Raw genomic sequence first — 112,354 nt, forward strand, 5'->3', positions numbered from 1 at the left:
CGGGGTGACTTCGGCGGTGACCTGGATGCCGCGGGACTTGGCCCAGCGGACGATGTCGACGGAACCGGCGGTCGACAGGTGGCAGATGTGGACGCGGGAGCCGACGTGGTCGGCGAGCAGGACATCCCGGGCGATGATCGATTCCTCGGCCACCGCCGGCCATCCCCCGAGGCCCAGCTCGGCGGAGACGACGCCCTCGTTCATCTGGGCGCCCTCGGTCAGCCGCGGCTCCTGCGCGTGCTGGGCGACGACGCCGTCGAAGGCCTTCACGTACTCCAGGGCCCGGCGCATGATCTGCGCGTCGTGCACGCACTTGCCGTCGTCGGAGAAGACGGTCACGCCCGCCGCCGACTCGTGCATGGCGCCCAGCTCGGCGAGCTTGCTGCCCTCCAGCCCGACCGTGACGGCACCGATCGGCCGCACGTCGCAGTAGCCGTGTTCCTGGCCGAGCCGCCAGACCTGCTCGACGACGCCGGCGGTGTCGGCGACCGGGAAGGTGTTGGCCATGGCGAACACGGCGGTGTAGCCACCGGAGGCGGCCGCGCGCGTGCCGGTCAGGACCGTCTCGGAGTCCTCGCGCCCCGGCTCGCGCAGGTGGGTGTGCAGGTCGACCAGGCCCGGCAGCAGCACCTTGCCGTCGGCATCGACGACCTCGGCGCCCTCGGCCGGCAGGCCGGTGCCCACCTCGGCGATGGTCTGGCCGTCGATCAGCACGTCCCGCGGCTCGCCGCCGAGCACCTTCGCACCACGGATCAGGGTCTTGCTCATGTACTTCACTTCTCCTCGGTACGGGGGGCGGTGACGGCGGGTTCGTTGCCGCCGAGCAGCAGGTACAGCACGGCCATCCGGGTGGACACCCCGTTGGCGACCTGCTCGACGACGGTGCAGCGGCCGGAGTCGGCGACCTCGGCGGTGATCTCCATGCCGCGGACCATCGGGCCGGGGTGCATCACGATGGCGTGCTCGGGCATCCGCGCCATGCGGTCGCCGTCGAGGCCGTAGCGCCGCGAGTACTCGCGCTCGGTCGGGAAGAAGGCGGCGTTCATGCGCTCGCGCTGCACGCGCAGCATCATCACCGCGTCGGACTTGGGCAGCGTGCTGTCCAGGTCGTACGAGACCTCGCAGGGCCAGGTCTCGATGCCGATCGGCAGCAGGGTCGGCGGGGCGACGAGGGTGACCTCGGCGCCGAGGGTGTGCAGCAGGTCGACGTTGGAGCGGGCGACCCGGCTGTGCAGGACGTCGCCGACGATCGTGATGCGCTTGCCGGCGAGGTCCTGGCCGATCCCGGCGTCCCGGCCGACCAGCCGACGGCGCATCGTGAAGGCGTCCAGGAGGGCCTGGGTGGGGTGCTGGTGGGTGCCGTCGCCGGCGTTGATGACGGCGGCGTCGATCCAGCCGGAGTTGGCGAGGCGGTACGGGGCACCGGAGGCGCCGTGCCGGATGACGACGGCGTCGACACCCATCGCCTCCAGGGTCTGGGCGGTGTCCTTCAGCGACTCCCCCTTCGACACCGACGACCCCTTGGCCGAGAAGTTGATGACGTCCGCGGACAGCCGCTTCTCGGCGGCCTCGAAGGAGATCCGGGTACGGGTGGAGTCCTCGAAGAAGAGGTTGACGATCGTGCGGCCGCGCAGGGTCGGCAGCTTCTTGATCGGCCGGTCGGCGACCCGGGCCATCTCCTCGGCGGTGTCGAGGATCAGGACGGCGTCGTCGCGGGTGAGGTCGGCGGCCGAGATGAGATGACGCTGCATCTGTCAGGCTCCGTAAGGCAGTTCATTCGGAAGATATCGGGCAGACGGGCGCGCGCCGGGGCGCACGGAGCCGGGCGCACGACAGCGGCCGTACGCCGTGCAGGGCTACTGGGCGGCCTGCTTGACACCGAGCAGCACGGTGTCGCGACCGTCCTCCTCGGCGAGCTGGACCTTGACCGTCTCCCGCAGCGACGTGGGGAGGTTCTTGCCGACGTAGTCGGCGCGGATGGGCAGTTCGCGGTGGCCGCGGTCGACGAGGACCGCGAGCTGCACCGCACGCGGACGCCCGATGTCGTTCAGGGCGTCGAGGGCGGCGCGGATGGTGCGGCCGGAGAAGAGCACGTCGTCGACGAGGACGACCAGACGGCCGTCGATGCCGTCACCGGGGATCTCGGTGCGGGCGAGCGCCCGCGGCGGCTGCATGCGCAGGTCGTCGCGGTACATGGTGATGTCGAGGGAGCCCACCGGGACCTTGCGCTCGGTGATCTGCTCCAGCTTGGCGGCGAGCCGCTGGGCGAGGAAGACGCCCCGGGTGGGAATGCCGAGGAGCACCACGTCGTCGGCGCCCTTGGCGCGCTCGACGATCTCGTGGGCGATGCGGGTCAGCACCCGCGCGATGTCAGGGCCTTCGAGAACAGGCCTCGCATCGGACGCTTGCGTGTCCATACGAAACGGACCTCCTTCTCCGCCTCACGGGACGGACCTTAAAGGACGTCGGGATTGCGCCATCCACGGTAGCAGGCCGGGACGACACCCCGGATCACCCCCCTGCCGCTCCCCTGTCACCCACGTGGCGCAATGGGCTGCCACTAGCACGGAAGAGTCGGTGTGGACCATTCGGCTTGACGCGCCAGAGTAACGCTGCGTAACCTCACAGTGAGTTACCAGCCGCGCGGTCTGGAAACCAAGCCAGTCGCGTCGACACAGTGCCGGGGAGCTATATGTCCAGCGAATACGCCAAACAGCTCGGGGCCAAGCTCCGGGCGATCCGCACCCAGCAGGGCCTTTCCCTCCACGGTGTCGAGGAGAAGTCCCAGGGACGCTGGAAGGCGGTCGTGGTCGGTTCGTACGAGCGCGGCGACCGCGCCGTGACCGTGCAGCGCCTCGCCGAGCTGGCGGATTTCTACGGCGTTCCCGTGCAGGAGCTGCTGCCGGGCACCACCCCGGGTGGCGCGGCCGAGCCGCCGCCGAAGCTGGTCCTGGACCTGGAGCGGCTGGCCACCGTGCCGGCCGAGAAGGCGGGCCCGCTGCAGCGCTACGCGGCCACGATCCAGTCGCAGCGCGGTGACTACAACGGCAAGGTGCTCTCGATCCGCCAGGACGACCTGCGCACTCTCGCCGTCATCTACGACCAGTCGCCCTCGGTCCTCACCGAGCAGCTGATCAGCTGGGGCGTCCTGGACGCGGACGCGCGCCGCGCGGTGGCGACCCACGAGGAGAGCTGACCGCACCACAGGCCCGGTGAGGGCTGAGCAGAAACGTACCGTCGGGGTGGCCGGAACCACATGGTTCCGGCCACCCCGACGGCGTTCTGCGGGCCTCAGAGGCCACAGCGGTACGGGAACGCCGGAGGGCCCGCAGCAGACCTGCTGCGGGCCCTCCGGCATGTGGTGTCTCTCAGGCCTCGTCCCGGCGCAGCGAGGGCTTGAGTTCCTTCAGACGGCCGAGCAGGCCGTTGACGAACGAGGGCGACTCGTCCGTGGAGAACTCCTTCGCCAGCTGCACCATCTCGTCGAGGACGACGGCGTCCGGGGTCTCGTCGACCCAGATCAGCTCGTAGGCACCGAGACGCAGGATGTTGCGGTCCACGACCGGCATCCGGTCGAGCGTCCAGCCGACCGAGTACTGCGCGATCAGCTCGTCGATGCGCTGCGCGTACTTCGCGTAGCCCTCGACCAGCTGCATCGTGTACTCGCTCACCGGCGGCTGCCGGGTGTCGGTCCGGGAGTGCCGGATCCAGTCCGCGAGGACCGTCAGGACGTCGGCGTCGCGCTGGTCGCCCTCGAAGAGGATCTGGAAGGCGCGCTTGCGAGCCGTGTTGCGGGCAGCCACGGTTAGCTGTTCACCCGGCCGAGGTAGTCGCTGCTGCGGGTGTCGACCTTGATCTTCTCGCCGGTGGTGATGAAGAGCGGGACCTGGATCTGGTGGCCGGTCTCCAGCGTGGCGGGCTTGGTGCCGCCGGTGGAGCGGTCGCCCTGGACGCCCGGCTCGGTCTCGGCGACGGTCAGCTCGACGGCGGCCGGAAGCTCGACGAAGAGCACCTCGCCCTCGTGCTGGGCGACGGTGGCCTCGAAGCCCTCGACGAGGAAGTTGGCGGCGTCGCCGACGACCTTGCGGTCGATGTGCAGCTGGTCGTAGGTCTCCAGGTCCATGAAGACGAAGTAGTCGCCGTCCATGTAGGAGAACTGCATGTCGCGCTTGTCGACAGTGGCGGTCTCGACCTTGACGCCGGCGTTGAAGGTCTTGTCGACGACCTTGCCGGAGAGCACGTTCTTGAGCTTGGTGCGCACGAAGGCCGGGCCCTTGCCGGGCTTGACGTGCTGGAACTCGACGACGGACCAGAGCTGGCCGCCTTCGAGCTTGAGCACCATGCCGTTCTTGAGGTCGTTCGTGGAAGCCACGGTTGCGGAATCTCCTGGACTGACGTGGACGACCCCGGGGCACGCGCCTACAACGCGAGCAGCTCCTTGGTCGTGATGGTGAGTAGCTCGGGACCGCCGTCCGCCTCGGGGCGTACGACGAGCGTGTCATCGATCCGGACACCGCCCCGGCCCGGGAGGTGGACCCCCGGTTCGACGGTGACCGGCACGCAAGCGTCCAGTTTACCCATGGCCGCGGGACTCAACTGAGGGTCCTCGTCGATTTCGAGCCCGACGCCGTGACCAGTGAGGCGAGGGAGGCCTTCGGTGTACCCGGCGGAGTCCAGCACCTGGCGTGCGGCGCGGTCCACGTCGCGGCAGGCGGCGCCGGGGGCCAGGGCCTCCCGGCCGGCGCGCTGGGCTGCGAAGACCACGTCGTACAGCTCGATCTGCCAGTCGGCGGGAGCCGTGCCGATGACGAACGTACGGCCGATCTCGCAGCGGTAGCCGCGGTACGTCGCGCCGAGGCAGACGGAGAGGAAGTCGCCTTCCTCGACGCGGCGGTCCGTGGGCCGGTGGGCACGTCTGCCGGCGTTCGGGCCGGTGGCGACGGAGGTCGGGAAGGCGGGGCCGTCGGCGCCGTGGTCGACGAGGCGGCGCTCGAGCTCCAGGGCGAGGTGGCGCTCGGTGCGGCCCACGAGGATGGATTCCAGCAGCTCACCGAGGGCCTGGTCGGCGATCTCGGCGCCGATGCGCAGGCAGGAGATCTCCTCCTCGTCCTTGACCACCCTGAGCTGTTCGACCGCGCAGCCGAGGTTGGCCAGGCGCAGCCACGGGACGACCGAGGCGATGGCGCGGTGCCGGGCCACGGTGAGGTGGTGCTCCTCCACGGCGAGGGAGTCGGCGCCCTGGGCCGCGGCGAGGTCGGCGGCGGCGACGGCCGGGTCACCGTCGTTTCCGGGCACGGCGTGCACGCGGAGGGCCTCGTCGGGCCGTGGCTGCGTGGGGCGGTCGTCCGGCGGGTCACCGCAGACCAGGAGATCCTGGTCCTCGGCCCTGCCCAGCAGCAGGACGGCGCCGTGCGGGGCGGCGCCCGCGAGATAGCGCACATTGGCGGGGCGGGAGACGAGCGCCGCCGCGCTGCCGCCCGCGTTGCAGCATTCCCGTAGCCGCGTCCGGCGGGCCGCGTACACCTCTGACATGAGCCGAGCCTACGAGCTCCGCCGGTTTGGTGCCGGTTGAGGGCGTCTGAGTGGGCGGTGTCCTGATGGTGAGAGTGGGGAGAGGTCCAGCTCGGGAGACGGGTTGCCACGTGGGGTCGTGTGCCGTCTGCGGGTCGTGGAGGCTTGTCGCGCAGTTCCCCGCGCCCCCTCAGGTCGGCTCAGTCCCCGGCACTCACCACTTGGGTGGGCTGGCGATCGCGCGTGCCAGGACATCGTCCAGCACCCGCGCCGTCTCGGGCACGTCGAGCTGGGAGTTGTCGATGATCGGCAGGCCGGAGCCGTACCAGCCGGCCATGCGGCCGTGGATGCGGGCGACCTCCTCGTCGCTGAGGCGGCGGTTGCCCGTGCGTTCGGCGTTGCGCTCCAGGACTATGTCCAGGCCGGGGAGGAGGACGACCGGCAGCAGGCCGGGGCCGACGTGCCGCTTCCAGCCGCCGAGGCCGACGACGGGACGGTCGGGGAAGACGGCGTCGTCGAGGATGCAGGAGATGCCGTTGGCGAGGAAGTTGCGCGCGGCGAAGCCGCAGGTGCGGCGGGCGAGGCGGTACTGGGCCTCGGAGTTGTCGTTCCACCCGGACTGCGGGTCGGCGAAGCCCGAGCGCACCCATTCGCGTACGTCGTCGAGGCTGATGTGGGCGGTGGGGACCCGGCGGTGGTCCGCCCAGTACTTGGCGACGCTCGTCTTGCCCGCGCCCGCGGGGCCGATGAGCAGCACCGCGAGGGTAATGGTGGTCAGGTCGGGGGCCGCGGCCGTGGCAGGGGGCGCGCTGGGCGCGGCGACGGGGCCGCCGGGCGGCAGGGGGACGTGGCCGGTGGTGTCCGGTGCCGGAGGGACCTGGGCGTGCTGCGGGACGGTGGGGTGCGGCGTCTGCCCGGGCGGAGGCGCGGGGTAGCCCGGTGCCGGGGGCGGCGGGGGCACGGGGGCGGGACCCTGGTGCGTACCCGGGTGGTGCGAACCCGGGTGATGTGCGGCCGGCGACCAGCCGGCGGCCGGTCCGTGCCCCGGCTGGTGGGGCGGCGGCAGCGGAGAACCCACTGCGTGCTGCATCCGGTGCCACTCCGTCTCGTACAGGCGAATGGGCGCTGACAGCGGGGCCACCCCGCTCGCTACCGAACGGTACCGTCCCCGGCGTTCGTTGTGTGAAACGGCCGGGGGCGGCCCGAAGTGCCCGGTGCCGCAAGGCGAAATCGGGCGGAAGGCGTGTCGCAGGGCTTACCGACCCGATTCCGCCGCAGGGCTTACCGACGCACCTCGCCCTGCTTACTGAGCCGTGCTCACTGACCCACCTCGCCGTACGCGGCGAGGAGCACGGCCGGGTCGGGGCCCTCCAGGACGGTGGGCTTGGCGAGACCGTCCAGGACGATGAACCGCAGCAGGTCACCGCGGGACTTCTTGTCGACCCTCATGGCCTCCAGCAGCTTGGGCCACTGGTCGTAGCGGTAGTGCAGCGGCAGCCCGACCGATTCGAGGATGGTGCGATGGCGGTCGGCGGTCGCGTCGTCCAGGCGGCCCGCGAGGCGGCCGAGTTCGGCGGCGAAGTGCATGCCGACGGAGACCGCCGCGCCGTGGCGCCACTGGTAGCGCTCGTTCTTCTCGATGGCATGCCCCAGGGTGTGGCCGTAGTTGAGGATCTCCCTGAGGCCCGACTCCTTCAGGTCGGACGACACGACGTCGGCCTTGACGCGGATGGAGCGCTCGATGAGCTCGGCGGTGTGCGGCCCGGACGGAGTGCGCGCCGCCTGCGGGTCCTCCTCGATGAGGTCAAGGATCACCGGGTCGGCGATGAAGCCGGCCTTGATGACCTCCGCGAGCCCGGAGACGTAGTCGTTGACCGGGAGGGAGTCGAGTGCGGCCAGGTCGCACAGGACACCGGCGGGCGGGTGGAAGGCGCCGACGAGATTCTTGCCCTCGGCGGTGTTGATGCCGGTCTTGCCGCCGACCGCCGCGTCCACCATCGCCAGGACGGTGGTCGGGATGGCGATCCAGCGCACGCCGCGCAGCCAGGTCGCGGCGACGAAGCCGGCCAGGTCGGTGGTCGCGCCGCCGCCGACGCCGACGATGACGTCGGTACGGGTGAAGCCGGACTGGCCGAGCGCCTTCCAGCAGTAAGCGGCGACCTCGGCGGTCTTGGCCTCCTCGGCATTGGGCACCTGGATGGCGACCGCCTCGTAGCCCTGCTCGGCCAGGTCGTCGCGCAGCGCGTCACCGGTCTCGCCCAGCGCCTCGGGGTGGACGACCGCGACCCGCTTGGCCTTGGTGCCGATCAACCCGGCCAGTTCGCCGAGCAGTTGACGGCCCACCAGGACCTCGTACGGGTCGGTGCCCGCCGTGCCGCCGACCTGGATCCGGGTGACTGCCTCGCTCATGCTTCCTTCAACTCCAGTGCGTCCAGGGCGGCTTGGGTGACCTCTTCGGGGGTGCGGCCGTCGGTGGCCACGACGGCGGTGGCGACCTCCTCGTACAGATGCCGGCGGGCTTCCATCAGCTCGCGCCACTGCTTGCGCGGGTTGACCGCCAGCAGCGGCCGGGCCGCGTTCAGGCCGGTGCGCTTGACCGCCTCGTCGACGTCCATCGACAGGTACACGACCCGCTGCCCGGCCAGCAGGGCGCGCGTGTCGTCGTCGAGGACGGACCCGCCGCCCAGCGCCAGCACGCCGACGTGTTCGGCGAGCGCCTTGTGCACGGCCCGCTTCTCGATCGCGCGGAAGGCCGGCTCGCCCTCCTCGACGAAGATGTCCGCGATCGAACGCCCCTGCTCGGCGACGATGTCGTCGTCGGTGTCCCGGTAGCCCGTGCCGAGCCGCTCGGCCAGCAGCCGCCCGACCGTGGACTTGCCCACGCCCATCGGCCCGACCAGGACGATCAGCGGTGCGCTCATCGGATGGCCAGGTTGTCGAGGTAGGAACGGACGTTGCGCCGGGTCTCGGTCACCGAGTCGCCGCCGAACTTCTCCGCCACCGCGTCCGCCAGCACCAGCGCCACCATCGCCTCGGCGACGATGCCGGCCGCCGGGACCGCGCACACGTCGGAGCGCTGGTGGTGCGCCTGGGCGGGCTCGCCCGTGGTGACGTCCACCGTCTGCAGCGCCCGCGGCACGGTCGCGATCGGCTTCATCGCGGCCCGCACCCGCAGCAGCTCACCCGTGGACAGACCGCCCTCGGTACCGCCGGAGCGGCCCGTGGCCCGCTTGATGCCCTCGGGCGTGGTGACGATCTCGTCGTGCGCCTGGGAGCCGGGCACGCGCGCCAGGTCGAAGCCGTCGCCGACCTCGACGCCCTTGATCGCCTGGATGCCCATGAGCGCCGCCGCGAGGCGGGCGTCGAGCCGCCGGTCCCAGTGCACGTGCGAGCCGAGGCCCACCGGCACGTCGTACGCCAGCACCTCGACCACGCCGCCGAGGGTGTCGCCGTCCTTGTGGGCCTGGTCGATCTCGGCGACCATCGCCTTCGACGCGTCCGCGTCCAGGCAGCGCACCGGGTCCGCGTCCAGCTTCTCGACGTCGGCGGGGGTCGGGTACACGCCGTACGGCGCCTTCGCCCCCGCCAGCTCCACGACGTGAGAGACGATCTCGATGCCGGTCGTCTCCTTCAGGTACGACCGGGCCACCGCGCCCAGCGCCACACGGGCCGCGGTCTCCCGGGCGGAGGCGCGCTCCAGGACCGGCCGGGCCTCGTCGAAGCCGTACTTCTGCATGCCGGCGAGGTCGGCGTGACCGGGACGGGGCCGGGTCAGCGGGGCGTTGCGAGCCAGGCCGGCGAGGATCTCCGGGTCCACCGGGTCGGCCGCCATGACCTGCTCCCACTTCGGCCACTCGGTGTTGCCCACCATGACCGCGACCGGGGAACCGAGGGTCAGGCCGTGCCGGACACCGCCGAGGAAGGTGACCTCGTCGCGTTCGAACTTCATCCGGGCACCGCGCCCATAGCCCAGCCGCCGCCTCGCGAGATGGTCCGCCACCATGTCCGTGGTGATCGGCACGCCGGCGGGAAGACCCTCCAGCGTCGCGACGAGTGCGGGACCGTGGGACTCCCCCGCGGTCAGCCAGCGCAACCTGCTCAACGGTGCTCCTCAGTGCTCGCGCCCTGGTACTGCCCTTCGTGCGCGCGTCCTCGCGCACGGCGACGGCTCGACCGGGTGCGCGGCCCCGGCCCGCCACCTCCGATCCTCCCACGTCCGGGCCCCGGACCCGGCCGCCGGTCCATCAGGCGGACGGACTCTGTCAGGTGCGGGAGGCGGGTGTCAGACCTGGCCGCCCTGCCCCTGGCCCCGCTGCGGAGCGTACGCGTCGAGGAAGTCGGCACCGCTCGGCTGCGGCTGCGGCTGCGGCTGCGGCTGCGGCTGCTGAGCCTGCGGGGCGTACACACCGAGATGGCCGGCGCCGCTGCCCTGCTGTGGCGCGTAGGCGCCCAGGTGGTCGGCGCCTCTCCCCTGCCCGTACTGGGCCGCCGCGTGGACGGGCTGTCCGTTGCGCACCGCGCGCCGGTAGGCGATCTTGCGCTTCACCTTGATGACCCAGGACGCCACAACGGCGAGAACGATCAGCGCGAGCACCGTCATCTGCGCCCAGTCGGGCAGGAACCACAGCAGGGCCTCGAATATCTCACCCTTGCCGGACGCCAGAGGCACGCCTGCGGACATGAATCGCTCCCCCTCCCGTTCCGCCCCCTGCGGAACCGAACAGGGATCCTAGCGGTCCGCGAGAGCGCGCTCGCCCGCTTTTCGCATGGCGTCCAGCGGGGCCGGGGCACGCCCCGTCATCTGCTCGACCTGCAGCACGGCCTGGTGCACCAGCAGGTCGAGGCCGCTGACGACAGCGCCGCCGTACGCCGACCAGCGGGCCGCGAGGACGGTCGGCCAGGGGTCGTACAGCACGTCGAAGAGGGCCGCCGGGCGCTCCGGGACGGCCTGGGCGAGGGCGTCGGTGACGCCGGTCGGGGTGGTGGCGATGACCAGCGGGGCCCGCAGCGCCTGCTCGGCGTCCGCCCAGTCGGCGATGCGCACGGCGACGTCCAGCCGCTCGGCCCACTGCCGCATCTCCGCGGCCCGGGCCGCGCTGCGCACGTACACGACCACCTCGCCCGAACAGATCCGGGACAACGCGGCCAGCGCGGACGAGGCGGTCGCGCCCGCGCCGAGGATCGCCGCGGCGTCCACCTTGTCGATGCCGTGCTCGCGCAGGGCCGCGACCATGCCGGGGATGTCGGTGTTGTCGCCGGTCCTGCGGCCGTCCTGAGTGAAGACGACGGTGTTGACCGCGTCGACCGAGGCCGCGGTCTCGCTGATCTCGTCGAGCAGCGGGATCACGGCCCGCTTCAACGGCATGGTCAGCGAGAGCCCCGCCCACTCGGGCCCGAGCGTCTCGACGAAGCCCGGCAGCGCGTCCTCGTCGACCTCGAAACGGTCGTACGTCCAGCCCTGAAGGCCCAGCTCGGCGTACGCCGCGCGGTGCAGCACCGGGGAGAGGGAGTGGGCGATCGGGGAGCCGAGAACGGCGGCTCGTCGGCGTGCGGCCATCAGGGGTTCCTCAGTTGTTCCTCGAGGCGTTGAACTGGTCGACCAGCTTCTGGTGCTCGGCGTTCGTCTTGGTGAACTTGCTGGTCTTCCCGTCGAGCGAGATGAAGTAGTACCAGCCCTCATCCGTCGGGTTGAGGGCGCCCTTGATGGCGTCCTCACCGGGGTTGTCGATCGGTCCGGGCGGCAGGCCCTTGTGGAAGTACGTGTTGTACGGGTTGTCGTAGGACCGCAGCTCGCTCAGACTCAGATCGATCTTGCTCTGGTTCTTGATGTAGTTGTACGTGGAGTCGAACTCCAGCATGCCGTTGGTCTGCGGGTTTCCGGGCTTCATCCGGTTGTAGACGACCTCGGCCATCTTGCGGAAGTCGGCGTGGCTGGTGCCCTCGGCCTGGACCAGGCTCGCGACGGTGATCAGCTGCCAGGGGTCCTCTAGCCCGAGACTCTCGGCCTTCGTCTCGACGCCCAGCTTGCGGTACGTCTCGGTGGCCCGCGCCACCATCTGCTTCAGGACGGCCTCGGGCTTCTGGCCCTTGGTGACGCCGTAGCTGGAGGGGTAGAGGAACCCTTCCAGCGGATCCTTGACGTTCTCGCGGTTCATCGCCCAGTCGGGCAGGCCGAGGTTCTTCCAGTCCTTCTTGGCGACCTCGGCGGTGGTGCCGTCCTTGAGCTCCAGCCGCTTGTCGATGAGCCGGTAGATGTCGACGTTGCGCCTGCCCTCGGCGATGATCAGGTTGTTCCGGCTCTCCGGACTGAGCATCAGTTCGACCGCGCTCGCGGCCGACATCTGCTTCTGCAGCGTGTAGACGCCGTCCTGGATGGTCTTGCCCTGCGGGTTGCTGCTCTGGGCCGCGACGAAGGCGTCGACGCTCTTGACGACGCCCGCCGCCTTCAGCAGCCGGCCGATCTCGTAGCCGTTCGCGCCCCCAGGGATCTCGACGGTCACCTGCTGGCCGTTGCCGTCCCCCGCGAAGTCCGGGGCGGCGGCGAAACGATCCTGGTAGAACTGGTACCCGAAGTAGCCCACACCGGCGATACCGCCGCCGAAGACCAGGACGACCACCAGGCAGGCGACGCCGTTGCGCCCCTTCTTGCCCTTTCCGCCGCGGCCCCGCCGGTCACCGCGCCCGCGGCGGTCCCCCGGCTCGTCGCCTTCTTCCGCACCGTCGTCCCCCGCGAAGAAGGCGTGTTCGCCCTGGTCGGGGCCCGGGTCCCAGTCCGTTTCCGGTTCCGGCTCGGCACGACGCCGGCTGGGCGGCTCCGGTGGCGGATAGGCGTCCGGCGTGCCGTAGTAGTCGGGCTGGTTCCCGCCGTACGGGTCGGCGTGCTGCCCGTACGGGTCTCCCGCATCGGCGGGGTACTGGACGTGCTGGTGCGTGCCGTCGGACCAGCCGCCGCCGTTGTCGTACGGCTGCTGGTGTCCGTGGCCCTGCTCGTGCCCGTGGCCCTGCTGATGTCCCTGGGCCGTGTACTGCTGCTGGTCGTACGGGTACTGCTGCTGCGCCTGACCGTATCCGGCCTGCTCGCCGGAGCCCCAGTCGCCGTACTGCGGCTGCTGCGACTGCTCTGGATAGTGCTGCGGCTGGCCGCCGTAGGGGGACTGCTGACCCACCTGGGCCTGCTGCCCTCCCCATCCGCCGTCCCCGTACAACGGGTCCTCCGGATGCCACGGTTCGGAGCCTTGGCCCCGGCCATACTCAGTCATCGATCCCCTAGAGCCGCGAGGCGGCGGTCGCGCGGCTTCCGGCTCGGCTCCCGTCCCGCCTCTTGTGGTGCGGCGGCTGTTCGAATGCCGCCGCATCGCGCGGAACGTTACCGTATCGCGATCAGATGACCACTTCGACGCCCTCGCCGGGTGCTTTACCTGACACCCGTTCGGATTCGAGCGCCTGCTGCAGGATGACCACCGCTGCCGCCTGATCGATCACGGAGCGGCCCTTCTTGGACCTCACGCCCGAGGCGCGCAGTCCCTGACTGGCCGTCACCGTTGTCATGCGTTCGTCGACAAGTCTCACCGGAACGGGCCCGATCATGCGTGCGAGTTCCTGGGCGAAGCCGCGGACCTTGACGGCGGCCGGGCCCTCGCCCCCCTTGAGGGAGCGCGGGAGACCGACGACGACCTCGATCGGCTCGTACTCCTCGACGAGTTGCTTCAACCGGCGCTGGGCTGCCGGGATGTCACGTCCGGGTACGGTCTCGACCGGGGTGGCGAGGATCCCGTCGGGGTCGCACGAGGCGACCCCGATACGGGCGTCCCCGACGTCGAGCGCGAGTCGACGTCCTCTGCGCATCTTCTTGACCGATTCCTACTTGGCGGTCTCGGCCACGAGGCGCTCGACGGCGTCGACGGCCTCGCCGACGGCGGCCGGGTTCTGGCCGCCGCCCTGGGCGACGTCCGGCTTGCCGCCACCGCCGCCGCCGAGGGTCTTGGCGGCCGTGCGGACCAGCTCGCCGGCCTTGAGGCCGCGCTCGCGGGCGGCCTCGTTGGTGGCGATGACCGTCAGCGGCTTGCCGTTGTTGACCGTGAACAGGGCGACCACGGCGGCCCGGCCGCCCTGGATGCGGCCGCGCACGTCGAGGACCAGCTTGCGCAGGTCGTCGGCGGTGGTGCCGTCGGGGACCTGGCCGGTGACGACGGCGACGCCACGGACGTCCTTGGCGGACTCGGCGAGTCCGGCGGCGGCCTGCAGCACCTTCTCGGCGCGGAACTTCTCGATCTCCTTCTCGGCGTCCTTCAGCTTGCCGAGCATGGCGGAGACCTTCTCCGGCAGTTCCTCCGGGCGGCCCTTGAGCAGTTCGGTGAGCTGGTTGACGACCGTGTGCTCGCGGGCGAGGAAGCTGTAGGCGTCCACTCCGACCAGGGCCTCGATACGGCGGACACCCGAGCCGATGGACGACTCGCCGAGCAGCTTCACCAGGCCCAGCTGGGCGGTGTTGTGCACGTGCGTACCACCGCACAGCTCCTTGGAGAAGTCGCCGATGGTGACGACCCGGACCCGCTCGCCGTACTTCTCGCCGAACTCGGCGATGGCGCCCTGCTTCTTGGCATCGTCGATGCTCATGATGTCGGCACGCACGTCGAGGTCGCGGGCGAGCACCTCGTTGATCTTCTGCTCGACGTCGAGCATGACCGTCTGCGGTACGGCGGACGGCGAGCCGAAGTCGAAGCGGAAGCGGCCGGGCTGGTTCTCGGAACCGGCCTGGGCGGCCGTCGGGCCGAGGGCGTCGCGCAGGGCCTGGTGGGTGAGGTGCGTGGCCGAGTGGGCGCGGGCGATGGCCTTGCGGCGGCGGGCGTCGATCGAGGCGTGGGCCTTGGCGCCGACGGTGATCTCGCCGACCTGGACGACGCCCTTGTGGACGTACACGCCCGGGACCGGCTTCTGGCAGTCGCGGACCTCGATGACGGCACCGGCGTCGGTCTTGATGCGGCCGGTGTCGCCGATCTGGCCGCCGCCCTCGGCGTAGAACGGGGTGCGGTCCAGGACGATCTCGACCTCGTCGCCCTCGGTGGCGGCCGGGGAGGAGATGCCGTCGACGAGGATGCCGACGATCGTGGACTCGCCCTCGGTGTCGGTGTAGCCGATGAAGTCGGTGGCGCCGGCCCGGTCGGCGATCTCACGGTAGGCGCCGAGGTCGGCGTGGCCGGTCTTCTTGGCCTGGGCGTCGGCCTTGGCGCGCTCCCGCTGCTCCTTCATCAGGCGGCGGAAGCCCTCCTCGTCCACGGACAGCCCCTGCTCGGCGGCCATCTCCAGGGTGAGGTCGATCGGGAAGCCCCAGGTGTCGTGGAGCAGGAAGGCCTTGTCGCCGGGCAGGACGGTGCCGCCGGCGGCCTTGGTCTCGGACACGGCGGTGTCGAGGATGTTGGTGCCGGCCTTCAGCGTCTTGAGGAAGGCGTTCTCCTCGGCGAGGGCGACCTTCTCGATGCGCTCGCGGTCGGTGATGAGCTCGGGGTACTGCTGGCCCATCATGCCGATGACGACGTCGATGAGGTCCTTGACCACCGGGCCGGTGGCGCCGAGCAGGCGCATGTTGCGGATGGCGCGGCGCATGATGCGGCGCAGCACGTAGCCGCGGCCCTCGTTGCCGGGGGTCACGCCGTCGCCGATGAGCATGGTGGCGGTGCGCATGTGGTCGGTGACCACGCGCAGGGAGACGTCCGAGTCGTGGGCGTCGCCGTAGCGGACGCCGGTCAGCTCGGTGGCCTTGTTGATGACGGCCATCGAGGTGTCGATCTCGTACATGTTCTGCACGCCCTGCAGAATCATGGCGAGCCGTTCGAGGCCGAGACCGGTGTCGATGTTCTTGCTCGGCAGGTCGCCGAGGATCTCGAAGTCGTCCTTGCCGGTGCCCTCGCCGCGCTCGTACTGCATGAAGACGAGGTTCCAGATCTCCACGTACCGCTCGTCGTTGACGGCGGGGCCGCCCTCGACGCCGAACTCGGGGCCGCGGTCGTAGTTGATCTCGGAGCAGGGGCCGCACGGTCCGGGCACGCCCATGGACCAGTAGTTGTCCTTCATGCCCAGGCGCTGGATGCGCTCCTTGGGCACACCGACGACCTCGTGCCAGATGCGCTCGGCCTCGTCGTCGTCCTTGTAGACGGTGATCCACAGGCGCTCGGGGTCGAGGCCGTAACCGCCCTTGTCCTGGGGCGTGGTGAGCAGCTCCCAGGCGAGCTTGATGGCGCCTTCCTTGAAGTAGTCGCCGAAGGAGAAGTTGCCGCACATCTGGAAGAACGTGCCGTGCCGCGTGGTCTTGCCGACCTCTTCGATGTCGGGCGTACGGACGCACTTCTGCACGCTGGTGGCGCGCGGGAACGGCGGCTTGACCTCACCCAGGAAGTAGGGCTTGAAGGGCACCATGCCGGCGGGGACGAGGAGCAGAGTCGGGTCGTCCGCGATGAGCGACGCCGAAGGGACGACGGTGTGCCCGCGCTCCTCGAAGAAGCTCAGCCAGCGACGGCGGATCTCAGCCGACTCCATCAGTGGTCCTCATTCCGGTTGTACGAGTTGTGCGAGTACGTCTGGTACGTCGAACCCTCGACGTACTTCGGGCTGTTGTGGTTCTCGATGGCGGCGTACCGCCGGGGTGCCGGGAGCTCGTGGTCGGCGACGGGGGCGTTGATCCCGAGCGCGTCTCCCAGCTCGGCCTCCCGCTGGGCCATGTTGTCGCGGACGTCGAGCGCGAAGCCGACCGCGCGGTCCTTCAGCCGGTGACCGGCCTCGATCGCCTTGTTCGCCGCGGCGTGGGCGAGGTGCTCGGGGGTCAGCTGCTTCAGCTTCCGGTTGACCTTGGTGGTGGCCCACACTCCGGCGGCGACGCCGGTGGTGAACCAGAACGTACGGCGGAACATGCTGGGTCAGTCCCTCTTTCCCCTGGGGTTCCGCTTCGTCCGCCGCGCGGCCGGGACGGTGCGGCCCACGATGACGGTGCGCCTCGATGCCTTGGCGGGCGCGTCCTCCTCCTTGCGGCCGGCGATGGCCCGGCGCACGCCGTAGCCGAAGGCCGCGACCTTGACCAGGGGGCCGCCGAAGGTGGAGGCGACGGTGGTCGACAGCGCGGAGGCGTTCGACGTGACCTCCTGGACGTCGGAGGCGATCGCGTCCACGCGGTCGATCTGGGTCTGCGCGGAGCGCACCGCCGCGGAGGCGTCGGCCAGCAGCGGGACGGCCTGGTCGGTCACGTCCGCCACGAGCTTGGTGGTCGCCCTGAGCGTCTGGGCCAGCCTCGCCAGCGCGACGGCGAGGAAGGAGACCAGGATCGCCCAGAACACGGCCACCAGGATTCCGGCCACCTCTCCACCGGACACTGTGTGCACCCGCTCCCTGAAACGTGCCTGAACATCTGCCTGAACATCGAGAAAGTCGTGCCACGAGCCTATCGCGCCGGGGGTGGGGCTCCGTACCGGATTACCGTCCGCGGGCGGAAAGCTTCGGACATGCGCAAACCCGCCGCCTCGCCCGCCCGGAAGAGCGGGGAGACGGCGGGCTGGGGTACCGCTCGCCTGCTGGGGTCAGCGGGCGTAGTACTCGACGACGAGCTGCTCGTCGCAGACCACCGGGATCTCCTTGCGGTTCGGCTCGCGGTCCAGGCGGAACGCCAGGGCCTTGAGGTTCACCTGCAGGTAGCGGGGGGTCTCGCCGTCGGGGGCGAAGCCGCCCTCACGGGCGATCTGGAAGAGCGTCTTGTCCTTGCTGCGGTCGCGGACCTGCACGACGTCGTCCGGGCGGACACGGAAGGAGGGCTTGTCGACCTTCTTGCCGTTGACCTGGATGTGGCCGTGGGTGACCATCTGGCGGGCCTGGTAGATCGTGCGGGCGATGCCGGAGCGCAGGACCAGCGCGTCGAGGCGCTTCTCCAGCTCCACGATCAGGGCCTCACCGGTCTTGCCCTGCACCTTGGACGCACGCTCGTAGGCGCGGACCAGCTGGCGCTCGGAGATGTCGTACTGAGCGCGCAGGCGCTGCTTCTCCAGCAGACGGACCTTGTAGTCCGAGTTCTGCTTGCGGCCGCGGCCGTGCTCACCCGGCGGGTAGGGGCGGGCCTCGAAGTACTTGACGGCCTTCGGGGTCAGCGCGATACCGAGGGCACGCGACTTCTTGACCTTGGGGCGGGACTGGTTCGCCATGAACCAAACACCTCGATTTTTCTGTGCGAATACGGCTTCACCAGGGTTAGGGGAGGTCGCATCCGCAGCCGGGGAAACCCTGCGGGTCCGGAGAGGGACCTGCGGGGCAGCCGCTCCCCTGGTCTGGGCACATACGTGCAGCACGCGAGTGCCCACCGACCTCTCCCGGAGCTCCGGGTGGTGGTGGGCTGCCCGCGACACCGTTCGACGGTGCGCGACGCTCCTGGAGATCCGGAGGTCCGGATCTCCGGCTGGATGTCCCGCTCTGGTGATGCCGACCCCTTTTTGAGGTGCCGGACACGGGACGCAGCACTTCGGGCAAGTCTACAGGGTGCTCAGGATTGCTTTCGACCGAGGTGTTTCCTGGTCCACTCCACGGCGTCCGCGTACCGCGCCTCGGCACCGTGCCGGGTCGGTGTGTAGTACTCGCGGTTCTTCAGGGCGTCCGGCGCGTACTGCTGCTCGGCGATGCCCTCGGGCAGGTCGTGCGGGTACACGTATCCCTGCCCGTGCCCGAGTTTGCCCGCGCCCTTGTAGTGGCTGTCGCGCAGGTGCGGCGGCACCGGGCCCGCCAGTCCCTTGCGTACGTCGTCCAGGGCGGCGCCGATCGCGGTGGTCGCGGAGTTGGACTTGGGGGCCAGGGCCAGGGCGATGGTGGCGTGGCTGAGGGTGAGAGCGGCCTCGGGGAAGCCGATCATGGCGACGGCCTGGGCGGCGGCGACCGCGATGGGCAGGGCGCCCGGGTCGGCGAGGCCGATGTCCTCGCTGGCGGAGATCATCAGGCGGCGGGCGATGAAGCGGGGGTCCTCGCCGGCCTCGATCATGCGGGCCAGGTAGTGCAGGGCGGCGTCGACGTCGGAGCCGCGGATGGACTTGATCAGGGCGCTGGCCACGTCGTAGTGCTGGTCGCCGTCGCGGTCGTACTTCACCGCCGCCCGGTCGACCGTCTCCTCCAGGGTCGTGAGGGAGACCTCCGTCTCGCCCTTGTCGAGGGCGGCCCCGGCGGCGGCCTCCAGGGCCGTGAGGGCGCGGCGGGCGTCGCCGCCGGCGATGCGCAAAAGGTGGTTCTCGGTGTCCTCGGGGAGGGTGACCGCGTTGTTCAGTCCCCGCTCCTCGGCCAGGGCCCGCTTGATGAGGCTGCGGACATCCTCGTCCGTGAGGGGTTCCAGGGTCAGCAGCAGGGAGCGGGACAGCAGCGGGGAGATGACCGAGAAGTACGGGTTCTCCGTGGTCGCGGCGATCAGGGTGACCCAGCGGTTCTCGACGGCCGGGAGCAGGGAGTCCTGCTGGGCCTTGCTGAAGCGGTGGATCTCGTCGAGGAAGAGGACGGTGTCCTTGCCGTAGCCGCCGGAGGCGCGGCGGGCGCCGTCGATGACCGCGCGGACCTCCTTGACGCCCGCGGTGATCGCCGACAGCTCGACGAAGCGCTTGTTCGTGGCCTTGGAGACGACGTACGCCAGGGTCGTCTTGCCGGTGCCGGGCGGGCCCCACAGGATCACCGAGGAGGGACCGGCCGGGCTGCCGGAGGTGCCCTCGCCGACGAGCCTGCGCAGGGGCGAGCCCGGTTTCAGCAGGTGTTGCTGGCCCACGACCTCGTCGAGGGTGCGCGGGCGCATCCGGACGGCCAGGGGGCTGCTGGTCGGCTCCTTCTCCTGGCGTTCTTCTGCGGCGGCGGTGAACAGGTCGGGCTCCACGCTGGAAACCCTAAATCACGGCACTGACAACGCGGCGGGCCGCGTCAACCGGGCCGGGAGCCGGAGGTCAGCTGGTCCAGAAGTCCCACCAGCGGGTCAGGATCAGCATGCCGATGATGCCGGTGTGCAGCACCGGCATGACCCAGGTGAACTCGCCGAAGAAGTTCTTCAGCCAGTTCGGGGCGGGCAGGAAGCCCTTGCGGATGTTGAACGACGTCACGTACCAGAACATGACGATCGTGGCGACCCAGGCCAGGCAGCACCACAGGCACAGCGCGTTGATCCGGTACAGCGACTGGAACGTCAGCCAGGCGCAGAAGCCGACGCCGAAGAGGGTGCCCGCGTTGAAGGTGAGCCAGTACCAGCGCGGGAAGCGGGCCCCGGCGAGCAGGCTCATGCCGACGCAGACGACGATGCCGTAGGCGACGAGGCCGAGCATCGGGTTGGGGAACCCGAAGGCGGCGGCCTGCTCGCTCTCCATGACGCTGCCGCAGGAGACGACGGGGTTGAGGCTGCATCCCGGGGTGAAGGTCTTGCCCTCCACCTTTGCCTCGAGCAGCTTGAACTTGTCGATCGTGATGACCCACGCGGCGAGCAGCCCGGCCGCCCCGGTGATCACCAGGAGCAGGGCGAGGGCCCGGCTGCCACCCTCGGTGCGCGGCGCGGTGCCGGCGCGCACTGGCTCGGGCTCCGTGGAGACGTCGTTGACTGTCGTCTTGCTCATCACGCCGATTCCGTCACTTGAGAGCTGGAACATCTTCGGGCAGGGCCATTGTGCCGCACACGCGCGCGTGTCCACCGTTCAGTGGACATAAGGAAGTACGCACGGTCGTCCCTGAGGGTTCGGTTCCGGCCGACGCGTGTTGCAGGACAGCACACGTGAACGAACGACGGGGGCGAGCTCCCCTCCGGCCCTGCCCCTGCCCCCGCTGCTGCCCGGCGTCGGCTCAGCCCAGCCGTGCCTCCAGTTCGGCCACGATTTCGTTCACGCCGACCGCCTGCTGTTCGCCGGACTCCATGTCCTTGAGCTGGACGACGCCTTCGGCGAGGTCCCTCTCCCCCGCCACGATCGCGTAACGGGCACCACTGCGGTTGGCGTTCTTCATGGCGCCCTTGAGGCCCTTGCCGCCGTAGGAGAAGTCCGCCGCGATGCCGTTCTTGCGCAGCTCGATGACCTTCGCGAACAGCACCCGGCGGGCCTCCTCGCCGAGCGGGACGGCGAACACGCTGGTGGTGGCGGGGAGTTCGAGTTCGACGCCCTCGGCCTCCAGGGCCAGGACCGTCCGGTCGACGCCGAGGGCCCAGCCCACCGACGGCAGCGCGGGGCCGCCGATCATCTCGGACAGGCCGTCGTACCGGCCGCCGCCGCCCACCGCGGACTGCGAGCCGAGGCCGTCGTGGACGAACTCGAAGGTCGTCCGCGTGTAGTAGTCCAGACCGCGCACCAGCTTCGGGTCGTCCTCGAAGGAGACGCCCGCGGCGGTGATCAGCTCGCGGACCTCCTCGTGGTACGCCTTGCAGGCGTCGCAGAGGTAGTCGCGCAGGAGCGGGGCGTCCCCCAGCTGCTTCTGGACCGACTCGCGCTTGTCGTCCAGCACGCGCAGCGGGTTGATCTCCGCGCGGCGCAGGGTGTCCTCGTCGAGGTCCAGGCCCCGCAGGAAGTCCTGCAGGGCGGCCCGGTACACCGGGCGGCACTCCTTGTCGCCCAGGCTGTTGAGGAGGATCCGGAAGTTCTGCAGGCCGAGCGAGCGGTACGCCTGGTCGGCCAGGATGATCAGCTCGGCGTCCAGCGCCGGGTCCTCCGCGCCGATCGCCTCGGCGCCGACCTGCGAGAAGTGGCGGTAGCGGCCCTTCTGGGGGCGCTCGTAGCGGTAGTACGAGCCGGAGTACCAGAGCTTGACCGGGAGGTTGCCCGCCTTGTGCAGGTTCGCCTCCAGCGCGGCGCGGAGCACGGACGCCGTGCCCTCGGGGCGCAGGGCCAGCTTGTCGCCGCCCTTGGTCTCGAAGGCGTACATCTCCTTCGTGACGATGTCGGTGGACTCGCCGACCCCGCGCGCGAACAGCTCGATGTTCTCGAAGCCGGGCGTCTCGATGTAGCCGTAGCCGGAGTTGCGCAGCGGCGCGGCGATCGCCTCGCGCACGGCGAGGTACTTGGCGCTGTCCGGCGGGATCAGGTCGTACGTGCCCTTGGGGGCCTTGAAGGTGCTCACGGAAGGTCTCGTCACATTCCTCGTCGGGGAGCCTCACCGGCTCGCAGGCCGGCGGCCACCTGCCGCAGATACGGGTTGGTGGCGCGCTCCTGGCCGATGGTCGTCTGGGGGCCGTGGCCGGACAGCACCACGGTCGAGTCGTCGAGCGGCAGGCACACGCGGGCCAGCGAGTCGAGTATCTCGGTCATGTCACCGCCGGGCAGGTCGGTGCGTCCGATGGAGCCGGCGAACAGCAGGTCGCCCGAGAACAGGATCGGTGGGATGTCCGCCGCCTCGGGCATGCCGAAGGTCACCGACCCCTTGGTATGGCCCGGCGCGTGCGAGACGGTGAGCTCCAGGCCCGCCAGCGGAAGCTTCGCGCCATCGGTCAGCTCCCTGACGTCGTCCGGCTCCCCCACGGTCAGCTCGCCCAGCAGCGGCATCCCGATGGAACGGCCGAGCGCCTTCTCGGGGTCGCTCATCATGTACCGGTCCTCGGGGTGGATCCAGGCCGGTACGTCGTGTGCGCCGCACACCGGGACGACCGAGGCCACGTGGTCGAGGTGGCCGTGGGTCAGGACGACGGCGACGGGCTTGAGCCGATGCTTCTTGAGTGCGTCCTCGACTCCTGGGGCCGCCTCGTGGCCCGGGTCGATGATCACGCACTCCTCACCGGCGGCGGGGGCGACGAGATAGCAGTTCGTCCCCCAGGCCCCGGCGGGGAACCCGGCAATGAGCACGATCGTCCTTCGTTGTGTCGATACGGGAGGCTTGCGGCGGGGCTGCGCCCGTGGTCAGAGCCTACCGGCGCTGCCGATTCCGCAGCGAACCCATATACGGTACGGGGCACACGCAGGCGGTCGGTTGACGTCGGTCGACAAGGACGCACGCGTACCGGTCGACACACGAGACGCATGAGGAGAGAACCCGGTGGTCAGCCAGGAGCAGCGGCGGCGTCAGCTCGCCCGGGAGAAGTTCTTGCGGCAGCAGCAGCGGCGCACCGAGGCGCGGCGCAAGGCGCGGATCCGCAACTCGGTCATCGCGTCGGTCCTCGGCGTGGTCCTGGTGGGCAGCCTCGCGCTGTACACGACCGGGGTACTCGACAAGGACGACGACAAGACCAACGCGAGCGCGGAGGTCACCCCGAGCGCGACCAGCAAGGCGCCGGACCCGTGCCAGAAGCCCGGCCCGGGCAAGGTCAAGTCGGAGACCTGGAAGAAGGAGCCGGCGATGACCATCGACAAGTCGGCGAAGTACACGATGAAGCTGGACACGACGTGCGGTGAGATGGACATCGCGCTGAAGGCGTCGGCGGCGCCGCACACCGTCAACTCGTTCAACTTCCTCGCGGGCAAGGGCTACTTCGACCACACCAAGTGCCACCGGCTCACCGACCAGGGCATCTACGTCCTGCAGTGCGGCGACCCGCAGGGCACCGGGATGGGCGGTCCCGGCTACACGATCCCGGACGAGAACCTCAAGGACAAGAGCCTCAAGAACGGCGTGTACCCGGCGGGCACGGTGGCGATGGCCAACCAGTACAACGCGCAGACGAAGCAGGGGCGTGACACCGGAGGCAGCCAGTTCTTCCTGGTCTACCAGGACAGTCAGCTGCCGCCCGACTACACGCCGTTCGGTACGGTGTCCGAGGCGGGCATGAAGGTCCTCAAGAAGATCGCCTCCGCCGGAGCGCAGGCGCCCGACCCTCAGACGGGCAACACCGCACCCAACGCGACCGTCGTGATCAACAAGGCGACGGTCACGAAATCCTGACCCCGAACTGCGAAATTTCGGTCGCGCGGGATGCGGACAGGCCGCCCGCCGGTCGCCTATGTTGGCCGTGACGAAACTGTGGACGATGCCCGGGGGTCCTGAAGCCCTCCGCAGGCATCATGTGGAGGAGGCGCTGTGAGCAGCGACCCGTGGGGCCGCGTCGACGAGACGGGGACCGTGTACGTGCGGACGGCCGACGGCGAGAAGGTCGTCGGTTCCTGGCAGGCCGGCTCCCCTGAGGAGGCGCTGGCCTACTTCGAGCGCAAGTACGAGGGCCTGGTTGTCGAGATCGGCCTCCTCGAGAAGCGAGTGAAGACCACCGACCTGTCGGCCAAGGACGCCATGGCCGCGATCGACCACCTGCGGGAGCAGGTCGACGCGCACCACGCGGTGGGTGACCTGGACGCCCTCAGGGTCCGGCTGGACAAGCTCGTGGAGCTGGTGGAGAAGCGCCGTGAGGAGCGCAGGGCGCAGCGGGCGAGGCAGTCCGACGAGGCGCGCAAGGCCAAGGAGGCGCTGGTCGCCGAGGCCGAGGAGCTGGCGCAGTCCGACCAGTGGCGGGCGGCCGGTGAGCGGCTGCGGTCCCTGGTGGACACGTGGAAGGGTCTGCCGCGGCTGGACCGCAAGTCCGACGACGAGCTGTGGCACCGCTTCTCGCACGCCCGGTCGGCGTTCTCCAAGCGGCGCAAGCAGCACTTCGCGCAGCTGGACGCGCAGCGCGAGGAGGCCCGCAAGACCAAGGAGCGGCTGGTCGCCGAGGCCGAGGCGCTGTCGAACTCGACGGACTGGGGTCCGACGGCCGCGCGGTACCGCGAGCTGATGGCCGAGTGGAAGGCCGCCGGCCGCGCTCAGCGCGAGCACGAAGACGACCTGTGGAACCGCTTCCGTGGCGCGCAGGACGTGTTCTTCGCCGCGCGCAGCTCGGTCTTCGCGGAGCGTGACGCCGAGCAGGCGGAGAACCTGAAGCTGAAGGAGGAGCTGGCCGAGGAGGCCGAGAAGCTCCTGCCGATCCAGGACCTCAAGGCGGCGCGGGCCGCGTTCCGCTCGATCAACGAGCGCTGGGAGGCCATCGGCCACGTGCCGCGCGACGCCCGGCCGAAGGTCGAGGGCCGGATGCACGCGGTCGAGCGGGCGCTGCAGGAGGCCGAGGAGGCCGAGTGGCGCCGGACGAACCCGGAGGCACGCGCGCGTGCCGAGGGTCTGACCGGCCAGCTCCAGGCCGCCGTGGACAAGCTGAAGGGCCAGATCGAGCAGGCGCGGGCGCAGGGCAACAACGCCAAGGCCGACAAGCTCGAGAGGGAGCTTCAGGGCCGCCAGGCGCTGCTGGACCAGGCCCTGAAGGGGCTGCAGGAGTTCGGCGGCTGAGGTCGCCCAGGCAGAGGGGGCTCCCGTACGTGTACGGGAGCCCCTTTTCGTGTGCGTGTTTTTCGTGCGCGTACGGCCTTACGACCTGCTGCGCTCAGGACCTGCTGCGCGCCGACGTCACCCGGTACACGTCGTACACGCCTTCCACACCCCGCACGGCCTTCAGGACGTGTCCGAGGTGCTTGGGGTCGCCCATCTCGAAGGTGAAGCGGGAGGTGGCGACGCGGTCGCGGGAGGTCTGGACGGCCGCGGAGAGGATGTTGACGTGCTGGTCGGACAGCACGCGTGTGACGTCCGACAGGAGCCGGGAGCGGTCCAGGGCCTCGACCTGGATGGCGACGAGGAACACCGAGGACTGGGTGGGTGCCCACTCGACCTCGAGGATGCGCTCGGGCTCGCGGGACAATGACTCCACGTTCACACAGTCGCTGCGGTGAACCGATACGCCGCTACCACGCGTGACGAAGCCGATGATGGGGTCGCCGGGGACGGGCGTACAGCAGCGGGCCAGCTTGACCCACACGTCGTCGACGCCCTTGACGACGACGCCCGGGTCGGCACTGGAGCGGCGCTTGCGGCTGCGGCCGCGGGCCGGCGGGACCGTCTCGTCGATCTCCTCGCTGGCGGCCTCCTCGCCGCCGAGGGCCTGGACGAGCTTCTGCACGATGTTCTGCGCGGAGACATGGCCCTCGCCGATCGCCGCGTACAGCGCGGAGATGTCCGCGTAGCGCATCTCGTGCGCGAGCGTGACCAGGGAGTCGCCGGTCAGGATGCGCTGGATCGGCAGGTTCTGCTTGCGCATCGCGCGGACGATGGCGTCCTTGCCCTGCTCGATCGCCTCGTCGCGGCGCTCCTTGGAGAACCACGCCCGGATCTTGTTGCGGGCACGCGGCGACTTGACGAAGCCGAGCCAGTCGCGGGAGGGGCCCGCGCCGGGCGCCTTGGAGGTGAAGACCTCGACCAGGTCGCCGTTGTCCAGCGTCGATTCGAGCGGGACGAGACGGCCGTTGACCCGCGCTCCTATGGTGCGGTGGCCGACCTCGGTGTGGACCGCGTACGCGAAGTCGACCGGGGTGGCACCGGCCGGGAGCGCTATGACGTCGCCCTTGGGGGTGAAGACGAAGACCTCGTTGCGGGACAGGTCGAAGCGCAGGGACTCCAGGAACTCGCTGGGGTCCTCGGTCTCCTTCTGCCAGTCCAGCAGCTGCCGCAGCCACGCCATGTCGTTGATGGCGTCCTTGTCCTTGGCGGACGTCTTGGGCGCGTCGGTGCGGACCTTGGAGGCGCCGGCGACGGCCTCCTGCTTGTACTTCCAGTGCGCGGCGATGCCGTACTCGGCGCGGCGGTGCATGTCGAACGTGCGGATCTGGAGCTCGACCGGCTTGCCGCCCGGTCCTATGACCGTCGTGTGCAGCGACTGGTACATGTTGAACTTGGGCATCGCGATGTAGTCCTTGAACCGGCCGGGGACCGGGTTCCATCGCGCGTGCACGGTGCCGAGGGCCGCGTAGCAGTCGCGGACGGTGTCCACGAGGACGCGGATGCCCACCAGGTCGTAGATCTCCGCGAAGTCACGGCCGCGGACGATCATCTTCTGGTAGACGCTGTAGTAGTGCTTCGGGCGGCCGGTGACGGTCGCCTTGATACGGGCCGCCCGCAGGTCCTGCTGCACCTCGTCGGTGACGATGGCCAGGTACTCGTCGCGCTTCGGGGCGCGCTCGGCGACCAGGCGGACGATCTCGTCGTACATCTTGGGGTAGAGGATCGCGAAGGCGAGGTCCTCCAGCTCCCACTTGATGGTGTTCATGCCCAGGCGGTGGGCGAGCGGCGCGTAGATCTCCAGGGTCTCGCGCGCCTTCTTCTCCTGCTTCTCGCGCTTGAGGTAGCGCATGGTGCGCATGTTGTGCAGGCGGTCGGCGAGCTTAATGACCAGGACGCGGGGGTCCTTGGCCATGGCGACGACCATCTTGCGCACGGTCTCGGCCTGCGCGGCCTCGCCGAACTTGACCTTGTCCAGCTTGGTGACGCCGTCGACGAGCAGGGCGACCACATCACCGAAGTCGCGACGCAGGTCCTCCAGGCCGTACTCGGTGTCCTCGACCGTGTCGTGCAGCAGGCCCGCCATCAGCGTGGCCGGATCCATGCCCAGCTCGGCGAGGATGGTGGTGACGGCGAGCGGGTGCGTGATGTACGGGTCGCCGCTCTTGCGTTTCTGGCCGCGGTGCCAGCGTTCGGCGACCTGGTAGGCGCGCTCGATCTGACGGAGCGTCGCGTTCTCGATCTTGGGGTCGTTGCTGCGCACTATCCGCAGCAGCGGCTCCAGCACCGGGTTGTACGGGTTGGCACGCTGGACGCCGAGGCGGGCGAGGCGGGCGCGGACGCGGTTGGAGGAGCCGGTGCGGGCGGGCTGCCCGGCGGGCGGGCGGACCACGGGCGGGTTCGAGGCGGCACGCTCGGGTGGGGCGGGCTTGGGGCGAGGCTGTTCGGCCGGCTTGTCGACGGGCGCGGACTGGGCGTGCTCGACCGGCCCGCGCGTGTCGTTCTTCGCGTGGGGCGCGTTCGGCGCGGGCTTCGCCGTCGCTGCCGAGGCGGACTCGGGCTTGGCGGCGGTCAGGTGCTGGGCCTCGTCTGGCAAGAGGACTCCTCGTGCGCGATCCGGGTCCCCCGGTCAGGCTCCGGAAACCCCATGGTAGCGATCCGGCGCCCCAGGATCCCCTTCCGGCCGATGTGAGAGCCGTCTACCCGAGAAACGCCAGAGGCGGGCACCGGATTCCTCCGGGCCCGCCTCCGCGGTGTCGTGCCGCTGTTCCCCGTCTTGCTCAGGGGTTTCTAGACCGTGAGCAGCGCCTGAAGCGGGGCGCCGTCCAGGGCCGGCTCCAGGCGGGTGCGGCCGCCGAGGAAGCCGAGCTCCATCAGGACCGCGAGGCCCGCGACCTCGGCGCCCGCCCGGCGGATCAGCTGGATCGAGGCCTCGGCCGTGCCGCCGGTGGCGAGGACGTCGTCGACGATGAGGATGCGGTCCTCACCGGTCAGGTCCTCCGCGTGCACCTCGATCTCCGCCGAGCCGTACTCCAGGTCGTACGCCTGACTGAGGGTGGCTCCGGGGAGCTTGCCCGCCTTGCGTACGGGGATGAAGCCGAGGCCCGCGCGGACGGCGACCGGGGCGCCGAGGATGAAGCCGCGGGCCTCCAGGCCGACGATCTTGGTGGCGCCGGTGCGCTCGGCGATCTCGGCGAGGGCGTCGGTGAGCGCGGTGAACGCCGACGGGTCGGCCAGGAGCGGCGTGATGTCCTTGAACATCACGCCCGGCTCCGGGTAGTCGGCCACATCACGGATGCGGCTGAGCAGCAGCTCCTTGATGTCCGTCATCGGCGCTTCCCCGAGGGTCGGCCGCGGCCCCGGCTGCGGGACGCCGGCTGGTTGCGCGGGCCGACGACGGCGGGAGCGGCGTCAGCGTCCTCGGGCTCGTCGTCGTACGGCTCGTCGGCGACCTGGCTCTCCAGGGGCTCGCCCTTGGCCGTGGCCTGGGCCCGCTTGGCGAGGACGCGCTTCTTGAGGGCCTTCATCTGCGGCTCGCGCTCCTTGAGGTCGGCGACGAGCGGCGTGGCGATGAAGATCGACGAGTACGCACCGGCCGCGAGGCCGACGAACAGCGACAGCGAGATGTCGTTGAGCATGCCGGCGCCGAGGACACCGCCGCCGATGAACAGCAGGCCCGCCACCGGCAGCAGCGCGACCACCGTGGTGTTGATCGAACGCACCAGGGTGCTGTTGATCGAGCGGTTGGCGACGTCGCTGTAGGTCCAGCGGGTCTGCTTGGTGATGTCCTTCGTCTGCTCCTTGAGGCTGTCGAAGACGACGACCGTGTCGTAGAGCGAGTAACCGAGGATGGTCAGCAGACCGATCACCGTGCCGGGCGTGACCTCGAAGCCGACGAGGGAGTAGATGCCGACGGTGATGGTGATGTCGTGGATCAGGGCGACGAACGCGGCGATCGCCATGCGCCACTCGAAGGCGATCGCCAGATAGATCACGACGAGGACCAGGAAGATGCCGAGGCCCTGCCAGGCCTTGTTGGCGATCTGGTCACCCCAGCTGGGGCCGACCAGCTCCGCGTTGATCCGCTCCGCGTCGAGCTTCAGGTCCTTGGCAAGGACCTCCTTGATCTGGTCGGCTTGGTCGGTGTCGATACCGGCGACCTGGATGCGCAGGGTGCCGTTGCCGAGCTTCTGGACGATCGCGTCGTGGCCGGCGGCCTCTTCCGCGTACTCCTCGGCCTGGGAGACCGACACGCTGGTCTTCGGGGTGTTGAAGACCGCCCCGCCCTGGAACTCGATGCCCATGTTCAGGCCGCGCACCGTCAGGCCGAGGATGGCGGTGATGGTGATCAGGATCGAGACGCCGTACCAGATCTTGCGGTTCTTGACGAAGTCGTAGCCGATCTCGCCACGGTGCAGTCGGGCGCCGAGGTTGCCGAGCTTCGACATCTCTCACGCCTCCTTCGGTTCGACGGGGGCGGGGGCGGAGGGACGGCGGGTGCGGCGCAGCGGCGGCTTGGCACCCAGGCTCTTCGGGTCGAGGCCGGACCAGCGGTGGCCGTTCGCGAAGAACTTCCTGCGGGCGAGGAGGGTCATCAGGGGCTTGGTGAAGAGGAACACGACGACCACGTCGAGCAGGGTGGTCAGGCCGAGCGTGAAGGCGAAGCCCTGGACCTTGCCGACGCTGACGATGAACAGCACCGCCGCGGCGAGGAACGACACGAAGTCGGAGACCAGGATGGTGCGCCGGGCGCGCGGCCAGGCCCGCTCGACGGCGGGGCGCAGCGAACGGCCTTCGCGAATCTCGTCCCGGATGCGTTCGAAGTACACGATGAACGAGTCCGCCGTGATGCCGATCGCGACGATGGCGCCACACACCGCCGGCAGGTTCAGCGCGAATCCGATGGCCGGGCCCAGCAGCGACATGATCGTGTAGGTGAGGGCGGCGGAGACCAGCAGCGAGAGGATCGCGACGAACGACAGGCCGCGGTAGTAGACCAGCAGGTAGAGGACGACCAGGGCGAGTCCGATCGCGCCGGCGATCAGACCGGCCTCGAGCTGCTCACCGCCGAGGGCGGGGCTCACCGTGGTGACGCTCGCCTCCCGGAAGGAGAGCGGGAGCGCGCCGTAGGACAGCATGTTGGCGAGGCTCTGGGCGGACTCCTGGGTGAAGTTACCGGAGATCTCCGCGTTGCCGCCGGTCAGGGCCTGGCTGACGTAGGGGTCGGAGACGACCTCGCCGTCCAGGACGATGGCGAACTGGTTCTGCGGGGACGGGTTCTGCGCCAGCTTGCCGGTGATGTCCGCGAACTTCTTGGAGCCCTTGTCCGTGAAGTCCATCTGGACGGTCCAGCCCGCGCCGGTCTGCGTGTCGATGATGGCCTGGGCCTTCTTCACGTCCGTGCCGTCGACCGCGGCGGGACCGAGGATGTACTTCTGCCACTGTCCCTGGGAGTTCTGGCCGCAGGCCACGGTGGAGTCGGTCGGCCTGGCGCCGTCACCGGCCTTGGCGCGGACGGCTTCCTTGGTGCAGTCGAGCGCGGCGTACTCCGCCTGGAGCTTGCTGTCCGCGTCACCGGTGGTGCCACCGGTCGCGGACGGGGACGGGCTCGCCTTCGCGCCGGGCGAGGCGCTCGCGGACGGGGTGGCGTCCGCCTTCAGGGCGTCGGTGACCGCGCGGCCCTGTGTGGTGGCGCTCGCCGAGGGGCTGGCGGAGCCGGCTGCGGACGGGGAGGCCGTGTCCGTGGCCTTGTCCTTGTCGGTGGCGCCCTTCGTGGGGCTGCCGGAGGCGCTCGGCGTGGGAGTGGGCGTGCCGGCGGCGCCGGAGATCTCGGTGGCGATGACCGGACGGAAGTAGAGCTTGGCGGTGGTGCCGACCTGGTCCCGGGCCTGCTGGGAGTTGGTGCCCTTGGGGATGTTGACGATGATGTTGCGATCGCCCTGGGTCTGGACCTCGGCCTCCTGCACGCCAAGACCGTTGACGCGGCGCTCCATGATCGAGACCGCGGTGTCCATGTTGGTCTTGTTGATCGCGTTGGGCTGACCGGGCTCGTTCCTCGCCTCCAGCGTGATGCTCGTCCCGCCGGCGAGGTCGATGCCGAGACGCGGAGTGGTGTGCCCGGAGGCGAACATCCCTCCGGTGAGCGCCGCGATGGCGATCAGAATCAGGGCCAGCGAGCGCCCTGGCTTGCTCTGGGCGCTCGCGCTCCGGCCCTTTTTAGGTGCTGCCACCTTCTCGTACTCCCTCTCGGGCCGCCTCGCGCCGGGTCTTCGGGCGGGCGGCCATGACATGGTGTCGGGATCCCCGGCGAGCAGGGCATGCCCCGGGGCGCGCAGGTCTGGCCCGCGCGCCCCGGGACTCCACTACTTCGCCTCGGAGTCGCCGTCGGTCTTCTTCGGCTGTGCGTCCGTCTTCGCCTCGTCGGCCACGGCCTCGTCGGCCGGCTCGTCGGCCACGTCCTTCTTGCCGAGGTCGACGGACTTGTCGTCGGAGGCGGCGGCAGCGTCGGCGGCGTGCTCGTCGGTCTCGGTGAGGGAGGAGGCGTCGTCCGGAACGACGTCGGCGTCCGCCTTCAGGTCGTGCTCGATGCCGTGGACGATGCGGTTGTACTCGTCGTCGGACAGGACGGCGCCGATCGAGTTCTTGGCGAAGAGGAGCTCGACGCCCGGACCGGCGTCGAGGAGGACCGTGTCCTCGTTGACCTCCTTGACCGTGGCGTACATGCCCCCGATGGTGCGGACGCCGGAACCGGGCTGCATCTGGTTCCGCATCTCGATGGCCTGCTGCTGCTTCTTCTTGGCCGACCGGGTCATCAGGAACATGGCCCCGATGAGCACGATGAACGGGAGGAGGGTCACGAGACTCACGGGTCGGTACTTCCTTCACACGACCGCGATGCTGAGCGGCCTGATGGTTGGGGGTTTGTGTGCCGCCGACAAAGGCGGCATCGGCGGAGTCTAAGCGAGTCCGCGCGCATGGAACAACGCTCAGCATGGCACCGGGGTTCCTGCTCCGGCCACTGAGCTCGCCGTCACGGCGCCGACACGAGGCCCTCACGCCCCGAACAGGTCCTGTTGTCCGTTTCCGGTGGCCTGCGAGCGGGGCGGGGTGAGGCCGAGATGCGCCCATGCGGCGGGTGTGGCGACCCGGCCGCGCGGGGTGCGGGCGAGCAGGCCCTCCCGTACGAGGAAGGGTTCGGCGACCTCCTCCACGGTCTCACGCTCCTCCCCCACCGCGACGGCGAGCGTGGACAGGCCGACGGGTCCGCCGCCGAACAGCTTGAGCAGGGCCTGAAGCACGGCCCGGTCGAGGCGGTCGAGGCCGCGGGCGTCGACCTCGTAGACCGCCAGGGCCGCTTCGGCGATCTCCTTCGTGATCACTCCGTCGGCCTTGACCTGGGCGTAGTCGCGTACCCGGCGCAGCAGACGGTTGGCGATGCGGGGGGTGCCGCGGGAGCGGCCGGCGATCTCGGCGGCGCCGTCCGGCTCGATCTCGACGTCGAGGAGGCTCGCCGAGCGGTGGATGACGCGCTCCAGTTCGGCCGGTTCGTAGAACTCCATGTGGGCGGTGAAGCCGAAGCGGTCGCGCAGCGGGGGCGGCAGCAGGCCCGCGCGGGTGGTCGCGCCGACGAGGGTGAAGGGCGGCAGCTCCAGCGGGATCGCCGTGGCGCCCGGTCCCTTGCCGACGATGACGTCGACGCGGAAGTCCTCCATCGCCATGTACAGCATCTCCTCGGCGGGCCGGGACATGCGGTGGATCTCGTCGAGGAAGAGGACCTCGCCCTCCTGGAGGGAGGACAGGATCGCCGCGAGGTCGCCGGCGTGCTGGATGGCGGGGCCGGAGGTGATGCGGATGGGGGCGCCCATCTCGGCCGCGATGATCATCGACAGGGTGGTCTTGCCGAGGCCGGGGGCGCCGGAGAGCAGCACGTGGTCGGCGGTGGCGCCACGCGCGCGTGCGGCGCGCAGCACGAGGTCGAGCTGCTCGCGGACCTTCTCCTGGCCGATGAACTCGTCCAGGTCCTTGGGGCGCAGGGCGGCCTCGACGGCCTGGTCCTCGCGGTCGGCGACAGAGCCCACCAGCCGCTCGGAGGCGGCGGTGTCGGTCGTGTCGTCCCAGTTCATGTGGTGTGCCTCGGTTTTCCGTATGGCTATCGGGCGCGGTTCAGCGTCTGGAGGGCCGCCTTCAGCAGCTGGCCGACCTGCGGGGTGCCCCCGGCGGCCTCGGCCTGCGGGGCGACGGCGGCGACGGCCTCGTCGGCCTCGCGGGTCGCGTACCCGAGGCCGATCAGGGCTGCGTGCAGCTGGTCGCGCCAGCCGGTGCTGACGGGAGCACCGACGGCGGGGGCACCGAGAGGTTCGCCCAGGCGGTCCTTCAGTTCCAGGAGGAGTTTCTGGGCGCCCTTCTTGCCGATGCCGGGGACGGCGGTGAGGGCCTTCTCGTCGCCGGTCGACACGGCGCGCCGCAGGGCGTCGGGGCTGTGCACCGCGAGCATGGCCTGTGCCAGGCGGGGGCCGACACCGCTGGCCGTCTGGAGCAGCTCGAAGGTCTGCCGTTCGTCGTCGTCCGCGAAGCCGTACAGGGTGAGGGAGTCCTCGCGGACGACGAGGGACGTGTGGAGCTTGGCGGGCTGGCCGATCCGGAGCGTGGACAGCGTGTTCGGGGTGCACTGGACGGCCATGCCGACACCGCCGACCTCGACCACCGCGGCGTCGGGAGCGAGTGCGGCGACCGTGCCGCTGACGAAGGCGATCATGCCGTACGGCCTTTCGATGCGTGCGGGGCTTGCGCCGTGCGCGGGGTTTTCGATGTGTGCAGGGCGACGGCCTGCTGGAGCCGGTTCTGCGCGGGGGCGCGCCAGATGTGGCAGATGGCGAGCGCGAGGGCGTCGGCGGCGTCGGCGGGCTTCGGCGGCGCGCCGAGCCGCAGCAGACGCGTGACCATGGCGCCGACCTGTGCCTTCTCCGCGCGGCCGGAGCCGGTGACGGCGGCCTTGACCTCGCTGGGGGTGTGCAGGGCGACGGGGATGCCGCGGCGGGCGGCGCACAGCATGGCGACGGCGCTGGCCTGGGCCGTGCCCATGACGGTCCGTACGTTGTGCTGGCTGAACACCCGCTCCACGGCGACGTGTTCGGGCCGGTGCTCGTCCAGCCACTCTTCGATGCCCTGCTCGATGGCGACGAGACGGTGGCCCAGCTCGGCGTCCACCGGCGTGCGGACGACGCCGACGCCCAGCAACGTCAGCGGCCGCCCCGCGACTCCCTCGACGACGCCGATACCGCATCGCGTCAGTCCCGGGTCCACCCCCAGTACGCGCACGGCCCCTCCCTTCGATCGCCTGTTTGTGCAGGCTATCGGGTGCCACCGACAACGCGACGGGCCGACGGGGTGTGTCCCGTCGGCCCGTTGAGCCTGTGGAGCCCGCGGCGGCGTTACGCGCCGACCTTCTCCATGATCTCGTCGCTGACGTCGAAGTTGGCGAAGACGTTCTGCACGTCGTCGCTGTCCTCGAGCGCGTCGATCAGCTTGAAGATCTTCTTGGCGCCCTCCTCGTCCAGCTCGACCTGCATGGTCGGGACGAAGTTGGCGTCGGCGGAGTCGTAGTCGATGCCGGCCTCCTGCAGGGCGGTGCGGACCGCGACCAGGTCGGTGGCCTCGCTGATGACCTCGAAGGTCTCCCCGAGGTCGTTGACCTCCTCGGCGCCCGCGTCCAGCACGGCGGCCAGCACGTCGTCCTCGGTCAGCTCGCCCTTGGGGACGATCACGACGCCCTTGCGGTTGAACAGGTACGACACCGAACCCGGGTCGGCCATGGAGCCGCCGTTGCGGGTCATGGCGACGCGGACCTCGGAGGCGGCGCGGTTGCGGTTGTCGGTGAGGCACTCGATGAGCACGGCCACGCCGTTCGGGCCGTAGCCCTCGTACATGATCGTCTCGTAGTCGGCGCCGCCGGCCTCCAGGCCCGCGCCGCGCTTGACCGCGGAGTCGATGTTCTTGTTGGGGACCGACGACTTCTTGGCCTTCTGGATGGCGTCGTACAGCGTCGGGTTGCCGTCGGGGTCGGGACCGCCCATGCGGGCCGCGACCTCGATGTTCTTGATCAGCTTCGCGAAGAGCTTGCCGCGCTTGGCATCGATGACGGCCTTCTTGTGCTTCGTCGTGGCCCATTTAGAGTGGCCGGACATCTGCCTGTCTCCTTCGCGTTACCCAACTCTCTACGAACGCCTGAGATCCTACAAGGACTCCGCTGTCCGGTCGGCGCGCACCATGTCGACGAACAGGGAGTGCACGCGGTGGTCGCCGGTCAGCTCCGGGTGGAACGACGTGGCCAGCGCGTTGCCCTGGCGGACCGCGACGATGTGGCCGTCGTGCTCGGCGAGCACCTCGGTCTCGGCACCGACGGACTCCACCCAGGGGGCGCGGATGAAGACGCCCTCCACAGGATCGCCTTCGACGCCCTTGACGTCGACCGCCGCTTCGAAGGACTCGTTCTGCCGTCCGAAGGCGTTGCGGCGCACGATCATGTCGATGCCGCCGATGGTCTCCTGGCCCGAGCGCGGGTCGAGGATCTTGTCGGCGAGCATGATCATGCCGGCGCAGGTGCCGTAGACGGGCATGCCGGCACGCACGCGCGTGCGGAGCGGTTCCATCAGGCCGAACAGGACGGCCAGCTTGGAGATGGTGGTGGACTCGCCGCCGGGGAGGACCAGACCGTCGACCTCGGCGAGCTCTTCGGGGCGCCGCACCGGCCTGGCCACGGCGTCGGCCGCGGCCAGGGCGATGAGGTGCTCCCGTACGTCGCCCTGGAGGGCCAGGACGCCTATGACAGGAGTGTTCATGGGGTCAGCACCAGGTGTGATCACCAGCCGCGGGTGGCGTAGCGCTCGGACTCGGGGAGGGTGTCGCAGTTGATGCCGACCATGGCCTCGCCGAGGTTGCGGGACGCGTCCGCGATGATCTTCGGGTCGTCGTAGAACGTGGTGGCCTTCACGATGGCGGCGGCGCGCTTGGCCGGGTCGCCGGACTTGAAGATGCCGGAGCCGACGAAGACGCCCTCGGCGCCGAGCTGGCGCATCAGGGCCGCGTCGGCCGGGGTGGCGACGCCGCCGGCGGAGAAGAGGACCACTGGGAGCTTGCCGAGCTCGGCGACCTCCTTGACGAGCTCGTACGGGGCGCGCAGCTCCTTGGCGGCGGCGTACAGCTCGTGGTTGTCCAGGCCGCGCAGGCGGGCGATGTCGTTCTTGATCTGGCGCAGGTGGCGCACGGCCTCGACGACGTTGCCGGTGCCGGCCTCGCCCTTGGAGCGGATCATCGCGGCGCCCTCGGCGATGCGGCGCAGGGCCTCGCCCAGGTTGGTGGCGCCGCAGACGAACGGCGTGGTGAAGGCCCACTTGTCGGAGTGGTTGACCTCGTCGGCCGGGGTGAGGACCTCGGACTCGTCGATGTAGTCGACGCCGAGGGACTGCAGCACCTGGGCCTCGACGAAGTGGCCGATGCGGGACTTGGCCATGACCGGGATGGAGACGGCGTCGATGATGCCCTCGATCATGTCCGGGTCGGACATGCGGGCCACGCCGCCGTCCTTGCGGATGTCGGCCGGGACCCGCTCGAGGGCCATGACGGCGACGGCGCCCGCGTCCTCGGCGATCTTCGCCTGCTCCGGGGTGACGACGTCCATGATCACGCCGCCCTTGAGCTGCTCCGCCATGCCGCGCTTCACGCGGGCGGTGCCGGTCTCGGGAGCCTGGTTCTCGGTGATGGACACGGGTTGACCTCACTGAAGTGAAAGAGGGTTTTCTGCAGCACCGAGGAAACGTGAGTGGACCAGGCCACAGCAAGGGCCAATGGGAAGCCGGTGGATCCTTTTTTTCCGGATCCTCTGTGGATCACGGGAAAGCCGCAGCTAGGCGGACCGGTCCACCAGGGCTGCCGGGGGCTCGTCGTCCATCTCGAAGGCCAGCGGGAACGGCGCGTGGCCGGCCAGCCGGAACCAGCGCACCTTGCGGTGCCGGCGCAGCGCCCGGGCCGCGCGTACGGCGTCGTTGTGGAAGCGCCGGGCCATGGGCACCCTGCGAACTGCCTCGGTCAGTTCCCGGGCCGCCTCCTCGCCCCCGGGCGCCTGCCGTACGGCCTCCACCTGCGGCGCCTCCGCGAACACGGCCCGCAGGGCCTGGCTCAGCTCGCTCTCGGCGACCTCCCGCTGCTCCTCCTCGGCCTGCCGGGCGGCGTGCGCGGCCTCGTAGAGCACGATCGAGGCGGCCGGGTCGAGCACCCCTGAGGTGGCCAGTTCCTGGGCGACCGAGGCCCGGCGCAGCAGTTGGGCGTCGAGCGCGGCGCGCGCGGCGTCGATGCGGGCGTGCAGCCGGTCCAGCCGTCCCGCCGTCCAGCTCAGGTACAGGCCGATCGCCACGAGGGCGACGAGGATCCAGATGAGGGTTGCGGTCACGGGCGGCAAGACTAACGGGACCGCACCGGGCCCCTCAGATCAGTGGTCGGATCGGCCCCTGAGATCAGTGGTCGGATCCGCCTTGCGGCCAGTGGTCGGATCGGATCCGCCTTGCGGCCAGTGGGGCCGGCTCCGCCCTGCGATCTATGGCCGACTCGGCCCCGCGCTCCATGGTCAGTCCCGCGCCAGCCCGAACCGCGCCCACAGTCCCGTCGTCCGCTCGTCCGCGGCCACCGCCGCCGCTCCGGCCGTCACCGTCTCGTAGACGGACAGGATGTCGGCGCCGACGGTCGACCAGTCGAACCGCCGTACGTGGGCGCTGCCCCGTTTGCGCAGCTCCGCCCGCCGCGCCGGGTCCTCCAGCAACCGCACGGCCGCCTCGGCGAGCGCGTCCGCGTCCTCGTTGGGGAACAGCTGCCCGGCCGCCCCCCGGTCGAGGACCTGGGCGAAGGCGTCCAGGTCGGAGGCGAGGACGGGGGCGCCGGCGGACATGGCCTCCACCAGGATGATCCCGAAGCTCTCACCGCCGGTGTTGGGGGCGACGTACAGGTCGACGCTGCGCAAGAGACCGGCCTTGTCCTGGTCGCTGATCATGCCGAGGAACTCGACGCGGGAACGCAGTTCCTTCGGCAGACTCTCCACGGCCTCCTCCTCGTCGCCGCGCCCGGCGACCAGCAGCCGGGTCTGCGGGCGCGCGGCGAGGATCTTCGGCAGGGCCTTCATCAGGACGGGCAGGCCCTTGCGGGGCTCGTCGATGCGTCCGATGAAGCCGATGGTGTCGCCCTGCCACTCGGGCCTGGGTTCGGCGTTGGCGAAGAAGTCGACGTCGACGCCGTTCGGGATGACCACCGCGTCGCCGCCCAGGTGCTCGACGAGGGTGCGGCGGGCGTACTCGCTCACCGCGATCCGCGCGCTGATCTTCTCCAGGGCGGCCTGGAGGATCGCGTACGCGGCGATCATGGCCCGCGAGCGCGGGTTGGACGTGTGGAAGGTGGCGACGATCGGGCCCTGGGCCGCCCAGCAGGTCAGCAGGCCCAGCGAGGGCGAGGTCGGCTCGTGGATGTGGATCACGTCGAACGCGCCGTCGTGCAGCCAGCGGCGCACGCGGGCGGCGCTGAGGAAGCCGAAGTTGAGGCGGGCCACCGAGCCGTTGTACGGCACCGGCACGGCGCGGCCGGCCGAGACGACGTACGGCGGCAGCGGGGTGTCGTCGTCGGCGGGGGCCAGGACGGACACCTCGTGGCCGAGCCGGATGAAGTACTCGGCGAGGTCGCGGATGTGGAACTGGACGCCGCCCGGTACGTCCCAGGAGTACGGGCAGACGATGCCGATTCTCACGCGGTCCCCTTCTCGGCAGACGTCGCGGGATCGAGGTCCTTGAGCCACAAGCGCTGCAGCATGTGCCAGTCCTCCGGATGGTCGGCGATCCCCGTGGCGAAGGCGTCGGCCAGCGCCTGTGTCATGACAGACGTCTTCTCGGCGCGGGTACCTGACCCGGGTACCTCGATCGGCGGGTGGACGCGGCCCCGCATGACGGGCGTCTCGTCGTACCAGAGGGTGACGGGCAGCAGCAGGGCGCCCGTCTGCTGGGCGAGGAGGGCGGGTCCGGCGGGCATCCGGGCGGTCTCGCCGAAGAACTCGACCTCGATGCCGGAGGCGGACAGGTCGCGGTCGGCGACCAGGCAGACCAGGCCGCCGTTGCGCAGCCGCCTGGCCAGGATGCCGAAGGCGGCGCCGCCGCTGTGCGGCAGGACCTCCATGCCGAGGCCCTCGCGGTAGGCGACGAACCGGTCGTACAGCGTCTCGGGCTTCAGGCGCTCGGCGACCGTCGTGAACGGGATGCCGAGGTGGGTGGTGGCCCAGGCGCCGGCGAGGTCCCAGTTGGCCAGGTGCGGCAGGGCGAGGACGACGCCCTTGCCGGCGGCGAGGCCCTCGGTCAGGTAGTGCAGGCCCTGCACGTCGACGCCCGCCCTGATGCGCTCGGCGCTCCAGGCGGGCAGCCGGAAGGACTCCATCCAGTAGCGCAGGTACGACCGCATGCCCGCGCGCGAGAGCTCGGCGAGCCGCTCGGGGCTCGCATCGGGCACCACGCGCGCGTAGTTGCTCTCCAGCCGCCGCACGCCTTTGCCGCGCTGTTTCCAGGCGAGGTCGGCGATGGTCCGCCCGAGCCGTACGGCGACCGGCTCGGGGAGTTTCTTGACGGTGCTCCAGCCGAGGCCGTACAGCGCGTCGGTCAGACGGTCCTGGGCGCTCACTTGGCCGCCTCGCTCCCCCGGCTCTCCTGCTGCGCGGCGGCCGCGTCCTCCGCCTCGGCGGACTCGCGGCGGACGGTGACGACCCGCTGGATCAGCGTGACGAGGCTGCCGACGGCGACGATCCACAGGGCGATGGGCAGCAGCACGTGGATGCCGGGCACGCCGAATGTCTCGAAGCCCGCCAGACCAGCCGCGACCAGCGAGATCACCAGCCGCTCGGCCCGCTCGACGAGCCCGTTGACCGCGACCGGCAGGCCGATCGACTCGCCACGAGCCTTGGTGTACGACACCACCTGGCCGCTGGCCAGGCAGAAGATCGACACGGCGCACAGGATGTTGTCGTTCCCGCCGCCCGCGTACCACAGGGCGAAGCCGCCGAAGATCGCGCCGTCGGCGACCCGGTCGAGCGTGGAGTCCAGGAAGGCGCCCCAGCGGCTGGAGCGGCCGAGCTGGCGGGCCATGTTGCCGTCGACGAGGTCGGAGAAGACGAACAGCGTGATCACGACCGTGCCCCAGAAGAACTCGCCCCGGGGGTAGAAGACCAGTGCGCCCGCGACCACACCGGCGGTGCCGATGAGCGTGACCGTGTCGGGGCTGACGCCCCGCCGGATGAGAAACGCGGCGAACGGTGTGAGGACACGCGTGAAGAATGCACGCGCGTACTTGTTCAGCATGGCCTTCCCGAGGGTCGGTGTCGCCGGCTGGCCCCTGCTGACCACCGGCTGGCCCATCGTAGCCACGCGCGCGCGTGGGCGACGGCCGGGCGCCCGCACAGGCGGACGGGGGCGGCCGTCCTGGACCGGTGGGCGGCCGAGCGGGACCGCCGTACGCGATCTGCGGGCAGCGGAACCGGATGGCCGCCCGGTGGGAACCCGGGCGCCCGGTGCGGCCGATGTCGCGCGGCTACAGGCAGTCCCGCCGGGGCTGGTCGGCCGGATCCACGCGGCCGGCCACAGTCGCCATCAGGGGGCCGCGAGCAGGCCACCAGAGCCGACGGACGCCCTGAACGCGCGAGCGGCCCCTCATGGCCCCTCCCAACCCGCGACCGGCCCTACCAGGGCACACAGAGCGCCATCCGGATCCCCGCGAGCGCCCCACCAAAACACAACCGCCGTCCGGATCCCGCGACCGCCGCACCAAAACACAACCGCCATCCGGATCCCGCGACCGCCGCACCGGCCTCACCGTCAGGTGCCAGTCGGCGTCCGGCGGGGCCGTCGACAGCGCCCGTCGGGCGTGATGACGTCGTTCGTATGGACGCACCGTGACGGGAGTGGAAAGCTCGAATCAACCGCGGGCGTCGCCGGAGCCGCCCAGCACGCGGCCCCCGCGTGTCCGCGCCCACAGTGACCTCACCGTGCACGGGAGGCAGGATCATGGGCGACAAGGCACAGAACCACCCCGGAGCCGCCGGCAGGGCGCAGGCGGCCGACCATCCCCAGTCCGTACGGAATGTGGTGCTGGTCGGCCACTCCGGATCGGGCAAGACGACTCTGGTGGAGGCTCTCGCCCTCACGGCGGGAGCGATCAACCGGGCGGGCCGTGTGGAGGACGGCGGCACCGTCTCCGACTACGACGAGATCGAGCACCGGCAGCAACGCTCGGTACAGCTCTCCCTGGTGCCCGTCGAATGGGACGGCATCAAGATCAATCTTCTGGACACCCCCGGATACGCCGACTTCGTCGGTGAACTCAGGGCCGGTCTGCGAGCGGCGGACGCGGCCCTTTTCGTCGTCTCGGCCTCCGACGGCGTGGACGGCTCGACCCGCATGGTGTGGGAGGAGTGCGCGGCCGTCGGCATGCCCCGGGCGATCGTGATCACGCACCTGGAGGCCGCCCGGGCGGACTTCGAGGAGATGACGCGGATCTGCGCCGAGGCGTTCGGCGCGGACGACCCCGACGCCGTACTGCCGCTCTACCTGCCGCTGCACGGCCCGCAGGCACCCGACGGGCACGCGCCCGTGACCGGGCTGATCGGGCTGCTGTCGCAGAAGCTGTACGACTACTCGACCGGCGAGCGCAAGGAGTCCGAGCCCGGCGAGGACCAGCTGCCGCTGATCGAGGAGGCCCGCAACCGGCTGATCGAGGGGATCATCTCGGAGAGCGAGGACGAGACCCTCATGGACCGCTATCTCGGCGGCGAGCAGGTCGACGTCAAGACGCTCATCGAGGACCTGGAGCGAGCCGTCGCGCGTGGGGTGTTCTTCCCTGTCCTGGCCGCCGCCCCCGCGGCTGAGGGCGCCCGCCAGGGGCTCGGTACGGTGGAGCTGCTGGAGCTGATCACCCGGGGCTTCCCGACGCCGCTGGAGCGCGAGCCGATCCGGGTGACCACGCCCGACGGCAGGCCCCGCGAGCTGAAGACGGTCTGCGACCCCGACGCGCCGCTGGTCGCCGAGGTCGTGAAGACCTCATCCGACCCGTACGTCGGCCGGCTCTCGCTGATCCGCGTGTTCTCCGGCACCCTGCGCGCCGACCAGACGGTGCACGTCTCCGGGCACGGCCTGGCCGACCGCGGGCACGAGGACCATGACGTCGACGAGCGGATCGGCACCCTGTCCACACCCTTCGGCAAGCAGCAGCGGCCGGTGTCGCACGTCATCGCGGGCGACCTGGCGTGCGTGGCGAAGCTCAGCCGCGCGGAGACCGGGGACACCCTGTCCGCCAAGGACGATCCGCTGCTCATGGAGCCGTGGGAGATGCCGGACCCGCTGCTGCCGCTCGCCATCCAGGCGCACAGCAAGCCGGACGAGGACAAGCTCTCCCAGGGCCTGGCCCGGCTGGTCGCCGAGGACCCGACGATGCGGCTGGAGCAGAACCAGGACACTCACCAGGTGGTCCTGTGGTGCCTGGGCGAGGCCCACGCGGACGTCGCCCTGGAGCGGCTGCGCAGCCGGTACGGCGTCCAGGTCGACGTCGTCCCGCACAAGGTGTCCCTGCGGGAGACGTTCGCGACCCAGGCCGCCGGGCGCGGCCGGCACGTCAAACAGTCCGGCGGGCACGGGCAGTTCGCCATCTGCGAGATCGAGGTGGAGCCGCTGCCGAACGGCTCGGGCATCGAGTTCGTGGACAAGGTGGTCGGCGGCGCCGTGCCGCGCCAGTTCATCCCGTCGGTCGAGAAGGGCGTAAGGGCCCAGGCCGCCAAGGGAGTTGCCGCCGGTTACCCGCTCGTCGACGTACGGGTCACGCTGCTGGACGGCAAGGCGCACTCGGTGGACTCCTCCGACGCCGCCTTCCAGACGGCCGGTGCGCTGGCGCTGCGGGAGGCCGCGGCCGACGCGAAGATCCACCTGCTGGAGCCGGTGGCCGAGGTGAGCGTGCTCACCGGTGACGACTACGTGGGCGCCGTGATGAGCGACCTGTCCGGGCGGCGCGGCCGGGTGCTCGGCACCGAGCAGGCACCCGGCGGCCGTACGCTGGTCCGCGCCGAGGTGCCCGAGATCGAGATCGGCCGCTACGCCGTGGACCTGCGGTCGTTGTCGCACGGCACCGCGCGCTTCAGCCGCAGGTACGTGCGGCACGAGCCGATGCCGCCACAGATCGCCGAAAGGGTCCGTGAAGAGGCCAAGGGCGCCGCGTAGTTGCCCTGAGGCACCATCCAACTCACCTGTGCGGAACGCATTCCTCCGCGTCGGCGGGCGGCCTGGGCCGTCCGCCGACGAATGTCGGCGTCTGCGGATACGCTGAAGACCTGATCAACGGTGTGAGACCTGATCAACAGGTGTGCAGAGCAGTGAAGTCGGGAAGGCCGCAGGTGCAGGTGCGGCGGCGATGGGGGCGGCAGTGACGGACGGATTCGATTTCAGTCCAGGGGCCCAGGTGCCCCTGTCGGGTTCGGCGGGTCAGACGGCGGCGACCTTCGCGCTGGCCGCGGCGGCGTACCGCGACGACGAAGTGACCAAGATCCTGAACGCCGACAACGAGTGGCACCAGTCGAAGGTCACCCCGCCGCGCTCCTGGGCGAAGATCTTCCGCCCCAGGTTCGGTGAGGCCTTCTCCCGTGCGGTGATCGACCGCATGCTGGGCGCCGGGCGCAAGCCGGTCATCCAGTCCTTCGGCATCGAACCCCAGGTCGTCGTGGAGCACTGCCTGGCGGCCCACCGCATCCGCCGCGACCGCGACAACTGGCTCACGGCCGTGACCGTGCTGTGCGGGGTGCTCTTCCTGCCGGGCTTCCTCGTGTGGCTGATGGTGTTCACGCTGCGCAGCACGATGAGCAAGCGCGAGGACAAACGCGCCGGCGCCCTGGCCACGACCCTGCTGGTCGCCGTGGGCGCGCTCGCGGTGCTCTTCCTGATCCGCATGCCGTTCACGGGCTTCTGGGGGTGGTACGCACGCGCGGCGATCCTCATGCCGGTCGTCGGCTGGTTCTGGGCCAAGCAGATCTGCGAACGCACGGCGCGGGACCTGCGGGAGCGCTGGTCGAGCCTGCTGTCGGGCAACGCGGTGGGCGCCAAGATCCCCGAGGCGGTGCCGGGCAGCCCCGGCGACGCGGCCGAGCAGGTACGCAAGGAGCTGGCCCGGCTCAGCGCCGAGCAGCGGTCCAACGCGGTCTTCTACGCCGGCCCCAAGGGCATACTCGGCATGGGCACGCGGTGGGGCAGCTGGCAGCTGGCCGAGGAACTGGTCTCCGCAGAACCCGGCAAGGACTTCCATCCCTTCCGCAGCTGGGACGTCATCGTCGCGATCCAGGGCGGGCTGGCCATGCTCGAACGCACGCCCATCAACACCGGCGGCTTCCCCAAGCCGTCCATCACGCACTGGGTCGTCACCCCGATCGGGGAGAAGGCCACGGAGGTGTCCCGGCCGAGCGGCACGGACGTGAACGCGTACACGGTCAAGACGCACGCCATACAGGAGATCTGCAACAAGCAGCAGTTCGGCAGCGGGGACCGGCACTACCTCGGCGTGCAGTGGACGCTCTGGGACGGCCACCTGGTGATCACCATGCTGATCACGGTCACGGTGCTGCACGACACCCTGCGCATCGAGGTCACCGGCCACGCCCTGGGCCCGATCAACCCCCTGTTCAACGAGAAGCCCGCGGCCAAGGAGAAGGAGGTGCAAAAGGCTCTCCGGTTCTGGGAGACCCGCAAGGTGAAGCTGCCGCTGATCGACACCGACGAGGTGGTACGGCTGGCCGCGCGCGCTCCGCTGACCTGGTATCCGCCGCTGCTGAACTGGCTCGGCGGCAGCCTGACCCTCCCGGAGCCGTTCGGCCTGCGGCACGCGTGGGCCGACCAGCCCTGGCGGCATCGGTTCATGGCGGACGACGCGTTGCGTGCCGCCGCGCCGGTGCTGCGGGTGGTGCATGCGTCGGCGCTGAAGGTGCTCCGCGAGAACGGGGTGGATGTGGAGAAGTTCGGTTCCAGGTCCTCTGTGCTCAGTGGGGCGGTGCAGGACGTTTCGCCCAAGAAGGCCGACGTGTACGACGCGTAGGCCTCCGGCGGTCGGACCGGATGTGTGCGGGTGCGTCGGGGCGACGGTCCCTGGGGGCCGCGCCTCCAGACCTCCATCGGTCTGAACGGCCCCGGCCTCGCACGCCGGACGGGCTGAGAGATGCCGGCCCTCGCCGACCTCAGCCGGTCGGCCAGGCCTCCGCCAGCATCTTCCTCGTGTCGGCCAGCAGCTGCGGCAGCACCTTCGTGTGGCCGACCACCGGCATGAAGTTCGTGTCGCCGCCCCAGCGGGGCACGATGTGCTGGTGGAGGTGGGCCGCGATGCCCGCGCCGGCCACCGAGCCCTGGTTCATGCCGATGTTGAAGCCGTGGGCGCCGGAGGCGGTGCGCAGGGCCGTCATCGCCTGCTTGGTGAGCTCGGCCAACTCGGCGGTCTCCCCCGCCGTGAGGTCCGTGTAGTCGGCGACGTGGCGGTAGGGCACGGTCATCAGGTGCCCGCCGTTGTACGGGTACAGGTTGAGCACCGCGTACACCTGCTCGCCGCGCCGGACGATCAGCCCGTCCTCGTCGGACTTGGCCGGGATGGAGCAGAAGGGGCAGCCGTCGTCGGCTCCGGGGCCGCTCGGCTTGCCCTCGCCCTGGATGTAGGCCATCCGGTGGGGCGTCCACAGGCGCTGGAACGCGTCCTGCGTCCCCACTCCCAGCTGCTGCTCCGGCTCACTCGTCATGCAGTGCAGCATATGGCGTCGAGCTGGGGGTACGGCAAAGGCCCCCGGGTCTCCCGGGGGCCCGTGCGCGGTCCGGACGGGTCCGGTTCCGCCGCGTGATCAGACCTGCGTCCGCTCCTCGACGACCTTCATGATCTTCGCGATGGCCTCGTCGAACGGGATGCCGTTCTCCTGGGAGCCGTCGCGGTAGCGGAAGGACACCGACCCGTGGGACATGTCCTCGTCGCCCGCGATGACCATGAAGGGCACCTTCTGCTTCTGGGCGTTGCGGATCTTCTTCTGCATGCGGTCCGAGGAGGAGTCGACCTCGACCCGCAGGCCCTTCTTCCTGGCCGCGGCCGCGAACTTCTCCAGGTACTCGACGTGCGCGTCACCGATCGGGATGCCGATCGCCTGGACCGGCGCGAGCCATGCCGGGAAGGCACCCGCGTAGTGCTCCAGCAGCACGGCGAAGAAACGCTCGATGGAACCGAACAGCGCGCGGTGGATCATGACCGGGCGCTGCTTGGAGCCGTCCGCGGCCGTGTATTCCAGGTCGAAGCGCTCCGGCAGGTTGAAGTCGAGCTGGATCGTCGACATCTGCCAGGTGCGGCCGATGGCGTCCTTGGTCTGGACGGAGATCTTCGGGCCGTAGAAGGCGGCGCCGCCCGGGTCCGGGACCAGCGGCAGGCCCTGCTTCTCGGCGACCTGGCGCAGCGTCTCGGTGGCCTCCTCCCAGGCCTCGTCGGTGCCGACGAACTTCTCCGGGTCCTTCGTGGACAGCTCCAGGTAGAAGTCGGTCAGGCCGTAGTCGCGCAGCAGGTCGAGGACGAAGGTGAGCAGCTTGTCGAGCTCCTCGGACATCTGCTCGCGCGTGCAGTAGATGTGCGCGTCGTCCTGGGTGAAGCCGCGGGCCCGGGTCAGGCCGTGCACGACGCCCGACTTCTCGTACCGGTACACGGTCCCGAACTCGAAGAGACGCAGCGGCAGTTCGCGGTACGAACGGCCGCGCGCGTCGAAGATCAGGTTGTGCATCGGGCAGTTCATGGGCTTGAGGTAGTAGTCCACGCCCTCGTCGAGCTGCATGGGCGGGTACATGCCGTCGGCGTACCAGTCCAGGTGGCCCGAGACCTCGAAGAGCTTCCCCTTCGTGGCGTGCGGGGTGTAGACGAACTCGTAGCCCGCCTCCTCGTGCCGCTTGCGCGAGTAGTCCTCCATGACCCGGCGGATGATGCCGCCCTTGGGGTGGAAGACGGCGAGGCCGGAGCCGATCTGCTCGGGGATGGAGAACAGGTCGAGCTCGGCGCCCAGCTTGCGGTGGTCGCGCTTCTCGGCCTCGGCGAGGAAGTCCAGGTACTGCCTCAGCTCGTCCTTGGACGGCCAGGCGGTGCCGTAGATGCGCTGCAGCATGGGGTTCTTCTCGCTGCCGCGCCAGTAGGCGCCCGCGTTGCGCATCAGCTTGAACGCCGGGATGTTCCGGGTGGAGGGCAGGTGGGGACCGCGGCAGAGGTCCTTCCAGCACAGCTCGCCGGTCTTGGCGTCGATGTTGTCGTAGATCGTCAGCTCGCCGGCGCCGACCTCGACGTCCGCGCCGTCCTCGCTGGAGGCGGAGCCCTTGAGGCCGATCAGCTCCAGCTTGTACGGCTCGTCCTTCAGCTCCTCGCGGGCGGCCTCGTCGGTCACCACGCGGCGGGCGAAGCGCTGGCCGCGCTTCTGGATCTCCTGCATCTTCTTCTCGATGGCCTTGAGATCCTCGGGCGTGAACGGCTTCTCGACGTCGAAGTCGTAGTAGAAGCCGTCCTTGACCGGCGGGCCGATGCCCAGCTTGGCCTCGGGGAAGAGCTCCTGCACGGCCTGCGCCATGACGTGCGCGGTGGAGTGGCGCAGGATGTTCAGGCCGTCCTCGGAGGAGATCTCGACGCCCTCGACCTCGTCCCCGTCGGCCAGCTCGTACGACAGGTCCTTGAGCTCGCCGCTCACGCGCGCGGCGATGATCGAGCGCTCGCCGGCGAAGAGCTCGGCGGCCGTAGTGCCCGTCGTCACCACGCGTTCTTCCCGCTCGGAATCGCGTTGGATGATCACACGGACGTCTGACACCGGTCTCTCCTGACTGAAGGTGGGGTCGCGGCGCCATACCGGAGCGCGCGCATGAGTATGGATCGTACCGACCCGGGACCACCCACCGCGAAATCAGTCCTCGCAGTCCGCCCCGCAGGCCTCCTCGAAGAAGGCCGCCATCTCGGAGTTCTCCTGGAGCGACTTCATCAGCCGGTCCCGCTCCGCGTCGTCGACCTGCACGGGTACGACCCCGTGGGCGCCGGTCAGCCGCCGGAAGCCGCCCCGGCTCTCCAGACGCCCGTGCACCCGCACCGGCAGCCCGACGAGGTGCGCGTGCCCGGCGATCCGGTACGCCTCCTCGTCCAGCGTGATCTTCACGTGCGGCACGTCGGCCCCGGCGAGCACCCGCAGCCGTACGGTGCCGTCGCCGCGCGGCCCCGACCTGCGCATCCGTACGACCGCGCCGGTGAGGTGCACCGGTACGGAGGGCTCCTCGCGCCGGTAGCGGGCGCCTGCCTCCCGCAGCACGGGCAGGTCGCCCGGCGAGAACTCGACGGGCTCGGCCGAGGCCGCGCAGCCCTCGGGGACACCGGCCGCCGGGGCCCACTCGACGGCGATCCCGGCGCCCTCGGTGCCCCGGACGAGGGCGAGGACCGCCTCGGTGAGATCGTGGCTGACGCCCGCCTCGACGGCACCGTCGAAGGCGTCCATGCCGCCGGTGGCCCGCTGGTAGTCGATGGCCTCGCGGGCGGCGTGCAGGGCCTGGTGGAGGCGCACGGCCAGGGGGCGATCGCTGGCGACGGGCACGAAGGCGGTGAGGCGACCGTCCTCGGCGGGACCCACGAGGACGTTCTCCAGGGCCGCGGCGGCGGCGCGGCGGTGCCGGGCTCCGTGGCAGCCGGCACGCGCGCGTGTGGCGAGCGCGCCGGCGAGCAGCATCCGGCGGGCCGCGGTGCGCAGCTGTTCCTCCACGGTCCAGGGCGCGGCGCCGCCCGGACCGGTCGGCACGTCCCGCCACCAGCGGATCTCGTCGCTGGGCACGGCCAGGGAGACCAGGACCTCGCGCGCGGAGGGGGTGCCGCTGCGGGACAGCGCGAGCAGGGCCTCGCCGAGCAGGTCGTCGCTGTCGGGGAAGGCCCGGCTCTCGGGCACCAGCAGGCTCATGCCGCCTCCGCCCGGCCCGGGCGGGGTCCAGCGGCCGTAGCGTCCGGGGGCGCCGCCGCGCCGCTGCCAGCCGTGCCGCCGCAGCAGGGCGCTGAGCACGGCCGGGTCGACCTCGGCGGGCTCGGGCGCCCGGCCGCTCCAGGCGGCGTCTACGGGGTGCGGCCGCACGGGCGGTACGGGCCGCACGGGCTCTTCGGTCGGGCGGTGCGTCACGGTTTCCCTCCCGTCCCGACCCGCGTCATGATCTCGCACAGCGCCCGGTCGTCGAAGATGCGTGAGGTGGGGATCCGCACGGTGGTGCGGCGCCGGCCCGTGATCGGGTGTCCGGCGAGGTTGGTCCAGTAGCAACAGTGCCTGAGGTCGAGCCGGTCGTGGCCGGCCCGCAGCCACTGGTCCTGTGACCGCGGGACGATCATCACCACCAGGATCTTGTGCACCGAGACGGGACTGCGGGCGAGCTTCGCCAGATGCTCGTTGTCGAGCGTGAAGGAGAAGCTGCGGCCCGGCGGGGCGGGCGGGACCTGGTAGGTCGCCTTGAGCTGCACCTTGACGGTGACCTCGTCGTCGACCGTGTGCCCGGGTGCGCTGTGGCTGACGTGCCAGTCGATGCCGTTGTCCGGGAAGGGCTGGGACAGCGAGCAGCCCGCTGCCGCCGCCACGGCGTGCAGATAGCCCACCTGAAGTGTCTCCATGCAGGCGGTGGTGGCGAGGGTGCCGCGTGTGGGGGCCGTGCGCTCGGGCAGCAGCCCGCCCCGTTCGGGCTGCGCTATGGCCATGGCGAACAGCCTTCCAGAACAAGTGAATCCCCGCTGTGGGCCGCTGAACTGCACGGACCCGTACTCCTGTTGTCTCCTTCCGGCGTACGGCGCAAACAGCCCGGGTATCACCGGATCGGGCAGCGGACGGTGCGTCAACTGCCGAAGGTGGACGAGGGGTTGTTGGGTATGACGTGCTGGTATGAGGGGCCGCTGGCCGCTTTCGACACGGAGACCACGGGCGTGGACGTCGAGACCGACCGGATCGTGTCGGCCGCCGTCGTCGTCCAGGACGCCCCGGGCATCCGGCCGCGGGTCAGCCGCTGGCTGGTGAACCCGGGGGTACCGGTGCCCGCCGCGGCGACGGAGGTGCACGGGCTGACGGAGGAACACCTGCAGCGCAACGGCCGCTGGCCGGCGCCGGTGATGTACGAGATAGCGGAGGCGCTGGCCGAGCAGGCCCACGTCGGCCGCCCGCTCGTGGTGATGAACGCGCCGTTCGATCTCACGCTGCTGGACCGGGAGTTGCGGCGGCACCGCGCCTCGTCGCTGAGCCGCTGGTTCGAGGCGACACCGCTGTGCGTGCTCGACCCGCGGGTCCTGGACAAGCACCTGGACCGCTACCGCAAGGGGCGCCGCACGCTCACCGATCTGTGCGCGCACTACGGCATCCCCCTGGAGGGCGCGCACGACGCGGCCGCCGACGCCGTGGCCGCGCTGGAGGTCACCCGGGCGGTGGGCCGCCGGTTCGCGTCCCGGCTGGAGCGCCTCTCCCCCGGCGAGCTGCACACCCTGCAGGCGGTGTGGCACGCGGCACAGGCCCGGGGCCTGCAGGCGTGGTTCGCCCGCAGCGGCTCGGAGGAGGAGGTCGATCCCGCCTGGCCGCTGCGCCCGGGCCTGCCGGCGGCGGCCGCGTGAGCACACGGGAGCTCAGGGAGACCGCAAAAAGCCGGTCCGTCTGGGACGGACCGGCATTTCCGGTGGGCGATACTGGGATCGAACCAGTGACCTCTTCGGTGTGAACGAAGCGCTCTCCCGCTGAGCTAATCGCCCGGGAACGCACTGAACAATACAGGTCCCGGCACGCTTCCTTCAAACCGCTTGCAGGTGGCCGGCCAGGCCGCGCTGCCCCGCCCGCATCATCAGCGTGTGATTGAGGCGGAGGAGCGGCCGCGCGGGCACGGCCAGCCGCCGCAGCAGCGGTGTGCGGACGTCGACCTCCTGGTCGTAGCGGGCGAGGGTGCCGGAGCCCTGCGCGCTGATCGTCCAGCGCGCCCAGCCGTCGAGGTCCCCGGACAGCGTGACCTCGAGGACCCCCGCTGCCGGGTCCCGGCGTCCCTCTCGCACGGTCGCGACCAGGTCGTACGGGAGGAGGGACCGGAACTGGACGACCCCGCTGGTGTCGTCGAGCCGGGTGACCTCGCGTACCTGCGGCCACCAGCGGGGGTAGTCCTCGGCCCGTACCAGCGCCTCGTACACGGCCGGGACAGGGGCGGGCAGCACCCACAGACTGCGGAATCGGTAGTGGTTCCAGTCCATGGGCGCAGTGTGCCCGCCCCCGCGCCCGCGTCACGTGCGGCTACGGCATCCGGTCACCCAGCAGCGCCAGGTTCTCGATGGCGGCGAGGCCGTAGAGCGAGGTGTCGTTGGTGGACACCCAGGGCGCTTCGCTGCCCGGCACCAGCGTGAGCGGGCCGCTCAGTTTCTCGGTCTTCCAGGGAGCCGACTCCTTGTAGCCGTCGGAGTTGTAGAACTTGTCCCACGCCCGCTTGGCGAGCTTCTCGTCGCCGGTCTGGACGGCGGCGTACGCGTCCAGGCGCGAGTGGCCCTGGAAGAGGATCAGGGAGCCGAAGTTGCTGCCGTAGCGGGCCGCCTGTTCGGCCTTGGTGGCGTTGAAGTAGCGGCAGTAGTCGAGGTACGCCTCCTTGAACTTCGGCATGTCGACGAGGTCGATGAGCTCGGCGCACAGCTCGTTGAGACCGAAGACGGCCGACAGGTGCGAGACGTTGACCGCGGGCTTGTCGGCGATGGCGAACCGGCCGGTGTCGAGGTCGTACAACCCGTTCCCCTGCACGAAGCCGTTGGGCTGGGCGGCGATGGTCTCCATCGTGGACAGCACGCGCGCGCGTGCCTTCTCCCACTTGGGTCCCTTGCGCTCCCACTCCGTCAGCCACGCCGACACCAGGCCGCTCCAGTCCGTGCCGAAGCCGATCGACAGGGCGTGCCGGTCGGGTGTGTAGGGCTCGGTGCGGATCTTGCGGATCGGGTCGAGGACGAGGAACGTCTCGTCGGAGTCGACGTTGGCGTGCATGAGGTCGCCGACGCGTTCGTCGGCGGTGAGGAAGTAGTAGTACCGCCGGTACGTGGTGTTGGCGATGCGCTGCTGCTTGGCGCTGTCGGCCCAGTGCTGCACACCGTGCCGGGTGCCGAGGCCCGCCCACTCGCCGAGGTGGTAGACGTCGACCTCGCCGGTGTGCCGGGTCATCGCCTCGGCGAAGCGGAAGATGTCGGCGCGGCCGGAGCGCAGATACGCGTACCAGAGCCACAGGTCCGGCGAGAGTTCGGAGTTGTCCCAGGCGTAGCCGCCGACGTCGTAGCGCCACTGGTGCCGGACCGTGTCGTACGTGTGCATGATGTCGCCGTAGTCCCAGAAGCCGTACCACCGGCGCATCTCCACCTGGTCCTTGTAGTAGGTGAAGAGGAAGTCGAGGTGGTCCTCGATCCTGGCCTTGGCCGGGGTGGAGCGGTCGGGCTCGGAGAAGAGGCCCGGGCCGAACACCTTGGCCTTGATGAGCTGCTTGGGCGGGGTGGCGAGCTGCGGCAGTACGCGGACGGCCTCGACCTGTTCGGCGAGCCTGTCGGCGCTCGGGGTCGACTCGTTGGCCCAGAACATCAGCTCCGACGTGCGGGCGATGCCGTACGGGGTGCCGAACTTGGGCTCGTAGTCCTCGTAGGTGATGTTGAGGCCCTCGAGCTGCTCGGGGAAGGTGTCCTGGCCCATGCCGTCGTGGTAGAAGCGCAGGTCCATGGGCTGTGCCTCGGGAGACCAGAGCCAGAGGGTGACCTCGGCCTCGGCGGTGTGGGCGTTGCGGATGTCGAGCTGGGCCGGGAACTTCTCCCAGAAGTCCCGCAGCCCGAAGGAGAACCCGCCGCTGACGCCACCGACGTAGCCGAAGCCGGAGGCGCGCCGGCCGCCGCCCGCGGTGATCCAGCCGTACCCCTTCTTGGTGCGCTTGCGCAGCGTGAAGCCGTCGGCGGACAGCTGGGAGAGGGTGTAGTCGCCCCACTCGGGGATGTACTGGAGCCGGGTGGTGACCCGCTGGTCCCAGGTGGCCGGGTCGGGCAGCTTCTTGCCCTCGTACTGCGCCGCCTGCACGGCCGCGCCCGGGTCGCGGCGCAGCCCGGTGATGCCCTTGACGGCCTCGCGCAGCAGTCCGGTGCCCTCGCCGCCGATGCGGATGTGGCGGTCGTACGACTCGTCCCGCATCGGCACGGTGAAGCGGACGCCGATGCCGCGGATGAAGTCGCCGCTGGCCTTGCCCGGCTCCTGGGTGCCGTCATAGGTGATGGTGTGCACCATGCGGAAGGAGTCGGCGCCCGCGAAGAAGTACAGGCGGATGGAGAACGGCAGCCAGCTCCGATTCCCCTTGCGGTGCTTGCCGTCGATGCGGACGACCGCCCGGACCGGGCCCTCCTGCTCGACCTCGACCTTGGAGATGGCGCCGTCGAAGCGCTCGGTCTTCACCGTGGTCTGATCACCGTCCTCGAACTCCGGCTGGCGCAGCAGCACGAGCCGGCCGTTCTTGGCGATCTCCGTCGAGCCCCGGGTGACCGACTTGATGATCGTGGCGCCGGACTTGCCTATCTTCGCGGTGATGACACCGGTCGAGACGTCGATGGTGCCGCCGCTGGAGTCGACGGTGACCTTCTTCTCGGGCGCGGCGGGGGTCCCGGTGGTCAGGGTCAGCTTGCCGTTACCCGAACTGACCGCGTGCGCGGTCCACTTGAGGGAGCCGTCCGGCCAGTAGGCGAGCGGCCACGACTGCACCGGTACGGCCTTGCCGTCCGCGTCCGTCAGCGCGAACGTCTGGCCCTCTTGGTGGACGCCCCTCGGCCAGGGGACGCCGACGGTGGAGCCGGGCGCGGCGCCGAGGCCGCCGTCCTCCAGCCAGTCGAGGGTCACCGGATCGGCGTCGGCGGGCTCGGCTCTGGGCGCCGCCTCGGCGTCCTGCGCCCCTAGCGCCCAGCTGAACTGGGCGGCGGCTCCGGCGACGGCGGCCGCCTTGAGGAGGGACCTGCGGGGGATGGGAGACATGAGAGATCCACCTTTCCTTTCCGTGCGGGGTGCAAGGGGGTGGTCAAGGGCATGACAGAGAGTGCGGCGCCGAGGGCGCCGACCTTGTTACGCAGGGCGCCGTCCGTCAGCGGTGCCGGTACCGCTCCTCCACGGCGACGGCCGCCGCCACTACCGCCCCGAGGACGGGGACCGCGAGCGGCGCGATGAACCAGCCGGACAGGGCCACGACGGCCAGTCCGGCGACGAGCAGGAAGGACCCGGCCGGGTCGAGGACCGTACGGCGAGCGGCCTCGGCGAGCAGCACGCGCCAGCGGGCGTCCGGCGTCCAGGCCGCCGCCGCGCGCAGCCCGGCCACGGCGAGGCCGATCAGCGCGAACAGGCCGACGGCCCCGACGAGCGGCCCGCCGGGGATCCCGGCCCGCGCGGCCTGGACGTCCACCCAGATCGCGGCCAGCGCGGCCCACCCGGCGAGGCCGGCGACCCACCCGCCCCGCACGGCCGTACGGAAGTCCGCGACGAACTCCCGCCAGCCGCCGCCCTCGTGGCCGATGCGGCGGCGCAGGTGCCGGGCTCCGGCGGCGAAGGCGGCCGGGTAGGTGACCACGCCCAGTGAGGCCACCGCGATCCACACACCGGTGAGCAGGCACTCGGCGAAGAGGCCGAACCTCTCGCCGAGGACGGACTCCCGGCGCGGGGCGCGGGCCTTGACGCGTGCTTCGGCCATCTCGTGTCAGCCCTTCAGACCGGACGTCGCCATGCCGTCGATCAGGTACCGCTGGAAGGCGAGGAAGAACAGCAGCACCGGCAGCAACGCGATCAGCGACATGGCGATCAGCCCGCCGTAGTTGGCGGCGACGCCGTCGGAGTCGCGGAACATCATCATGCCGAGGGAGACGGTGTACTTGCCGGGCTCGTTGAGGTAGATCAGCGGGCCCATGAAGTCGTTCCAGGCGTTGATGAAGGTGAAGATCGCGCTGGTGATCAGCGCGGGCCGGCACAGCGGCAGCACGATCGACCAGTAGATCCTGAAGTGCCCGCAGCCGTCGATCCGCGCGGCCTCGTCCAGCTCCTTCGGCAGGTTCCGCATGAACTGCACCATGAGGAAGACGAAGAACGCCTCCGTGGCCAGATATTTGCCGAGCAGCAGCGGAACGTAGGTGTTGATGAGCTCCATCTTCTGGAACATCACGTACTGCGGGATGAGCAGCACGTGGTACGGCAGCAGCAGGGTGCCGATCATCAGGGAGAACATCAGGTTCCGACCGGCGAACTTCACCTTCGCGAAGGCGTACGCCGTCAGCGAGCAGGAGATCAGGATGCCGGCGACCGAACCGAGCGAGTAGATCAGGGAGTTCTGGAAGAACGTCCAGATCGAGATGTCGGCGATGCCGTCGGCGAGCCCCTTGAAGTTGTCGAGGATGGGGTCCGCCGGGAACAGCTGGAGGCTGTTGATGATGTCCTTGCTCGGCTTGAACGAGGCGCCGATGACCCAGATGACGGGATAGAGGATGACCGCCAGGATCAGCAGGGCCCCGAGGTGCCAGACGAGCGAGCCGGTGCGCTTGCGGCCCATGCCGTGCGGCTTGTTGGCGGTGGGGGTGGACGGAGGCACCCCCCGATCGAGCGAAGCCGAGAGATTGGTGGAACTCATCGGGCGTCCTCCTCGTAGTGCACCCACTTCTTCTGCGACCAGAAGAGGACGGCCGTGACCAGGGCGACGGCGAGCAGCAGCATCCAGGCCATCGCGGAGGCGAAGCCCATCTGCGCGTTCTTGAAGCCCTGCTGGTACAGGTAGCAGGTGTAGACGAGCGTGGCGTCGGCCGGGCCGCAGTACGTGTTGGAGACGACGTACGCCGAGCCGAAGATCTGGAACGAGTGGATGGTCTCCAGCAGGACGTTGAAGAACAGCACCGGGGAGATCATCGGGAGCGTGATGCTCCAGAACCTGCGGAAGGGGCCGGCGCCGTCCATCTCGGCCGCCTCGTACAGCTCCCTCGGCACCTGCTTCAGGCCGGCCAGGAAGATGACCATGGGCGCGCCGAACTGCCAGACGGTCAGCGCGACCAGGCAGTACAGGATCCAGTCGGGGTCGCCGACCCAGCCGCCGGTGTGGACACCGAAGAGCGACATCGTGCGGTCCACGATGGCGTTGTCGGAGAAGATCGAGCGCCAGACGAAGGCGACGGAGACGCTCGCGCCGATGAGCGAGGGGGCGTAGAACGCGGCCCGGTAGAAAGCCTGTCCGCGCCGGCTCTGCGCGAGCAGCAGGGCGACCCCGAGGGCGAGCAGCAGCTTCAGCGGGGTGCCGATGACGACGTACTTCGCCGTCACCTCCACCGACTTCTGCCACCGCGGATCGTCGAACATCCTGGTGAAGTTGTCGAAGCCGATCCAGTTCGGTGTGCTGAAGAGGTTGTAGTCGGTGAAGGCGAAGTACAGGGAGGCCGCCATCGGGCCCGCGGTCAGGAGCAGGAAGCCCGCGATCCACGGGGACATGAAGAGGTAGCCGATCAGGTTCTCCCGGCGCCCCCGCCGCTTGACGGCGGCGGGGGCGGGCGAGCCTGCCTTGCGGGTGTCGAGCGGAGACTCCTTGACGAGCGTCACAGTGGTTCCCATCAGGCTTGGAAAGCGGCCTCGGACTCGTCGAAGAACTGCTTCACCGCGTCGGCGACCTTCATCTTGCCCAGGCTCATGTCACCGGCGATGCGCAGGAAGGCGGCCTCGACGGTGTCGGCGCCGGACGGGTGCGGAGTGATCGTGCCGAGCACGCCCGCCTTGGCGGTGTCCTCTTCGTACTTGGCGATCTCCTTCTCGACCTCGCTGGTCGGCTTGAAGGCCTCGTACTGCTCGGTGCTGGCGAGGATGCCGCGGTCGTAGCCCATGATCTTGCCGACCTCGGGGTCGTGGACCATGAAGTTGATGAACTGGGCGACCTCCTTGGGGTGCTGGGTGCGCGCGGAGGCGCTCAGCATCAGGGAGGCGAGGTACTGGCCGGTGTTCTTGCCGTCCGTGGTGGGGATCGGCGCGAGGCCGTACTCGCTGTCGCCCTCCGCCGTGTAGCGGACGGTGAAGTTGTCCCAGGTGAATTCCGACGCGCCGTGCTTCGCCGTGACCGAGGACTTGGGCCGGTCCTGCGCGACGACCTTCGGATCGGTGACGATGCCGGCCTTGACGCGGTTGTAGCCGTCCTGCCACCACTCCGTCAGGTCGGCCTTGTCGAAGCCGAGTCCGTCCTCGGTGAAGAACGCCTTGCCGTTCTGACGGAGGTACAGGTCGTACAGGTACATGATGCTGAAGTAGCCCGTGTCACCGGGGATCTTGGTCTTGTCGTAGATGGTCTTCAGGGCCTTGAAGTAGTCGTCCCAGGTCCAGCCCGCCTGCGGCTGGATACCCGCCTGCTCGAAGACCTTCTTGTCGATGACCAGCGCCATGGTGTTGGAACCCACGGGAATGCCGAGCTGCTTGCCGTCGACCTCACCGACCGAGGTGACACCCTCCCGGAAGTTGTCCAGGCTCAGATTCCCCGCGTCTATCTGCGACTTGAGGTCGAGAAGGATGCCTCTCTTGTCGTACTTCCGAAGAAATCCGACGGCGTTCTGGAAAACGTCCGGCGGATTCCCGCCCGCGGCCTGCGTCTGGAACTTCTCCCAGAATGCGACGTAGTCCTGGAAGTCCGTCTTCACCTTGATCTTCGGGAACTTCTTCTCGAAGAGCTTGATGGATTCGTTGATCCTCTTCGCCCGCTCGTCGGCACCCCACCACGAGTAACGGATCGTCACCGTCCCGTCGGCGGAGGTGCCTCCGTCGCCCCCACAGCCGGTCGTCGCGGCGAGCCCGAGCGTGGCCGCCGAGGCCCCCGCCACCTTCAGGATCGTGCGCCTCTCCACATTGCCGGTTCCCACAGTCGGGCCCCTCCCCGCAGCATCGTCGCCGCTCATGAATCGTTTCAAGTAAGCGCTTGCTGGCACAAGTTACGGAGGGCCTGAGAGTGCGTCAATGATTCGGACAGGAATTTCTTGCGGGAGGTCCCGGGGTGGTGATCGACCGGAGCGAGCGGTGCGGTCGGGCGGGTGGGGCGATGTCGCAGGTGAGGGGGCTGTGCTCGGCTGGTCGAACGGAGGATGGCCTACTGGGTGCGGTTGTCGGCCGGCCGAAAGTCGTCGAGGGCGGGCCGACGGACAGGCGGCTGGCGGCTGGCGGCTGGCGGCTGGCGGCTGGCGGCTGGCGGCTGGCGGCTGGCGGGGGCCTCGTATCACGTACGGCGCACGACGAGGCGGGAACGGTACGGCGCACGCCGTAGGCGGGAACAGCACGTCCGCAGGTGCGCACGGTACGGCGTTCCGCCCGCGGCCGGTCGAGGTGGAGTCGCACCTGCCCCGACCGGGGACGGCGAGGCCGCCATGCGGGGATACGGTCAGGCGACATGGGGCACACATGACGGCGGCCCACCTGCTCTCTCGCAGGTGGGCCGCCGGATCCGGGTGGGCGATACTGGGTTCGAACCAGTGACCTCTTCGGTGTGAACGAAGCGCTCTCCCACTGAGCTAATCGCCCGGACGCAGGAAGAACATTACCCCATGTCAGGGGGTGCCTGTGACCGAGACCGGCAGCACCGCCCGGACACCCGCACCCCCGTGATGATCACTGGTCCTCGATCTTCCAAGGCATGACGATGCCGAACTTCCACAGGTAGATCCCGACGAGAACACCCACGATCACCAGGCCGACCGACGTCAGGATGATGTTGCGGCGCCGCACCTTCGGGTCGAGGGCGCGTTGCGCCGCCTCGGTGACCTTGCGCTTGGTCCAGCGCAGTACCAGCTGCGCCCAGACGAACTCGGTCGCCCAGATGGCCATGCCACCGAAGATCACGACCCAGCCCGGTCCGGGCAGCGGCAGCATGATGACGCCGATCACCACGACCGCGAGGCCGATGACGAAGATGCCGACCTGCCAGCTCAGATGCAGCACCCGGCGCGCCTTGACGAATTCCGGCGCCCGCGAGCCGAGCCCTCGCTCGCTGTGCACCCCGTCAGTCTCCGTCTCATCCGCCGCCACGACCACCTCGCCCGGCCTGTTACTCCCCGTATTCATACGGCCAAACACTACCGGAGCGAAACCTGTCACCGGAATGGCGGCACGCCGCGAACGATCTCTCGGCCGGAAGAGTTACGTAAAGGCACGCAAAACACTCAGAGGGGTTTACAACGGCACCGTAGGTGGCATGTCGATTTCGCCGACGTGCGAATCCCCGAGCGCACACTGAGCGAAAGGCCCTGGCGCTTATGAACACCACGGTCAGCTGCGAGCTGCACCTGCGCCTCGTTGTGTCGAGCGAGTCCTCCCTGCCTGTTCCCGCAGGCCTGCGGTACGACACGGCCGACCCCTACGCCGTGCACGCCACCTTCCACACCGGAGCCGAGGAGACCGTCGAGTGGGTGTTCGCCCGCGACCTCCTCGCCGAGGGACTTCACCGCCCCACGGGCACCGGCGACGTCCGCGTCTGGCCGTCGCGCAGCCATGGTCAGGGCGTCGTCTGCATCGCCCTGAGCTCCCCGGAGGGCGAGGCCTTGCTCGAGGCCCCCGCGCGGGCCCTGGAGTCCTTCCTGAAGCGGACCGACGTCGCCGTGCCGCCCGGCACGGAACACCGGCATTTCGATCTCGATCAGGAGCTCTCGCACATCCTGGCGGAAAGCTAGGTCGCAGCTCCTCACGAAGCCGCCCGGCGCCGTCGACTCGGGGTGACGGCTCGGGCCCAGTACAACCGCATACGGTACGAACCGGCGCTGTCCCGCTCCGCGGGGTGGCGCCGGTTCGCTGCGGGGGGCCTCCCCCAAGCCCTCGGCTTCGCTCGAGCAGGGGGACCCTCATCGCACAAGGGCTACGACCTACCTGGACCACGGCCACCGCCCCGGCCACGCCGGGAACCCAGGCATGCCCCGACGCGTTGAATTCGAAGCCGTGTGCGGGCGAAGGCGGTGGGATGCTTGTCGGAGCCATTACCATCGGCCAGCATCGGCGGGCGTCCGCCCGACCCCCAGGCCAGGGAGCGAAACGTGCTGATCACCCACGACACCCGGTGCGCCCTCGACACCGTGGTGGATCTGGTGAACACCGCACCGGAGGACGACACGACACCGGACGGACTGCCGGACGTCGCGGCTCTCGAGGATTTCGTACGAAAGCACGAGATCAGCGATGTCGGGGTGCTCTCCGAGTTCGACCTCTCGGCGGTGCGCAAGGTCCGCGGCCGGTTCGCCGCGGTCTTCGCGGCCCCGGACGCCCGGACCGCCGCCGCACTGATCAACGAGCTGGTCGCCGCCGCGGGCACGACTCCCCGGCTCACGGACCACGACGGCTACGACTGGCACGTGCACTACTTCGCCCCCGGCGCCTCCGTCGCCGATCACCTGGCCGCCGACTGCGGGATGGCGCTGGCCTTCTTCGTGGTCGCCGGAGAGCAGGAGCGGCTGCGGCGCTGTGAGGCCCCCGACTGCCGGCACGCCTTCGTCGATCTCTCCCGCAACCGCTCGCGGCGCTACTGCGACAGCCGCACCTGCGGAAACCGCCTGCACGTCGCCGCTTACCGGGCGCGCCGCAAGGAGGCGGCGGGCTGACCTCCCTCCTCCGCGGGAGCTGACCGGCCGGGCGGGACACCGATGCCGACGCGGCCCCGGCGGGTGACGCCGGGGACCGCGGGTACGGCTCACAGCAACAGCAGATCGTGCAACGCAGCCATGAGCAGCAGACACCCGATCACCGCAAGGAAGATCATCAGCGGTGGCTGGGAAAGGGCGAAGAGGCAGCCGCGCGGCTCGTCCTGCGGCGGCGCGGCGTCGCTCTGTCTCGTGTCCAGCATCTCGCGGGCGATGATGGCCCATGCGGGAGATGTGACGCGATCTCCACCCCCGGAAAGAACGGGAGTGCGCCGGATTCCGTGAGGTCCAGGTCAGGTTGTGATCACTTCCGGACGCCCGTGGACCCACTGTGTCGTTTCAACCCGGCATGCGCCCGTCATATGCCGTGCTTCTTGAGGATGGCCTCGATGTCGCTGAAGTCCTCGTCGCCGCGAGGTGCGGACGTGGGCTTGGCCGCCGGGCGGGAGCCCGGCCCCAGGGAGGGTGCCGAGGCCGCCGGAGCCACCGCCTCACCCTGGGCCGCCGCCCGGGCCGCCTTGCGCTCCTTGCGGGTGCCGCCGCGGCGGCGCTCCACGACCCGTGTGGTCGCGAACAGCGCCCAGGACAGGCCGAGCACGCCGAAGCCCGCCCAGGCCGTCGGGCTGAACGCGGTGTCGGCCAGCCATTCGACGACGCCGGTCATCACCAGGCCGAGCGGCACGAGGGAGTAGGCGGCGATGCGGGCCGCCGTGAGGAAGCGCCTGCGGTACGCCGTCACCGCCGCGATGCCCAGGCCGGCCGCGGACACGGCGGAGCAGACGGTCTCGGCAATCATCCGGTCCTCCAGCAGGGCTGAATCGGGCGGCGGGCAGTTCGTCCCTTCCATCCTGCACCTTGCGAGCCCCGCAGGACCATGCCCGGCCCGGACATCAGGGACATCTCCGGGTCGGCTCCTCCGTAGGTGCCGGTGGGGTCTACGACCGTCGCCGCCATGACCTGCGAGGTCCGATTGGGTCGCCGGGGGCGGGACTGGGAAACTGGGGGCATGAGCGACTCCTCCCCCGCCCGACCCGCCGCCCCCGTCCTCGACGTCTGGTGCGAGCTCCAGTGCCCCGACTGCCGCAGCGCCCTGGACGACCTGCGTACCCTGCGGGCCCGTTACGGCGACCGCCTGGAGGTGCGGCTGCGGCACTTCCCGCTGGACAAGCACCAGCACGCCTTCGCCGCCGCCCAGGCCGCCGAGGAGGCGTGGGCGCAGGGACGGGGTTGGCCGTACGTCGAGGCGGTGCTGGAGCGGGTCGAGGAGCTGGGCCGTGAGGGAGAACCCTTCCTGGTCGAGGTCGCGCGGGAACTCGGCCTGGACGCCGAGGAGTTCGACACCGCGCTGATCGACGGCCGGCACATCCTGATCGTGGACGCCGACCAGGCCGAGGGCAAGGCCATCGGCGTGACCGGCACCCCGACGTACGTCATCGGCGGCGAGCGCCTGGACGGCGGCAAGAGCCAGGAGGGGCTGCGCGAGCGCATCGAGGAGATCGCCGACCGGCTGCTGGCCGAACAGCAGGCCTGACCCGCGCCCGGCAGCCTGCGCCGGGCGGAGCGCGTCCCCACCCAACGTCCAGCCCGTAGCTAGAGCAGCGGCTTGTACAGGGCGTACTGCGTCGTCTCGTAGCCGAGTGACGCGTAGAGCCGCTCGGCCGGGGTGTTGCCCGCGAAGACGTTGAGGCCGATGATCCGCTTGGCCGCGGCGATCGCCTGTGCCTCGGCCAGCAGCATGAGCGAGCGCCCGTGCCCCTTGCCGCGGTGGGCGGCGTCCGTCTCGACGTCGAAGACGAAGGCGCGGTTCCGGCGCAGCGCCAGCCAGAGCGCGCCCACCGGTGTCCCCTCGTGTTCGAGGACGCTGAAGATCATGCCGTGCGTGGTACGGCCGTCGGGCAGCAGCGTGGCGTGGTCCTTGTCCGACTTGGCCCGGGCCTCGGCCTCCGGGACGCCGCGCTCGATCCAGTCCCGGGCGTAGTCCTCCTTGCCCTTCACCAGCCAGGGCCCGAACTCGGCCTCCGTCATGGGCCGTGCCCGGCTGCGGCCCGGCAGGACGGGCGGGGTGCCGCCGAGCGCCTTCTCCATGTTGCGGTTGCGGACGACGTATCCGAGCGCCGTGGCGAGACGGAAGGCCGCCTCGGCATCGGCGGGGACCGTCGCCTCGACGCGCCGGCAGCCCCAGCCGCGCGCCACCTCCTCGGCGGCGAGCGCGGCCACGGTGCCCCGGCCGCGCCGACGGTCCGGTTCCTCGATACGGAGGTCCAGGATGCGGGCGACGGCGTCACCGAAGACGGGATGGGTGCCGAGGTGTATCGCACCGACGGGACGGCTGTTCACGCACACCTGGTAGCGGCGCGAACGCGTCCCGTCGGCGTTCTCCTGAAGCGGCTCGGCCGGCCGCAGGGTCGTGGTCATCACGGGTGTTCTACCCGCTGCCGCGCGCCCGGTCAGCCGAATATCCCGGGCCTTTACGGATCGAGGTCGTCCCCGGACCGCTCGGCGAAGACCCGCATGGCCTTGGCGGTCACCGGCCCCGGCGCGCCCGGCAGCTCGCGCCCGTCGACGCGGTGCACGGCCTGCACGTCCCGCAGGGTGGACGTCAGGAAGACCTCCTCCGCCCGCTCCAGGACGTCCAGCGGCAGCTCGGTCTCCTTGGCGCCGGTCCACTCGATGGTCAACGCGCGCGTGATGCCCGCGAGGCAGCCGGAGGTGAGCGGCGGGGTGTGGATCTCGCCGTCCAGGACGACGAAGACGTTCGACCCGGTCCCCTCGCAGAGTTGGCCGACGGTGTTGCCGAACAGCGCCTCGGACGCGCCCTGTTGGTGGGCGCGGGCGAGGGCGACGACGTTCTCGGCGTACGAGGTCGTCTTCAGGCCGGTGAGCGCGCCGCGCTCGTTGCGGGTCCAGGGGACCGTGATGACGGCCGTGGAGTCGGGGCGGCGGGTGGTCTCGCCGAGGGCGACCACCAGGGTCGGGCCGTGCTCGCCGCGGTCGGAGCCGAGCGGGCCGTGTCCTCCGGTGTAGGTGATGCGCAGCCGGCCGAGCGGCATCGGGTTGGCCTCGAGGACGGCGGCGCAGGCCCGGCGCACCTCGTCGAGGTCGGGGTCGGGCAGGCCGAGGCCGCGCGCCGAGCGGGTCAGCCGGTCGAGGTGCCGGGTGAGTGCGAACGGACGGCCGTCCACCGCCTTCACCGTCTCGAAGATGCCGTCGCCCACGGTCAGTCCGTGGTCGAAGACGGAGACGCGGGCGGACTCGATGTCCTGCAGCCCGCCGTCGAGCCAGATCTTCACCTCAGGGTCCCTTCACTCACCTCGTACGCTCCCGACGCTACCGCGAGCAGCCGGGACGCCTTCAGTTCGGTCTCGTGCCACTCACCCTCGGGGTCGGAGCCCCAGGTGATGCCCGCGCCGGTACCGAACCGCAGCACGCCCGCCTCCCGGTCGATCCAGAAGGTACGGATGCCGACGGCCAGCTCCCCGACTCCCCGGTCGGCGTCGACCCAGCCGATGCCGCCGCAGTACGGGCCGCGAGGCGCCGTCTCCAGCGCGTCGATGATCCGCAGGGCGCTCGACTTGGGCGCGCCGGTGACCGAGCCGGGCGGGAAGGCGGCGGCCAGCAGCTCGGGCCAGCCGGCGTCCGGGCGCAGCTCGCCGCGGACGGTGGAGACGAGGTGGACCAGCCCGGGATGCTTCTCGACCACGCACAGCTCGGGCACCGTCACGCTGCCGGTGACGCACACCCGCCCGATGTCGTTGCGGACCAGGTCCACGATCATCACGTTCTCGGCGTAATCCTTCTCCAGCAGATCCGCCTCGGTGCGTCCGGTGCCCTTGATGGGCCCGGACTCCACCATCCGCCCGTCCCGGCGCAGGAACAGCTCGGGCGAGGCGGTGGCGATCTCCACTCCGTGCCCGGGCAGGCGGATCGTTCCTGCATACGGCGCCGGGTTGCCGCGCGCCAGCAGCGCGGTGAGGGCGTCCACGTCGACGTCGGGCGCGACGGGCGCCGACAGCACACGGCAGAGGTTCGCCTGGTAGACCTCACCGGCCGCGATGTGCTCGCGTATCCGCCGCACGGCGGCCGTGTACGCGGCGCGGTCGAGCGAGGACGTCCAGTCACCGGCGGTCGGTCCCCGCCAGGCGCCCGGCACGGGAGCGGGTACGCCCTCCTCCCGTACGTCCCGGAAGCGGGCGCAGGTCAGACGGCCCTCGAAGTCCGCGCAGACGGCCCAGAAACCGCTGGAGTCCAAGGCCGCGGGATCGTCGGTGACGTCGAGGAGCCCGCTGGCGACGCGGTCGCCGAAGCGGGCGAGAGGTGGGAGGTCGAGCACACCGTCGAGTCTATGGCGGGCGTCCTGCGGGTGACCTGGCCATGTCCCTTCGGGGTCCTCGGCACGCCCCTGAGCAGGCACAGCGCAGCACGCTGCACAAACGCGTTTTTGTGCTGGCCCCGGAATCCGCTAGAGTTCAACACGTCGCCGGGCCGCGCGAGCGGAACGAAACGACAAGCGGACGTAGCTCAGTTGGTAGAGCGCAACCTTGCCAAGGTTGAGGTCGCGAGTTCGAGCCTCGTCGTCCGCTCGAAGGAACAGGGGATCTTCCCGGTCCCCTACACTCCTGGTGGAGTGGCCGAGAGGCGAGGCAACGGCCTGCAAAGCCGTCTACACGGGTTCAAATCCCGTCTCCACCTCCAAGGACGATTAGCTCAGCGGGAGAGCGCTTCCCTGACACGGAAGAGGTCACTGGTTCAATCCCAGTATCGTCCACTGGATCTTCGGATCCCTCGCGCGATTAGCTCAGCGGGAGAGCGCTTCCCTGACACGGAAGAGGTCACTGGTTCAATCCCAGTATCGCGCACGCAGTACCCGCGATCTTCGGATCGTGGTCCCGAGGACGATTAGCTCAGCGGGAGAGCGCTTCCCTGACACGGAAGAGGTCACTGGTTCAATCCCAGTATCGTCCACACCACACCGCCAGCCCCCCGGCCGTCTCGTACAGCCGGGGGGCTCGGTCGTGTCAGGGGTCTTGTCGAGAGTCGTGTCAGGACGAGAACAGCATGTGGCCGAAGCTCTTCTGGCGGCGATGGCCGTGGTGGTGACCATGGCCGCCGTGCGGGGCGCCCCAGGCGGGGGCCGGCGGGGCCGGGTACGCCTGCGGGGCGGGCGGGGGCGGCGCGGCGGGCTGGGACCACTGGGCCTCCAGGCGGGTCAGCGCCTCCAGCTCGCCGTAGTCGAGAAAGATGCCGCGGCAGTTGCCGCACTGCTCGATCTGGACGCCGTTGCGGTTGTAGGTGTGCATCGGTGCGTGGCACTTCGGGCACTGCATGGGGCTCAACTCCTCGCCGGTCGGTCCTGCTTCGCGTATCGCCAGGACAGACTCTGTCCGGCTGCGGTCGGTTGCACCCTACTTCGGCCCCCTGTGCGCCAACTGCGGTGGTACGGAGGTCATGCGCGCACAGGCGTCGACGACGGACTGCTCCACCTCGTCCAGGGGGCGGCCCGCCGCGACCGCCTTGGCGATCGCCTGGGCGGCCGTCTGCACGGTGAGGGCCCGGGCGGGGACGTCCAGAGCGGGCCAGGGATCACCGTCCTCGGGGAGGGCCGGGCCGCCCGCCGCCCGGTAGGCGGCGAGAAAGCGGGTCCACTCGTCGGGCAGGAGCAGTCCGCAGGCGTACCAGGCCGCCGGGCGGGCCAGGTCCCAGGCCGCGACGCCCGCGCCGAGGTCGTCGACGTCGATGAGCAGCCACGGGCCGGCGGGGCCGGGGTGGCGTACGAGCTGACCGAGGTGGAGGTCGCCGTGGCACAGGGTGGTGGGGCCCGGCATGGGGGCCTCGGCCCGTGCCCAGGCGGGCAGGGCGGCCCAGGCGCGCAGGACGGGTGCGGCGGCGGGATGCGGGCCGGCGGCCCGGAGGCGGGCGACGGCCCGTGCCGCCTTGGCGGGGCCGCGCATGGTGGGCAGGGCCTCGCGGACGGGGGTGCGGTGCAGCCGGGCGAGCAGGGTGGCGGCGGCCTCCCAGGGGGCCGCGTCGGGATCGTCCGGGTCGACGGGGGTGCCGTACGGCCAGAAGGTCACGAGCCGGGCGTGCAGGGCGACTGGCGTCGGGCTGAGTGGCGGCAGCAGTACGTCCGGGATTGCGGCGGCGATGGTGAGACGGGGAACCAGATCGGCCCTGGTCATGTCCGGGGCGTGGGCCTTGGCGACGGTGTCGGCGTGCCGGACGACTGTGGCGTCGGGGCGGTCGGCGAGCGTTGCGGTGGTGCCGCAGGGGCAGGCCGAGGTGCGTGCGTGCGCCGCGGCTCTGACCCGGGCGGTCAGCTCGGGGAGGAGAGGGGGTGCGGGCACGGGGCTCCCTGGGGTGCGGGGGTGTGGTGAGAGTACGCGGGGGATCCCCATCGCCCCAGCGGCACGACTGCCCGCAGTTAGGAGGCCCGCAGGTGGACGCCAACGCCGCCCGTCCCCCACAAACCCGCATGAACCGCAACCAACAATTGAGGAACCCCCACAGACAGCAACCACATCCGCGAGAGCGGCGCCGGTTTAGGCGCAGAACACAGCAATGCCGGCGCAGCTCCCCAGCTGCGCCGGCATTTGTGCCGTCCGCCGCACCCCCGTCCCCACGGGGTTTCATGGGTGGATGTCCCCGCCCGGACCGCTCTTCCGGGCCTGGGGTCGCCGCTCAGCGCCCCAGCATCACACCCACGGACGACGCTTGTGTGGCCACTGTCTCCCAACCGTCGAAGACGACGAGGAGCAGGACCGCCAGGGGAAGGGCCATGAGTGTCGCCACCAAGGGGTGGCGACGGCCCTGACGACGGCGGAGCGCCGTACGCTCCTGGGTGCGGATCAGTGTCCGCGGTGCCGTGTAGGCCATGGTCCCTCTCCTGACCGTTGTGGTGTCGTTGGCAGCGGCGGGTGTCTGACCTCGGGGGACGAGTGCTGCACCCGCCGCTTGACCTCAAATCTAGGCGCCCGGCACTCCCCGGACGTCATGCCCTCGTACCGATTGCCGGGCCTCCCGGAGGATGAGCCATGACCTGCGGAGTACTCCCCTGGGTGGAGACGGGGTCCTAGGTCTCAGGGTCTTCCCGGAAGGGGCGCCCGCTCTGCCCCGTTTTCTCCGAGCTGTCCTCTCGCGGAACCGGCTGCTCGACCAGCGCCAGGACGCGGTTCGCCATGAAGCGGGCCGTTCGTACGACAGAGCCGTTGCGGGTGACTTCGCTCACTTCCACCACGCCTCGGCGCACCGCCGTCTCCACACGGCGGCCCGCCCTGCTCGCCACCACCTCGTACGTGCGCGTCGTGTCCCCGGCATCCACGACTATCTCCACGCGATCACCCTTCACGGGTCCAATCCCCCTTCTGCAACGGGTGGTTGGGGTCACAATCGGCGCGAACCCGCCCCGTTCGCACTCCCCCTGACCACCCTTCAAGTCTCCCACCCACCACTGACAATCCATCGGCCCGAGAGGGCGCGGCCTCTGCGCGCGGGCGGCCGTGGAAACGTAAGCTGTGCCACGTCAGACGGACCGGGCAGCGGGGATGAACATGGCGATGATGCGCCTGAGGCGCGAGGACCCGCGCGTCGTCGGCTCGTTCAAGCTTCACAGACGGCTCGGCGCGGGCGGGATGGGCGTTGTCTACCTGGGCTCCGACAAGAAGGGGCAGCGGGTCGCCCTGAAGGTCATCCGGCCTGACCTGGCGGAGGATCAGGAGTTCCGCTCACGGTTCGCGCGCGAGGTCTCGGCGGCCCGGCGGATTCGCGGCGGGTGCACGGCCCGGCTGGTGGCCGCCGACCTGGAGGCGGACCGGCCGTGGTTCGCCACGCAGTACGTGCCCGGGCCCTCGCTGCACGACAAGGTCGCCGACGAGGGGCCGCTCGGCGCCGCCGAGGTCGCCGCCATCGGGGCCGCCCTGTCGGAGGGGCTGGTCGCCGTGCACGAGGCCGGGGTCGTGCACCGTGACCTGAAACCGTCCAACATCCTGCTGTCCCCGAAGGGGCCACGGATCATCGACTTCGGCATCGCCTGGGCGACCGGTGCCTCGACGCTCACGCACGTCGGCACGGCGGTGGGCTCGCCCGGCTTCCTCGCCCCGGAGCAGGTGCGCGGGGCGGCCGTCACGCCGGCCACGGACGTGTTCTCGCTCGGCGCCACGCTCGCGTACGCGTCGATGGGCGACTCGCCCTTCGGGCACGGCAGTTCCGAGGTGATGCTGTACCGCGTGGTGCACGAGGAGCCGCAGCTGCACGGTGTCCCGGACGCGTTGGCTCCGCTCATCCGGGCGTGCCTGGCGAAGGACCCCGAGGAGCGGCCCAGCACGCTTCAACTGTCGCTGCGTCTCAAGGAGATCGCCGCGCGGGAGGCGCAGGGGCTGGCCGACGTACGTCCGCCCGCGCCGCGGGCCGGGGAGGCGGACCGCCCCACCGGGCGGCTCGCCGACAGCTACCCCGATCGCGCCCAGCGGCGTCCGCAGGGGCACCAGGGGGCGAGCACGCAGGGCACCCAGGGGACTCCCCCGCCGCGTGGTGCCGCCCCGTCGCGCGGTTCCGGTTCGATGCGGGGCGCGGCTCCCTCCCGGGGCGGCACACGCGGCGCGACCCCGCCGCGCGGCGGCAGCGTCTCGCGGGGCGGTGGCGCTTCGCGCGACAGCAGCTCCTCCCGTGGTGGCGGCAATCCCCGCACCGGTGGTACGCCGTCGCGGTCCGGGGCACGGCCCACGCCCGCCTCGCGCACCACGCGCTCCGGCAGCGGAAACCGGCCCGCCCCGCGCGGCGGCGCCGGGCGTCAGGCGCCCAGGACCACGGGGGCCGGGCGGCGGCCCGCGAACCCGCGGCTGCTGCGGCAGCGGCTGTTCGTGTTCGTCGTGGTGACGCTGGTGGTGGCGCTCGGCATCGCCCTCGTGCAGGGCTGCCAGGGGCCGGCGCAGGGATTCGGCGGCGGCGGGAACGGCGTACGGGAGCGGCAGGAGTACGTGCGGAAGGACTACAAGCCGCTGGGGGACGACGATCTCATGTCCCAGCGGTACGAGTCGACGCTGGACGTGGACGGCTAGCAGCCGTCGACGCCGGACCTGGACGGCTGGCGGCCGTCGACGCCGGACCTGACGACTGGCGGCCGGCCGGGCCGTCACAGCCGCGGCAGGATCCGTTCGAAGAACTCGCGGTCGCCGTCGAAGACGGGGTCCAGGGCCAGGAATTCCTGTGGTGTGACCCAGCGGGTCTCGCCGACCTCGCGGGGGTCGGGGACCACGTCCCCCGTGTCGGCGCGGGCGGTCCACCAGTGGAGGCGGAAGCGGCCGTCGTCGGTCTCCGACTCCCAGACCTTCGCGAGGGGGGAGACGGTGAGGCCGACCTCCTCGTGCACCTCCCGGACCAGCGCCTGCTCCTGGGTCTCCCCCGGTTCGAGCTTGCCGCTGAGGGGCTGCCAGTAGCCGGGGCGGGCGACGGCGGGGCCGCGCCGGACGGCGAGGACGCGGTCGCCGCGCAGGAGGACGGCGACGATCGCGTGGCGCTGCTCCACTCCTGCTCCTAAGCCCGGGGGCGGCCGGTGGCCACCGCGTAGAAGGCGACCGCGGCCGCCGCGCCGACGTTGAGGGAGTCGACGCCGTGGGACATGGGGATGCGGACCCACTCGTCGGCGGCGACCAGGGCCCGGGTGGACAGGCCGTCGCCCTCGGCGCCGAGCATGAGGGCCACGCGGTCCATCGTGTGCGGGGCGGCCTCGTCGAGGGTCCTGGCCTTCTCGTCGGGGGTGAGGGCGAGGAGTGTGAAGCCCGCCTCGCGGACCGACTCCAGCCCCTTGGGCCAGGTGTCCAGACGGGCGTACGGGACGGAGAAGACCGCGCCCATGGAGACCTTGACGCTGCGCCGGTACAGGGGGTCGGCGCAGTCCGGGGAGAGCAGGACCGCGTCCATGCCGAGGGCGGCGGCGGAGCGGAAGATCGCGCCGATGTTGGTGTGGTCGTTGACCGACTCCATGATCACGACCCGGCGGGCGGACCGGAGGAGCTCGGCGGCCGTGGGCAGCGGTTTGCGCTGCATGGAGGCGAGGGCTCCGCGGTGCACGTGGTACCCGGTGACCTCCTCGGCGAGCTCCGGGCTGACCGCGTACACCGGAGCCGGGAGCTCGTCGATGACGTCGCGCATGACGTCGACCCACTTGGCCGAAAGCAGCATCGAGCGCATCTCGTAGCCCGCTTCCTTGGCCCGTCTGATGACCTTCTCGCCCTCGGCGATGAACAGGCCCTCGGCCGGCTCGCGCTTGCGGCGCAGTTCGACGTCGGTCAGGCCCGTGTAGTCGTGCAGGCGCGGGTCGGTGGGGTCGTCAACGGTGATGAGATCGGCCACAGGGTGATAGTGCCTCGTCCTGGGTGCGGTGCCAACGGCTGGGATCGGTCGTGTTACCCCGGGTTACTCCTGCGCCCGGGGGCCGACCTTCACGACCTCGCCGATGACGATGACCGCCGGGGGTTTGACGTCCTGCGCACGGACCGTCTCGGCGACGGTGGCGAGCGTGGCGTCGACGCGGCGCTGGGCGGCCGTCGTGCCCTCCTGGACGAGGGCGACCGGGGTGTCCGGGTTCTTGCCGTGGGCGATCAGGGTCTCGGCGATCCTGCCGATCTTGTCGACGCCCATGAGGATCACGAGGGTGCCGGTCAGCTTGGCGAGCGACGGCCAGTCGACGAGGGAACGCTCGTCGTCGGGGGCCACATGGCCGCTGACCACCGTGAACTCGTGGGCGACGCCCCGGTGGGTGACCGGGATGCCGGCCGCGCCCGGCACCGAGATGGAGCTGGAGATGCCGGGGACGACCGTGCAGGGGATGCCCGCTTCGGCGAGCGCCTGGAGCTCCTCCATGCCGCGGCCGAAGACGTAGGGGTCGCCGCCCTTGAGCCGTACGACCGACTTGCCCTGCTTGGCGTGCTCGATGAGGGCGTTGTTGATGGCCTCCTGGGCCATGAAACGGCCGTACGGGATCTTCGCCGCGTCGATCACCTCGACGTGCGGGGGGAGTTCGGCGAGCAGGTCGCGTGGGCCGAGGCGGTCCGCGATGACGACGTCGGCCTCGGCGAGGAGGCGGCGGCCGCGCACCGTGATCAGGTCCGGGTCGCCGGGGCCGCCGCCGACCAGGGCGACGCCAGGGGTGCGGGTGCGGTGATGGGGCGCCACGAGGGTGCCGTCGCGCAGGCCCTCGACGACCGCGTCGCGGATGGCGGCGGTGTGGCGGGGGTCGCGGCCGCGCGCGTCCGTGGTCAGCACGGCCACCGTCACTCCCTCGCTGGTTCCGGTGGCCGGGGTCCAGGCCGTGGCCTGGTCGGCGTCGTCGGAGCGGACGCACCAGACCCGGTGGCGTTCGGCCTCGGCGGAGGCCGCGCGGTTGGCCTCGGGGTCGCTGGTGGCGATCAGGGCGTACCAGGCGTCCGCGAGGTCGCCCTCCTGATACCGGCGCCGCTCCCAGGTGATCTCGCCCGCGTCCGCCATCGCCTCGACGGAGGGGGTGGCCTCCGGGGACACCAGGAGGACGTCCGCGCCCGCCGCGATGAGGGCCGGGAGGCGGCGCTGGGCGACCTGGCCGCCGCCGAGCACGACCACTCGACGGCCGGTGAGGCGGAGGCCTACGGGGTAGGCGGGGTGTTCGGCCATGAGGGTGCGGCTCCTCGTACAGGCGGCGTGCGGTGGGCGCTACGGCTCTGGAGCGGCCCTGACGTGCGGATTTTAGACGCGGGTTCAGCGTACGGCGGGGCTGGGGTGGGTGCGACGGTGCGCCGCCCACCCCCTCCCCGCGTGGGTTCTACTTCTCGGTGACGCCCGCCGAGTCGAACGTCGCCACCTCGTGCATCGCCCGTGCCGTGCTCTGCACCAGCGGCAGGGCGAGCAGCGCGCCCGTGCCCTCCCCCAGACGGAGGTCGAGGTCGACGAGCGGGCGCAGGCCCAGCTTGTTCAGCGCGGCCACGTGGCCGGGCTCGGCGCTGCGGTGTCCCGCGATGCAGGCCGCCAGGACCTCGGGGGCGATCGCGCGGGCGACCAGCGCGGCCGCGCCGGCGCTGACGCCGTCCAGGATCACCGGCGTCCGCAGGGAGGCGCCGCCGAGGAGGAGACCGACGATGGCGGCGTGCTCGAAGCCGCCGATCGCGGCGAGGACGCCGATCGGGTCGGCCGGATCCGGCTGGTGGAGTTCGAGCGCGCGGCGGACGACCTCGGTCTTGCGGGCGAGGGTCTCGTCGTTGATGCCGGTGCCCCGGCCCGTGACCTCGGCCGGGTCGGCGCCCGTGTAGACGGAGATGAGCGCGGCGGACGCCGTGGTGTTGGCGATGCCCATCTCACCCGTCAGCAGCGCCTTGTTGCCGGCCGCCACCAGGTCGCGGGCCGTCTCGATCCCCACCTCGATGGCCTGCTTGGCCTCCTCGCGCGTCATCGCGGGGCCGGTGGTCATGTCGGACGTGCCCGCACGGACCTTGCGGGGCAGGAGGCCGGGCGTGGCCGGGAGGTCGGCGGCGACTCCTACGTCCACGACGCACACCTCGGCCCCGACCTGGGTGGCGAACGCGTTGCAGACCGCTCCCCCGCCCAGGAAGTTTGCCACCATCTGGGCGGTGACCTCCTGCGGCCAGGGGGTGACGCCCTGGGCGTGCACACCGTGGTCGCCGGCGAAGATCGCGACGGCGGCGGGCTCCGGGATGGGCGGCGGGCACTGCCGGGACAGGCCGGACAGCTGGGCCGAGATGATCTCCAGCATGCCGAGCGCGCCGGCCGGCTTGGTCATGCGCTTCTGGCGCTCCCAGGCCTCGCCGAGCGCCTTGGCGTCCAGCGGGCGGATCTGTGCGACGGTCTCGGCGAGCAGGTCGTGGGGCTCCTCCCCGGGCAGGGCGCGGCGGCCGTACGTCTCCTCGTGCACGACCCAGGACAGCGGGCGGCGCTTGGACCAGCCGGCCTGCATCAGCTCGGGCTCGTCCGGGAACTCGTCGACGTACCCGACGCACAGGTAGGCGATGACCTCCAGGTGTTCGGGCAGGCCGAGGGCGCGGACCATCTCGCGCTCGTCGAAGAAGCTGACCCAGCCGACCCCGAGGCCCTCGGCGCGGGCCGCGAGCCAGAGGTTCTCGACGGCCAGTGCGGCGGAGTACGGCGCCATCTGCGGCTGCGTGTGGCGGCCGAGGGTGTGGCGGCCGCCGCGGGTCGGGTCGGCGGTGACGACGATGTTCACCGGGGTGTCGAGGATGGCCTCGATCTTCAGTTCCTTGAACTGCTTCGCCCGGCCCTTGGGAAGGGACTTGGCGTACGCCTCACGCTGACGCATCGCCAGTTCGTGCATGCTGCGCCGGGTGTCGGCGGAGCGGATGACGACGAAGTCCCAGGGCTGCGAGTGGCCGACGGAGGGCGCGGTGTGGGCCGCCTCCAGGACTCTGAGCAGCACCTCGTGCGGGATCGGGTCACTGCGGAAGCCGTTGCGGATGTCCCGGCGCTCGCGCATGACCTTCAGGACGGCCTCGCGCTCGGCGTCGTCGTAGGGGGGCGCGGCCGGGCCGGTGGACTGTCGTGCTTCTGCCACTGTGGCCGTGCTCTCTTCTGTCTGGGCTTGCTGGTCTGCCAGGTCTTGCCGGTCTTGCCGGTCTTCCAGGTCTTCCTGGTCGGCGGCCCGGGTGTCCAGGTCGTCCGCGCTCTGTACGAGGTCCGGGTCGGGCTGGGCCGCTGCCGCTGTCTCCGCCTCTGCCTCGACGGGTGCGGGAACCTCGGCGGTGGGCTCCGCCACGGGCTGCTCCGCGGTGACCGGCTGAGGGGTGGTCGGTGCCAGGTGCGGGGCGGTCGGCACCGAGCCCTCGCCGGGGACGAACTGGCCGATGGGCTGCTCCGGCTGAGGCTCCGCGGGGACGCTGCCGGGCAGGGTGGCGGCATCGGCGTGTCCGGGCTCGGTGGGCGCCTCGGGGGCGGGCGCGGGGGCCGTGTCGGCAGGGGCCGGTTCCGGCGCCGTGGCCGGGGAGGTGACGTCGGTGGGCTGGGCGGGGGCGTCCGGGGTGGGGATCGCTGCTCCGTGGGGCGCGGAGGCGGTGGGGGCCGCGGCCGTGTCCTGCGGAGCGGCGTCCACGGGGCCCGGCTGTGCCGGGAGGGATGCCTGGGCGTCCGGGGCGGGCGGGAAGGCATGGGCCTGCTGGGGGCCCTGGACGGGCTGCGGGGTCTGCGGGGTCTGGAGGGGTTGTGCCTCCGGGAGAGCCTGCGCCTCCGGCATGGGCTGTGCCTCCGCGATCGGCTGCGCCTCCGGGAGGGGCTGCTCGGGGTGCCCCTGCACGGCGGGTTCGGTGTCCGCCTGCGGGAGGGGCGATTCGGTGGGTACGACGGAGACGTCCTCGGCGGGGGCCGGGGAGCCGTCTGCCGGGTGCGGGGACTGGGCCGCGTCCGCGGCCGCAGGGAAGGGCGTGGCCTCGGCGGCCTCGGCGGCCGGGGCGGACCCGACCGGTTCCGGACCGGGAGCGGGCTCGGTTCCCTCGGCGGCGGGGAGCGGGGCAGCGACCGTCTCGGAAGTCTGGGCGGCCTCGGGACCGACGGTCTCCTGAGCCGGGGCGGCGGCCTCGGGGGTGGTCGCCTCGGGAGCTTGGGCGGCAGCCTCAGTGCCTGTCACCGCGGGGTCGTGCGCAACAGCCTCCGGGCCCATCGGCTCGGCAGCCTGTCCAACCGCCCCGGTGGCTGGCGCTTCGGCAGGGGCTGCCACAGTCTCGGGGCCGGTCGGCTCCGGGGCCTGGGCGGCGGGCTCGGGGTCAGTCACCGCCGGGGCCTGGGCAACACCCTCAGCGGCAGTCACCTCAGGGCCCTGGGCAACGGACTGAGGCTCCTCAGCAGCGTCAACCGCCGGCACGGCCTCGGGTACCTGGGCGTGCTCGGGAACAGCGGCACCCTCCGGCGACAGGGCCGTCTCAGCGCCCTGCTCGGCATCCGAGACAGGGGTGACGGACGACTGACCCTGTTCAGCGCCCTGGTCGGGAGCCACTGCCTCCTGCTGCTGGGCATCCGCGACCACGGCGTCGGCAAGGATCTGCCCATCGCTCGCGACAGCGGCGTCCGCGAGGCCCTGCCCGTCGCTCTCCGCGGAATCAGCGGCCGATCCGGGCCCGGCCTCCTCGGCGGAACCATCCGCCGCGCCATGCGCGGCAGCACCGGCGGATCCATCAACCGCGCCATGGCCAGGCTCACCGGCGGAACCCTCCGCCGCAGCCTCCTGCTCAGCACTCGGCGCGTAGGCCACTCCGCCGTGCTCACCCGCGGCCATCGCACCCTGCGGAGCCTGCGCGGCGTGCCCGCCGTCCTGTACCTGGGCCACCGGGGCGGCCTGCGCCGTCGAGCCGGCCTCCGCCGGCTGTCCGGCCGCAGCGGCGCCCGGCTCCACCGGTGCCACGGCCTGGGCCGGGCCCGCCTCGGTCGCGACCTGCTCGGCCACGGCCTGTGCCGCAGCCACCGGCCGCGCTGCCGGAACAACCGTTTCCGCAGGCGCCGCCCCGGCGCTCACCGGGGCCTGTGCCGCCGCCTGCGCGCCCCAGGGCGCCGCCGCCTGCGGGGGCACCTGAGGTGCGGGCATCTCCCGCGCGCGCGGGACGTCGAGGTACTCGGGGCCGACCGTCGGCGGCCCGGGCTGCCGTGCCGGCGCGTCGGCGGGGCCGCGGTCGGCGAGGGAGCGGACCGGGCTGGCGGAGGTGTTGGGGATGGGCGGGCCGAGGTGCAGCGGCCGACGGGGGGTGATGGGCGGGATCGGCGGAGGGTCGGGCAGGCGTACGCCGCCGAGGTCGACCGAGCCGCTGTCGCGGCCGGAGAGCTCGTGCGGGCCCGGCTCGTGCACGGCCTCGGCGGCCGGATCGTGCACGGCCTCGACGACCGGCTCGGGCGCGGGCGGGGCGACCTCGTTGCCCCAGGCGCCCTGGGAGCCGGGCAGCAGGAGGTCTTCGTCCTCGGCGGTGGTCTCGGAGAGGTAGGCGTACGCACCGTGCGCGGAAACGCCCGGCTGCTCCACCATGCCTGCGTTCTCCGGCAGCCCCTCGCCCGGGACCTGGCCGGTGTCGGTCATGCGTACCCCTCGCCCATCGGTTAGTGCTTCTCTACGACCAGCTCACCCGGAACGGCGCACCGACCGCCCCGCAGTGAAGAACGAGCGTGCGTCCTCAGCGGCACGAACGGCCCGCCCGCAAAAGGCGACAAAGCCATTCACTGGCATTGTCGCGGCCGTACGGCCGTCGCGACAGCATGATCCGCGACGGTTCCGCTGTGGACTGCGCCACGTTGCGCGTCCTCAAGGTTCTGCCGTACCACACCCACCCCAAAACGGGCGGGTTTTCCGGACATTGACCGACGAACCGTCGGGCGTCCGAGTGCGGTGCAGCGATCGGCCAGCCTACCGCGCGCGGTACGACAACCGGATCACGGGGACGGCGTCAGGAGCGGGAGCCGCGCTCGGGCAGCACGCCGCTGAGCAGGAACGCGACACTCCGTTCCTTCTCCGTCCAGGCCCTGGTGTCCAGTTCGACGGACTGCAGGAGGGCGCACTCGACCAGGTAGCCGTGTTCCGTCAGGTCGCGGCCGACGAGTTCGGCGGCGTCCCGGGTGGCGGCGTGCGTGACGATACGCTGCGGGCGGCGGTCGGCGACCGCGGAGACCACGGCCGCTCCCCCGCCGCCGACGCGCACGACGTCCGGTTCGGGCAGGTTCTCCAGGACGTGCGGGGCGGTGCCGTGCACGATCTGCAGCTGGACGCCGAAGCGGCGGGCGGTGGAGTCGGTGCGGGCGCAGGCGTTCAGCTCGTCGTCGACGGCGATGACGGCGGCGCCGGCGCGCGCGGCCTCGACGGCGAAGGCGCCGCTGCCGCAGCCGATGTCCCACACCAGGTCGCCCAGGCGCGGCCCGAGCCGGGCGAGTTGGGCGGTGCGCAGCAGGTCGGTCTCGGCCTCGCCGAGGTCACCGCCGTACGCCTCGGCGGGCAGGGACCAGCCGCGCGGTCCGGTGGACGGGTCACGGCCGGCGATCCAGCCGCCGGACTCCCCGGCGCCGGCCGGGCCGCCGATGACGATGACGACGTTGGGGTCGCGCCAGGTGTGGTCGGCGGCCTTGTCGGAGGTGACGACGGTGACCTGTTCGCGTGCGGTGCCGAGTTCCTCGCAGATGACGAAGGTGCGGTGGACGCCCTCCAGCAGGAGGCCGAGTTCGGCGGGGCCGGCGCCGGGTGAGGTGAGGACAGCCACTTTGGTGTGGGCGCGGCACACGTTCACCGCGCGGCGCAGGGTGCGGCGGTGTGCGACGACCACGTGGGCGTCGTCCCAGGGCATGCCGGCGCGGGCGAAGGCGGCGGCCACGGAGGAGACGGCGGGGACGACCTCGACCTCCAGGCCGAACTCGGGTGCGCGCAGGGTGCGTACGACGCCGAAGAAGCCGGGATCGCCGTCGGCGAGCACCACCGCGGTGCCGCGGTGGGCGGCGATGCGGCGGGCGGCGAGGGCGACGCTGCCGAGGCGGATGCGCTCGGCTGCCGGGGGCACCTCGGGGAGCGCCAGGTGGTGTGCGGCGCCGGCCACCAGCGTGGCCGCGCCCAGAGCGGCGCGTGCCGCGGCGGTCAGCGGCGAACCGTCCCAGCCGATCACCGTGACGCGGTCGGCCATCGTCGTCAGTCTCCAGAGGGTTTGCGCAGGTCGTTCCGAGCAGGTCGCTCCGACTGGTTCGCTTTCGAGCAGGTCGCTCCGAGCGGGTCGTCGCGGGTCGCCGGGCAGGTGGTTCGTGAGAACAGCCTGCGGGCGGGCTCCGTGAGAGTACCCGGTGAAAACGGAGACGGTGGTGCCGGTGCCCGAGGCGCGGGGTCAGTTCCAGTCGCCGAACGAGGTGAAGCCGCCGGTCAGCTGGTCGCCGACGCCCTCCAGGTCCTCGGGCAGCAGGCTCCAGACGATGAGGTCGGTACGGACGTCGGTCCACTCGCCGCCGTCCGTTCTGGCCCGCGCTATCCAGGCGCCGCGCAGCACGCCCTCGCTGATGCAGCCGATCTTCTGGGCCACCTGCTGGGAGGCGGTGTTGTCGGCGGCGGTGCGCAGTTCCAGCCGCTCGAACTTCTGGTCGTTGAAGAGCCACTGCGCGGAGGCGAGGGCCGCTTCGGAGGCGTAGCCCTCGCCGCGGGCCCAGGGCGCGATGACGTAGGCGATCTCGCTGGAGCGCACCCGCCAGTTGGTGTTCTTCAGGTGCACGACGCCGACCAGGCGCTGGGTGAGGAACTCGGTGACCGCGAAGACGATGCCGCGGCCCTCGGCGCGCTCGGCTGGGGCGCGTTCGGTGATCCAGACGCGGGCGTCGGCCTCGGTGTAGGGGTGTGGCACGGAGGTCCAGGCGGTGACGAGTTCGTCGTTCATCATCTCGGCGAACGCCTCGATGTCCGACTCCTCGAAGGGGCGCAGGACCAACCGCTCCGTGCTGATGGAGACGTTGGGGAAGGTGCCAGTCATGCGCCACTCCGTAAACCTTGGAATACCTTCGTAAACCTTCAGGGCCTGCTGAACTGCCCAGCATGCAGCATGAAAGCACTGAACCGCACCAGGGGGTCCACTCCAAGTGAGGGAGCGGACCCCGTGGGTTTCGTACGGCTCGGCGGATGCCTCAGAAGGAGGCGAGCACGGAGCCGGCGTACTTGTCCTCGATGAACTTCTTGACCTCGGGCGAGGTGAGGAGCTCGGCGAGCTTCTTCACGCGCGGGTCGTCCTCGTTGCCCCCCTTGACGGCGAGGAAGTTGCCGTAGGGGTTGTTCTTCGGGGACTCCAGGACGAGGGCGTCCTTCGAGGGCTTCAAGTCGGACTCGATGGCGTAGTTGCCGTTGACGACGGCGGCGTCCACGTCGTCGAGGGAGCGCGGGGTCTGGGCCGCCTCCAGCTCCTTGAACTTGAGGTTCTTGGGGTTTTTGGTGATGTCGGAGGGGGTCGCCTCGTTGCCGACGCCATCCTTGAGGGTGATCAGGCCGTTGGCTGCGAGCAGCTTCAGGGCGCGGGCCTCGTTGACGGTGTCGTTCGGAACGGCGATGGTCGCACCGCTCTTCAGGTCGTCGGCCTTCTTGACCTTGTGGGAGTACAGGCCGAGCGGCTCCAGGTGGACCGTGACGACGGGCACGATGTGGGTGCCGTTCTTCTTGTTGAAGTCGTCGAGGTACGGCTGGTTCTGGAAGTAGTTGGCGCCCACGGAGCCGTCCTCCGTCGCCGTGTTCGGCGTGACGTAGTCGGTGAACTCCTTGACCTCCAGGTCGAGGCCCGCCTTCTTCGCCAGGTTGTCCTTGACGTAGGTCAGGATCTCGGCGTGCGGGACGGGGCTCGCGGCGACGACGAGCGGGCCGGAGGTGTCGGAGGAGGCGGAGCCGTTGCCCGCGCCGCAGGCGGTGAGCCCGAGGGTGAGGGCTCCGGCGGCGAGGACGGCGGTGGTGATCTTGGCGGTGTTACGCACGAAAAGTGCCTTTCCTTATGACCTTGCGGGTGGTGCGACCCCGTGTTGGGTGTACGGGGAGTCTTTTGAGGGGTTACGCGATCTTGCTGATGTCGGCCGCCGCGGGCTCCTTCGCCTTCAGCAGGCGGAGTTTCGGCCCGGGACCGGAGCGGCCGCCCCGCCGGTGCAGGGTGCGGGCCGCGTAGTCGCCGGCGAACTGGATGAGCGAGATGACGACGGCGAGGATCGCGACGGTGATCCACATCAGGCCGGTCTCGAAACGCTGGTAGCCGTAGCGGACGGCGAGGTCGCCGAGTCCGCCGCCGCCGACGGTGCCGGCCATGGCCGAGTAGCCGATGAGGGCGATGATCGTGGTGGTGGTGCTGGCGATGAGCGACGGGAGCGCCTCGGGGACGAGGACCTTGCGGACGATCGTCCAGGTGTTGCCGCCCATGGCCTGCACGGCCTCGACGAGCCCGTGGTCCACTTCGCGGACGGCCGTCTCGACCAGGCGCGCGAAGAAGGGGATGCCGCCGATGGCGAGCGGCACGATCGCGGCCTCGCTGCCGATGGTCGTGCCGGTCACCCAGCGGGTGAAGTTCATCAGCGCGACCATGAGGATGATGAACGGCATCGAGCGGCCGACGTTCACGACCTGCCCGATGACCTTGTTCACGACGGTGTTCTGCAGCAGGCCGCCCCTGTCGGTGAGGACGAGCAGAATGCCGAGCGGGAGGCCGCCGAGGACGGCGAGCAGGGTGGACCAGCCGACCATGACCAGCGTCTCCCGACACGCCTGCTCCAGCAGCGGCTGCATCTCGGACCAGGTCACTTGGCACCTTCCTTCACCAGTACCGGCTCGCGCCCCAGGACATCGATCTGCAGGCCCTGTTCGCGCAGGAAGCCGATCGGCACGACGTTGTCCTCGTAGCGGCCGGGCAGTTCGATGCGCATACGGCCGACCTGGAGGCCGCCGACGGTGTCGATGGCGGCGCCGAGGATCGATATGTCGATGTTGTAGGTGCGCGAGAGCTGGGAGATGACGGGCTGGGTGGCGGCCTCGCCCTGGAAGGTGACGTCGACGACGGTGCGATCGTCGCCGGAGGCCTCGCCGCCGACCGGGAACAGGGCGGAGGCCAGCTCCGAGCCGGGGGTCGCGAGGAGTTCGCTGACCGTGCCGGACTCGACGATGCGGCCCTTCTCCATGAGCGCGGCCGAGTCGCAGATCGACTTCACGACGTCCATCTCGTGCGTGATGAGCAGGACGGTCAGGCCGAGTTGCCGGTTCAGGTCGCGCAGCAGTCGCAGGATCGAGCGCGTGGTCTCCGGGTCGAGGGCGCTGGTGGCCTCGTCGGACAGCAGCACCTTGGGGTCACCGGCGAGGGCGCGGGCGATGCCGACGCGCTGCTTCTGGCCGCCGGAGAGCTGGGCGGGGTAGGCCTTGGCCTTGTCGGCCAGACCCACCAGGTCGAGCAGCTCCAGGGCCTTGCGGGAACGTTCCTTCCCCGACTTGCCGAGGATCTCCAGCGGCAGTTCGACGTTGTCCTGCACGGTCCGGGAGGACAACAGGTTGAAGTGCTGGAAGACCATGCCGATCCGGCTGCGCGCCTGCCGCAGCTCCCGGCCGGCGCGGGGTCCACGGCCGGCGAGCGCGGTGAGGTCCTGCCCGTCGACGGTCACGGTGCCGGCGGTGGGGCGTTCCAGAAGGTTGACGCAGCGGATGAGCGAGGACTTGCCGGCGCCGGACTGGCCGATGACGCCGTACACCTCGCCTTCGCGGACGTGCAGGTCGACGCCGTCCAGGGCGGTGACCTCGCGGCCGCGTGAGCGGTAGACCTTGGTGAGGCCCGATGTGGTGATCACGTGGGTTTCCGTCACAGTCGAGTGCGCGGCGCGGGTGTGGGCGCCGGGCACGAGGCGTTCAGGGGGGAAGCAGCCTGGGCGCAGCACGGTTCTCGCGGGTGCGGGGGAACCGGGGAGAACGCGATGTGCGCGGGGCGTGGCTCAGTCCCGTACGTCACGCGGACGCGCGGACATGAGCGGGCTCTCGCTTCGGGGCGCGAGGCTCAGCTGGTGCAGGGGCCCTCTAGAAGGCGCACATTCGGCACATACAGTGCGCACGACACATGCAACGAGCACCGGGCGTCAGGGTCGCCTCGGTCGCAGGGGTGCGGTCGCTCGTCGTGGTCATGCGATCAGTAAAACATGCGTACGGTCCTGACCGGTCACCGCTGTCCGCATGCTGGACAGCGGTGGACACGGGGTGGACGCCCGTCAGACGCGTACGGAGATCTCCACGCCCCCGTCGGTGACCAGTACGGACAACGCCGACAAGTCGCGCACCACGAGGTCGGCGTCGAGCTCGTCGGCCTGGTGGGTTGTGGTCAACGCCACGGTGGTCATGCCGGCGGCCCGGCCGGCCGCGAGGCCCGCGGGGGCGTCCTCGAAGACGACGCAGTGGGCCGGGTCGACGCCGAGTGCGCGGGCGGCGAGCAGGTAGGGCTCGGGGTCGGGCTTGCCGCGCGTGACGTCGTCGGCGGCGACGAGGGTCTTGGGCAGGATGCCGACGGCGTCGAGGCGGGCCTCGGCCAGCCGCCGGGTGGCGGAGGTGACGACGGCCCAGCGGTCGGCCGGGAGCGAGTCGAGGAAGACGCGGGTACCCGGCAGCAGGTGAACGCCCCCGTTGGGCACGTCCGCCACCTCCAGGTCCTCGATCCGCGCGACGGCCTCCGGCACGAGGCCGGCGGGCAGCAGGTCGGCGGCTATCTCGGCGGCCGGCCGCCCGTGCAGCTCGACCCGCGCGAACTCCTCGGCCGTGATCCCGTACTCGCCGGCCCACCGCGTCCAGCAACGGTCCACGGAGGCGAGGGAGGACACCAGGGTTCCGTCGTTGTCGAACAGCAGGGCTTGCGCGTGGATCTTCATGCCCTCGACCCTACGGGGCGTGCCGGGGTCGGCCGCATCGGGCCTTATCAGGCGTAATAAGGTCACTGACATGCTTGATGCCCTGACGCTGGCGACCGGCGTCGCCGCGCTGTTGCTCGCCGCCTGGTGCGGCTGGGCCGCGTACCGCGACCAGCCGACGAAGGACTGGCACTTCATCGGGATGGCCGTGGTCACGGTGCTGGCGCTGGTCCAGCTGGTGGTCGGGATCGTGTGGCTGGCGCGGGGCGAGAAGCCGGAGCAGGGCACGACGATCTTCGTGGCGTATCTGCTGGGAGCGTTCGCGTGTGTTCCGGCGGCGGGCTTCATGTCGCTGGCGGAGCGCACGCGGTGGGGTTCGGTGACGGTTGCCGCCGGTGGTGTGGTGCTGGCCGTGCTGGAGGTGCGGCTCCATGACATCTGGGGAGGCTGAGGTGGCGACGAGGACGCGGCTGATCAGCGGGCCCGGGATGTTGCTGGTCTGGTTGTACGGCGTGATGGTGGTCGGGGCCGTGTCGCGGTCCGTGTTCCAGATCGCCACCGAGTTCGACCGGGCGCCGCTCGCCTATTCGCTGTCGGCGGTGGCGGGTGTCGTGTACGGGTTCATCACGTACACGCTGGTACGGGGTGGGGAGACGGCTCGCAAGGCGGCGTTGGTGTGCTGTGCGGCCGAGTTGGTGGGGGTGCTGACCGTGGGTACGTGGACCCTGGTCGATCCGTCCGCCTTTCCCGACGCGACCGTGTGGTCGGACTACGGGATGGGATACCTCTTCATTCCTGTGTTGTTGCCGCTGTCCGCGATCTACTGGCTGCGGAAGTCGCGACAGGGGCAGGCCGCCTGAGGTGATCAGGCGGCTGCGGGTGACTCCTGGTCGCTCGCGCGGTTCCCCGCGCCCCTTGCGGCGTTGCCCTCAAGCCGTTTTCGCGTAGGCCCCCGCCGGCTTCTCCAGGACGATCATCGGGATGCCGTCCGCGCTCTGGGACGTGCCCACCGTCTCGTAGCCCACCCTGCGGTACAGGCGCAGGTGGCCCTCACTGCGGTGGCCGGTGTGGAGGCGGAACTTGGTGGCGCCGCGCTCCTCCGCCAGGGCCGCCTCGGCCGCGCGCAGCAGACGGGCTCCGATGCCGTGTCCCTGGAGGCGGGGGTGGACGCAGAGCTTGTCGATGGAGGCCGCGCCGTCCTCGGTGACCCGGCCGTGTACGGAACCGACGACCTCGTCGCCGAGGCGGGCCACGAAGACGCAGTCCTCGGCGACCTCCTCGCGCACCGAGTCGAGGGTCTGGACGAGCGGGTCGATGCGGTAGTTGCCGTACAGCGCCGCCTCGCTCTGGAAGCACAGGTACTGCAGCCTGAAGATCTGCTCCGCGTCCTGCTCGGCCGCCGCAGAGATGGTCACGCTCATGCCCATGTGCGCACGCCTCCCGCTCACCTGATCACCTGTCGTCCCTCACTCCTATCCCCGTCCTCAGCGGGCCGCAACCTCCGGTGTGAGCAATCGACGCAGACATCCCAGGCATCTGGAACGTTCCGGACCAAGACTGCCCTGTGAGATACCCAACTCCCCTGCGATTTCCCGGTATGTCAGGTCCTGCGGGGAGAGCAGCGCCTCCATCAGGCGAGGGCAGCGGCCGGGGAGGCGGCGGACCGCGTCGCGCAGGGCGCGGCGGCGGGCGGCGGCGAGGGCGAGTTGCTCGGGTTCGTGGTCACCGTCGGCGCGGGGTTCGGTGACGTACGGCCGCTCCAGGCGGGTCGTGCGGCGGCTGCGGCGGGCCTCGGAGCGGACGGCGCGGCGGAGCCAGCCCTGCGGATCGTGCGGCGGGTCCTGGGCGTCGAGGCGCTCCAGGAGGCGGAGCCAGACCGCCTGCTCCAGGTCGCCCGGCTCGGTTCCCGAGGCATGTGCCTCGGCCGAGGCCTCCGCGGTGAGCAGCGGGCGCAGGGTGGTGACCAGGTCGTGCGTCATATGCAGTGCGACGCGCCGCCCGGGCGGCGGGGTTGCCCGGGCGGCGCGAACGTCATCCCATCGGGGAGACGACGGCTCACCTGTTGACGAAGTCCTCGCGGGCCAGCAGGCCGGTGTCGGGGTGGTCGGTGAAGACGCCGTCGATGCCGGTGGCGAAGTAGGCCCGGTAGGCGCCGAAGACGTCGCCGTAGGCGTCCGCTTCGGTGCCCTTGCGGAAGTTCGCGGGCAGGAAGGGGTTTTCGTTGCGCAGGGTCCAGGGGTGCAGGACCAGACCCACGCGGTGGGCGTCGGCGACGAGGGTGGTCGGCTTGGTGAGGTTGCCGGCCGCGTCCCTCGGGATGATCAGGTCGAGGGTCGGGCCGATGCCCCGGGCGTAGGAGGCGATCTCCCTGAGGCCGGCGGGCTTGATCAGGTCGGCGACGGTGCGCGGGTCGCCGTTCTCGACGAAGTCCCAGGGGCGGGTGGTCGCGCCGGACAGCAGCACCACGAGGGGGTTGTCGACCAGCTTGTTCAGGCGCTGGATGCTGGTCGGTTCGAAGGACTGCAGGATGACCGGCGAGTTCCACCTGTCCTTGCGGTACTTGCGCAGCAGCTTGGCGACGCGCTCCTCCAGGGCGAGGTCCTGCTTGCGGAAGTAGGTGGGGTGCTTGAGTTCGGGGTAGATCCAGACCTGCTTGCCGCGCTTGCGGGTCTGCTCGTCCTGCCACTTGAGGACTTCCTCGAAGGTGGGGATCTCCCAGCGGCCGTTGTAGAGGGTGTTGTGCGGGCGGTTGGCCGGGATGCGCTCGATCGCCCGCAGGGTCTTCAGCTCGGCGAGCGTGAAGTCCTCGGTGAACCAGCCGGTGGTGGAGACGCCGTCGAGGAGCTTGGTCGTCTTGCGGTCGGCGAACTCGGGGTGGTCGGCGACGTCGGTGGTGCCGCCGATCTCCGGCTCGTGGCGGCAGACCAGGTGGCCGTCCCTGGTGGGGACGAGGTCGCCGGCCTCGACGATGTCGGCGCCCATGTCGAGGGCCAGCTGGTAGGCGCCGAGGGTGTGTTCGGGGCGGTAGCCGCTGGCTCCGCGGTGGCCGATGATCGTGGGGACGGGCAGGCTCTTCATGCCCCGGCCTCCCTGGCGTGCGTCGGCTCTCGCCGTGCCGGACAGACCGAGGACGGCTCCGCCGGCGCCGAGCACGGCCGCGCCGAGGAGCGCCCGCCGTCCGGTGCCGGGCGCGTTCTCCTGCACCTGCTCGTTCGACTCCTGCGTTCCCATCAGCGGCCTCCCTGCCGTCGACCTCGTTGTTCCCTTGCGCTCCGCCCCCGAGGGGCGGAGGTGCGGCCGATCGTAGGGGCGTGCCCATGACGGAGGGGAGACGGCGGGCGGAACACGCGGGTGACGCTGGATGTCGTACAGGGCGTACGGGGACGAAGATGTGACGGATTGTCGATTCCGGTTCGATTCGGTCCGGCCGGGCGGGGGACCCGTCCGGTGTGTCCCGGGGCGACGTCCGTCACATCGTGGCGGTCGCGTTACGCGCCGTCCACGGCGCGCCACCGCAGGTAAACGTGCGTCAACAGTGCGTAAGACCTCGGTGAATCCGATCTGCCCGATGTGCGGGATCCCCCGGGCCGCGAGTAATGTCCTCACCTGCACAGACTCATACGGCATCCATCGACGGCATCTTGACACCGGAGGGCCCGTTGTCCCGCTTCGCGCTCATCAAGGCAGTGCTCGGCCCGATCATGCGCCTGATGTTCCGCCCCCGGGTGGAGGGCGCTGAGCACATCCCGGCCGACGGGCCGGTGATCCTGGCCGGCAACCATCTGACGTTCATCGACTCGATCGTGCTTCCGCTGGTCACCAAGCGGCAGGTGTTCTTCATCGGCAAGGACGAGTACGTCACCGGCAAGGGCCTCAAGGGCCGGCTGATGGCGTGGTTCTTCACGGGCGTCGGCATGATCCCCGTGGACCGGGACGGCGCGAACGGCGGTGTGGCGGCGCTGATGACCGGGCGCCGGGTGCTGGAGGAGGGCAAGATGTTCGGCATCTACCCGGAGGGCACCCGCTCCCCCGACGGCCGCCTGTACCGCGGCCGCACCGGTATCGCCCGGCTCACCCTGATGACCGGCGCGCCCGTCGTGCCGTTCGCGATGATCGGCACCGACAAGCTGCAACCGGGCGGCCGGGGCATGCCGCGGCCGGGCCGGGTCACGGTCCGCTTCGGCGAGGCGATGGAGTTCTCGCGGTACGAGGGCATGGACCGCGACCGCTATGTGCTGCGGGCGGTGACCGACTCCGTGATGGCGGAGGTCATGCGGCTGTCCGGGCAGGAGTACGTGGACATGTACGCCACGAAGGCGAAGAAGGCCGCGTAATCTTCCAGGCCTCTCGCAGGGGTCCCTCACACGGCGGGCTGCTCCTCGGGCGGCCCGCCGTTCGTGTGTCCGTCGCCGGAGGCGGGGAGCCACAGGACGAAGTTCGAGCCCTCCCCCACCCGGGAGAACAGCCGGACCTGCCCGCCGTGCGACTCCACGATCTGCCGGACGATGGCCAGGCCCAGCCCGGCGTGCCGGTCGCGTCCGCCACCGTTGCCCTTCGCCCGCCAGAACCGGTCGAAGACCCGGGCCTGGTCGTCGTCCGTGATGCCGGGTCCCTCGTCGCGTACGGCCGTCCACAGCCAGGTCCCGTCCCGGCCGGCCGCGACGGTGATGCGGGTGCCGGGCGGGGCGAGCCGTACGGCGTTGGAGAGCAGGTTGCCGACGGCCCGGCGCAGCGCGTCGTGGTCGCCGATCACGGTCAGGCCCGGGGCGAGCCGGCGGTGCAGGGCGAGGCCGCGTTCGGCGGCGAGCGGGGCGAACTCCTCGCAGGCCTCGCGGGCCGCCGCCGCGAGGTCGACGTCGGCGTCGGCGAGGGCGGGGGCGCTGCGGCGGGCGGTGGCGAGGAGGTCCTCGACGAGGCGGGTCATGCGGGTGGTGGCCCGGTCGACGCTGCGGGCCGCCGTGCGCCGGTCCTCCTCGTCGGCGTCCTCGGCGGTCAGGACGGCGTCGACGTTGGCGCGGATGATCGCCAGCGGGCTGCGCAGCTCGTGGGAGGCGTCGTCGATGAGCCGGCGCTGGGCGCGGAAGGCCTCGTCGAGCCGGTCGAGCATGGAGTCGACGGTGTCGGCGAGGTCGCGCAGCTCGTCCTTGGGGCCGGTGAGGCGGATGCGCTGGGAGAGGTCGGGGCGGCCCGAGTCGGAGTTCGACGCCGACGAGGTGGCCTCCGCCCGCGCGCACCCGTGGATCTGCCAGTCCAGCTGGCCCTCGGGCACTGCACGGGACGGCTGGTGACGGGACGGGCCCGGCGCAGCAGCCGCCGCGGCGGGTCGAGCCGCTCGGGCCGGCTGTTGATCTCCAGGGCCGTGCCGGTCTCGGCGCATGCCGCTCGACGCCGACGAGGTGTTCGCGGCATGCGCCGAGACCGTGTGGCCTGATCTCGGCGCTTCCGGCCCGCCCCCTGCGGCTCGGACCGGCTAGGAGTGCTCGGCCCCGCCCTCCAGCCGCTGCCCGCGCAGCAGGAACCAGGCCGCGACCGCCGCGGCCAGCAGGACCGCGGCGCCCACGCCCGCCGCCAGGGTCAGGCCGTCGACGAAGGACTGCCGGGCCGCGCCGAGCATCGTCTCGGCCGTGTGCGCGGGCAGGTGTGCCGCTGCCTGGACGGCCCCGCCCAGCGACTCGTGCGCCTCGGCCGGAGTGCCCGCCGGGCCGGGGAAGCCGCGGTAGACACCGGTCACGACGGAGCCGAGCAGGGCGATGCCGAGGGCCGCGCCGAGTTCGTACGCCGTCTCGGACACCGCGGACGCGGCGCCCGCCTGGTCCCTGGGCACGCCGGAGAGGATCACGTCGGCGGTCACCGTGAACGAGAACCCGGCACCGACGCCGACGACCAGCAGGGACGCACCCAGCAGCGGGTAGCCGGTGGACTGGTCGATGACGGTCAGCGCGGCGAGGGCCAGCCCGACGGCCGCGAGTCCGCCGGAGACCACGGCCCGCACCGAGAAGCGCCGGGCGGCCCGGCCCGCGACCAGACCGGCCGCCACCGCACCGATGGCGGCGGGCAGTTCGGCCAGCCCCGCCTCCAACGGGCGCCGCCCCTGCACGAGTTGCAGGTACTGCGAGAGGAAGAACACCAGCCCGGACAGTCCGAGGATGGTCAGCAGGTCGGCCAGCACCGCACCGCTGAAGCCGCGGTTGCCGAACAGCCGCATGTCCAGCAGCGGCGCCGGGAGCGTGAGCTGACGGCGTACGAACCCGTACAGGGCGGCCGCGCCCAGCAGGCCCGCGCCGAGCGTGGCCCACGCGAAGCCGTGCGCGGCGGCCTCCTTGACCGCGTACACGACACCGACCATGCCGACCAGGGACAGCAGGACGCTGACCAGGTCCCACGGGCCGGGGTTCGGGTTGCGGGACTCGGGCAGCAGCTTGATGCCGACGAGGACCAGGACGGCCATCACGGGCAGGTTGATCAGGAAGACCGAGCCCCACCAGAAGTGTTCGAGCAGGAAGCCGCCGGCGATCGGGCCGATGGCCGTGCCGGCCGAGGTGGTGGCGCCCCAGATGCCGATGGCCAGGCTGCGTTCCCGCGGGTCGTCGAAGAGGTTGCGGATCAGGGCGAGCGTGGCGGGCATCAGGGTCGCGCCGGCGACACCGAGCAGCGCCCGGGCCACGATCATCAGCTCGGGCGTGGTCGCGTAGGCGTTGAGCACGGATATCGCGCCGAACGCCGTGGCCCCGACGAGCAGGATCCGCTTGCGGCCGATGCGGTCGCCGAGGCTGCCCATGGAGACGAGCAGACCGGCGATCACGAACGAGTAGACGTCCCCGATCCACAGCAGCTGGGTGCCCGAGGGCCTCAGGTCCTCGCTGATGTAGGGGGTCGCGAGGCCGAGGACGGTCGCGTCGACGGCCACCAGCAGCACGGCGAGCACGAGCACCGACAGCGCGAGCCAGCGGGCCGGGCGCTTCACCGCCTCGGCCCCCTTCACCGGCTGCGCGGTACTGGTCATGATCCCTCTCCTCGCCGGACGCCGCCGAGCAACAGCTCGACGATCATGTAGCTGAAGTCCTTGGGGGCCACGCGGCCCTCCGACACGGCCCAGGCGCCGGAGGCCAGCAGGCCGTACAGCGCCTCGGTGAGCCAGGCCGGGGTGAGGTCGATACGGAACTCGCCGTTCGACTGGCCGCGCCGGAACAGGGCGGCGATCCGCTCGTCGATGCGGGCCCAGCCCGCGTTCTGCTCCTCGCCCTCGAACAGCTGGTTCTCGGAGTAGAGGAAGGCGAGCAGGCCGGCGGCGGGCTCGATCGCCCGCACCAGTCGGTGCACGGCGTCGCTCGCGGCCCCCTCGTCCAGGCGGGCCGCCTCCAGAGCGGCCTCGCACTCCGCGATGCCGAGCTCCTCCAGCGCCCGGACGAGCGCGTCACGCCCGGCGAAGTGACGGTGCAGGGTGGCCCGGCTGAGCCCGGCGGCCTTGGCGACCTCGTCCATGGTCGCGGTGGATTTCCGGGTCAGCAGAGCTGCGGCGGTGCGCAGTACGTGGTCACGATCGACAGCCATGAGACAACCGTAGCCCATATGAGACATGAATGTCTCACACCGGGCATGCGTGGCTCACAGTCGCCGATCGCGAAAGGGTGTTGTCAGTGCCAGGGCAGCTGCCCGCGCCGCTCCCAGTACGCACGCGGCTCCTGGACCAGCCCCGCCAGCCGGGCCAGCTGGTCCTCGTCGAGGTCGACGGCCGCGGCGTGCAGGTTCGAGACGAGCTGCGTGACGGTCGCCGCGCCGGAGAGGACGACACCGGCCCAGGGCTGCCGCAGGATCACGGCGAGAGCGACCGCGTCACAGCCCAACCCGGTCTGCGCGGCGACGTCCTTCAGCACCTGCGGTGCGTGGGGCTCGGCGAGCCGGCCGTTGGCCATGCCCTCCTTGACGATCACGGTGAGCCCGGCGTCGTGCGCCTCGGCGAGCGCGGGCGCAGCGGAGGTCTCCAGGACGTTGTACGTGGACTGGACCGTACGGAAGAGGGGCTCGCCCTCGACCGTCACCGCCAGGGCGGCGCGGATGGCGTCGACCTGGGCCGGGCCGCTGGTGGAGAAGCCGACGGTGAGGCCCTGCGCGGCGGCCTCGGCGAGACGGGCGTGGAGTTCCTTGTCGGTGAGGGCCGGGCTGTCCGGGGTCACCGAGTGGATCTGGTAGAGGTCGAGCCGGTCGCCGAGCAGGGCCTCGGTCTCGGCGCGCTGCCGCTCGTACGCGGCGAGGCTGTGGTCCTTGACCTCGTGCTGCTCGGCGTCGGTGGACCAGTCGGCGGTGTAGGTGTAGCCCCACTTGCTGCCGACCACGATGTCGTCGATGTCGGGCCGGGCGTTCAGCCAGTCGGCGAGGAACTCCTCCGAGCGCCCGTAGGAGCGGGCGGCGTCGACGTAGCGGACGCCCTGGGCGTAGGCGGCGTCGAGGAGTTCATGGGTGCGCTCGCGCAGCGCGTCGACGGTGCGCTCGGCAGGGAGGTCCCGGTCGCGGCCGAGATTGATGTAGCCGGGTCGGCCGACGGCGGCGAGTCCCAGTCCGAGGTGTGCGGTGGGCGTGGTCACGGCGGCCAGGCGGGTGAACGACATGAGCACTCCCTGCACGAGCGGCGACGGGCGTATCCCGCCCCAATCTACCCAGGCCCGGGCGGTTCAGCCCGTGCTCACGCAGCGCGGCACGAGGGCGGGGTCGGCCGGTCCCTTGCGGCCCAGGGCGTTGAGCACCCACTGCTGGACCAGCGGGGACTTGGGTGCCTGGTCGTGCTCGGTCATGTCGAGCGGGCAGCGGTCCTGGAGCAGCACGTTGGTCACGTAGGAGCCGGGGCCGTCGAGGAAGGAGCTGGTGTAGGGCACCACGACCTCGTCGTACTTCGTGGCGATCGCCGTGTAGTCGGGGCCGACCGGGGTCTCCGGGTCCGAGTTGAGCTTCTGGAGGAAGTCCGAACCGGTGGTCTGGTCGGCACAGGAGGGGCAGGTGGTGGCGCCGGCCGCGAGGGCGAGGGGGTTGCTGGTGCCGTGGTTGGACGGCACGATCCCGACGAGGTCGTCGACCTTGGTCGCGCCGCCGAGGAACTTCACGTAGTAGCGGGGCATCATGCCGCCCTGGCTGTGACCCACGATGTCGACCTTCTTCGCGCCGGTCGCGCCGAGGACGGCGTTGACGAAGTCGCGCAGCTCGGCCGCCGAGTCCGGGATCGGGGCGGTCTCCAGGTCGCCGTACTCGAAGGAGAAGACGCAGTAGCCGGCGTTCGCGAGGGCGGGCGAGAGGGTCAGCCAGTTCTCGTACGAGGTCTTGAAGGTGCCGTTGACCAGGACGACGGGCTGCGGGTGGGCCGAGTCCGGCTTGCAGGACCAGTCGTTGGCGCCGGGCGGCGGCGTGTCGGCGGCGCGCGCGGGGGCCGTGAGGCCGAGGGCGCACAGCGCGGCGACCGCAGTGGCGGCGAGGAGGCGGGCGGTTCGTCTGGTACGGGCTGCGCGCATGACGTCCCTTTCATACTCGGAGATGATCGAGCGCCGTTCGGCAATGCCGAACGGCACCGGAATAGTTACTTCCGGGTAGGAGAACGTCAAGTTCTCGGCCAGTGGCCGAAACTCATCTGTTATGGAGGCCGGGGCCGAACGGCCCGGGCAGCACGAAGGGCCCGGACATGGTGTCCGGGCCCTTCGGTGACTCCTGCGGCTGGTCAGGCCTGCTTGGCCGTCGCCCACTCGTGCTGCGCCGCCACGTCCGCCCTGACCTCTGCGAGCTGGACGGCGACCGCGCCGGGCGCCGTACCGCCGCGGCCGTTGCGGGAGGCGAGGGCGCCCGGGACGTTGAGGACGGTGCGCACCTCGGGGGTCAGGTGGGCGGAGATCTTCGCGAACTGCTCGTCGGTGAGCTCGTCCAGCTCCTTGCCCTCGGCCTCGGCGACCTTCACGCACTCACCGGCCACCTCGTGGGCGACACGGAAGGGCACGCCCTGCTTGACCAGCCACTCGGCGATGTCGGTGGCCAGCGAGAACCCGGCCGGGGCCAGCTCCTCCATGCGTTCGCGGTGCACCGTGAGGGTGGCCATCATGCCGGTGAAGGCCGGGAGCAGGACCTCCAGCTGGTCGATGGAGTCGAAGACCGGCTCCTTGTCCTCCTGAAGGTCGCGGTTGTACGCGAGCGGGAGGGCCTTCAGCGTTGCCATGAGGCCGGTCAGGTTGCCGATCAGGCGGCCGGACTTGCCGCGCGCGAGTTCCGCGATGTCCGGGTTCTTCTTCTGCGGCATGATCGACGAGCCGGTGGAGAAGGCGTCGTGCAGGGTCACGAAGGAGAACTCCTTCGTGTTCCAGATGATGACCTCCTCAGCGATCCGGGAGAGGTTGACCCCGATCATCGCCGTGATGAAGGCGAACTCGGCGACGAAGTCCCGGGAGGCCGTGCCGTCGATGGAGTTGCCGGCGCTGCCGTGCTCGAAGCCCAGGTCGCGGGCGACCGCCTCCGGGTCCAGGCCGAGGCTGCTGCCCGCGAGCGCGCCCGAGCCGTACGGCGACACGGCCGTCCGCTCGTCCCACTGCCGCAGCCGCTCGGCGTCCCGGGACAGCGCCTGGACGTGGGCGAGGACGTGGTGGGCGAAGAGCACCGGCTGGGCGTGCTGGAGGTGGGTGCGGCCCGGCATGGCGACGTCCGGGTGGGCCTCGGCCAGGCCGATCAGCGCGTCCTGGAGGTCGGCGACCAGACCGCCGATGATACGGGCGTGGTCCCGCAGGTACATGCGGAACAGGGTCGCGACCTGGTCGTTGCGGGAGCGGCCCGCGCGCAGCTTGCCGCCGAGGTCGGGGCCGAGGCGCTCCAGCAGACCGCGCTCCAGGGCGGTGTGGACGTCCTCGTCGGCGATGGTGCCCACGAACGAACCGTCGGCGACATCCCCCTCCAGCTGGTCGAGCCCGGCGAGCATGCGCCGCAGCTCGTCGTCCGTGAGCAGCCCGGCCTTGTGCAGCACGCGCGCGTGCGCACGCGAACCGGCGATGTCGTACGGCGCGAGCCGCCAGTCGAAGTGGACGGACGCGGACAGCTTGGCCAGGGCCTCGGCGGGACCGTCGGCGAAACGGCCGCCCCAGAGCCGTACGTCACCGCTGTTGCTGCTCACTTGCTCGTACTCCTCGAAATGGCTGTGGATGTGCCACCGCCTCCCCACGGGATGAGCGGGGAGGCGGTTGTCAGGCTAGTGCGTGTGAGGTGACCCGGCGCTCTTACGCGAGGTCGCGCTTGGCCGCGATCTTCGACGACAGGCTGTAGATGTCGATGAAGCCCTTGGCCGCGGACTGGTCGAACGTGTCGCCCGTGTCGTAGGTCGCGAGGTTGAAGTCGTACAGCGACTCCTCGGAACGCCGGCCGGTGACGACCGCGCGGCCGCCGTGCAGGGTCATCCGGATGTCGCCGGAGACATGCTGGTTGGCCTCGTTGACGAAGCCGTCCAGGGCGCGCTTGAGCGGGGAGAACCACAGGCCGTCGTAGACCAGCTCGCTCCAGCGCTGCTCGACGCCCCGCTTGTAGCGGGCCAGCTCCCGCTCGACGGTGACGTTCTCCAGCTCCTGATGGGCGGTGATCAGGGCGATGGCGCCCGGAGCCTCGTAGACCTCGCGGGACTTGATGCCGACGAGCCGGTCCTCGACCATGTCGATCCGGCCGATGCCCTGGGCGCCCGCGCGCTCGTTGAGCTGCTGGATGGCCTGCAGGACGGTGACGGGCTTGCCGTCGATGGCGACCGGGACGCCCTCCTTGAAGGTGATGATCACCTCGTCGGGCTCGCGCGGGACGGCCGGGTTCTGCGTGTACTCGTAGATGTCCTCGATGGGGCCGTTCCAGATGTCCTCGAGGAAGCCGGTCTCGACGGCGCGGCCGAAGACGTTCTGGTCGATGGAGTACGGCGACTTCTTGGTGGTCGCGATCGGCAGGCCCTTCTCCTCGCAGAAGGCGATGGCCTTGTCGCGGGTCATGGCGTAGTCGCGGACCGGGGCGATGCACTTGAGGTCGGGGGCGAGGGCGACGATGCCGGCCTCGAAGCGGACCTGGTCGTTGCCCTTGCCGGTACAGCCGTGGGCGACCGTGTCGGCGCCGTGCTTCTTGGCGGCGGCCACGAGGTGCTTGACGATCGTGGGCCGGGACAGGGCGGAGACCAGCGGGTAGCGGTCCATGTAGAGGGCGTTGGCCTTGATCGCCGGGAGGCAGTACTCCTCGGCGAACTCGTCCTTGGCATCCGCGACCTCGGCCTCGACGGCACCGCAGGCGAGCGCGCGCTTGCGGATGACGTCCAGGTCCTCGCCGCCCTGGCCGACGTCGACCGCAACGGCGATGACCTCGGCGCCCGTCTCCTCGGCGATCCAGCCGATGGCGACGGAGGTGTCCAGACCGCCTGAGTAGGCGAGTACGACGCGCTCGGTCACGGGTTTCTCCTCACAGTGCATTCGCTGACATGCATGAGTATGCAGTAGTCCGCATGATTCGTCAATGTGGGGTCGGGTAGGGTGCGTTTTCGGACAGGCCGAGGGCAATTCGGGGAGGGCTTGAACGCTCGAAACCGCTTTCCCGTACCTCTCGCCGAACGCAGGCGCCGCGTTCGTACACCGACGACACCCCCGACCCGAGTGAGGCATCCGCATGTCCAGGGCTCTTCCGAAGTACAACAAGCGTCGCGTCGCGTTCATTGGCGGCGCCGCCGCGGTGGCGCTGTCCGGCACGGCGATCGCCGGCTTCGCGCTCGCCGGGGAGACGTCCAAGAGCAGCGGGAACACCGCCCGGACACTGGCGAGCCCCGGCACGATCACCTGCCCGGACGTCAGGTCGAAGCTGCCCGCGGTCCCGGCCTCCGCCAAGGCCGAGGTCGACCGCAACCTGGCGCTCCTCGACACCCAGATCCGCGAGGCCAACACGCGCCTGGTCAACACCGTCGGCCAGGGCGGACCCAACTTCGTCCAGAACGCCATCCTCGGCCCGCTCAAGGACAAGCGCGTGGCCACCGTCAACCGCATCGCCACCGCCATCGGCCGCACCGCCGCCAAGCCGCAGGGCCTGGACTCCCTGGCCACATGCACCCTCAACAAGGGTGGAAACGCGGCCGGGACCCCGCAGGCCGGCGGCAACACCGGGAACGCCGGGAACGCCGGGAACAATGGAAACGCCGGGAACGCGGGCAACGCCGGTCCGGGCACCATCTCCTGCCCCGACGTCCGCTCCAAGCTCCCGGCGGTCCCGGCCTCCGCCAAGGCCGAGGTCGACCGCAACCTGGCGCTCCTCGACACCCAGATCCGCGAGGCCAACACGCGCCTGGTCAACACCGTCGGCCAGGGCGGACCCAACTTCGTCCAGAACGCCATCCTCGGCCCGCTCAAGGACAAGCGCGTGGCCACCGTCAACCGCATCGCCACCGCCATCGGCCGCACCGCCGAGCGCCCGGCGGGCCTGGACTCGCTGGCCGCCTGCACGCTCACCAAGTGACGTGACAGGCGCCGTGGCCGCCCCGCGCAAGCGCCGGCCGGGGCGGCCACGGACGGCTCAGGTCACCGCACAGGCAACCGGATCCGTCAATTCCTTAGACAGGCAAAAGAATTGCGCTCATAATCGTTAGACATGGGAAAGACTTACGAGCGCATAGACGGCCGGCTCCGCACGTTCATCGAGGCGCAGCCGGTCTTCTTCACCGCCACCGCTCCCCTCTCCGCCGACGGCACGGTCAACCTCTCCCCCAAGGGCCTCAAGGGCTCCTTCGTCGTGCTCGACGACCGCACCGTGGCCTACCTCGACTTCGCCGGCTCCACCGCCGAGACCATCGCGCACCTGCGCGAGAACGGCCGGATCACGCTGATGTGGTGCGCCTTCCAGGGCCCGCCGAACATCGTCCGCGTGCACGGCCGCGGCGAGCCGATCTTCCGCGACGACCCGCGCTTCAAGGAACTGCTCACCCGCTTCCCGGACATCGACCCGGGCCTGCACGGCCTGCGCGCGATCATCGTGGTGACGGCGGAACTGGTCCGCGACAGCTGTGGGTACGCCGTCCCCCTCATGGCGTACGAGGCCGACCGCGATCTGCACGGCAGGCGTTTCGCGCGCGAGGACGACGACTCGCTCAGCGCGTACTTCACCAAGAAGGAGCACATCGCGACCAGCCTGGACGGACTGCCCGGGCTGCCGTTGCCGCTGCCGCCCTCTACCGTCTGAGCCATGCGCCCTGGTGTCGTGGCCCGCGCCGTCTGCTCCCTCCTCGCGCCCGGCGGCGGGCCGCCGTCCGCACCGCTGCCGGCACGGATGGCGGACACCGGGGGCGGTACGCAACTGATCACGGCACAGGCGCCCCGGCGCGGCTCGACGTCGGGCACGGTCACCTGGTGGGACCTCAGGGACGGGCGGTGGGTGCGGGCCGGTTCCGCACCCACGCGCTTCGGGGCGAAGGGGCTCGTCGAGGGCACGGCACGCAGGCAGGGCACGAACACGACGCCGACCGGGCTGTACGACCTGCCGTACGCCTTCGGCATCAAGGCGGCGCCGCGCGGCACGACGTACACGTACCGCCGCGTGCACCGGGACTCCTGGTGGTGCCAGGACGGCGACTCCCGCTCCTACAACCGGTGGACCGAGCCCCGGGCGGCCGACTGCGCCGCCGCCGAGGCCGAGCACCTCGTCACCTACCGGACGCAGTACGCGTACGCGCTCGTCATCGGCTTCAACTACCACCGTCCCGTGCGCGGGCGCGGCGCGGGCATCTTCCTGCATGTCAACGGGCGTGGGGCGACGGCCGGTTGTGTGTCGGTACCGCGGGACGCGATGCGGCGGATCCTCGCGTGGGCGGACCCCGCGAAGAAGCCGCACCTCGCGATCGGGACGGCGGGCGGGGCGACCGCGATCACGAAGTACTGAGCCGCTGAACACTCCCGCGTCGCGGCACGTATCTGTGGGCCAAGGGTCAAGTCCCCACGGAGGAACCGTGACCACCACGCTCGCAGGCGGCCGTGCCGCCCGCCGCCAGACGATGCGCCGCATCCGTCCGCGCCGCTCCCCGGCCGTCCCGCTGGTCATCGCCCTATGGGCGGGCGCGGCGGGCGTGCTGTGGCTGTGGTGGGACAACACGCCGTCCCTCGCGGACAACACGAGCAAGATCCTGGCCGCCGGCCGGATCACCGGCCTGCTCGCCGGCTACCTCATGGCGCTCGTGGTGCTGCAGATGGCCCGCGTGCCCGCGCTGGAGCGCCGGGTGGGCTCGGACCGGGTGGCGCGCTGGCACGCCATGACGGGCCGCTACACGCTCTGCCTGGTCATCGCCCACGTCTTCCTCACCATGTGGGGCTACGCGCTGCAGGCGGGCAAGACCCTCGGCGACGTCGTCCAGCAGACCATCGACTCCATCAACACGCTGCCCGACATGGGCAAGGCCGCCATCGGCACCGGCCTGCTGTTCGTCATCGGGTTCATCTCCATCGGCGGGATCCGCCGCAGGATCCCGTACGACGGCTGGTACCACGTGCACCTGCTCACGTACGCGGCGGTGTACCTGACGTTCTGGCACCAGATCAGCACCGGCAACGAGTTCGCCGTCGAGCCCTCCGCGAAGACCTTCTGGTACGCGCTGTACGGCTCGGTGACGGCCCTGGTGCTCTGGTACCGGATCCTGACGCCGATCCGGCTGAACCTGCGGCACCGGATGCGGGTCGAGGCGGTCATCGAGGAGACGCCGGGGATCGTGTCGGTGCTGATCGGCGGGCGCAAGCTGCACCGGATCGGCGCGGAGGCCGGGCAGTTCTTCCGCTGGCGGTTCCTGGCGCCGGGCATGCGGTTCAGCTCGCACCCGTACTCGCTGTCGGCGGCGCCCCGCCCGGACATGCTGCGGATCACGGTCAAGGCGATCGGCGACCACAGCTCGCGGCTGCGCGAGCTCACGCCCGGCACCAAGGTGTGGGCGGAGGGCCCGTACGGCGCGCTGACCGCGCAGCGCCGCAGCCGCGGCAAGGTGCTGCTGGTCGCGGGCGGCGTCGGGATCACCCCGATGCGGGCGCTGTTCGAGACCCTGCCGGGCGCCTCCGGCGACATCACGCTCCTCTACCGGGCCAACAGCACCCAGGACCTGGCCCTGTGGGGCGAGCTCGCCAAGATCGCCGACGAGCGGGGTGCGCGGCTGATGTACGCGGTCAACAGCCCCGACGGGGAACGCCCGGACATCTCGGCGGAGTCGCTGCAGCGGAAGATCCCGGACATCGACCGGCACGACGTCTTCATGTGCGGCCCGCCCGGCTTCGCACAGTCGGTGTACGAGGCACTGCGCGGGGCGGGCGTGCCTGCCCGCCGTATCCATCACGAGTCGTTCGAGATGTGAGCGACGGGACATCAACGCGACATCAGGAGCTTGAGAAACGATGAGGAAGAGCCACCCCGTCCGGCGTGCCGTGCTCGCCACCGCAGCCACCGTCTCCGGAATCGTGCTGCTGCTGTCGCTGAAGCCGGCCTCCGACCCGGGCTCCGCCCAGGCGGTGGGCGGCCAGGCCCCGCCCGCGGCGGCGCAGTCCCCGCAGGGCGGCGCCCAGGCCGCCGGGAACGGCACGGTCACCGGCGACGCGGCCCAGACGCAGTACGGCCCGGTGCAGGTACGCCTGACCGTGAGCGGCGGGAAGATCACGCAGGCGGAGGCCGTGCAGGCGCCCAAGGGCGGCAAGAGCGACCAGATCACGTCCACGGCCGTGCCCCGGCTCAACCAGGCGGCCGTGGCTGCGCAGAGCGCGCAGATCGACGCGGTGTCCGGGGCGACGTACACGAGCGCCGGCTACAGGCAGTCGCTGCAGTCGGCGCTGGACAAGGTCGGCGCCGCGTCCGGCTCCGGGTCGCAGGGCTCGGGAGGCTCGGGCGGCGCCCAGGCGGCGCGAACCGTCACCGGTAGCGCCGTCCAGACCCAGTACGGCCCGGTCCAGGTACGCGTCACCGTCAGCGGCGGCAAGATCACCCAGGCGGAGGCGGTCCAGGCGCCCAGCGGCGGCCGCAGCAGCCAGATCACCCAGAACGCCGTGCCGCGCCTCAACCAGGCGGCCGTGGCGGCCGGCAGCGCGGACATCGACGCCGTCTCCGGGGCGACGTACACGAGCAACGGCTACAGGCAGTCCCTGCAGTCGGCGCTGGACCAGGCCGGTGGCTGACACGGTGGCCGACTCCGCACAGGCTCCCGCCGCGGTACGTCATGCGGAGGAGGCGATGGGGACCGTCTTCTCCCTCGACGTCCGCGGCGGGGATCCCGGCGCGGTGCGCACGGCCCTGGACGAGGCGATCGCCGGGCTGCACCGGGTCGACGAGGTGTTCAGCACCTACCGCGAGGACAGCCAGGTCTCCCGGCTGGCCCGCGGTGAGCTGACCGTCGAGGAGTGCGATCCCGAGGTCGCCGAGGTGCTGGAGCTGGCGGCCGAGGCGGAACGGCTGAGCGACGGCTGGTTCAGCACGTCGTACCAGGGCCGCCTCGACCCGACCGGCATCGTCAAGGGCTGGGCCGTCGAACGGGCGGCCCGCCGGCTCGCGGCGACACCCGGCGTGAGCGGCGTCAGCGTCAACGGCGGCGGCGACGTCCAGCTGCTCGGCACCCCCGGGGGGCAGCGGCCCTGGCGGGTCGGGGTCTCGGACCCCCTGCGCCCCGGCGGCCTCGCGGCCGTCGTCTCCGCCGCCGGCACGACGGAACTGGCCGTGGCCACCTCCGGCACGGCGGAACGCGGCGCCCACATCATCGACCCCCGCACCGGCCGCTCCGCGGTGACGGACCTGGTGGCCGTGACCGTGGTGGCACCCCGCCTGACCTGGGCGGACTGCTGGGCCACAGCCGCGTTCGCGATGGGCTCGCGGGAGGGCCTGGCGTGGCTGGAGTCCCTGCCGGACGTGGAGGCCCTCCTGATCACGGCGGGCGATGAGGTGAGGTGTACGGGGGGCCTGGCGGCTCGACTGGGATGAAGCCCTACGGCGCTCAGTGCCCGTTCTGAGCCAGCCGCAGCAAGTGGTCCGCCAGCGCCTGCCCCCCATCAGGATTCCGGCTGATCAACAACAACGTGTCGTCCCCGGCGATGGTCCCCAGAATGTCGTGCAGCTCGGCCTGGTCAATCGCCGACGCCAGGAACTGCGCAGCACCAGGCGGCGTCCGCAGGACAACGAGGTTGGCCGAAGCCTCCGCGGAGATCAGCAGCTCCTGCGACAACCGCCGCATCCGCTCCTCCTTCGCCGACTCCCCCAGCGGAGCGCGAGGCGTACGGAAACCCCCCTCACTCGGCACCGCGTAGATCAGGTCGCCGTCGGTGTTGCGGATCTTCACCGCGTTCAGCTCGTCGAGATCCCGGGAGAGCGTCGCCTGTGTGACGCTCAGCCCGTCGTCGGCGAGCAGCTTCGCCAGCTGGCTCTGCGACCGCACCGGCTGCCGGTTGAGGATGTCCACGATCCGGCGGTGGCGTGCGGTGCGGGTCTGCGGCACGGCAGGCCCGGCGGTCCCGTTCCCGTGGTCCTGCGCCTGGCTCATCGTCGTCTCATTCTCCGGATCGTCCGTCCCCGTCGGCCCCGTCGGCCTCGGCGGCCTGGTCAAGGATGCCGGGCAGGGCCCCGAGGAAGGCGTCCACCGCGTCGTCGCCGAGGGTCAGCGGAGGCATGAGCCGTACGACATCGGGGGCGGGCGCATTCACGAGGAAGCCGGCGTCCTGAGCCGCCTGCTGCACCTTGGGTGCGAGCGGCTCGGTGAGCACGATACCCAGGAGGAGGCCCGCGCCCCGGACATAGTCGATCAATCCGTGACGGGAACCGCCGCCGGCGCCCTCGATTCCGTCACGCAACTTCTCGCTCTGCCGCTTGACGTTCTCCAGCAACCCCTCGTTCGCGATGGTCTCCAGGACGGCCAGTCCGGCGGCGCAGGCGACGGGGCTGCCGCCGAAGGTGGTGCCGTGGTGGCCCGGCTGGAGCAGGTCGGCCGCCCGCCCGAACGCCACCGTCGCGCCCAGCGGCAGCCCGCCGCCGAGCCCCTTGGCGAGGGTGACGACGTCGGGCAGCACGCCCTCGTGGGCCTGGTACTCGAACCAGTGGCCGGTACGGCCGATGCCGGTCTGCACCTCGTCGAGGACCAGCAGCGCGCCCGTGGCGGCGGTGATCGCCCGGGCCGCCTTCAGATAGCCCGCCGGGGGCACCACGACCCCGTTCTCGCCCTGGATCGGCTCGATGACGACGAGCGCGGTCTCCTCCGTCACGGCCGCGGCCAGCGCCTGCGCGTCCCCGTACGGCACGTGCGTGACGTCGCCGGGCAGCGGCTGGAACGGTTCCTGCTTGCCGGGCTGGCCGGTGAGCGCGAGGGCGCCCATCGTCCGGCCGTGGAAGCCGCCCTGCGTCGCGACCATGTGGGTACGGCCGGTGAGGCGGCCGATCTTGAAGGCGCCCTCGTTGGCCTCGGCACCGGAGTTGCAGAAGAACACCTTGCCGTCGCGGCCGAAGAGCTGGAGGAGGCGCTCGGCGAGGGCGACCGGCGGCTCGGCGATGAACAGGTTGGAGACGTGGCCGAGGGACGCGATCTGCGTGCTGACGGCCTCCACCACCGCCGGGTGGGCGTGGCCGAGCGCGTTGACGGCGATACCGCCGACGAAGTCGAGGTAGGCGTTGCCGTCGGCGTCCCACACCGTGGCGCCCGCACCGCGCACCAGGGCCAGCCGCGGGGTGCCGTAGTTGTTCATGAGCGCGCCCTGCCAGCGCGCGGTCAGTTCCTGGTTGCCGCCGGCGTTGCTCACGGCACTGGTCATGGCGTTGCTCACGGCGTTGCTCACGACTCCCCCTGATCGCTGTCGTCGGGCACGACCATGGTGCCGATGCCCTCGTCCGTGAAGATCTCCAGCAGGATCGAGTGCTGGACCCGGCCGTCGATGACGCGGGCGGTGTTGACGCCGTTGCGCACGGCGTGCAGGCAGCCCTCCATCTTCGGCACCATGCCGGAGGACAACTCCGGCAGCAGCTTCTCCAGTTGGGAAGCGGTGAGGCGGCTGATCACCTCGTCGGAGTTCGGCCAGTCCTCGTAGAGTCCCTCGACGTCCGTGAGGACCATGAGGGTTTCGGCGCCCAGTGCAGCAGCGAGTGCCGCAGCCGCCGTATCAGCATTGACGTTGTAGACATGGTGATCGTCCTGGGAACGGGCGACGGACGAGACGACCGGGATCCGGCCGTCGGCGAGCAGGGCCTCGATCGCGCCCGTGTCGATGTCGGTGATCTCGCCCACCCGCCCGATGTCGACGAGCTCGCCGTCGATCTGGGGCTGGTGCTTGGTCGCGGTGATGGTGTGCGCGTCCTCGCCGGTGAGGCCGACGGCGAGCGGGCCGTGCCGGTTGAGCAGCCCGACCAGCTCGCGCTGCACCTGCCCGGCGAGCACCATCCGTACGACGTCCATGGCGTCCTCGGTGGTGACGCGCAGGCCCGCCTTGAACTCGCTGACGATGCCGTGCTTGTCGAGGGCGGCGCTGATCTGCGGGCCGCCGCCGTGCACGACGACCGGCTTGAGGCCGGCATGGTGGAGGAAGACGACGTCCTGCGCGAACGCGGCCTTCAGGTCCTCGTCGACCATGGCGTTGCCGCCGAACTTGATGACGACGGTCTTGCCGTTGTGCCGGACCAGCCAGGGCAGCGCCTCGATGAGGATCTGGGCCTTGGGGAGCGCGGTGTGTTTACGCGTAGTGCTCATGACGAGTAGGCGCTGTTCTCGTGGACGTAGTCGGCGGTGAGGTCGTTGGTCCAGATGGTGGCGGTCTCGGAGCCGGCGGCGAGGTCGGCGACGATGTGCACCTCGCGGTAGCGCATGTCGACCTTCTCGCGGTCCTCGCCGACGGAGCCGTTCTTGCAGACCCAGACGCCGTTGATGGCGACGTTGAGCCGGTCGGGCTCGAAGGCGGCGGAGGTCGTGCCGATCGCGGAGAGGACGCGGCCCCAGTTGGGGTCCTCGCCGTGGATGGCGCACTTGAGGAGGTTGTTGCGGGCGATGGAGCGGCCCACCTCCACGGCGTCGTCCTCGGTCGCGGCGTTGATCACCTCGACCTTGATGTCCTTGCTGGCGCCCTCGGCGTCGCGGATCAGCTGCTGACCGAGGTCGTCGCAGACGGCCCGTACGGCCTCGGCGAACTCCTCGTACTCCGGGGTGACCCCGCAGGCGCCGGAGGCGAGCAGGAGCACGGTGTCGTTGGTGGACATGCAGCCGTCGGAGTCGACACGGTCGAAGGTGACCTTGGTCGCGGCGCGCAGGGCCCGGTCGAGGGTCTCGCTGTCCACGTCCGCGTCCGTGGTGAGGACGACGAGCATGGTGGCGAGGCCGGGGGCGAGCATGCCGGCGCCCTTGGCCATGCCGCCGACGGTCCAGCCGTCCTTCGTCACCACGGACGTCTTGTGGACGGTGTCGGTGGTCTTGATGGCGATGGCGGCCTTCTCACCGCCGTGCTCGGAGAGCTGGGCGGCGGCGGTCTCGACGCCGGGCAGCAACTTGTCCATCGGCAGGAGCACGCCGATCAGGCCGGTGGAACAGACGGCGACCTCGATGGCGCCCCGTCCGAGGACCTCGGCCACCTTCTCGGCCGTGGCGTGGGTGTCCTGGAAGCCCTTCGGGCCCGTACAGGCGTTGGCCCCACCGGAGTTGAGGACGACGGCGGAGACCTGCCCGCCCTTGAGGACCTGCTCCGACCACAGCACCGGCGCGGCCTTGACGCGGTTGGATGTGAAGACGCCCGCGGCGGCGCGGCGCGGACCGTTGTTGACCACGAGAGCCAGGTCCGGGTTGCCGTTCTCCTTGATCCCGGCGGCTATGCCCGCCGCTGTGAATCCCTGTGCTGCCGTCACACTCACGGCGCGACTCCGATCGTCGTCAGTCCGGTGGTCTCGTCGAGACCCAGGGCGATGTTCATGCTCTGGACGGCACCGCCCGCGGTGCCCTTGGTCAGGTTGTCGATGGCGCTGATGGCGATGATCCGGCCCGCGGCCGGGTCGTGTGCGACCTGGACCTGAACGGCGTTGGAACCGTAGACGGACGCGGTGGCGGGCCACTGCCCCTCCGGGAGCAGGTGGACGAAGGGCTCACCGGCGAAGACCTTCTCGTACGTCTCCCGCAGCGACTGTGCCGTGACACCCTCGCGCGCCTTCGCACTGCACGTGGCGAGGATGCCGCGGGGCATCGGCGCGAGGGTCGGCGTGAAGGAGACGCTCACCGGCTCCCCCGCGGCCGCGCTGAGGTTCTGCATCATCTCGGGCGTGTGCCGGTGGCCGCCGCCGACGCCGTACGGCGACATGGACCCCATGACCTCGCTGCCCAGCAGGTGCGGCTTGGGGGACTTGCCCGCGCCGGAGGTGCCGGAGGCCGCGACGATCACGGCCTCGGGCTCGGCCAGGCCCGCCGCGTACGCCGGGAAGAGCGCCAGCGAGACGGCGGTCGGGTAGCAACCGGGCACCGCGATGCGCTTGGACCCCTCCAGCGCAGCGCGGCAGCCCGGCAGTTCGGGGAGGCCGTAAGGCCAGGTGCCGGCGTGCGGGGAACCGTAGAACGTCTCCCAGTCGGCGGCGTCCTTGAGCCGGAAGTCGGCGCCCATGTCGATCACCAGCACGTCCGGCCCGAGCTGCTCGGCGACGGCGGCGGACTGCCCGTGCGGCAGCGCGAGGAAGACGACGTCGTGACCGGCGAGGACGTCGGCGGTGGTGTCCTGCAGTACCCGGTCGGCGAGCGGCAGCAGGTGCGGCTGCAGCGCTCCGAGTCTCTGACCGGCGTTGGAGTTCCCGGTCAGGGCGCCGATCTCGACCTCGGGGTGCGCCAGGAGCAGACGCAGCAGTTCCCCGCCCGCGTACCCGCTCGCTCCGGCCACTGCCGCACGTACCGCCATGGAATCCTCCTCCTAGAGGGCATGACTATACGTTTCGATGCACGTTTATGCAATCGGCCTGCGGCAGAACGGCACTCGTACCGTCGGGATTCGTACCGTCGGGTCTCGTACCGTCGGGTCTCGTACCGTCGGGTCTCGTACCGTCGGGTCTCGTACCGTCGGGCTCGTGCAGCCTCACAGCCGGGATCTCAGCACGGCGACCTCGGGCGACGGGTCGAAGCCGTGCTCGACCAGCCAGCGGACCGCCCGCAGGCTTCGCAACGACCACCACGCGCGGATCACGTCGAGGTCGACGTCGGTGCCGTAGCCGGCGACGACGTCGTCAAGGTGCTCCTCGTGTCCGAGCGTCAAGGTGGCGAGGTCGAACAGGGCATCGCCCGGGCCCGCCTCGGACCAGTCGATCACGCCGATGATCTCGTCACCGTCGACGAACACATGGGTGACCTGCAGGTCGCCGTGCGCGAACACCGGCGTCCACGGCCGGAGCGCGGCCTCGGCAACCCGGCGGTTGCGCGCGACCACGTCGGCGGGAAGGACGCCGTTGGTGACGAGCCACTCGCATGCGCCGTCGAGGTGCGATGCGATCTCGTCGAGGCTCCCACCGGGCCATGGCGGCACCCGCCGCGGTCCACGCCGCCGACGGCGCGATCGACGGCTCGCCGAGGCGGCCGAGTGCCGTCCCTGGGAGGGCGGCGAGCGCGAGCACGGGCGGCTTCCGCCACAGGACCTCCGGAGTCGGGATCGGCGCCATGGCCATCGCCTCGACCTCGATGTCGGCGCGCGTCCGATCGGCGTCGATCTTCAGGAACACGTCGCCGACGCGCAGGGTCGCGCGCTCGTGATGGGCGACGACGACCTCGACCTCTGCCACGTCGGCCATTATCGCGGGATGCCACCCACCGACGTCGCCGGGTTCATCGCATGCGACTGCGCGGCGGTGAGGAGTTCCCCCCTTCTCGAATGGCTGTGATCTCCGCCAAGGCGGCGAGCCGGCCGGACGCAGCCGGCGAAGGCATCCACCGGCTGGTCCGGCCGATCACGGCTCAGCCGCCTGCCGAACAGGGCGGTGTCAGGCGTCCTCAGTCGTGCGGGTGCAGGACGACCTTGGTGTAACCCTCCGTCCGCTTGTCGAACTTCTCGTACGCCATCGGCGCCTGGTCGAGGGGCAGCTCGTGCGAAACGACGAAGCTGGGCTGCGCACGGTCCTCGATGATCAGGTCGCGCAGCTGACGGTTGTAGCGCTTGACGTTGCACTGCCCGGTGCCCACGCGCAGTCCCTTTTCGAAGAGACGCCCGATGGCAACCACCAACATGCCCTGCTTCGACTGCTCATCTGGTCCGCCAGGGTCGCGCGGAACGTACAGGCCCGGCACGCCGAGAGCGCCCGTCGGCCGGACCGTCTCCACGAGCGAGTTCAGTACGATCGCCGGTTCCTCGCGATCCTCGCCACGCGCCTGGGCCTGGTAGCCGACGGCGTCGATGCCCTTGTCCGTGCCTTCACCCGCCGTCTGCTCCTTGATCTGCTCCACCGGGTTGCCCTGGGTGAAGTCGATCGGTACGGCGCCGATCTCCTCGGCCTTCTGCAGCCGCTCGGCCACCCGGTCGACCACGAACACCTTGCTCGCGCCGCGCAGTATCGCCGAGTAGGCGGCCATCAGACCGACCGGGCCGCCGCCGTACACGGCGACGCTGTCACCGGGGCGCACGTCGGCCAGCTCGTTGCCGTGGTAGCCGGTCGGGAAGATGTCCGCGAGAAGGATGAAGTCGGTCTCCTTCTCGGTGCCCTCGGGGAGCTTCAGGCAGTTGAAGTCGGCGTACGGCACCCGTACGTACTCGGCCTGGCCCCCCACGAAGGGGCCCATCGCCACATAGCCGTACGCACCGCCGGCGAAACCGGGGTTCACCGTCAGACAGAAGCCGGTGAAACCCGCCGTGCAGTTCTTGCAGAAGCCGCAGGCCACGTTGAAGGGCATGACAACGCGGTCTCCGCGGCTGAGCTGCGTCACACCCTCACCGGCCTCCTCGATGACGCCGAGGTTCTCGTGACCGAAGACGATCCCCGGCTCGGCGGCCGTGCGGCCCTCATACATGTGCAGGTCCGACCCGCAGATGGCGCTGGACGTGACACGGACGATCACGTCGCTCGGGTGCTGGATCCGGGGATCCTCCACCTGCTCGATCGCTACTTCGAACGGTCCCTTGTAGACGACGGCCCTCATGCTCGAACACCTCCACTGAGTGTGGTCGTTCGCTCACAGATCGGAACGGCGGCGCCGAGGGGACCCGCTGCATCCGTCGGGACCAGGTCCCCAACCCTGCAGCTCAACCGGTCTTCTGTGTCCTGGCTCATATTCCAGACTGGTGCATGATGAGATGATTTGCATCTAGAGACGGTGAAGTCCCGTTCCGCACCACTTCGGAAGGATCCAGAACCTTGTCGCGACGTCTCGGCACGCTCCTCGTCCCGGTATCCGGCCTGTCCGGCACGACCTATCCGGAAGGCACCCGGGTATCCATACGGGGCACCGGAGGCTCCGTCGACGGCTTCGTCGACGGAGACTGGCTGCCGCTCGCCTGGTGGGAGTTCGCGGACACCCAGCCCGAGGGCGCCCCCGACACCCTGGGGTAGCGCCCAGCACGGGCCGGGACGTGATGCCCGGCCGGCGCGACAGCCCGGTCCGGGGCGCGTCAGCGGATGAGAACGCCGTGGCCGAGGCACTGCCGGCGTGGCGATTCAGCCGCCCCGGGGACCGTTTTGGTGTGCGGCGGGCCGGGCACTTGGACTGGACAGCAAGGCAGGCCGGAGCGCATGTGGGGCTACCGGACTGCGCCGCGCGCCGGCCTTCGGCGAGAGGACGCGGCCATGGCGAAGATCCTGACGGTGCTTTATCCGGATCCCGTTGACGGCTACCCGCCCCGGTATGCCCGGGACGAGATTCCCGTCATCAGCGGCTATCCCGGAGGGCAGACGGCGCCCACCCCGCAGAGCCTCGACTTCAGACCGGGTGAGCTGGTCGGCTGCGTCTCCGGTGAACTCGGTCTGCGTCCGTTCCTCGAGGAGCGCGGCCACACACTGGTCGTCACCTCCGACAAGGACGGGCCCGACTCCGTGCTGGAGCGTGAGCTCCCCGACACCGACGTGGTGATCTCGCAGCCGTTCTGGCCCGCCTACCTCACTCCTGACCGGTTCCGGCGTGCGCCGCACCTGAAGCTGTCGATCACGGCCGGGATCGGTTCGGACCACGTGGACCTACCGAGCGCCATCGAACACGACGTCACCGTTGCGGAGATCACCTACAGCAACAGCATCAGCGTGTCGGAGCACGCGGTCATGCAGATCCTCGCCCTCGTCCACAACTACCTGCCCGCCCACGAGTGGGTCACCGCCCGCCGAGGGTGGAACGTCGCCGACTGCGTCTCGCGGAACTACGACCTGGAGGGCATGGACGTCGGCGTTTTCGGTGCCGGACGGATCGGCCTGGCAGTGCTGCGCCGGCTGAAGCCGTTCGAGGTGAGGCTGCACTACACCGACGTGCACAGGTTGCCACCGGAGCTCGAGCGGGAGCTGGGGCTGATCTGGCATCCGGATGCCCGTTCCCTGGCGGCCGCCGTGGACGTGCTCTCCATCCACGCGCCGCTGCACGCCAAGACGGTGAACCTCTTCGACGACGAGATGCTGGCGGCCATGAAGCGCGGGTCGTACATCGTCAACACGGCTCGCGCGCTGATCGTCGACCGGGACGCCGTGGTACGCGCCCTGGAGCGAGGCCATCTGGCGGGCTACGCCGGTGACGTCTGGTACCCGGAGCCGCCGGAAGAGGACCACCCTTGGCGCAGCATGCCGCATGAGGGCATGACACCGCACGTATCCGGTTCGACGCTCTCAGCGCAGGCCAGGTACGCGGCAGGCGTGAGGGAAGTCCTGGAGTGCTGGTTGGACGGCCGCCCGATCCGTCAGGAGTACCTCATAGTGGAGGGCGGGAGGCTCGCCGGGACCGGGGCTCGCTCCTACACGGTCTGACGCTGCGCTGCGGACACCCCCGGCAGCCTCCGCGCACCGCACCTCAGCGCGTGGGCCGCTGCCTGTCGGACAGCGGCCCACTCGTGGGGGTCCCGCCAGCGGCTACCTCTGCTTGATCCTGAGGAACGTGACGGAGTTCGCCGGGAAGGTGTACGTGAACGTGTCGGCCACGCCCCGGAAGGTGGACGTCACCGGGGTGACCGGCGTGTCCGTCTCGGTGTTCACCGCGTTCTCGTCGGCGGCCAGCGTGGTCACGCGGGCCGTGGAGGCGACCTTCGCGCCGCCCAGGTCGATCGCCGTACGGGCCTGCGTCCCCTGGGCGTTGACGACCTTGACGATCAGCTCGCCGGTCCGGTCGTCCTCGGTGACGACCTGGCGGAACGGCTCGGCCGGCTTGTCGTCGGTGAAGCCGCCCCACTCCTTGCCGTCGAGGTAGAGGGTGACCTGCCGGCCCCGCACCTTGATGTCGATGTCGTAGGCGCGGCCCGTCTCGATCGACCCGGCCTTGGAGATCAGCGTCGACTTGCCGCCGTCCGATGCCTGCTCGACGGCGGACTGGGTGTTGTTCCAGCCGCCCAGGTTCCACCAGTAGTAGTTGCCGGTGTCCTTGACGCCGAAGGCGACGAGGAAGCCCTCCTTGCCGGACTTCTTGGTGGCCTTCACATGCAGGTCGTAGTCCTTCCAGGCCGGGTCGCCGGCCGTGACCAGGGTGTTCTCGGCAGCGGTGTCCGTCTGGACGTACTGGCCGTCCTGGATGCTCCAGCTGCCGCCGCCGACGTGCTTCCACTTCGAGGCGTCACCGGAGAAGTCGTCGCTCAGCAGCGTCGAGCCGTCCGCGGCGGTGACCTTCACGTCGTCGTACGCGGCGCTGGTCGCCCACGTCGACAGGCCGACGGCACCCGTGATCGGGCCGGACACGTTCGGGGTCGTGCTCGCCCTCGACGGGACCACGCGGTCGCCGACGTTGGTCATGAACAGCTTCTGGACCTCGTAGTTGGCCGAGTTCCAGGAGGCGCGATTGTTGAACCAGATCATGTCCGGCCGCCACTGGACGTAGTCCTCGTTGGCGAGCAGCGGGGCGTAGGAGGCGAGCTTGACGATGTCCGCGTTGCGCTCCAGGCCGGTCATGTACGCGGCTTCCGCGAGGCCGTTCTTCCAGGCGTTGCCCTGGGAGGCGTACTCGCCGAGGAAGACCTTGGGGCCGCTGCGGTCGTAGGAGTCGTAGCGGTCGTTGTTCTGCAGGAACCACTGCGGGCTGTTGTAGTAGTGCTCGTCGACCATGTCGACGTTGCCCTCGCGGTTCAGCTTCCACGCGGTGTCGAAGGTCGTGCCGGAGTCGTCCGGGCCCGAGTTGGAGATGACGGTGATGTCCGGGTACTTCGCCTCGATGGCGGCCCGGAACTTCTGGAAGCGGGCGAAGAACTCGTTCGGCAGGTTCTCCTCGTTGCCGACGCCGATGTGGGTGAGGTGGAAGGGCTTGGGGTGGCCCATCTCGGCGCGGACCTTGCCCCACGTGGAGGTTGCCGGGCCGTTGGCGAACTCGATGAGGTCGAGGGTGTCCTGGATGTGCCGCTGGAGCAGCGCCTCGTCGTCGGTCGCCCGGTTCTGGCCGCAGCCGGTCACCAGGGCCGGGACGACGGGCAGCGGCATGGCGCCGATGTCCTCGGAGAAGCGGAAGTACTCGTAGTAGCCGAGGCCGTAACTCTGGTTGTAGCCCCAGAAGTTGGCGTTGGTGGCACGCTGCTCTACGGGCCCGATGGTGTCCTTCCACTGGTAGCTGCGCTTGCGCTGCCAGCCCGAGGCCTCGCTGTAGTCCTCCATGGAGCCGGTGTTGACCAGGCAGCCGCCGGGGAAGCGCACGAAGCCCGGCTTGAGGGCGGCGATCTTCTCGGCGAGGTCCTTGCGCAGGCCGTTCGGCTGGTTCTTGTAGGTGTCGCGCGGGAACAGCGACACCACGTCGAGCGCGGCCGAACCGGAAGAGGCGACGGTCAGGCGGCCGCGGTTGCTGGTGCGGGCCGCGGTGAAGGTGGCCTTGTACTTGGCCCAGCCGCCCTTCACGGCCACCTGGCGGGCGTCGGCGAGGGTGCCGGCGGCGTCCTTCAGGGTGACGGTCAGGGTGGTGCCGGCTTCGGCGCGGGCCCACACCGAGAAGTCGTACCTCTTGCCCTGCTCGACGCGGATGCCGGTGTTGTAGCCGGCGTTCGTGACGGACGAACCGGCGCCCAGGGAGAGGTAGTTGCGGTTGCGCTCGTTCAGGCGGCCGGAGTCGTTCACGACCTGGGCCGTGCCGGCGACCGTCCAGGAGGTCAGCGGCGTGTAGGAGCCGTTGTCGGCGGTCGAGTACTCGAAGGACCGGTTCTGCACGAGCTCGGCGTACAGTCCGCCGTCGGCGGCCCGGTTGATGTCCTCGAAGAAGACGCCGTACATCGTGTCGTCGATCGTCGCGCCCTTGGCGGCCGGGTCGACGGTGATCGTGTAGTCGGTGACGTCCTCGGCGTGCGCGGGGGCCGGGACGAGGGCGGCGGCCGTCAGGAGAGCGGTGGCGGTGAGACCGAATCTCCAGCGGGCGCGGGTGGTGCGTGACATGGATACTCCGCGGCTCGGTGTCAGGGGAGTCGGAGTCGACCCCTGATGTTCGAAATATCAGACATTGATCAGCACT

The 112,354-nt window shown here is 70.8% G+C and carries 105 protein-coding genes, 7 tRNA genes and 2 pseudogenes (1 of these 114 cut by a window edge); 26 read left to right on the forward strand and 88 right to left on the reverse strand.

All coding sequences use genetic code 11. The features are described from left to right. The 3 genes from ACYVMZ_RS10695 to pyrR all read right to left on the reverse strand — a co-directional run. Window positions 1-768 carry the 5' portion of a dihydroorotase gene (locus ACYVMZ_RS10695; protein WP_461078040.1) on the reverse strand. Its footprint begins 519 nt before the window's first position, so 768 of the gene's 1,287 nt are visible here — the first part of the coding sequence; its start codon is at window positions 766-768; its stop codon lies off the left edge, out of view. Between the two features lie 5 nt (window positions 769-773). Continuing rightward, window positions 774-1,751 carry an aspartate carbamoyltransferase catalytic subunit gene (locus ACYVMZ_RS10700; protein ID WP_461078042.1) on the reverse strand — a complete coding sequence of 326 codons (978 nt, stop codon included), beginning with the start codon at window positions 1,749-1,751 and terminating at the stop codon, window positions 774-776. A gap of 105 nt (window positions 1,752-1,856) precedes the next feature. Beyond that, window positions 1,857-2,417 (reverse strand): bifunctional pyr operon transcriptional regulator/uracil phosphoribosyltransferase PyrR, encoded by a 561-nt coding sequence (gene pyrR, locus ACYVMZ_RS10705; RefSeq protein WP_461078044.1) that lies wholly within the window; start codon window positions 2,415-2,417, stop codon window positions 1,857-1,859. Window positions 2,418-2,692: 275 nt separating this feature from the next. Here pyrR and bldD point away from each other — a divergent pair, with 275 nt between their 5' ends. Further along, on the forward strand, window positions 2,693-3,196 hold the full coding sequence (gene bldD, locus ACYVMZ_RS10710) for a transcriptional regulator BldD (protein ID WP_086170636.1): 504 nt from the start codon (window positions 2,693-2,695) through the stop codon (window positions 3,194-3,196). Window positions 3,197-3,368: 172 nt separating this feature from the next. Here bldD and nusB read toward each other — a convergent pair whose 3' ends face one another. From nusB to ACYVMZ_RS10805, 19 genes are all read right to left on the reverse strand, one after another. Next, entirely contained in the window at window positions 3,369-3,803 is a 435-nt protein-coding gene (nusB, locus tag ACYVMZ_RS10715) for a transcription antitermination factor NusB (protein WP_461078047.1), read from the reverse strand. A gap of 2 nt (window positions 3,804-3,805) precedes the next feature. Continuing rightward, window positions 3,806-4,372: an elongation factor P gene (gene efp, locus ACYVMZ_RS10720; protein ID WP_461078049.1), complete on the reverse strand. Its 567-nt coding sequence runs from the start codon at window positions 4,370-4,372 to the stop codon at window positions 3,806-3,808. A 47-nt stretch (window positions 4,373-4,419) separates the two neighbouring features. Beyond that, on the reverse strand, window positions 4,420-5,532 hold the full coding sequence (locus ACYVMZ_RS10725; protein WP_461078051.1) for an aminopeptidase P family protein: 1,113 nt from the start codon (window positions 5,530-5,532) through the stop codon (window positions 4,420-4,422). Window positions 5,533-5,725: 193 nt separating this feature from the next. After that, window positions 5,726-6,601 (reverse strand): Pro-rich N-terminal domain-containing protein, encoded by an 876-nt coding sequence (locus tag ACYVMZ_RS10730; protein WP_461078053.1) that lies wholly within the window; start codon window positions 6,599-6,601, stop codon window positions 5,726-5,728. A 227-nt stretch (window positions 6,602-6,828) separates the two neighbouring features. Then, entirely contained in the window at window positions 6,829-7,920 is a 1,092-nt protein-coding gene (gene aroB / locus ACYVMZ_RS10735; RefSeq protein ID WP_461078055.1) for a 3-dehydroquinate synthase, read from the reverse strand. Next, window positions 7,917-8,432 carry a shikimate kinase gene (locus ACYVMZ_RS10740; RefSeq protein ID WP_461078057.1) on the reverse strand — a complete coding sequence of 172 codons (516 nt, stop codon included), beginning with the start codon at window positions 8,430-8,432 and terminating at the stop codon, window positions 7,917-7,919. Before ACYVMZ_RS10740 ends, aroB begins: the two co-directional genes overlap by 4 nt. Then, window positions 8,429-9,613 (reverse strand): chorismate synthase, encoded by a 1,185-nt coding sequence (gene aroC / locus ACYVMZ_RS10745; RefSeq protein WP_461078059.1) that lies wholly within the window; start codon window positions 9,611-9,613, stop codon window positions 8,429-8,431. Before aroC ends, ACYVMZ_RS10740 begins: the two co-directional genes overlap by 4 nt. Before the next feature lie 180 nt (window positions 9,614-9,793). Then, window positions 9,794-10,192 carry a hypothetical protein gene (locus ACYVMZ_RS10750; RefSeq protein ID WP_461078061.1) on the reverse strand — a complete coding sequence of 133 codons (399 nt, stop codon included), beginning with the start codon at window positions 10,190-10,192 and terminating at the stop codon, window positions 9,794-9,796. Between the two features lie 48 nt (window positions 10,193-10,240). Beyond that, a complete protein-coding gene (locus tag ACYVMZ_RS10755) occupies window positions 10,241-11,068 on the reverse strand; it encodes a shikimate dehydrogenase (protein ID WP_461078063.1) in 828 nt (275 codons plus the stop codon). A 10-nt stretch (window positions 11,069-11,078) separates the two neighbouring features. Further along, window positions 11,079-12,770, reverse strand: coding sequence for an endolytic transglycosylase MltG (gene mltG, locus ACYVMZ_RS10760; protein WP_461078065.1), 1,692 nt, complete (start codon window positions 12,768-12,770; stop codon window positions 11,079-11,081). Between the two features lie 121 nt (window positions 12,771-12,891). Continuing rightward, on the reverse strand, window positions 12,892-13,356 hold the full coding sequence (ruvX, locus tag ACYVMZ_RS10765; protein ID WP_461078067.1) for a Holliday junction resolvase RuvX: 465 nt from the start codon (window positions 13,354-13,356) through the stop codon (window positions 12,892-12,894). A 15-nt stretch (window positions 13,357-13,371) separates the two neighbouring features. Next, window positions 13,372-16,044 carry an alanine--tRNA ligase gene (gene alaS, locus ACYVMZ_RS10770; RefSeq protein WP_461078069.1) on the reverse strand — a complete coding sequence of 891 codons (2,673 nt, stop codon included), beginning with the start codon at window positions 16,042-16,044 and terminating at the stop codon, window positions 13,372-13,374. Further along, a complete protein-coding gene (locus ACYVMZ_RS10775; RefSeq protein ID WP_461078071.1) occupies window positions 16,044-16,415 on the reverse strand; it encodes a hypothetical protein in 372 nt (123 codons plus the stop codon). The genes alaS and ACYVMZ_RS10775 overlap by 1 nt, the downstream gene beginning before the upstream one ends. 6 nt (window positions 16,416-16,421) lie before the next feature. Continuing rightward, window positions 16,422-16,880: a DUF948 domain-containing protein gene (locus ACYVMZ_RS10780; protein WP_461078073.1), complete on the reverse strand. Its 459-nt coding sequence runs from the start codon at window positions 16,878-16,880 to the stop codon at window positions 16,422-16,424. Window positions 16,881-17,075: 195 nt separating this feature from the next. Continuing rightward, window positions 17,076-17,690: a 30S ribosomal protein S4 gene (gene rpsD / locus ACYVMZ_RS10785; RefSeq protein WP_365674060.1), complete on the reverse strand. Its 615-nt coding sequence runs from the start codon at window positions 17,688-17,690 to the stop codon at window positions 17,076-17,078. 335 nt (window positions 17,691-18,025) lie between these two features. After that, the gene (locus ACYVMZ_RS10790) at window positions 18,026-19,384 is read right to left on the reverse strand and encodes a replication-associated recombination protein A (protein WP_461078076.1); all 1,359 of its coding nucleotides are present in this window, start codon (window positions 19,382-19,384) and stop codon (window positions 18,026-18,028) included. A 67-nt stretch (window positions 19,385-19,451) separates the two neighbouring features. After that, a complete protein-coding gene (locus ACYVMZ_RS10795; protein ID WP_461078078.1) occupies window positions 19,452-20,108 on the reverse strand; it encodes a vitamin K epoxide reductase family protein in 657 nt (218 codons plus the stop codon). Between the two features lie 223 nt (window positions 20,109-20,331). Further along, window positions 20,332-21,594, reverse strand: coding sequence for a histidine--tRNA ligase (hisS, locus tag ACYVMZ_RS10800; protein ID WP_461078080.1), 1,263 nt, complete (start codon window positions 21,592-21,594; stop codon window positions 20,332-20,334). 11 nt (window positions 21,595-21,605) lie between these two features. Next, the gene (locus ACYVMZ_RS10805; RefSeq protein ID WP_461078082.1) at window positions 21,606-22,313 is read right to left on the reverse strand and encodes an MBL fold metallo-hydrolase; all 708 of its coding nucleotides are present in this window, start codon (window positions 22,311-22,313) and stop codon (window positions 21,606-21,608) included. Between the two features lie 190 nt (window positions 22,314-22,503). Between ACYVMZ_RS10805 and ACYVMZ_RS10810 the strand changes: the two genes are divergently transcribed. Both ACYVMZ_RS10810 and ACYVMZ_RS10815 read left to right on the forward strand, forming a co-directional pair. Beyond that, entirely contained in the window at window positions 22,504-23,346 is an 843-nt protein-coding gene (locus ACYVMZ_RS10810; protein ID WP_461078084.1) for a peptidylprolyl isomerase, read from the forward strand. A 135-nt stretch (window positions 23,347-23,481) separates the two neighbouring features. Continuing rightward, window positions 23,482-24,711, forward strand: a complete 1,230-nt coding sequence (locus ACYVMZ_RS10815) for a DUF349 domain-containing protein (protein WP_461078086.1) — start codon at window positions 23,482-23,484, stop codon at window positions 24,709-24,711. 94 nt (window positions 24,712-24,805) lie between these two features. Here ACYVMZ_RS10815 and relA read toward each other — a convergent pair whose 3' ends face one another. The 15 genes from relA to pgsA form a co-directional block, all read right to left on the reverse strand. Continuing rightward, window positions 24,806-27,346 (reverse strand): GTP pyrophosphokinase, encoded by a 2,541-nt coding sequence (gene relA, locus ACYVMZ_RS10820; protein ID WP_461078088.1) that lies wholly within the window; start codon window positions 27,344-27,346, stop codon window positions 24,806-24,808. 194 nt (window positions 27,347-27,540) lie between these two features. Continuing rightward, window positions 27,541-28,080, reverse strand: a complete 540-nt coding sequence (locus ACYVMZ_RS10825; RefSeq protein WP_461078090.1) for an adenine phosphoribosyltransferase — start codon at window positions 28,078-28,080, stop codon at window positions 27,541-27,543. Then, a complete protein-coding gene (gene secF, locus ACYVMZ_RS10830; protein WP_461078092.1) occupies window positions 28,077-29,198 on the reverse strand; it encodes a protein translocase subunit SecF in 1,122 nt (373 codons plus the stop codon). Before secF ends, ACYVMZ_RS10825 begins: the two co-directional genes overlap by 4 nt. Window positions 29,199-29,201: 3 nt before the next feature. Then, on the reverse strand, window positions 29,202-30,980 hold the full coding sequence (secD, locus tag ACYVMZ_RS10835; RefSeq protein WP_461078094.1) for a protein translocase subunit SecD: 1,779 nt from the start codon (window positions 30,978-30,980) through the stop codon (window positions 29,202-29,204). Between the two features lie 132 nt (window positions 30,981-31,112). Beyond that, on the reverse strand, window positions 31,113-31,616 hold the full coding sequence (yajC, locus tag ACYVMZ_RS10840) for a preprotein translocase subunit YajC (RefSeq protein WP_461078096.1): 504 nt from the start codon (window positions 31,614-31,616) through the stop codon (window positions 31,113-31,115). A gap of 186 nt (window positions 31,617-31,802) precedes the next feature. Beyond that, entirely contained in the window at window positions 31,803-32,873 is a 1,071-nt protein-coding gene (gene ruvB / locus ACYVMZ_RS10845) for a Holliday junction branch migration DNA helicase RuvB (protein ID WP_461078098.1), read from the reverse strand. 26 nt (window positions 32,874-32,899) lie between these two features. Then, window positions 32,900-33,505 carry a Holliday junction branch migration protein RuvA gene (ruvA, locus tag ACYVMZ_RS10850; RefSeq protein WP_461078100.1) on the reverse strand — a complete coding sequence of 202 codons (606 nt, stop codon included), beginning with the start codon at window positions 33,503-33,505 and terminating at the stop codon, window positions 32,900-32,902. After that, complete coding sequence (gene ruvC / locus ACYVMZ_RS10855) at window positions 33,502-34,068, reverse strand: crossover junction endodeoxyribonuclease RuvC (RefSeq protein WP_461078102.1); 567 nt, start codon at window positions 34,066-34,068, stop codon at window positions 33,502-33,504. The genes ruvA and ruvC overlap by 4 nt, the downstream gene beginning before the upstream one ends. A 113-nt stretch (window positions 34,069-34,181) precedes the next feature. Next, window positions 34,182-34,934: a YebC/PmpR family DNA-binding transcriptional regulator gene (locus tag ACYVMZ_RS10860; protein WP_461078104.1), complete on the reverse strand. Its 753-nt coding sequence runs from the start codon at window positions 34,932-34,934 to the stop codon at window positions 34,182-34,184. 48 nt (window positions 34,935-34,982) lie between these two features. Next, on the reverse strand, window positions 34,983-35,588 hold the full coding sequence (gene pdxT / locus ACYVMZ_RS10865; protein ID WP_461078106.1) for a pyridoxal 5'-phosphate synthase glutaminase subunit PdxT: 606 nt from the start codon (window positions 35,586-35,588) through the stop codon (window positions 34,983-34,985). A 20-nt stretch (window positions 35,589-35,608) separates the two neighbouring features. Next, window positions 35,609-36,514: a pyridoxal 5'-phosphate synthase lyase subunit PdxS gene (gene pdxS, locus ACYVMZ_RS10870; RefSeq protein WP_461078108.1), complete on the reverse strand. Its 906-nt coding sequence runs from the start codon at window positions 36,512-36,514 to the stop codon at window positions 35,609-35,611. Window positions 36,515-36,652: 138 nt separating this feature from the next. Next, entirely contained in the window at window positions 36,653-37,195 is a 543-nt protein-coding gene (locus ACYVMZ_RS10875; protein WP_461078110.1) for a LemA family protein, read from the reverse strand. Between the two features lie 174 nt (window positions 37,196-37,369). Continuing rightward, the gene (locus tag ACYVMZ_RS10880; protein ID WP_461078112.1) at window positions 37,370-38,533 is read right to left on the reverse strand and encodes a glycosyltransferase family 4 protein; all 1,164 of its coding nucleotides are present in this window, start codon (window positions 38,531-38,533) and stop codon (window positions 37,370-37,372) included. Next, window positions 38,530-39,450, reverse strand: coding sequence for a phosphatidylinositol mannoside acyltransferase (locus ACYVMZ_RS10885; RefSeq protein ID WP_461078114.1), 921 nt, complete (start codon window positions 39,448-39,450; stop codon window positions 38,530-38,532). Before ACYVMZ_RS10885 ends, ACYVMZ_RS10880 begins: the two co-directional genes overlap by 4 nt. After that, window positions 39,447-40,181 carry a phosphatidylinositol phosphate synthase gene (gene pgsA / locus ACYVMZ_RS10890; RefSeq protein ID WP_461078524.1) on the reverse strand — a complete coding sequence of 245 codons (735 nt, stop codon included), beginning with the start codon at window positions 40,179-40,181 and terminating at the stop codon, window positions 39,447-39,449. The genes ACYVMZ_RS10885 and pgsA overlap by 4 nt, the downstream gene beginning before the upstream one ends. A 645-nt stretch (window positions 40,182-40,826) precedes the next feature. Between pgsA and ACYVMZ_RS10895 the strand changes: the two genes are divergently transcribed. Together ACYVMZ_RS10895 and ACYVMZ_RS10900 are read left to right on the forward strand one after the other, a co-directional pair. Then, entirely contained in the window at window positions 40,827-43,028 is a 2,202-nt protein-coding gene (locus tag ACYVMZ_RS10895) for an elongation factor G-like protein EF-G2 (protein ID WP_461078116.1), read from the forward strand. Window positions 43,029-43,218: 190 nt separating this feature from the next. After that, window positions 43,219-44,886, forward strand: coding sequence for a hypothetical protein (locus tag ACYVMZ_RS10900; protein ID WP_461078118.1), 1,668 nt, complete (start codon window positions 43,219-43,221; stop codon window positions 44,884-44,886). Between the two features lie 139 nt (window positions 44,887-45,025). Here the strand turns inward: ACYVMZ_RS10900 and ACYVMZ_RS10905 are convergent, their stop codons facing one another. The 4 genes from ACYVMZ_RS10905 to ACYVMZ_RS10920 form a co-directional block, all read right to left on the reverse strand. Further along, entirely contained in the window at window positions 45,026-45,586 is a 561-nt protein-coding gene (locus ACYVMZ_RS10905; protein ID WP_461078120.1) for an HIT family protein, read from the reverse strand. An 87-nt stretch (window positions 45,587-45,673) separates the two neighbouring features. Then, the gene (thrS, locus tag ACYVMZ_RS10910; RefSeq protein ID WP_461078122.1) at window positions 45,674-47,650 is read right to left on the reverse strand and encodes a threonine--tRNA ligase; all 1,977 of its coding nucleotides are present in this window, start codon (window positions 47,648-47,650) and stop codon (window positions 45,674-45,676) included. A gap of 93 nt (window positions 47,651-47,743) precedes the next feature. Beyond that, window positions 47,744-48,988 carry a hypothetical protein gene (locus tag ACYVMZ_RS10915; protein ID WP_461078124.1) on the reverse strand — a complete coding sequence of 415 codons (1,245 nt, stop codon included), beginning with the start codon at window positions 48,986-48,988 and terminating at the stop codon, window positions 47,744-47,746. Further along, a complete protein-coding gene (locus ACYVMZ_RS10920) occupies window positions 48,985-49,551 on the reverse strand; it encodes a DUF4365 domain-containing protein (protein WP_461078126.1) in 567 nt (188 codons plus the stop codon). The genes ACYVMZ_RS10915 and ACYVMZ_RS10920 overlap by 4 nt, the downstream gene beginning before the upstream one ends. A 168-nt stretch (window positions 49,552-49,719) precedes the next feature. Here ACYVMZ_RS10920 and ACYVMZ_RS10925 point away from each other — a divergent pair, with 168 nt between their 5' ends. After that, the gene (locus ACYVMZ_RS10925) at window positions 49,720-50,448 is read left to right on the forward strand and encodes an exonuclease domain-containing protein (RefSeq protein ID WP_461078128.1); all 729 of its coding nucleotides are present in this window, start codon (window positions 49,720-49,722) and stop codon (window positions 50,446-50,448) included. A gap of 63 nt (window positions 50,449-50,511) precedes the next feature. Here the strand turns inward: ACYVMZ_RS10925 and ACYVMZ_RS10930 are convergent. The 9 genes from ACYVMZ_RS10930 to ACYVMZ_RS10970 form a co-directional block, all read right to left on the reverse strand. Further along, window positions 50,512-50,583, reverse strand: a tRNA-Val gene (locus ACYVMZ_RS10930). A 39-nt stretch (window positions 50,584-50,622) separates the two neighbouring features. Then, the gene (locus tag ACYVMZ_RS10935) at window positions 50,623-51,069 is read right to left on the reverse strand and encodes an SRPBCC family protein (RefSeq protein WP_461078130.1); all 447 of its coding nucleotides are present in this window, start codon (window positions 51,067-51,069) and stop codon (window positions 50,623-50,625) included. Between the two features lie 40 nt (window positions 51,070-51,109). Next, window positions 51,110-53,845, reverse strand: a complete 2,736-nt coding sequence (locus ACYVMZ_RS10940) for an exo-rhamnogalacturonan lyase family protein (protein WP_461078132.1) — start codon at window positions 53,843-53,845, stop codon at window positions 51,110-51,112. Window positions 53,846-53,951: 106 nt separating this feature from the next. Then, window positions 53,952-54,551, reverse strand: coding sequence for a hypothetical protein (locus ACYVMZ_RS10945; RefSeq protein WP_461078134.1), 600 nt, complete (start codon window positions 54,549-54,551; stop codon window positions 53,952-53,954). A gap of 6 nt (window positions 54,552-54,557) precedes the next feature. After that, the gene (locus tag ACYVMZ_RS10950; protein ID WP_461078136.1) at window positions 54,558-55,478 is read right to left on the reverse strand and encodes a carbohydrate ABC transporter permease; all 921 of its coding nucleotides are present in this window, start codon (window positions 55,476-55,478) and stop codon (window positions 54,558-54,560) included. Next, window positions 55,475-56,443, reverse strand: a complete 969-nt coding sequence (locus tag ACYVMZ_RS10955) for a carbohydrate ABC transporter permease (RefSeq protein ID WP_461078138.1) — start codon at window positions 56,441-56,443, stop codon at window positions 55,475-55,477. Before ACYVMZ_RS10955 ends, ACYVMZ_RS10950 begins: the two co-directional genes overlap by 4 nt. Beyond that, window positions 56,443-57,729 carry an ABC transporter substrate-binding protein gene (locus ACYVMZ_RS10960; protein WP_461078140.1) on the reverse strand — a complete coding sequence of 429 codons (1,287 nt, stop codon included), beginning with the start codon at window positions 57,727-57,729 and terminating at the stop codon, window positions 56,443-56,445. Before ACYVMZ_RS10960 ends, ACYVMZ_RS10955 begins: the two co-directional genes overlap by 1 nt. Window positions 57,730-58,309: 580 nt before the next feature. Then, a tRNA-Val gene (locus ACYVMZ_RS10965) sits at window positions 58,310-58,381 on the reverse strand. An 87-nt stretch (window positions 58,382-58,468) separates the two neighbouring features. Further along, window positions 58,469-58,921: a TIGR02611 family protein gene (locus tag ACYVMZ_RS10970; RefSeq protein WP_461078142.1), complete on the reverse strand. Its 453-nt coding sequence runs from the start codon at window positions 58,919-58,921 to the stop codon at window positions 58,469-58,471. Window positions 58,922-59,112: 191 nt separating this feature from the next. On the opposite strand from ACYVMZ_RS10970, the gene ACYVMZ_RS10975 reads away from it, so the two are divergent. Together ACYVMZ_RS10975 and ACYVMZ_RS10980 are read left to right on the forward strand one after the other, a co-directional pair. Continuing rightward, window positions 59,113-59,526, forward strand: a complete 414-nt coding sequence (locus tag ACYVMZ_RS10975) for an SsgA family sporulation/cell division regulator (protein ID WP_055594618.1) — start codon at window positions 59,113-59,115, stop codon at window positions 59,524-59,526. A 357-nt stretch (window positions 59,527-59,883) separates the two neighbouring features. Further along, window positions 59,884-60,444 (forward strand): CGNR zinc finger domain-containing protein, encoded by a 561-nt coding sequence (locus ACYVMZ_RS10980; protein ID WP_461078144.1) that lies wholly within the window; start codon window positions 59,884-59,886, stop codon window positions 60,442-60,444. Window positions 60,445-60,533: 89 nt separating this feature from the next. On the opposite strand, the gene ACYVMZ_RS10985 is transcribed toward ACYVMZ_RS10980, so the two are convergent. Together ACYVMZ_RS10985 and ACYVMZ_RS10990 are read right to left on the reverse strand one after the other, a co-directional pair. Beyond that, a complete protein-coding gene (locus ACYVMZ_RS10985) occupies window positions 60,534-60,686 on the reverse strand; it encodes a hypothetical protein (RefSeq protein WP_461078146.1) in 153 nt (50 codons plus the stop codon). Between the two features lie 155 nt (window positions 60,687-60,841). Continuing rightward, window positions 60,842-61,279, reverse strand: coding sequence for a hypothetical protein (locus tag ACYVMZ_RS10990; protein ID WP_461078526.1), 438 nt, complete (start codon window positions 61,277-61,279; stop codon window positions 60,842-60,844). Window positions 61,280-61,489: 210 nt separating this feature from the next. Here ACYVMZ_RS10990 and ACYVMZ_RS10995 point away from each other — a divergent pair, with 210 nt between their 5' ends. Beyond that, complete coding sequence (locus ACYVMZ_RS10995; protein WP_461078148.1) at window positions 61,490-62,014, forward strand: DsbA family protein; 525 nt, start codon at window positions 61,490-61,492, stop codon at window positions 62,012-62,014. 59 nt (window positions 62,015-62,073) lie between these two features. Here ACYVMZ_RS10995 and ACYVMZ_RS11000 read toward each other — a convergent pair whose 3' ends face one another. Genes ACYVMZ_RS11000 through ACYVMZ_RS11010 form a run of 3 tightly spaced genes read right to left on the reverse strand, consistent with a single transcriptional unit; the run spans window position 62,074 to window position 64,813 of the window. Then, the gene (locus ACYVMZ_RS11000; RefSeq protein ID WP_461078150.1) at window positions 62,074-62,898 is read right to left on the reverse strand and encodes a GNAT family N-acetyltransferase; all 825 of its coding nucleotides are present in this window, start codon (window positions 62,896-62,898) and stop codon (window positions 62,074-62,076) included. A 53-nt stretch (window positions 62,899-62,951) separates the two neighbouring features. Next, the gene (locus ACYVMZ_RS11005; RefSeq protein ID WP_461078152.1) at window positions 62,952-63,773 is read right to left on the reverse strand and encodes an aminotransferase class IV; all 822 of its coding nucleotides are present in this window, start codon (window positions 63,771-63,773) and stop codon (window positions 62,952-62,954) included. Next, window positions 63,770-64,813, reverse strand: coding sequence for a chorismate-binding protein (locus tag ACYVMZ_RS11010; RefSeq protein ID WP_461078154.1), 1,044 nt, complete (start codon window positions 64,811-64,813; stop codon window positions 63,770-63,772). The genes ACYVMZ_RS11005 and ACYVMZ_RS11010 overlap by 4 nt, the downstream gene beginning before the upstream one ends. A 177-nt stretch (window positions 64,814-64,990) precedes the next feature. Between ACYVMZ_RS11010 and ACYVMZ_RS11015 the strand changes: the two genes are divergently transcribed. The 5 genes from ACYVMZ_RS11015 (at window position 64,991) to ACYVMZ_RS11035 (ending at window position 65,445) form a co-directional block, all read left to right on the forward strand. Next, window positions 64,991-65,063, forward strand: a tRNA-Gly gene (locus tag ACYVMZ_RS11015). A gap of 38 nt (window positions 65,064-65,101) precedes the next feature. After that, window positions 65,102-65,175, forward strand: a tRNA-Cys gene (locus ACYVMZ_RS11020). 1 nt (window position 65,176) lies between these two features. After that, window positions 65,177-65,248 (forward strand) — tRNA-Val (locus ACYVMZ_RS11025). Between the two features lie 19 nt (window positions 65,249-65,267). After that, a tRNA-Val gene (locus ACYVMZ_RS11030) sits at window positions 65,268-65,339 on the forward strand. Window positions 65,340-65,373: 34 nt separating this feature from the next. Then, window positions 65,374-65,445 (forward strand) — tRNA-Val (locus tag ACYVMZ_RS11035). Between the two features lie 77 nt (window positions 65,446-65,522). On the opposite strand, the gene ACYVMZ_RS11040 is transcribed toward ACYVMZ_RS11035, so the two are convergent. From ACYVMZ_RS11040 to ACYVMZ_RS11055, 4 genes are all read right to left on the reverse strand, one after another. Next, the gene (locus tag ACYVMZ_RS11040; protein ID WP_461078156.1) at window positions 65,523-65,807 is read right to left on the reverse strand and encodes a TFIIB-type zinc ribbon-containing protein; all 285 of its coding nucleotides are present in this window, start codon (window positions 65,805-65,807) and stop codon (window positions 65,523-65,525) included. Between the two features lie 78 nt (window positions 65,808-65,885). Beyond that, on the reverse strand, window positions 65,886-66,824 hold the full coding sequence (locus tag ACYVMZ_RS11045; RefSeq protein WP_461078158.1) for a phosphotransferase family protein: 939 nt from the start codon (window positions 66,822-66,824) through the stop codon (window positions 65,886-65,888). Between the two features lie 334 nt (window positions 66,825-67,158). Then, complete coding sequence (locus ACYVMZ_RS11050) at window positions 67,159-67,353, reverse strand: hypothetical protein (protein WP_461078160.1); 195 nt, start codon at window positions 67,351-67,353, stop codon at window positions 67,159-67,161. A gap of 196 nt (window positions 67,354-67,549) precedes the next feature. After that, a complete protein-coding gene (locus ACYVMZ_RS11055) occupies window positions 67,550-67,825 on the reverse strand; it encodes a hypothetical protein (protein WP_461078162.1) in 276 nt (91 codons plus the stop codon). A 196-nt stretch (window positions 67,826-68,021) separates the two neighbouring features. Between ACYVMZ_RS11055 and ACYVMZ_RS11060 the strand changes: the two genes are divergently transcribed. Further along, window positions 68,022-69,533 (forward strand): serine/threonine-protein kinase, encoded by a 1,512-nt coding sequence (locus ACYVMZ_RS11060; protein ID WP_461078528.1) that lies wholly within the window; start codon window positions 68,022-68,024, stop codon window positions 69,531-69,533. 74 nt (window positions 69,534-69,607) lie between these two features. Here ACYVMZ_RS11060 and ACYVMZ_RS11065 read toward each other — a convergent pair whose 3' ends face one another. From ACYVMZ_RS11065 to ACYVMZ_RS11110, 10 genes are all read right to left on the reverse strand, one after another. Continuing rightward, entirely contained in the window at window positions 69,608-70,000 is a 393-nt protein-coding gene (locus ACYVMZ_RS11065) for an NUDIX domain-containing protein (RefSeq protein WP_461078164.1), read from the reverse strand. An 8-nt stretch (window positions 70,001-70,008) separates the two neighbouring features. Further along, the gene (locus ACYVMZ_RS11070) at window positions 70,009-70,827 is read right to left on the reverse strand and encodes a TrmH family RNA methyltransferase (protein WP_461078166.1); all 819 of its coding nucleotides are present in this window, start codon (window positions 70,825-70,827) and stop codon (window positions 70,009-70,011) included. Between the two features lie 63 nt (window positions 70,828-70,890). Further along, entirely contained in the window at window positions 70,891-72,123 is a 1,233-nt protein-coding gene (gene cobA / locus ACYVMZ_RS11075; protein WP_461078168.1) for a uroporphyrinogen-III C-methyltransferase, read from the reverse strand. Between the two features lie 148 nt (window positions 72,124-72,271). Next, the gene (gene cobT, locus ACYVMZ_RS11080; RefSeq protein ID WP_461078170.1) at window positions 72,272-76,528 is read right to left on the reverse strand and encodes a nicotinate-nucleotide--dimethylbenzimidazole phosphoribosyltransferase; all 4,257 of its coding nucleotides are present in this window, start codon (window positions 76,526-76,528) and stop codon (window positions 72,272-72,274) included. Between the two features lie 364 nt (window positions 76,529-76,892). Continuing rightward, window positions 76,893-78,110 (reverse strand): precorrin-6y C5,15-methyltransferase (decarboxylating) subunit CbiE, encoded by a 1,218-nt coding sequence (gene cbiE, locus ACYVMZ_RS11085; protein WP_461078172.1) that lies wholly within the window; start codon window positions 78,108-78,110, stop codon window positions 76,893-76,895. Window positions 78,111-78,305: 195 nt separating this feature from the next. Continuing rightward, window positions 78,306-78,938 (reverse strand): GNAT family N-acetyltransferase, encoded by a 633-nt coding sequence (locus ACYVMZ_RS11090; protein WP_461078174.1) that lies wholly within the window; start codon window positions 78,936-78,938, stop codon window positions 78,306-78,308. 151 nt (window positions 78,939-79,089) lie between these two features. After that, window positions 79,090-79,920 carry a MetQ/NlpA family ABC transporter substrate-binding protein gene (locus tag ACYVMZ_RS11095; RefSeq protein ID WP_461078176.1) on the reverse strand — a complete coding sequence of 277 codons (831 nt, stop codon included), beginning with the start codon at window positions 79,918-79,920 and terminating at the stop codon, window positions 79,090-79,092. Between the two features lie 73 nt (window positions 79,921-79,993). Beyond that, window positions 79,994-80,731, reverse strand: a complete 738-nt coding sequence (locus ACYVMZ_RS11100; RefSeq protein WP_461078178.1) for a methionine ABC transporter permease — start codon at window positions 80,729-80,731, stop codon at window positions 79,994-79,996. Further along, window positions 80,728-81,762 (reverse strand): methionine ABC transporter ATP-binding protein, encoded by a 1,035-nt coding sequence (locus ACYVMZ_RS11105; protein WP_461078180.1) that lies wholly within the window; start codon window positions 81,760-81,762, stop codon window positions 80,728-80,730. The genes ACYVMZ_RS11100 and ACYVMZ_RS11105 overlap by 4 nt, the downstream gene beginning before the upstream one ends. A gap of 411 nt (window positions 81,763-82,173) precedes the next feature. Next, the gene (locus tag ACYVMZ_RS11110; protein WP_461078182.1) at window positions 82,174-82,824 is read right to left on the reverse strand and encodes an HAD-IA family hydrolase; all 651 of its coding nucleotides are present in this window, start codon (window positions 82,822-82,824) and stop codon (window positions 82,174-82,176) included. 70 nt (window positions 82,825-82,894) lie between these two features. Between ACYVMZ_RS11110 and ACYVMZ_RS11115 the strand changes: the two genes are divergently transcribed. After that, window positions 82,895-83,254 (forward strand): hypothetical protein, encoded by a 360-nt coding sequence (locus ACYVMZ_RS11115; protein ID WP_461078184.1) that lies wholly within the window; start codon window positions 82,895-82,897, stop codon window positions 83,252-83,254. Further along, a complete protein-coding gene (locus ACYVMZ_RS11120; protein WP_461078186.1) occupies window positions 83,235-83,663 on the forward strand; it encodes a hypothetical protein in 429 nt (142 codons plus the stop codon). Before ACYVMZ_RS11115 ends, ACYVMZ_RS11120 begins: the two co-directional genes overlap by 20 nt. Before the next feature lie 69 nt (window positions 83,664-83,732). On the opposite strand, the gene ACYVMZ_RS11125 is transcribed toward ACYVMZ_RS11120, so the two are convergent. The 3 genes from ACYVMZ_RS11125 to ACYVMZ_RS11135 form a co-directional block, all read right to left on the reverse strand. Then, window positions 83,733-84,230 carry a GNAT family N-acetyltransferase gene (locus tag ACYVMZ_RS11125; RefSeq protein WP_461078530.1) on the reverse strand — a complete coding sequence of 166 codons (498 nt, stop codon included), beginning with the start codon at window positions 84,228-84,230 and terminating at the stop codon, window positions 83,733-83,735. A gap of 57 nt (window positions 84,231-84,287) precedes the next feature. Continuing rightward, window positions 84,288-84,782 carry an RNA polymerase sigma factor gene (locus tag ACYVMZ_RS11130; protein ID WP_461078188.1) on the reverse strand — a complete coding sequence of 165 codons (495 nt, stop codon included), beginning with the start codon at window positions 84,780-84,782 and terminating at the stop codon, window positions 84,288-84,290. A gap of 76 nt (window positions 84,783-84,858) precedes the next feature. After that, window positions 84,859-86,034, reverse strand: coding sequence for a glycerophosphodiester phosphodiesterase (locus ACYVMZ_RS11135; RefSeq protein WP_461078190.1), 1,176 nt, complete (start codon window positions 86,032-86,034; stop codon window positions 84,859-84,861). 428 nt (window positions 86,035-86,462) lie between these two features. Here ACYVMZ_RS11135 and ACYVMZ_RS11140 point away from each other — a divergent pair, with 428 nt between their 5' ends. After that, window positions 86,463-87,137, forward strand: a complete 675-nt coding sequence (locus tag ACYVMZ_RS11140) for a lysophospholipid acyltransferase family protein (RefSeq protein ID WP_461078532.1) — start codon at window positions 86,463-86,465, stop codon at window positions 87,135-87,137. A gap of 26 nt (window positions 87,138-87,163) precedes the next feature. Here the strand turns inward: ACYVMZ_RS11140 and ACYVMZ_RS11145 are convergent, their stop codons facing one another. The 8 genes and pseudogenes from ACYVMZ_RS11145 to ACYVMZ_RS11180 all read right to left on the reverse strand — a co-directional run bounded on the left by ACYVMZ_RS11145 (window position 87,164) and on the right by ACYVMZ_RS11180 (window position 95,231). Next, complete coding sequence (locus tag ACYVMZ_RS11145; RefSeq protein WP_461078534.1) at window positions 87,164-87,910, reverse strand: sensor histidine kinase; 747 nt, start codon at window positions 87,908-87,910, stop codon at window positions 87,164-87,166. 111 nt (window positions 87,911-88,021) lie between these two features. Further along, window positions 88,022-88,185: pseudogene (locus ACYVMZ_RS11150) on the reverse strand (PHP domain-containing protein); the annotation flags it as partial. A gap of 88 nt (window positions 88,186-88,273) precedes the next feature. Then, window positions 88,274-89,806, reverse strand: coding sequence for an MFS transporter (locus ACYVMZ_RS11155; RefSeq protein WP_461078192.1), 1,533 nt, complete (start codon window positions 89,804-89,806; stop codon window positions 88,274-88,276). Then, the gene (locus tag ACYVMZ_RS11160) at window positions 89,803-90,354 is read right to left on the reverse strand and encodes a TetR/AcrR family transcriptional regulator (RefSeq protein ID WP_461078194.1); all 552 of its coding nucleotides are present in this window, start codon (window positions 90,352-90,354) and stop codon (window positions 89,803-89,805) included. The genes ACYVMZ_RS11155 and ACYVMZ_RS11160 overlap by 4 nt, the downstream gene beginning before the upstream one ends. Window positions 90,355-90,437: 83 nt before the next feature. Beyond that, window positions 90,438-91,409 carry an aldo/keto reductase gene (locus ACYVMZ_RS11165; protein WP_461078196.1) on the reverse strand — a complete coding sequence of 324 codons (972 nt, stop codon included), beginning with the start codon at window positions 91,407-91,409 and terminating at the stop codon, window positions 90,438-90,440. Between the two features lie 63 nt (window positions 91,410-91,472). Next, window positions 91,473-92,300, reverse strand: coding sequence for an alpha/beta fold hydrolase (locus tag ACYVMZ_RS11170; RefSeq protein WP_461078198.1), 828 nt, complete (start codon window positions 92,298-92,300; stop codon window positions 91,473-91,475). Window positions 92,301-92,503: 203 nt separating this feature from the next. Next, a complete protein-coding gene (gene argH / locus ACYVMZ_RS11175; RefSeq protein WP_461078200.1) occupies window positions 92,504-93,934 on the reverse strand; it encodes an argininosuccinate lyase in 1,431 nt (476 codons plus the stop codon). 103 nt (window positions 93,935-94,037) lie between these two features. Beyond that, entirely contained in the window at window positions 94,038-95,231 is a 1,194-nt protein-coding gene (locus ACYVMZ_RS11180) for an argininosuccinate synthase (protein WP_461078202.1), read from the reverse strand. Window positions 95,232-95,445: 214 nt separating this feature from the next. Here ACYVMZ_RS11180 and ACYVMZ_RS11185 point away from each other — a divergent pair, with 214 nt between their 5' ends. From ACYVMZ_RS11185 to ACYVMZ_RS11210, 6 genes are all read left to right on the forward strand, one after another. Beyond that, window positions 95,446-96,282 (forward strand): hypothetical protein, encoded by an 837-nt coding sequence (locus tag ACYVMZ_RS11185; protein WP_461078204.1) that lies wholly within the window; start codon window positions 95,446-95,448, stop codon window positions 96,280-96,282. A gap of 132 nt (window positions 96,283-96,414) precedes the next feature. Then, window positions 96,415-97,002 carry a pyridoxamine 5'-phosphate oxidase family protein gene (locus ACYVMZ_RS11190; RefSeq protein WP_461078206.1) on the forward strand — a complete coding sequence of 196 codons (588 nt, stop codon included), beginning with the start codon at window positions 96,415-96,417 and terminating at the stop codon, window positions 97,000-97,002. A 3-nt stretch (window positions 97,003-97,005) separates the two neighbouring features. Beyond that, on the forward strand, window positions 97,006-97,698 hold the full coding sequence (locus ACYVMZ_RS11195) for a L,D-transpeptidase family protein (RefSeq protein WP_461078208.1): 693 nt from the start codon (window positions 97,006-97,008) through the stop codon (window positions 97,696-97,698). Between the two features lie 67 nt (window positions 97,699-97,765). Next, window positions 97,766-99,148, forward strand: a complete 1,383-nt coding sequence (locus ACYVMZ_RS11200; protein ID WP_461078210.1) for a ferredoxin reductase family protein — start codon at window positions 97,766-97,768, stop codon at window positions 99,146-99,148. A 40-nt stretch (window positions 99,149-99,188) separates the two neighbouring features. Next, complete coding sequence (locus tag ACYVMZ_RS11205; protein ID WP_461078212.1) at window positions 99,189-99,959, forward strand: FMN-binding protein; 771 nt, start codon at window positions 99,189-99,191, stop codon at window positions 99,957-99,959. Next, window positions 99,952-100,755 (forward strand): FAD:protein FMN transferase, encoded by an 804-nt coding sequence (locus tag ACYVMZ_RS11210; RefSeq protein WP_461078214.1) that lies wholly within the window; start codon window positions 99,952-99,954, stop codon window positions 100,753-100,755. Before ACYVMZ_RS11205 ends, ACYVMZ_RS11210 begins: the two co-directional genes overlap by 8 nt. 13 nt (window positions 100,756-100,768) lie before the next feature. Here the strand turns inward: ACYVMZ_RS11210 and ACYVMZ_RS11215 are convergent, their stop codons facing one another. The 7 genes and pseudogenes from ACYVMZ_RS11215 to ACYVMZ_RS11245 all read right to left on the reverse strand — a co-directional run bounded on the left by ACYVMZ_RS11215 (window position 100,769) and on the right by ACYVMZ_RS11245 (window position 107,890). Continuing rightward, window positions 100,769-101,311, reverse strand: a complete 543-nt coding sequence (locus ACYVMZ_RS11215; protein ID WP_461078216.1) for an arginine repressor — start codon at window positions 101,309-101,311, stop codon at window positions 100,769-100,771. A gap of 7 nt (window positions 101,312-101,318) precedes the next feature. After that, on the reverse strand, window positions 101,319-102,569 hold the full coding sequence (locus tag ACYVMZ_RS11220) for an acetylornithine transaminase (RefSeq protein ID WP_461078536.1): 1,251 nt from the start codon (window positions 102,567-102,569) through the stop codon (window positions 101,319-101,321). A 20-nt stretch (window positions 102,570-102,589) separates the two neighbouring features. Then, window positions 102,590-103,498, reverse strand: a complete 909-nt coding sequence (argB, locus tag ACYVMZ_RS11225; protein ID WP_461078218.1) for an acetylglutamate kinase — start codon at window positions 103,496-103,498, stop codon at window positions 102,590-102,592. Beyond that, window positions 103,495-104,646, reverse strand: a complete 1,152-nt coding sequence (gene argJ, locus ACYVMZ_RS11230) for a bifunctional glutamate N-acetyltransferase/amino-acid acetyltransferase ArgJ (RefSeq protein ID WP_461078220.1) — start codon at window positions 104,644-104,646, stop codon at window positions 103,495-103,497. The genes argB and argJ overlap by 4 nt, the downstream gene beginning before the upstream one ends. Continuing rightward, window positions 104,643-105,671 (reverse strand): N-acetyl-gamma-glutamyl-phosphate reductase, encoded by a 1,029-nt coding sequence (gene argC, locus ACYVMZ_RS11235; protein ID WP_461078222.1) that lies wholly within the window; start codon window positions 105,669-105,671, stop codon window positions 104,643-104,645. Before argC ends, argJ begins: the two co-directional genes overlap by 4 nt. A gap of 174 nt (window positions 105,672-105,845) precedes the next feature. Continuing rightward, a pseudogene (locus tag ACYVMZ_RS11240) lies at window positions 105,846-106,542 on the reverse strand (phosphotransferase). A gap of 208 nt (window positions 106,543-106,750) precedes the next feature. Next, window positions 106,751-107,890 (reverse strand): glutathione-independent formaldehyde dehydrogenase, encoded by a 1,140-nt coding sequence (locus ACYVMZ_RS11245; RefSeq protein WP_461078224.1) that lies wholly within the window; start codon window positions 107,888-107,890, stop codon window positions 106,751-106,753. A gap of 215 nt (window positions 107,891-108,105) precedes the next feature. Here ACYVMZ_RS11245 and ACYVMZ_RS11250 point away from each other — a divergent pair, with 215 nt between their 5' ends. Both ACYVMZ_RS11250 and ACYVMZ_RS11255 read left to right on the forward strand, forming a co-directional pair. Further along, window positions 108,106-108,300 (forward strand): hypothetical protein, encoded by a 195-nt coding sequence (locus ACYVMZ_RS11250; protein WP_461078226.1) that lies wholly within the window; start codon window positions 108,106-108,108, stop codon window positions 108,298-108,300. A 234-nt stretch (window positions 108,301-108,534) separates the two neighbouring features. Further along, on the forward strand, window positions 108,535-109,692 hold the full coding sequence (locus tag ACYVMZ_RS11255) for an NAD-dependent formate dehydrogenase (protein ID WP_461078228.1): 1,158 nt from the start codon (window positions 108,535-108,537) through the stop codon (window positions 109,690-109,692). A gap of 102 nt (window positions 109,693-109,794) precedes the next feature. On the opposite strand, the gene ACYVMZ_RS11260 is transcribed toward ACYVMZ_RS11255, so the two are convergent. Next, complete coding sequence (locus tag ACYVMZ_RS11260; protein WP_461078230.1) at window positions 109,795-112,278, reverse strand: alpha-L-arabinofuranosidase C-terminal domain-containing protein; 2,484 nt, start codon at window positions 112,276-112,278, stop codon at window positions 109,795-109,797. Window positions 112,279-112,354 lie beyond the last annotated feature (76 nt).

It is taken from the genome of Streptomyces deserti (assembly GCF_054782695.1).

Coding starts and splice junctions, on each gene's coding strand:
- ACYVMZ_RS10995 (WP_461078148.1), top strand. CDS start 61,490: ATGAGCGACTCCTCCCCCGCCCGACCCGCCGCCCCCGTCCTCGACGTC.
- ACYVMZ_RS11060 (WP_461078528.1), top strand. CDS start 68,022: ATGAACATGGCGATGATGCGCCTGAGGCGCGAGGACCCGCGCGTCGTC.
- ACYVMZ_RS10860 (WP_461078104.1), bottom strand. CDS start 34,934: ATGTCCGGCCACTCTAAATGGGCCACGACGAAGCACAAGAAGGCCGTC.
- ACYVMZ_RS10975 (WP_055594618.1), top strand. CDS start 59,113: ATGAACACCACGGTCAGCTGCGAGCTGCACCTGCGCCTCGTTGTGTCG.
- ACYVMZ_RS11255 (WP_461078228.1), top strand. CDS start 108,535: ATGGCGAAGATCCTGACGGTGCTTTATCCGGATCCCGTTGACGGCTAC.
- ACYVMZ_RS11120 (WP_461078186.1), top strand. CDS start 83,235: ATGACATCTGGGGAGGCTGAGGTGGCGACGAGGACGCGGCTGATCAGC.
- ACYVMZ_RS11215 (WP_461078216.1), bottom strand. CDS start 101,311: ATGAGCCAGGCGCAGGACCACGGGAACGGGACCGCCGGGCCTGCCGTG.
- ACYVMZ_RS11135 (WP_461078190.1), bottom strand. CDS start 86,034: ATGGGAACGCAGGAGTCGAACGAGCAGGTGCAGGAGAACGCGCCCGGC.
- ruvA (WP_461078100.1), bottom strand. CDS start 33,505: ATGATCGCCTTCGTCAGCGGCACGGTCGCCGCACTCGCTCCCGACGCC.
- ACYVMZ_RS11050 (WP_461078160.1), bottom strand. CDS start 67,353: ATGGCCTACACGGCACCGCGGACACTGATCCGCACCCAGGAGCGTACG.
- secF (WP_461078092.1), bottom strand. CDS start 29,198: ATGTCGAAGCTCGGCAACCTCGGCGCCCGACTGCACCGTGGCGAGATC.
- aroB (WP_461078055.1), bottom strand. CDS start 7,920: ATGAGCGAGGCAGTCACCCGGATCCAGGTCGGCGGCACGGCGGGCACC.
- argB (WP_461078218.1), bottom strand. CDS start 103,498: ATGAGCACTACGCGTAAACACACCGCGCTCCCCAAGGCCCAGATCCTC.
- ACYVMZ_RS10730 (WP_461078053.1), bottom strand. CDS start 6,601: ATGCAGCACGCAGTGGGTTCTCCGCTGCCGCCGCCCCACCAGCCGGGG.
- ACYVMZ_RS11190 (WP_461078206.1), top strand. CDS start 96,415: ATGGGAAAGACTTACGAGCGCATAGACGGCCGGCTCCGCACGTTCATC.
- ACYVMZ_RS11205 (WP_461078212.1), top strand. CDS start 99,189: ATGAGGAAGAGCCACCCCGTCCGGCGTGCCGTGCTCGCCACCGCAGCC.
- cobA (WP_461078168.1), bottom strand. CDS start 72,123: ATGGCCGAACACCCCGCCTACCCCGTAGGCCTCCGCCTCACCGGCCGT.
- ACYVMZ_RS11040 (WP_461078156.1), bottom strand. CDS start 65,807: ATGCAGTGCCCGAAGTGCCACGCACCGATGCACACCTACAACCGCAAC.
- ACYVMZ_RS11145 (WP_461078534.1), bottom strand. CDS start 87,910: ATGCTCGACCGGCTCGACGAGGCCTTCCGCGCCCAGCGCCGGCTCATC.
- ACYVMZ_RS11165 (WP_461078196.1), bottom strand. CDS start 91,409: ATGTCGTTCACCCGCCTGGCCGCCGTGACCACGCCCACCGCACACCTC.
- ACYVMZ_RS11220 (WP_461078536.1), bottom strand. CDS start 102,569: ATGACCAGTGCCGTGAGCAACGCCGGCGGCAACCAGGAACTGACCGCG.
- ACYVMZ_RS11245 (WP_461078224.1), bottom strand. CDS start 107,890: ATGAGGGCCGTCGTCTACAAGGGACCGTTCGAAGTAGCGATCGAGCAG.
- mltG (WP_461078065.1), bottom strand. CDS start 12,770: ATGACTGAGTATGGCCGGGGCCAAGGCTCCGAACCGTGGCATCCGGAG.
- cobT (WP_461078170.1), bottom strand. CDS start 76,528: ATGACCGACACCGGCCAGGTCCCGGGCGAGGGGCTGCCGGAGAACGCA.
- ACYVMZ_RS11090 (WP_461078174.1), bottom strand. CDS start 78,938: ATGACTGGCACCTTCCCCAACGTCTCCATCAGCACGGAGCGGTTGGTC.
- ACYVMZ_RS10985 (WP_461078146.1), bottom strand. CDS start 60,686: ATGCTGGACACGAGACAGAGCGACGCCGCGCCGCCGCAGGACGAGCCG.
- ACYVMZ_RS10895 (WP_461078116.1), top strand. CDS start 40,827: ATGGGCGACAAGGCACAGAACCACCCCGGAGCCGCCGGCAGGGCGCAG.
- ACYVMZ_RS11155 (WP_461078192.1), bottom strand. CDS start 89,806: ATGACCAGTACCGCGCAGCCGGTGAAGGGGGCCGAGGCGGTGAAGCGC.
- ACYVMZ_RS10740 (WP_461078057.1), bottom strand. CDS start 8,432: ATGAGCGCACCGCTGATCGTCCTGGTCGGGCCGATGGGCGTGGGCAAG.
- alaS (WP_461078069.1), bottom strand. CDS start 16,044: ATGGAGTCGGCTGAGATCCGCCGTCGCTGGCTGAGCTTCTTCGAGGAG.
- ACYVMZ_RS11130 (WP_461078188.1), bottom strand. CDS start 84,782: ATGACGCACGACCTGGTCACCACCCTGCGCCCGCTGCTCACCGCGGAG.
- ACYVMZ_RS10825 (WP_461078090.1), bottom strand. CDS start 28,080: ATGACGGACATCAAGGAGCTGCTGCTCAGCCGCATCCGTGATGTGGCC.
- ACYVMZ_RS10955 (WP_461078138.1), bottom strand. CDS start 56,443: ATGGGAACCACTGTGACGCTCGTCAAGGAGTCTCCGCTCGACACCCGC.
- ACYVMZ_RS10755 (WP_461078063.1), bottom strand. CDS start 11,068: ATGGCCGCACGCCGACGAGCCGCCGTTCTCGGCTCCCCGATCGCCCAC.
- cbiE (WP_461078172.1), bottom strand. CDS start 78,110: ATGGCCGACCGCGTCACGGTGATCGGCTGGGACGGTTCGCCGCTGACC.
- ACYVMZ_RS10950 (WP_461078136.1), bottom strand. CDS start 55,478: ATGAGTTCCACCAATCTCTCGGCTTCGCTCGATCGGGGGGTGCCTCCG.
- ACYVMZ_RS10940 (WP_461078132.1), bottom strand. CDS start 53,845: ATGTCTCCCATCCCCCGCAGGTCCCTCCTCAAGGCGGCCGCCGTCGCC.
- ACYVMZ_RS11260 (WP_461078230.1), bottom strand. CDS start 112,278: ATGTCACGCACCACCCGCGCCCGCTGGAGATTCGGTCTCACCGCCACC.
- ACYVMZ_RS10925 (WP_461078128.1), top strand. CDS start 49,720: ATGACGTGCTGGTATGAGGGGCCGCTGGCCGCTTTCGACACGGAGACC.
- ACYVMZ_RS11160 (WP_461078194.1), bottom strand. CDS start 90,354: ATGGCTGTCGATCGTGACCACGTACTGCGCACCGCCGCAGCTCTGCTG.
- ACYVMZ_RS10900 (WP_461078118.1), top strand. CDS start 43,219: ATGGGGGCGGCAGTGACGGACGGATTCGATTTCAGTCCAGGGGCCCAG.
- ACYVMZ_RS10920 (WP_461078126.1), bottom strand. CDS start 49,551: ATGGCCATAGCGCAGCCCGAACGGGGCGGGCTGCTGCCCGAGCGCACG.
- ACYVMZ_RS11000 (WP_461078150.1), bottom strand. CDS start 62,898: ATGACCACGACCCTGCGGCCGGCCGAGCCGCTTCAGGAGAACGCCGAC.
- ACYVMZ_RS10700 (WP_461078042.1), bottom strand. CDS start 1,751: ATGCAGCGTCATCTCATCTCGGCCGCCGACCTCACCCGCGACGACGCC.
- ACYVMZ_RS10990 (WP_461078526.1), bottom strand. CDS start 61,279: ATGATTGCCGAGACCGTCTGCTCCGCCGTGTCCGCGGCCGGCCTGGGC.
- argC (WP_461078222.1), bottom strand. CDS start 105,671: ATGGCGGTACGTGCGGCAGTGGCCGGAGCGAGCGGGTACGCGGGCGGG.
- ACYVMZ_RS10905 (WP_461078120.1), bottom strand. CDS start 45,586: ATGCTGCACTGCATGACGAGTGAGCCGGAGCAGCAGCTGGGAGTGGGG.
- ACYVMZ_RS11170 (WP_461078198.1), bottom strand. CDS start 92,300: ATGCGCGCAGCCCGTACCAGACGAACCGCCCGCCTCCTCGCCGCCACT.
- ACYVMZ_RS10775 (WP_461078071.1), bottom strand. CDS start 16,415: ATGTTCCGCCGTACGTTCTGGTTCACCACCGGCGTCGCCGCCGGAGTG.
- ACYVMZ_RS11195 (WP_461078208.1), top strand. CDS start 97,006: ATGCGCCCTGGTGTCGTGGCCCGCGCCGTCTGCTCCCTCCTCGCGCCC.
- ACYVMZ_RS11110 (WP_461078182.1), bottom strand. CDS start 82,824: ATGAAGATCCACGCGCAAGCCCTGCTGTTCGACAACGACGGAACCCTG.
- ACYVMZ_RS10945 (WP_461078134.1), bottom strand. CDS start 54,551: ATGGCCGAAGCACGCGTCAAGGCCCGCGCCCCGCGCCGGGAGTCCGTC.
- pgsA (WP_461078524.1), bottom strand. CDS start 40,181: ATGGGCCAGCCGGTGGTCAGCAGGGGCCAGCCGGCGACACCGACCCTC.
- bldD (WP_086170636.1), top strand. CDS start 2,693: ATGTCCAGCGAATACGCCAAACAGCTCGGGGCCAAGCTCCGGGCGATC.
- ruvX (WP_461078067.1), bottom strand. CDS start 13,356: ATGCGCAGAGGACGTCGACTCGCGCTCGACGTCGGGGACGCCCGTATC.
- ACYVMZ_RS10795 (WP_461078078.1), bottom strand. CDS start 20,108: ATGAGCAAGACGACAGTCAACGACGTCTCCACGGAGCCCGAGCCAGTG.
- ACYVMZ_RS10725 (WP_461078051.1), bottom strand. CDS start 5,532: ATGTCAGAGGTGTACGCGGCCCGCCGGACGCGGCTACGGGAATGCTGC.
- ACYVMZ_RS10750 (WP_461078061.1), bottom strand. CDS start 10,192: ATGTCCGCAGGCGTGCCTCTGGCGTCCGGCAAGGGTGAGATATTCGAG.
- ACYVMZ_RS11125 (WP_461078530.1), bottom strand. CDS start 84,230: ATGGGCATGAGCGTGACCATCTCTGCGGCGGCCGAGCAGGACGCGGAG.
- ACYVMZ_RS11115 (WP_461078184.1), top strand. CDS start 82,895: ATGCTTGATGCCCTGACGCTGGCGACCGGCGTCGCCGCGCTGTTGCTC.
- ACYVMZ_RS10970 (WP_461078142.1), bottom strand. CDS start 58,921: ATGAATACGGGGAGTAACAGGCCGGGCGAGGTGGTCGTGGCGGCGGAT.
- pdxT (WP_461078106.1), bottom strand. CDS start 35,588: ATGAACACTCCTGTCATAGGCGTCCTGGCCCTCCAGGGCGACGTACGG.
- ACYVMZ_RS10935 (WP_461078130.1), bottom strand. CDS start 51,069: ATGGACTGGAACCACTACCGATTCCGCAGTCTGTGGGTGCTGCCCGCC.
- rpsD (WP_365674060.1), bottom strand. CDS start 17,690: ATGGCGAACCAGTCCCGCCCCAAGGTCAAGAAGTCGCGTGCCCTCGGT.
- pyrR (WP_461078044.1), bottom strand. CDS start 2,417: ATGGACACGCAAGCGTCCGATGCGAGGCCTGTTCTCGAAGGCCCTGAC.
- ruvB (WP_461078098.1), bottom strand. CDS start 32,873: ATGAACTGGGACGACACGACCGACACCGCCGCCTCCGAGCGGCTGGTG.
- ACYVMZ_RS11185 (WP_461078204.1), top strand. CDS start 95,446: ATGTCCAGGGCTCTTCCGAAGTACAACAAGCGTCGCGTCGCGTTCATT.